This window comes from Sporosarcina sp. FSL K6-6792 (assembly GCF_038004885.1).
GTDB lineage: Bacteria > Bacillota > Bacilli > Bacillales_A > Planococcaceae > Sporosarcina > Sporosarcina psychrophila.
Genome location: NZ_JBBOSA010000001.1, coordinates 2505001 through 2620343, shown reverse-complemented (window position 1 = coordinate 2620343; position 115343 = coordinate 2505001). Strand labels below are relative to the sequence as shown.

Annotated in this window: 115 protein-coding genes and 1 pseudogene (1 of these 116 running past the window's edge); 91 read left to right on the top strand and 25 right to left on the bottom strand. The window is 42.5% G+C overall.

The window, feature by feature from the left end; translation table 11 throughout:
* Together MKZ26_RS12755 and MKZ26_RS12750 are read left to right on the top strand one after the other, a co-directional pair.
* Nucleotides 1–146: the 3' end of a hypothetical protein gene (locus MKZ26_RS12755; RefSeq protein ID WP_067205058.1), read on the top strand. The gene continues 331 nt to the left of window position 1, outside the view; 146 of the gene's 477 nt are visible here — the last part of the coding sequence; its start codon lies off the left edge, out of view; its stop codon occupies nt 144–146.
* Complete coding sequence (locus MKZ26_RS12750; RefSeq protein ID WP_187046511.1) at nt 143–301, top strand: hypothetical protein; 159 nt, start codon at nt 143–145, stop codon at nt 299–301. The genes MKZ26_RS12755 and MKZ26_RS12750 overlap by 4 nt, the downstream gene beginning before the upstream one ends.
* 449 nt (nt 302–750) lie before the next feature.
* Here the strand turns inward: MKZ26_RS12750 and MKZ26_RS12745 are convergent, their stop codons facing one another.
* The 4 genes from MKZ26_RS12745 to MKZ26_RS12730 all read right to left on the bottom strand — a co-directional run bounded on the left by MKZ26_RS12745 (nt 751) and on the right by MKZ26_RS12730 (nt 5248).
* Nucleotides 751–2883 carry an MMPL family transporter gene (locus MKZ26_RS12745; RefSeq protein ID WP_340766412.1) on the bottom strand — a complete coding sequence of 711 codons (2133 nt, stop codon included), beginning with the start codon at nt 2881–2883 and terminating at the stop codon, nt 751–753.
* A 375-nt stretch (nt 2884–3258) separates the two neighbouring features.
* The gene (locus MKZ26_RS12740; protein ID WP_067205063.1) at nt 3259–3459 is read right to left on the bottom strand and encodes a cold-shock protein; all 201 of its coding nucleotides are present in this window, start codon (nt 3457–3459) and stop codon (nt 3259–3261) included.
* 158 nt (nt 3460–3617) lie between these two features.
* Nucleotides 3618–4616, bottom strand: coding sequence for an inorganic phosphate transporter (locus MKZ26_RS12735; RefSeq protein WP_067205066.1), 999 nt, complete (start codon nt 4614–4616; stop codon nt 3618–3620).
* An 11-nt stretch (nt 4617–4627) separates the two neighbouring features.
* Complete coding sequence (locus MKZ26_RS12730; protein WP_067205068.1) at nt 4628–5248, bottom strand: DUF47 domain-containing protein; 621 nt, start codon at nt 5246–5248, stop codon at nt 4628–4630.
* A gap of 249 nt (nt 5249–5497) precedes the next feature.
* Here MKZ26_RS12730 and MKZ26_RS12725 point away from each other — a divergent pair, with 249 nt between their 5' ends.
* From MKZ26_RS12725 to MKZ26_RS12665, 13 genes are all read left to right on the top strand, one after another.
* Complete coding sequence (locus MKZ26_RS12725) at nt 5498–6109, top strand: ABC transporter ATP-binding protein (protein WP_340766411.1); 612 nt, start codon at nt 5498–5500, stop codon at nt 6107–6109.
* A complete protein-coding gene (locus tag MKZ26_RS12720) occupies nt 6106–6834 on the top strand; it encodes an ABC transporter permease (protein ID WP_340766410.1) in 729 nt (242 codons plus the stop codon). Before MKZ26_RS12725 ends, MKZ26_RS12720 begins: the two co-directional genes overlap by 4 nt.
* A complete protein-coding gene (locus MKZ26_RS12715) occupies nt 6834–7937 on the top strand; it encodes a sensor histidine kinase (RefSeq protein WP_340766409.1) in 1104 nt (367 codons plus the stop codon). The genes MKZ26_RS12720 and MKZ26_RS12715 overlap by 1 nt, the downstream gene beginning before the upstream one ends.
* Nucleotides 7934–8545 carry a response regulator transcription factor gene (locus MKZ26_RS12710; RefSeq protein ID WP_340766408.1) on the top strand — a complete coding sequence of 204 codons (612 nt, stop codon included), beginning with the start codon at nt 7934–7936 and terminating at the stop codon, nt 8543–8545. The genes MKZ26_RS12715 and MKZ26_RS12710 overlap by 4 nt, the downstream gene beginning before the upstream one ends.
* A gap of 90 nt (nt 8546–8635) precedes the next feature.
* Nucleotides 8636–9169, top strand: a complete 534-nt coding sequence (locus tag MKZ26_RS12705) for a hypothetical protein (protein WP_340766407.1) — start codon at nt 8636–8638, stop codon at nt 9167–9169.
* Between the two features lie 17 nt (nt 9170–9186).
* Nucleotides 9187–10749: a flotillin family protein gene (locus MKZ26_RS12700; RefSeq protein ID WP_067205083.1), complete on the top strand. Its 1563-nt coding sequence runs from the start codon at nt 9187–9189 to the stop codon at nt 10747–10749.
* Between the two features lie 514 nt (nt 10750–11263).
* Nucleotides 11264–11962 carry an ABC transporter ATP-binding protein gene (locus MKZ26_RS12695; protein WP_340766406.1) on the top strand — a complete coding sequence of 233 codons (699 nt, stop codon included), beginning with the start codon at nt 11264–11266 and terminating at the stop codon, nt 11960–11962.
* Nucleotides 11952–13238, top strand: a complete 1287-nt coding sequence (locus tag MKZ26_RS12690; protein WP_340766405.1) for an ABC transporter permease — start codon at nt 11952–11954, stop codon at nt 13236–13238. The genes MKZ26_RS12695 and MKZ26_RS12690 overlap by 11 nt, the downstream gene beginning before the upstream one ends.
* A gap of 117 nt (nt 13239–13355) precedes the next feature.
* Complete coding sequence (locus MKZ26_RS12685; protein WP_340766404.1) at nt 13356–14288, top strand: HD-GYP domain-containing protein; 933 nt, start codon at nt 13356–13358, stop codon at nt 14286–14288.
* Nucleotides 14289–14348: 60 nt separating this feature from the next.
* On the top strand, nt 14349–14831 hold the full coding sequence (locus MKZ26_RS12680; RefSeq protein ID WP_067205094.1) for an NUDIX hydrolase: 483 nt from the start codon (nt 14349–14351) through the stop codon (nt 14829–14831).
* Nucleotides 14832–14845: 14 nt separating this feature from the next.
* Complete coding sequence (gene fumC, locus MKZ26_RS12675; RefSeq protein WP_340766403.1) at nt 14846–16228, top strand: class II fumarate hydratase; 1383 nt, start codon at nt 14846–14848, stop codon at nt 16226–16228.
* A gap of 15 nt (nt 16229–16243) precedes the next feature.
* Entirely contained in the window at nt 16244–16642 is a 399-nt protein-coding gene (locus MKZ26_RS12670; protein WP_340766402.1) for an HIT family protein, read from the top strand.
* Between the two features lie 132 nt (nt 16643–16774).
* Complete coding sequence (locus MKZ26_RS12665) at nt 16775–17275, top strand: PCYCGC motif-containing (lipo)protein (RefSeq protein ID WP_340741322.1); 501 nt, start codon at nt 16775–16777, stop codon at nt 17273–17275.
* Between the two features lie 56 nt (nt 17276–17331).
* Here the strand turns inward: MKZ26_RS12665 and MKZ26_RS12660 are convergent, their stop codons facing one another.
* Together MKZ26_RS12660 and MKZ26_RS12655 are read right to left on the bottom strand one after the other, a co-directional pair.
* A complete protein-coding gene (locus tag MKZ26_RS12660; protein WP_340766401.1) occupies nt 17332–18204 on the bottom strand; it encodes an RsiV family protein in 873 nt (290 codons plus the stop codon).
* Nucleotides 18201–18698: an RNA polymerase sigma factor gene (locus MKZ26_RS12655; protein ID WP_340741324.1), complete on the bottom strand. Its 498-nt coding sequence runs from the start codon at nt 18696–18698 to the stop codon at nt 18201–18203. Before MKZ26_RS12655 ends, MKZ26_RS12660 begins: the two co-directional genes overlap by 4 nt.
* Nucleotides 18699–19059: 361 nt before the next feature.
* On the opposite strand from MKZ26_RS12655, the gene MKZ26_RS12650 reads away from it, so the two are divergent.
* Complete coding sequence (locus MKZ26_RS12650) at nt 19060–19719, top strand: Dph6-related ATP pyrophosphatase (RefSeq protein ID WP_340766400.1); 660 nt, start codon at nt 19060–19062, stop codon at nt 19717–19719.
* A 90-nt stretch (nt 19720–19809) separates the two neighbouring features.
* Here the strand turns inward: MKZ26_RS12650 and MKZ26_RS12645 are convergent, their stop codons facing one another.
* From MKZ26_RS12645 to nfsA, 3 genes are all read right to left on the bottom strand, one after another.
* Complete coding sequence (locus MKZ26_RS12645; RefSeq protein ID WP_340767655.1) at nt 19810–20103, bottom strand: nucleoside triphosphate pyrophosphohydrolase; 294 nt, start codon at nt 20101–20103, stop codon at nt 19810–19812.
* Nucleotides 20104–20247: 144 nt separating this feature from the next.
* Nucleotides 20248–21414 (bottom strand): class I SAM-dependent methyltransferase, encoded by a 1167-nt coding sequence (locus tag MKZ26_RS12640; protein WP_340766399.1) that lies wholly within the window; start codon nt 21412–21414, stop codon nt 20248–20250.
* Between the two features lie 11 nt (nt 21415–21425).
* A complete protein-coding gene (gene nfsA, locus MKZ26_RS12635) occupies nt 21426–22157 on the bottom strand; it encodes an oxygen-insensitive NADPH nitroreductase (protein WP_340766398.1) in 732 nt (243 codons plus the stop codon).
* A gap of 90 nt (nt 22158–22247) precedes the next feature.
* Here nfsA and MKZ26_RS12630 point away from each other — a divergent pair, with 90 nt between their 5' ends.
* The 5 genes from MKZ26_RS12630 to hflX all read left to right on the top strand — a co-directional run bounded on the left by MKZ26_RS12630 (nt 22248) and on the right by hflX (nt 29489).
* Complete coding sequence (locus MKZ26_RS12630) at nt 22248–23807, top strand: FMN-binding glutamate synthase family protein (RefSeq protein ID WP_187046524.1); 1560 nt, start codon at nt 22248–22250, stop codon at nt 23805–23807.
* 191 nt (nt 23808–23998) lie between these two features.
* The gene (locus MKZ26_RS12625) at nt 23999–25633 is read left to right on the top strand and encodes an AMP-binding protein (RefSeq protein WP_340766397.1); all 1635 of its coding nucleotides are present in this window, start codon (nt 23999–24001) and stop codon (nt 25631–25633) included.
* Between the two features lie 232 nt (nt 25634–25865).
* A complete protein-coding gene (gene putP, locus MKZ26_RS12620) occupies nt 25866–27350 on the top strand; it encodes a sodium/proline symporter PutP (RefSeq protein WP_187046525.1) in 1485 nt (494 codons plus the stop codon).
* A gap of 71 nt (nt 27351–27421) precedes the next feature.
* Nucleotides 27422–28123, top strand: coding sequence for a VOC family protein (locus MKZ26_RS12615; RefSeq protein WP_340766396.1), 702 nt, complete (start codon nt 27422–27424; stop codon nt 28121–28123).
* Between the two features lie 94 nt (nt 28124–28217).
* Entirely contained in the window at nt 28218–29489 is a 1272-nt protein-coding gene (gene hflX, locus MKZ26_RS12610; protein WP_067205122.1) for a GTPase HflX, read from the top strand.
* A 265-nt stretch (nt 29490–29754) separates the two neighbouring features.
* On the opposite strand, the gene MKZ26_RS12605 is transcribed toward hflX, so the two are convergent.
* A complete protein-coding gene (locus tag MKZ26_RS12605; RefSeq protein WP_067205125.1) occupies nt 29755–31473 on the bottom strand; it encodes an ABC transporter ATP-binding protein in 1719 nt (572 codons plus the stop codon).
* Nucleotides 31474–31695: 222 nt separating this feature from the next.
* Between MKZ26_RS12605 and MKZ26_RS12600 the strand changes: the two genes are divergently transcribed.
* From MKZ26_RS12600 to MKZ26_RS12535, 14 genes are all read left to right on the top strand, one after another.
* Entirely contained in the window at nt 31696–32574 is an 879-nt protein-coding gene (locus MKZ26_RS12600; RefSeq protein ID WP_340766395.1) for a DUF6612 family protein, read from the top strand.
* A 346-nt stretch (nt 32575–32920) separates the two neighbouring features.
* Nucleotides 32921–33871 carry an ABC transporter permease gene (locus MKZ26_RS12595; protein WP_340766394.1) on the top strand — a complete coding sequence of 317 codons (951 nt, stop codon included), beginning with the start codon at nt 32921–32923 and terminating at the stop codon, nt 33869–33871.
* Nucleotides 33864–34814, top strand: a complete 951-nt coding sequence (locus tag MKZ26_RS12590; RefSeq protein ID WP_340766393.1) for an iron chelate uptake ABC transporter family permease subunit — start codon at nt 33864–33866, stop codon at nt 34812–34814. Before MKZ26_RS12595 ends, MKZ26_RS12590 begins: the two co-directional genes overlap by 8 nt.
* Nucleotides 34811–35572 carry an iron ABC transporter ATP-binding protein gene (locus MKZ26_RS12585; RefSeq protein WP_340766392.1) on the top strand — a complete coding sequence of 254 codons (762 nt, stop codon included), beginning with the start codon at nt 34811–34813 and terminating at the stop codon, nt 35570–35572. The genes MKZ26_RS12590 and MKZ26_RS12585 overlap by 4 nt, the downstream gene beginning before the upstream one ends.
* 87 nt (nt 35573–35659) lie before the next feature.
* Entirely contained in the window at nt 35660–36634 is a 975-nt protein-coding gene (locus MKZ26_RS12580; protein WP_340766391.1) for a siderophore ABC transporter substrate-binding protein, read from the top strand.
* A 221-nt stretch (nt 36635–36855) separates the two neighbouring features.
* Nucleotides 36856–38910, top strand: coding sequence for a FapA family protein (locus MKZ26_RS12575; protein ID WP_340766390.1), 2055 nt, complete (start codon nt 36856–36858; stop codon nt 38908–38910).
* Between the two features lie 102 nt (nt 38911–39012).
* A complete protein-coding gene (gene zupT, locus MKZ26_RS12570; protein WP_067205145.1) occupies nt 39013–39822 on the top strand; it encodes a zinc transporter ZupT in 810 nt (269 codons plus the stop codon).
* Nucleotides 39823–39913: 91 nt separating this feature from the next.
* Nucleotides 39914–41119 carry an MFS transporter gene (locus tag MKZ26_RS12565; RefSeq protein WP_340766389.1) on the top strand — a complete coding sequence of 402 codons (1206 nt, stop codon included), beginning with the start codon at nt 39914–39916 and terminating at the stop codon, nt 41117–41119.
* A gap of 107 nt (nt 41120–41226) precedes the next feature.
* The gene (locus tag MKZ26_RS12560; RefSeq protein ID WP_067205151.1) at nt 41227–41568 is read left to right on the top strand and encodes a DUF6054 family protein; all 342 of its coding nucleotides are present in this window, start codon (nt 41227–41229) and stop codon (nt 41566–41568) included.
* Nucleotides 41569–41688: 120 nt separating this feature from the next.
* Nucleotides 41689–42336 carry a uracil-DNA glycosylase gene (locus MKZ26_RS12555; protein WP_340766388.1) on the top strand — a complete coding sequence of 216 codons (648 nt, stop codon included), beginning with the start codon at nt 41689–41691 and terminating at the stop codon, nt 42334–42336.
* Complete coding sequence (locus MKZ26_RS12550; protein ID WP_340766387.1) at nt 42336–42878, top strand: adenylate kinase; 543 nt, start codon at nt 42336–42338, stop codon at nt 42876–42878. Before MKZ26_RS12555 ends, MKZ26_RS12550 begins: the two co-directional genes overlap by 1 nt.
* A complete protein-coding gene (locus MKZ26_RS12545) occupies nt 42875–43843 on the top strand; it encodes an ABC transporter ATP-binding protein (RefSeq protein ID WP_340766386.1) in 969 nt (322 codons plus the stop codon). The genes MKZ26_RS12550 and MKZ26_RS12545 overlap by 4 nt, the downstream gene beginning before the upstream one ends.
* A complete protein-coding gene (locus MKZ26_RS12540) occupies nt 43840–44478 on the top strand; it encodes an ABC transporter permease (protein WP_067205160.1) in 639 nt (212 codons plus the stop codon). The genes MKZ26_RS12545 and MKZ26_RS12540 overlap by 4 nt, the downstream gene beginning before the upstream one ends.
* 14 nt (nt 44479–44492) lie before the next feature.
* Nucleotides 44493–45383 carry a glycine betaine ABC transporter substrate-binding protein gene (locus tag MKZ26_RS12535; RefSeq protein ID WP_067205163.1) on the top strand — a complete coding sequence of 297 codons (891 nt, stop codon included), beginning with the start codon at nt 44493–44495 and terminating at the stop codon, nt 45381–45383.
* Between the two features lie 585 nt (nt 45384–45968).
* Here the strand turns inward: MKZ26_RS12535 and MKZ26_RS12530 are convergent.
* The gene (locus MKZ26_RS12530; RefSeq protein WP_067205165.1) at nt 45969–46259 is read right to left on the bottom strand and encodes a nucleotide pyrophosphohydrolase; all 291 of its coding nucleotides are present in this window, start codon (nt 46257–46259) and stop codon (nt 45969–45971) included.
* 196 nt (nt 46260–46455) lie between these two features.
* Here MKZ26_RS12530 and MKZ26_RS12525 point away from each other — a divergent pair, with 196 nt between their 5' ends.
* The 4 genes from MKZ26_RS12525 to MKZ26_RS12510 all read left to right on the top strand — a co-directional run bounded on the left by MKZ26_RS12525 (nt 46456) and on the right by MKZ26_RS12510 (nt 50263).
* Nucleotides 46456–47070, top strand: a complete 615-nt coding sequence (locus tag MKZ26_RS12525; protein ID WP_445683421.1) for a DNA-3-methyladenine glycosylase — start codon at nt 46456–46458, stop codon at nt 47068–47070.
* A gap of 63 nt (nt 47071–47133) precedes the next feature.
* Nucleotides 47134–47649, top strand: a complete 516-nt coding sequence (locus MKZ26_RS12520; RefSeq protein WP_187046535.1) for a type 1 glutamine amidotransferase domain-containing protein — start codon at nt 47134–47136, stop codon at nt 47647–47649.
* Nucleotides 47650–47980: 331 nt separating this feature from the next.
* The gene (locus MKZ26_RS12515) at nt 47981–49036 is read left to right on the top strand and encodes a YkvI family membrane protein (protein WP_340766385.1); all 1056 of its coding nucleotides are present in this window, start codon (nt 47981–47983) and stop codon (nt 49034–49036) included.
* A 426-nt stretch (nt 49037–49462) separates the two neighbouring features.
* The gene (locus tag MKZ26_RS12510; protein ID WP_340766384.1) at nt 49463–50263 is read left to right on the top strand and encodes an alpha/beta fold hydrolase; all 801 of its coding nucleotides are present in this window, start codon (nt 49463–49465) and stop codon (nt 50261–50263) included.
* 1220 nt (nt 50264–51483) lie between these two features.
* Here MKZ26_RS12510 and hmpA read toward each other — a convergent pair.
* A complete protein-coding gene (gene hmpA, locus MKZ26_RS12505; RefSeq protein WP_340766383.1) occupies nt 51484–52671 on the bottom strand; it encodes an NO-inducible flavohemoprotein in 1188 nt (395 codons plus the stop codon).
* Between the two features lie 162 nt (nt 52672–52833).
* Here hmpA and MKZ26_RS12500 point away from each other — a divergent pair, with 162 nt between their 5' ends.
* The gene (locus MKZ26_RS12500) at nt 52834–53277 is read left to right on the top strand and encodes an RrF2 family transcriptional regulator (protein ID WP_067205180.1); all 444 of its coding nucleotides are present in this window, start codon (nt 52834–52836) and stop codon (nt 53275–53277) included.
* A gap of 41 nt (nt 53278–53318) precedes the next feature.
* Nucleotides 53319–54245, top strand: coding sequence for a manganese-dependent inorganic pyrophosphatase (locus MKZ26_RS12495; protein WP_338653784.1), 927 nt, complete (start codon nt 53319–53321; stop codon nt 54243–54245).
* A gap of 106 nt (nt 54246–54351) precedes the next feature.
* Here the strand turns inward: MKZ26_RS12495 and MKZ26_RS12490 are convergent, their stop codons facing one another.
* Nucleotides 54352–55728 carry an FAD-dependent oxidoreductase gene (locus tag MKZ26_RS12490; RefSeq protein ID WP_340766382.1) on the bottom strand — a complete coding sequence of 459 codons (1377 nt, stop codon included), beginning with the start codon at nt 55726–55728 and terminating at the stop codon, nt 54352–54354.
* A 102-nt stretch (nt 55729–55830) separates the two neighbouring features.
* Between MKZ26_RS12490 and MKZ26_RS12485 the strand changes: the two genes are divergently transcribed.
* On the top strand, nt 55831–56469 hold the full coding sequence (locus MKZ26_RS12485) for a DsbA family oxidoreductase (protein WP_067205187.1): 639 nt from the start codon (nt 55831–55833) through the stop codon (nt 56467–56469).
* A gap of 190 nt (nt 56470–56659) precedes the next feature.
* Here MKZ26_RS12485 and MKZ26_RS12480 read toward each other — a convergent pair whose 3' ends face one another.
* On the bottom strand, nt 56660–57187 hold the full coding sequence (locus MKZ26_RS12480) for a YceI family protein (protein WP_067205190.1): 528 nt from the start codon (nt 57185–57187) through the stop codon (nt 56660–56662).
* A 198-nt stretch (nt 57188–57385) separates the two neighbouring features.
* Here MKZ26_RS12480 and murB point away from each other — a divergent pair, with 198 nt between their 5' ends.
* Nucleotides 57386–58306 (top strand): UDP-N-acetylmuramate dehydrogenase, encoded by a 921-nt coding sequence (murB, locus tag MKZ26_RS12475; protein ID WP_340766381.1) that lies wholly within the window; start codon nt 57386–57388, stop codon nt 58304–58306.
* Nucleotides 58307–58528: 222 nt separating this feature from the next.
* Here the strand turns inward: murB and MKZ26_RS12470 are convergent, their stop codons facing one another.
* Nucleotides 58529–59203: a histidine kinase gene (locus MKZ26_RS12470; protein WP_067205195.1), complete on the bottom strand. Its 675-nt coding sequence runs from the start codon at nt 59201–59203 to the stop codon at nt 58529–58531.
* 534 nt (nt 59204–59737) lie between these two features.
* Here MKZ26_RS12470 and MKZ26_RS12465 point away from each other — a divergent pair.
* The 9 genes and pseudogenes from MKZ26_RS12465 (at nt 59738) to MKZ26_RS12420 (ending at nt 70031) form a co-directional block, all read left to right on the top strand.
* Complete coding sequence (locus tag MKZ26_RS12465; RefSeq protein WP_340766380.1) at nt 59738–62149, top strand: Na+/H+ antiporter subunit A; 2412 nt, start codon at nt 59738–59740, stop codon at nt 62147–62149.
* Complete coding sequence (locus tag MKZ26_RS12460; protein ID WP_067205198.1) at nt 62139–62561, top strand: Na(+)/H(+) antiporter subunit B; 423 nt, start codon at nt 62139–62141, stop codon at nt 62559–62561. Before MKZ26_RS12465 ends, MKZ26_RS12460 begins: the two co-directional genes overlap by 11 nt.
* Before the next feature lie 3 nt (nt 62562–62564).
* Nucleotides 62565–62903 (top strand): Na(+)/H(+) antiporter subunit C, encoded by a 339-nt coding sequence (locus MKZ26_RS12455; RefSeq protein WP_067205202.1) that lies wholly within the window; start codon nt 62565–62567, stop codon nt 62901–62903.
* Entirely contained in the window at nt 62896–64380 is a 1485-nt protein-coding gene (locus MKZ26_RS12450) for a Na+/H+ antiporter subunit D (protein ID WP_340766379.1), read from the top strand. Before MKZ26_RS12455 ends, MKZ26_RS12450 begins: the two co-directional genes overlap by 8 nt.
* Nucleotides 64381–64426: 46 nt before the next feature.
* A complete protein-coding gene (locus MKZ26_RS12445; RefSeq protein ID WP_067205208.1) occupies nt 64427–64909 on the top strand; it encodes a Na+/H+ antiporter subunit E in 483 nt (160 codons plus the stop codon).
* Nucleotides 64909–65193, top strand: coding sequence for a Na(+)/H(+) antiporter subunit F1 (locus MKZ26_RS12440; RefSeq protein ID WP_067205211.1), 285 nt, complete (start codon nt 64909–64911; stop codon nt 65191–65193). Before MKZ26_RS12445 ends, MKZ26_RS12440 begins: the two co-directional genes overlap by 1 nt.
* Nucleotides 65171–65551 carry a Na+/H+ antiporter subunit G gene (locus tag MKZ26_RS12435; protein WP_067205214.1) on the top strand — a complete coding sequence of 127 codons (381 nt, stop codon included), beginning with the start codon at nt 65171–65173 and terminating at the stop codon, nt 65549–65551. Before MKZ26_RS12440 ends, MKZ26_RS12435 begins: the two co-directional genes overlap by 23 nt.
* Nucleotides 65552–66188: 637 nt before the next feature.
* Nucleotides 66189–67399, top strand: a pseudogene (locus MKZ26_RS12425) (IS3 family transposase).
* Nucleotides 67400–67667: 268 nt separating this feature from the next.
* Nucleotides 67668–70031, top strand: coding sequence for a penicillin acylase family protein (locus MKZ26_RS12420; protein WP_340767653.1), 2364 nt, complete (start codon nt 67668–67670; stop codon nt 70029–70031).
* Nucleotides 70032–70112: 81 nt separating this feature from the next.
* Here MKZ26_RS12420 and MKZ26_RS12415 read toward each other — a convergent pair whose 3' ends face one another.
* Nucleotides 70113–70532 carry a universal stress protein gene (locus MKZ26_RS12415; protein ID WP_340766378.1) on the bottom strand — a complete coding sequence of 140 codons (420 nt, stop codon included), beginning with the start codon at nt 70530–70532 and terminating at the stop codon, nt 70113–70115.
* A gap of 206 nt (nt 70533–70738) precedes the next feature.
* Between MKZ26_RS12415 and MKZ26_RS12410 the strand changes: the two genes are divergently transcribed.
* The 3 genes from MKZ26_RS12410 to MKZ26_RS12400 are packed head-to-tail and all read left to right on the top strand — an operon-like array spanning nt 70739 to nt 74342.
* Nucleotides 70739–71107 (top strand): ArsR/SmtB family transcription factor, encoded by a 369-nt coding sequence (locus MKZ26_RS12410; protein WP_067205220.1) that lies wholly within the window; start codon nt 70739–70741, stop codon nt 71105–71107.
* Nucleotides 71094–73202, top strand: coding sequence for a heavy metal translocating P-type ATPase (locus MKZ26_RS12405; protein WP_340766377.1), 2109 nt, complete (start codon nt 71094–71096; stop codon nt 73200–73202). Before MKZ26_RS12410 ends, MKZ26_RS12405 begins: the two co-directional genes overlap by 14 nt.
* 27 nt (nt 73203–73229) lie before the next feature.
* Nucleotides 73230–74342 carry a GNAT family N-acetyltransferase gene (locus MKZ26_RS12400; protein ID WP_340766376.1) on the top strand — a complete coding sequence of 371 codons (1113 nt, stop codon included), beginning with the start codon at nt 73230–73232 and terminating at the stop codon, nt 74340–74342.
* A gap of 277 nt (nt 74343–74619) precedes the next feature.
* On the opposite strand, the gene MKZ26_RS12395 is transcribed toward MKZ26_RS12400, so the two are convergent.
* Nucleotides 74620–74775 (bottom strand): lmo0937 family membrane protein, encoded by a 156-nt coding sequence (locus MKZ26_RS12395; protein WP_370569949.1) that lies wholly within the window; start codon nt 74773–74775, stop codon nt 74620–74622.
* A gap of 121 nt (nt 74776–74896) precedes the next feature.
* On the opposite strand from MKZ26_RS12395, the gene mntR reads away from it, so the two are divergent.
* The 5 genes from mntR (at nt 74897) to MKZ26_RS12370 (ending at nt 78306) form a co-directional block, all read left to right on the top strand.
* Complete coding sequence (mntR, locus tag MKZ26_RS12390) at nt 74897–75322, top strand: transcriptional regulator MntR (protein WP_340766375.1); 426 nt, start codon at nt 74897–74899, stop codon at nt 75320–75322.
* Nucleotides 75322–76185, top strand: coding sequence for a CvfB family protein (locus MKZ26_RS12385; protein ID WP_067205231.1), 864 nt, complete (start codon nt 75322–75324; stop codon nt 76183–76185). Before mntR ends, MKZ26_RS12385 begins: the two co-directional genes overlap by 1 nt.
* Nucleotides 76186–76251: 66 nt before the next feature.
* On the top strand, nt 76252–77142 hold the full coding sequence (locus MKZ26_RS12380) for a DUF1002 domain-containing protein (protein ID WP_340766374.1): 891 nt from the start codon (nt 76252–76254) through the stop codon (nt 77140–77142).
* 56 nt (nt 77143–77198) lie between these two features.
* Nucleotides 77199–77480 (top strand): GNAT family N-acetyltransferase, encoded by a 282-nt coding sequence (locus tag MKZ26_RS12375; RefSeq protein ID WP_067205236.1) that lies wholly within the window; start codon nt 77199–77201, stop codon nt 77478–77480.
* 352 nt (nt 77481–77832) lie between these two features.
* Entirely contained in the window at nt 77833–78306 is a 474-nt protein-coding gene (locus tag MKZ26_RS12370; RefSeq protein WP_340766373.1) for a DUF4064 domain-containing protein, read from the top strand.
* Nucleotides 78307–78355: 49 nt separating this feature from the next.
* Here the strand turns inward: MKZ26_RS12370 and MKZ26_RS12365 are convergent, their stop codons facing one another.
* Nucleotides 78356–78856 (bottom strand): GNAT family N-acetyltransferase, encoded by a 501-nt coding sequence (locus MKZ26_RS12365; RefSeq protein WP_340766372.1) that lies wholly within the window; start codon nt 78854–78856, stop codon nt 78356–78358.
* Nucleotides 78857–78954: 98 nt separating this feature from the next.
* Here MKZ26_RS12365 and MKZ26_RS12360 point away from each other — a divergent pair, with 98 nt between their 5' ends.
* From MKZ26_RS12360 to MKZ26_RS12345, 4 genes are all read left to right on the top strand, one after another.
* Nucleotides 78955–79401: a GNAT family N-acetyltransferase gene (locus MKZ26_RS12360; protein WP_340766371.1), complete on the top strand. Its 447-nt coding sequence runs from the start codon at nt 78955–78957 to the stop codon at nt 79399–79401.
* An 82-nt stretch (nt 79402–79483) separates the two neighbouring features.
* Nucleotides 79484–79837: a hypothetical protein gene (locus tag MKZ26_RS12355; RefSeq protein WP_067205246.1), complete on the top strand. Its 354-nt coding sequence runs from the start codon at nt 79484–79486 to the stop codon at nt 79835–79837.
* A gap of 467 nt (nt 79838–80304) precedes the next feature.
* Nucleotides 80305–81153: a membrane protein insertase YidC gene (yidC, locus tag MKZ26_RS12350; RefSeq protein WP_340766370.1), complete on the top strand. Its 849-nt coding sequence runs from the start codon at nt 80305–80307 to the stop codon at nt 81151–81153.
* Between the two features lie 101 nt (nt 81154–81254).
* Nucleotides 81255–81503, top strand: a complete 249-nt coding sequence (locus MKZ26_RS12345) for a hypothetical protein (RefSeq protein ID WP_067205252.1) — start codon at nt 81255–81257, stop codon at nt 81501–81503.
* Between the two features lie 167 nt (nt 81504–81670).
* On the opposite strand, the gene MKZ26_RS12340 is transcribed toward MKZ26_RS12345, so the two are convergent.
* On the bottom strand, nt 81671–82825 hold the full coding sequence (locus MKZ26_RS12340) for an MFS transporter (RefSeq protein ID WP_340766369.1): 1155 nt from the start codon (nt 82823–82825) through the stop codon (nt 81671–81673).
* Between the two features lie 115 nt (nt 82826–82940).
* Between MKZ26_RS12340 and MKZ26_RS12335 the strand changes: the two genes are divergently transcribed.
* Nucleotides 82941–83870: a M15 family metallopeptidase gene (locus MKZ26_RS12335; protein ID WP_340767652.1), complete on the top strand. Its 930-nt coding sequence runs from the start codon at nt 82941–82943 to the stop codon at nt 83868–83870.
* A 130-nt stretch (nt 83871–84000) separates the two neighbouring features.
* Here MKZ26_RS12335 and cls read toward each other — a convergent pair whose 3' ends face one another.
* Nucleotides 84001–85452, bottom strand: coding sequence for a cardiolipin synthase (cls, locus tag MKZ26_RS12330; RefSeq protein WP_340766368.1), 1452 nt, complete (start codon nt 85450–85452; stop codon nt 84001–84003).
* A 230-nt stretch (nt 85453–85682) separates the two neighbouring features.
* Between cls and MKZ26_RS12325 the strand changes: the two genes are divergently transcribed.
* Complete coding sequence (locus MKZ26_RS12325) at nt 85683–87008, top strand: L-cystine transporter (RefSeq protein ID WP_082786789.1); 1326 nt, start codon at nt 85683–85685, stop codon at nt 87006–87008.
* A 343-nt stretch (nt 87009–87351) separates the two neighbouring features.
* Here MKZ26_RS12325 and MKZ26_RS12320 read toward each other — a convergent pair whose 3' ends face one another.
* Entirely contained in the window at nt 87352–88521 is a 1170-nt protein-coding gene (locus tag MKZ26_RS12320; RefSeq protein ID WP_445683420.1) for a tetratricopeptide repeat protein, read from the bottom strand.
* 177 nt (nt 88522–88698) lie between these two features.
* On the opposite strand from MKZ26_RS12320, the gene MKZ26_RS12315 reads away from it, so the two are divergent.
* The gene (locus MKZ26_RS12315) at nt 88699–89997 is read left to right on the top strand and encodes an MFS transporter (RefSeq protein ID WP_340766367.1); all 1299 of its coding nucleotides are present in this window, start codon (nt 88699–88701) and stop codon (nt 89995–89997) included.
* A gap of 78 nt (nt 89998–90075) precedes the next feature.
* On the opposite strand, the gene MKZ26_RS12310 is transcribed toward MKZ26_RS12315, so the two are convergent.
* A complete protein-coding gene (locus MKZ26_RS12310; protein WP_067205270.1) occupies nt 90076–91254 on the bottom strand; it encodes an MFS transporter in 1179 nt (392 codons plus the stop codon).
* Nucleotides 91255–91636: 382 nt separating this feature from the next.
* On the opposite strand from MKZ26_RS12310, the gene MKZ26_RS12305 reads away from it, so the two are divergent.
* On the top strand, nt 91637–91777 hold the full coding sequence (locus MKZ26_RS12305; RefSeq protein WP_186672238.1) for an Lmo0850 family protein: 141 nt from the start codon (nt 91637–91639) through the stop codon (nt 91775–91777).
* 186 nt (nt 91778–91963) lie between these two features.
* Here the strand turns inward: MKZ26_RS12305 and MKZ26_RS12300 are convergent, their stop codons facing one another.
* Nucleotides 91964–93148 (bottom strand): FtsW/RodA/SpoVE family cell cycle protein, encoded by a 1185-nt coding sequence (locus tag MKZ26_RS12300; RefSeq protein WP_067205272.1) that lies wholly within the window; start codon nt 93146–93148, stop codon nt 91964–91966.
* 111 nt (nt 93149–93259) lie between these two features.
* Complete coding sequence (locus MKZ26_RS12295; RefSeq protein WP_340766366.1) at nt 93260–94447, bottom strand: FtsW/RodA/SpoVE family cell cycle protein; 1188 nt, start codon at nt 94445–94447, stop codon at nt 93260–93262.
* A gap of 184 nt (nt 94448–94631) precedes the next feature.
* Here MKZ26_RS12295 and MKZ26_RS12290 point away from each other — a divergent pair, with 184 nt between their 5' ends.
* The 8 genes from MKZ26_RS12290 to MKZ26_RS12255 all read left to right on the top strand — a co-directional run bounded on the left by MKZ26_RS12290 (nt 94632) and on the right by MKZ26_RS12255 (nt 102943).
* Nucleotides 94632–94964: a DMT family transporter gene (locus MKZ26_RS12290; RefSeq protein WP_340766365.1), complete on the top strand. Its 333-nt coding sequence runs from the start codon at nt 94632–94634 to the stop codon at nt 94962–94964.
* On the top strand, nt 94964–95278 hold the full coding sequence (locus MKZ26_RS12285; RefSeq protein ID WP_067205281.1) for a DMT family transporter: 315 nt from the start codon (nt 94964–94966) through the stop codon (nt 95276–95278). Before MKZ26_RS12290 ends, MKZ26_RS12285 begins: the two co-directional genes overlap by 1 nt.
* Nucleotides 95279–95360: 82 nt before the next feature.
* The gene (locus MKZ26_RS12280; protein WP_340766364.1) at nt 95361–96431 is read left to right on the top strand and encodes a D-alanine--D-alanine ligase; all 1071 of its coding nucleotides are present in this window, start codon (nt 95361–95363) and stop codon (nt 96429–96431) included.
* 12 nt (nt 96432–96443) lie between these two features.
* Entirely contained in the window at nt 96444–97829 is a 1386-nt protein-coding gene (locus MKZ26_RS12275) for a UDP-N-acetylmuramoyl-tripeptide--D-alanyl-D-alanine ligase (RefSeq protein ID WP_340766363.1), read from the top strand.
* Entirely contained in the window at nt 97826–98518 is a 693-nt protein-coding gene (locus MKZ26_RS12270) for an alpha/beta hydrolase (protein ID WP_067205289.1), read from the top strand. Before MKZ26_RS12275 ends, MKZ26_RS12270 begins: the two co-directional genes overlap by 4 nt.
* Nucleotides 98519–99103: 585 nt before the next feature.
* Nucleotides 99104–100627 carry a DEAD/DEAH box helicase gene (locus MKZ26_RS12265; protein WP_304627121.1) on the top strand — a complete coding sequence of 508 codons (1524 nt, stop codon included), beginning with the start codon at nt 99104–99106 and terminating at the stop codon, nt 100625–100627.
* 356 nt (nt 100628–100983) lie between these two features.
* A complete protein-coding gene (locus MKZ26_RS12260) occupies nt 100984–101463 on the top strand; it encodes a PH domain-containing protein (protein WP_340766362.1) in 480 nt (159 codons plus the stop codon).
* Nucleotides 101456–102943 carry a PH domain-containing protein gene (locus tag MKZ26_RS12255; RefSeq protein ID WP_340766361.1) on the top strand — a complete coding sequence of 496 codons (1488 nt, stop codon included), beginning with the start codon at nt 101456–101458 and terminating at the stop codon, nt 102941–102943. The genes MKZ26_RS12260 and MKZ26_RS12255 overlap by 8 nt, the downstream gene beginning before the upstream one ends.
* Nucleotides 102944–103040: 97 nt before the next feature.
* On the opposite strand, the gene MKZ26_RS12250 is transcribed toward MKZ26_RS12255, so the two are convergent.
* Nucleotides 103041–103652, bottom strand: a complete 612-nt coding sequence (locus tag MKZ26_RS12250) for a rhomboid family intramembrane serine protease (RefSeq protein ID WP_340766360.1) — start codon at nt 103650–103652, stop codon at nt 103041–103043.
* A gap of 108 nt (nt 103653–103760) precedes the next feature.
* On the opposite strand from MKZ26_RS12250, the gene acpS reads away from it, so the two are divergent.
* The 15 genes from acpS to MKZ26_RS12175 all read left to right on the top strand — a co-directional run bounded on the left by acpS (nt 103761) and on the right by MKZ26_RS12175 (nt 115267).
* On the top strand, nt 103761–104114 hold the full coding sequence (acpS, locus tag MKZ26_RS12245) for a holo-ACP synthase (protein ID WP_340766359.1): 354 nt from the start codon (nt 103761–103763) through the stop codon (nt 104112–104114).
* Nucleotides 104115–104172: 58 nt separating this feature from the next.
* Nucleotides 104173–105180 carry a LolA family protein gene (locus tag MKZ26_RS12240; RefSeq protein WP_340766358.1) on the top strand — a complete coding sequence of 336 codons (1008 nt, stop codon included), beginning with the start codon at nt 104173–104175 and terminating at the stop codon, nt 105178–105180.
* Between the two features lie 73 nt (nt 105181–105253).
* Complete coding sequence (gene alr, locus MKZ26_RS12235; RefSeq protein WP_340766357.1) at nt 105254–106393, top strand: alanine racemase; 1140 nt, start codon at nt 105254–105256, stop codon at nt 106391–106393.
* A gap of 134 nt (nt 106394–106527) precedes the next feature.
* Nucleotides 106528–106818: a transcriptional regulator gene (locus MKZ26_RS12230; protein ID WP_231885814.1), complete on the top strand. Its 291-nt coding sequence runs from the start codon at nt 106528–106530 to the stop codon at nt 106816–106818.
* A 4-nt stretch (nt 106819–106822) separates the two neighbouring features.
* Complete coding sequence (locus MKZ26_RS12225) at nt 106823–107173, top strand: type II toxin-antitoxin system PemK/MazF family toxin (protein WP_067205315.1); 351 nt, start codon at nt 106823–106825, stop codon at nt 107171–107173.
* Nucleotides 107174–107343: 170 nt separating this feature from the next.
* A complete protein-coding gene (locus tag MKZ26_RS12220) occupies nt 107344–108174 on the top strand; it encodes an STAS domain-containing protein (RefSeq protein ID WP_340767650.1) in 831 nt (276 codons plus the stop codon).
* Nucleotides 108171–108533 (top strand): STAS domain-containing protein, encoded by a 363-nt coding sequence (locus MKZ26_RS12215; RefSeq protein ID WP_067205320.1) that lies wholly within the window; start codon nt 108171–108173, stop codon nt 108531–108533. Before MKZ26_RS12220 ends, MKZ26_RS12215 begins: the two co-directional genes overlap by 4 nt.
* Before the next feature lie 2 nt (nt 108534–108535).
* Nucleotides 108536–108937 carry an anti-sigma regulatory factor gene (locus MKZ26_RS12210; protein ID WP_338653740.1) on the top strand — a complete coding sequence of 134 codons (402 nt, stop codon included), beginning with the start codon at nt 108536–108538 and terminating at the stop codon, nt 108935–108937.
* Nucleotides 108938–108951: 14 nt separating this feature from the next.
* On the top strand, nt 108952–109965 hold the full coding sequence (locus MKZ26_RS12205; protein WP_340766356.1) for a PP2C family protein-serine/threonine phosphatase: 1014 nt from the start codon (nt 108952–108954) through the stop codon (nt 109963–109965).
* A 67-nt stretch (nt 109966–110032) separates the two neighbouring features.
* Nucleotides 110033–110374, top strand: coding sequence for an STAS domain-containing protein (locus MKZ26_RS12200; RefSeq protein ID WP_067213812.1), 342 nt, complete (start codon nt 110033–110035; stop codon nt 110372–110374).
* A complete protein-coding gene (gene rsbW / locus MKZ26_RS12195) occupies nt 110361–110840 on the top strand; it encodes an anti-sigma B factor RsbW (RefSeq protein ID WP_067205326.1) in 480 nt (159 codons plus the stop codon). The genes MKZ26_RS12200 and rsbW overlap by 14 nt, the downstream gene beginning before the upstream one ends.
* Complete coding sequence (gene sigB, locus MKZ26_RS12190) at nt 110815–111660, top strand: RNA polymerase sigma factor SigB (RefSeq protein WP_340741350.1); 846 nt, start codon at nt 110815–110817, stop codon at nt 111658–111660. Before rsbW ends, sigB begins: the two co-directional genes overlap by 26 nt.
* A complete protein-coding gene (locus MKZ26_RS12185; protein ID WP_338653733.1) occupies nt 111660–112256 on the top strand; it encodes a PP2C family serine/threonine-protein phosphatase in 597 nt (198 codons plus the stop codon). The genes sigB and MKZ26_RS12185 overlap by 1 nt, the downstream gene beginning before the upstream one ends.
* A gap of 371 nt (nt 112257–112627) precedes the next feature.
* Entirely contained in the window at nt 112628–114784 is a 2157-nt protein-coding gene (locus MKZ26_RS12180; RefSeq protein WP_340766355.1) for a Tex family protein, read from the top strand.
* Between the two features lie 21 nt (nt 114785–114805).
* On the top strand, nt 114806–115267 hold the full coding sequence (locus MKZ26_RS12175; RefSeq protein WP_340766354.1) for a SprT family protein: 462 nt from the start codon (nt 114806–114808) through the stop codon (nt 115265–115267).
* The last annotated feature ends 76 nt before the right edge of the window (nt 115268–115343 follow it).

The following is a 115343-nucleotide window of genomic DNA, read 5'->3' as shown; positions in this document are numbered from 1 at the left end:
AGCTAATCCTTATGGAAGAGCAAGGCTTCTGGAATTTGTATCACGGCTTGAATCTGGAAGAAAGTTTCGGGGATTATAACGAAGCGGACGTCTATTTGATTGAAGAGGAATTCGTCAGAGTTGAAGACGAGGATGATGCGCAGTGAAAGGTAAAAACCTTGTCATCGGCCTTGTGCTAATTACGTTATTAAGTATTATTGCTGTTTATTTCACGATGAAGGCAACAGTCAATAATATGGAAAATGGGATGGCGCCGATTGTGACGGTTGTTGAATTGATAGAAGAAGTTGATTATCGCTAATTGAAAAAGCACACCAGGGATTAATCCTTGGTGTGCTTTTTCTAAAGCTAAAATATATAAGTTTTTTCCACTGTGGCCGATGTCTAGCTCCAGGCGCCAGTCGCTCGGGTCATAAGCAATCCAGGTATGTGGCAAAGAGCGCCACGTCGCCGGCTCGACTTATGCCTGTCGCGGCTGGACGGCGCCTTCCGCCTTTCTTTAGTGTCTAGCTCCAGGCGCCAGTCGCTCGGATCATAAGCCATCCAGCTATGTAGCAAAGAGCGCCACGTCGCTGGCTCGACTTATGCCTGTCGCGGCTGGACGGCGCCTTCCGCCTTTCTTTAGTGTCTAGCTCCAGGCTCCAGGCGCCAGTCGCTCGGGTCATAAGCAATCCAGCTATGTGGCAAAGAGCGCCACGTCGCTGGATCGACTTATGCCTGTCGCGGCTGGACGGCGCCTTCCGCTTTTCTTTAATGCCAACTCCCAGGTTTATAGGGCCCTTTTCTAAACGGTAACCACCAGTTCCATTTGCCAAACAGTTTCATTAGGCTTGGAACGAGCAATAGGCGAATAATCGTTGCGTCAATGGCGACTGCTATCGCGATGCCGACACCAATCTGTTTCACTGGCATAACGTCCGTAAAGGCGAATGCCCCTGTGAGAACGATCATGATTAGTGCCGCAGACGTGATGATTTTACTTGTTGTTGCAAGACCTTCAACAGTTGAGTGGTCATTATCCAATGTCTTCGCATACTCTTCCTGCATCCTTGAGATGAGGAACACTTCGTAGTCCATACTTAGTCCAAAGACAAGACTAAAGACGATGACAGGGATGATAAGCGCAATTGTGCCTGCTTCCAAACCGAAATGACCATACTGGAAAATATAGACGAGAATACCGAATGTGGCAGCTAATCCGACGATGTTCATCAAAATTGCTTTAATCGGTATTAAAATAGATTTAAAAGCAATCATTAGGATGAAAAACGTCGAGACAAGGATAACTAACAGAACGTACAAAATCTTATCCAGTATTTCATCGAAGATTTCCTGATTGAACTTTGGTTGTCCACCGATGGATAAGTTCCACTCCGTTTCCTTGTCGGACCAGTCGCGCGCCCAATCTTGTGCGGCATCTGAACTACCATTAGCTCTAAGTGTCACAGGAATCATCAGCTTGTCGTCTTTCACAAATGTTTCAATAAGAGGGGAGAGTCCGGCGGCGATTTCAGGCGCCAACATCGCTTGCTCCCATTGTTCGACGGAATCGATGTCACTTGCAGTAAAAATTGTCGTTACTTTATCCACAAGCGGATCGTTTGAAAGTTCTTTTTCAAGTTCTTTCATGGACTGGAGACCTTTTTCATCCACCCAGCCGTCCGCACGTTCTGCAATGACATAGACAGCGGCTTGGTCAGCCAGCCCAAACTCTTTATCAATCAATTCAAAAGCTTGGCGCGTATCATACGACTTTGGCAATGAATCAATTGCTGGAATTGTTAAATCCATATTTTTCACTGGAATTATTGCGATACCGAGTAGGATAAACGCAACAATTGTTATCATAACGGGACGCTTAATAACTGCGTTGGCAAATTTGCGCCAACCGTTTGCTTCAGCTGATTTTTCTTTCAATAGCTGCCATTTGTCAATCCGGTCGCCAAGCGCAATAAGTACGGAAGGTAACAAGGTTATAGATGCAAGGACAGCCATTGCTACGACAATCATACCGCCGATTGCAATGTTTTGGAAAATGTCGACCTGTATAAGCATCATTGCACCAAGTCCGATGAACACACAGAAAGCGGAAAAGATGACGGATCTTCCTGCTGTTCGAATCGTAGTGGAGATAGCTTCATGCATGTCGCTCTTTTTGCGTTCTTCACGATAACGGCTGATGAACAACAAAGCAAAGTCTATACTAAGCGCAAGTCCCAGCATTGGGATGATATTCAAGACAAAAATGGACAGGTCCATTTTTCCGCCAAGAATGGCCAATACACCGAACGAGGATACGACAGTTACAATACCAATAATTAATGGTACGAATGAAGCGACGACAGTTCCGAAAGCGAAAAGAAGTATAATAATCGCAATCGGTAACCCAATCGCCTCTGCTGTCATTAAGTCACGTTGGCTAGCGGTGTTAATATCCTTTGAAATAGCGGAAGCACCTGTAAGCGTGATTCCTTTTTCATTACCGACAGCCTCTCGGATATCCGTGACGACAACAGACATATCTTTCTCCGCGTTATCAAAATGAAGAAGTGCGTAGGAAGCAGTGTTTTTATACTGTGTATCGTTGTCAAACGGTGACACGATTTCTGAAGTGACCTTAAGTTTATCTACGTTAGTGAGTGTAGATGCTATTTTTTCATCTGACACATTATCGAAAACGAGGAACATGGTTTCTGCCGGCATATCGAATTCATCAGATACAATATCCATGACAGCGGCATGTTCGCCATCTGTTTGGAAGCCGTCACCTTCTAAAAGTCCGGGCAACTTAATCGCGAATAGCGTCAATATGACGAAGATTGCAATCCATGCAAAGATAATATATTTATGTGCGCTTGTTACAAAACGCGCAAGTGTGCGCATACAATCATTCCTTCCTGTGTATAGATTGACTCTATTCTTCTATAATAACGGAAAATGATGGGAATGTCTTTTATCGAAGGAGGCGGCACAGGTTAGAGAATCTAGCATGAGTGAAAAGCCGCAAGCGGTTATTAAACGAGTCTATGTAGGTAATAATAGGTTGCATCCTGAGGGAAGTTCATCGTATATAGGTTGAAATAAGAATTACATTGAATTCGCTAGGGGATGCTACCCTCCAGTCTTAGGGTTTCTGATACCCCTAGTAAGGCTCCAATGCTCAGTTTATTATAAGTACTTAGTAGTCACCACAATTAATTTTGGATAAAGAAAAAAGCCATTCCCCGAAGGAAATGGCTTTTGAATGGTTAATTCAAATTAGTTTTTGTTTACGTTTGTAGCTTGAAGACCGCGTTGGCCTTGCTCGATTTCAAACGTTACATCTTGGCCTTCTTCAAGAGACTTGAAGCCTTCTCCTTGAATAGCTGAGAAGTGTACGAATACATCGTCTCCGTCTTCGCGTTCGATGAAGCCAAATCCTTTTTCTGCGTTAAACCATTTCACTTTACCTTGTTCCATGTGTGTTTCCTCCTCGTATGCTTTGTGCATACATTGTATTACTATCCTTGCTCAAGTCTTGAAGCGGTCAAGATTTATTCGAGACCATCATGCCGAACAAAAATAATTCTTCTTTATCATAACAGGGATATTAGCACATTGCAAGGGAAATGTTTGAATTAAAAAAACAAGTTAAGGATCTGATAGACAATCGCAGCGATTGTTGCTGAAATTGGTAAAGTAATAATCCATGTCGTGACAATCGTTCTAGCGACTCCCCAATTGACACCTTTTACACGTTGAGCTGAACCTACACCCATAATTGCGGAAGAAATGACGTGTGTTGTACTAACCGGTAAATGGATAAGTGTCGCTCCAAAAATAATCATAGCAGATGACAAATCAGCTGCTATGCCGTTCACTGGACGGATTTTCATAATCTTGCCGCCGACAGTCTTAATGATTTTATAGCCACCGATTGATGTTCCGATCCCCATCGCTGTCGCTGCAGCAATCCGGACCCAAAGTTGAATATCGTCCGACGTCTGCAATTCTGCTGCAATCAATGCCATTGTAATTATACCCATGGCTTTTTGCGCATCATTTGTACCGTGTGTGAACGATTGAAGCGCTGCTGTTCCGATTTGCATATAACGAATTCGTTTATTTGCCTTAAATAAATTCTTGTTCTTCAAGGTCACTTTGAATATCGACATTACAAGGAAGCCGCCTGCAAGTGCAATGAACGGAGAAATAAGAAGCGCTTGTAATATTTTTAGGAAACCGCTGTAATTTAAAATGCCGAAACCTGCTGCTGAAATAGCCGCGCCAGCGATTGAACCGATTAAAGCATGGGATGAACTGGATGGGATTCCGAAATACCAGGTAATCAGATTCCACGCAATTGCTGATATAAGTGCCGCTAAGATGACAAGCGAACCGTTTTCGAGAACGAATGGATCGACAATGTCTTTTGAAATCGTTTTTGCGACTCCTGTAAATGCGAGAGCGCCGACGAAGTTCATGACAGCTGCCATCATAATAGCAGTTCTCGGTTTCAGTGCACGAGTCGAAACGGATGTTGCGATGGCATTCGCCGTGTCATGAAATCCGTTGATGAAATCAAAAGCGAGTGCGAAAACAACGACTAGTATGGTAAGGAGAAGTATTGTATCCATTTGGCTCCCCCTTATGCGTTACGCATAATAATTGATTCGATTGTGTTGGCAACATCTTGGCAATAATCGGCGACATCTTCAAGTTGTTCATATATGTCTTTGAATTGGATAATGCGAATTGGATCCTTTTCATTAATGAAGAGTTGTTTGACCGATGTACGGAAAACTTCATCACAAACTCGTTCGTAATCTTTAATAAGTACTGCATGATCGTGCATCGCTTCAAGTTTTTTCCTCGCAAGCAATTTCATCGCTTTAACGATTTCGTCGGTACTTTTCACAATGTTTTCCATGAATTTCTGTACATACTCATCAATTTCAGTAAGAGAGAACATTTCAAGATGTGCTGCAAAATGTTCAATACCATCAAGAACATCATCCATCTTAATGGCCAAATTCATGATATCTTCCCGCTCAATTGGTGTCATGAACGACTTGTTAAGCTTAGTAATGAGATCGTGGATGAGCGTGTCACCTTCCGTCTCGTAATTTTTAAGTTTAATGCTTACTTCTTTCAAGTCGGCAACTGTCACCACTTTAAAGTCGTTGGCATAATGAACCGCTTCTTGCACATTTTCAGCAATGGTTAATAATGCTATGAAAAAAGGGTCAGGTTTACGTGAGCTGAACATTGTTGTACCTCCGTCCCAGTATGGGAAATAATTTTTTAACAATCCCATCATATCAAAAACAATTTGAGATACCTACAAATTTCGACGATATCTGCACAAACTTTACACAATCTTTACAAAGACCCTACAAAGGATTCACAAAAATCAAATCTGTATAGAAAAAGTGACAATTGTCATGAAGGAAAAATGACTCAATGTACTCCACAGAATACCCTCTTTATCAGTAAAGTTAACGTAAGAGGTGAGAGTATGTTGGGAATTATTAATCTTTGTGTGGAGTTTAAACGGAAAAACGTGTTAAGAGATATTAACTTGGAAATTGCATCTGGGGAAGTAGTTGCGCTATGTGGAGCAAATGGAGCGGGGAAATCAACAATCGTATCCGTTATAGCAGGAATCGTCCATCCTTTAAGCGGAAGAATTCTACTGGCAGGGAAACCACTAGGAAGGAAAATGAAATCGGAAATAGGCTTCATGTTCCAACACGCCGAATTCATGGATAATGTGAAGGTCGAGGAGATGCTTTGTTTATTTCAATCCTTCTATAGAAGTCCTTACACATTCGACGAGCTTGTCCGTCTAGGATTATTGCAAGATATGCTCCTTAAAAAGACACATGAATTATCAGGCGGTGAGCGTAAGCGGCTGTCATTTGCATTGTCGATGGCAGGTAGACCACTTGTGCTGATTGCGGATGAACCAACTGCGGGAATGGACGAGGAAATGAAAAAACATTTCTATCAACAACTAAAGCTTGCTGTTGATGAAGGGCTTGCCGTTTTACTGATTACACATTCCAGGGAAGAAAGAGAAGTTCTTGCACATCGAATTGTGTTGTTGAAGGAAGGGGTTGTGCAATGACTAAGCCCTTTTTATTGTTGACAAAAATTGAAGTGTTGCGCATGCTAAGAAACCGCTATTTTGTCATTTACGCCATCGTTCTTCCCATCGTCTACTACCTAATCTTTTCGCTTTCGAATGAACCAGAGCACTATGCATATCTACTTATCGCAATGCTTGTCTTCAGTTTGTTGTCGGGAGCTGTCACGACATTTGCTATTGGGCTTGCATACGACAACAGCAGACCTTGGCGTACATCTATGAAGGCATTGCCGATTTCCGAATTAGTCGTTTCAGGTGCGAAACTGATGTCACAGCTCTTATTGAATAGTATCACGGTTGTGATCTTAATCGTTTTTGTTCAGACGATTCACGGGCTCCCAGGCAGTGTAGGGCAATGGTGTATGATTGCGGTATGGTTTATCGGTGTGTCCGCGGTGTTCATGACGTTGGGTATAGCCATCAGTTCATTTGGGAAACAGGGTACTGTCTCTGGTATAGCAAACTTTACGTGGATATTTGTGATGTTTTCTGCAGGGACGTGGGTTCCGATTGAACAGTTTCCGGGCTGGGTGCAACCTATTGCAAGCGGGTCTCCAGGAGCGATCGCGATAGCGGGTGCCTTCCGTTTACTGGGAGGAGGGTATCCCTTGATTGGTCAAATGGGTGGACTTATCTGTTATTCGATACTATTTATAGGGGTTTACTGGGTTGGAGGCTATATAAATAGAGGGGCGGCGAATTAATGAGCAGGAGATTTGCAGTTTTTCCCGAAGGTTTAGGTAGGGAACCGTATACTATTTTAATCTACATGTTGTTTCCGCTCATAGGGGCGTTCTTTTTAGAGGGCATGGAGCGTATGTTTTCAATCCTTCTGCTTGCTCCCTTTTTATTCGTCTATCGCCAGTCCTATTGGCGTAACAGCTATCTAGTGTTCGTCATAGTGCAAGCGATTATTATTGGTTTTTGGGTGTATATGTTCGGACCGGTTTTTTTCTGGCTAAGTGCCTTCTCTTCAAATATGATTTCGTTATTGTCCGGACGCAAGCGCATCGTGGCTGTCGGCGTCTATATAGTGGTTGGGATTGTCTATGGCGTGGCTAAGGACTTAAATATAGTGCAAACATCCATGTCGCTTGTACCTATTCTGCTCGCCATCTTTAATGCTTATATGATTTCATCAAGACGAAAATGGAATGAATCCCAGCGAGAATTGGAGAAAGCACATAGTCGGATTGATGAATTGGTGAAGCAGCAAGAACGCCAGCGAATCGGGCGTGATTTGCATGATACGCTTGGACAAAAGTTGTCGATGATTACATTGAAAACTGAGCTTGCCGAGAAGCTACTCGTTTCAGACACAGAAAGAGCTGCGGGGGAGTTACGGGAAGTGATTACAATCTCGCGCGAAACATTAACACAGATGCGGGAGCTTGTGGAAGACCTTGATACAGGTACGCTTGTCGATGAATTGACTGCCAGCCGGCAACATTTACACAGTGCAGGAATCAATTCTGAAGTAAACGGAGAAATCCATTCCATTAATCGTGGGTATGAAAAGATTGCTGTGATGGCAATTCGGGAACTTGTGACCAATGTCGTTAAACATAGCGCTGCATCATGGTGTCAAATTAACATTGCACGTTCAGTGGAAGGTGTATTAATTGAAGTCGCTGATAACGGAAAAGGTATCGATGAAGCGGTTCCAAATCATGGTATGACAGGCCTGCAAAACCGGATTGGGCTTATTAATGGAACGATTGGATGGATAAGCGGTAAAGAAGGGACAGTCGTTCAGTTATTCATTCCGCTACCGAAAAGTATTGAAAAGGTGGGTGTCGTCTCGTGATACGCGTCGTAATTGCAGAAGATCAGGCGATGGTGAGGGGGGCTTTAATAGCACTTCTTTCTATAGAAGAGGACTTAGAAATCATCGGTGAGGCAGCAAATGGCTTGGAAGCGATTGAAGTAGTCGAGCGATTACTGCCCGATGTCTGTATTTTAGATATTGAAATGCCGATTATGAACGGCTTGGAAGCTTCAGAAAGATTAGTGGAGAAATACCCCAGTGTGGCGATCATCATGTTGACGACGTTTGGCCGAACTGGTTATCTACAGCGTTCAGTGAATGCAGGCGTAAAAGGTTTCTTATTGAAAGACGGACCGAGTAGTGCACTGGCCGAAGCAATTCGCATAGTAGCCGCGGGTCAGCGAGTCGTCGATCCAGAACTGGCCTTTTCACTATTTACGGAAAAAGATCAGTTATCCGAGCGGGAGCAAGAGCTTCTTATGCTGGCATCAAAAGGTTTGGCGAATAAAGAAATCAGCAAGCAGTTATTTTTGTCGGAGGGAACAGTAAGAAACTACTTCTCGGACATCTTTCAAAAGTTGCAAGTAAAAAGTCGGACAGAGGCAATTCACGTTGCCAGGAAAAACGGTTTAATTGATATGGAATAAATTTGCGAAAAATTTTCAGTAAATTGAAACTTTCGGGATGATGGGACGTATATATAGGTGAGACAAAAAAGGTGAAAGTGGGGTGTTGAAATGGAACTGTTTGGGATGCCAATTGTGCAAGTATATATGGTTGGGCTAATTGTTGCAGGCCTTGCGACGTTACTTTATATCTTATTTAGTGACATGGCTGAAGGAATCGGCGATGCTAGTCCTTTCTTGGATCCGGCGGTGATACTTGCATTCATAACATTTGTAGCGGCTGGCGGTTATATATTAGAACTTGTTACAACATGGGGCAGCGGAATCATTTTGGTAATTGCACTTGTTACTGCTTTTGTACTCGATCTTCTATTGTACTTATTTGTCCTTCTTCCACTGAAATCGGCGGAAGTGTCCCTCGCGTATACGGATGAGTCGCTGATGGGCAGGGTTGGAAAAGTGATTGTACCTGTCCCTATTGATGGATTCGGTGAAATTGTTATCGAATCGGTGAATGGCATGATTTCTAAGAGGGCGGTAGGGTACGAAAACACCGCAATTGAGTACGGAAAAGAAGTATTGATTATTGAAGTTAGAGATGGAACATTCATCGTTAAAGAGTATGAACCATTCCGCTTCAAATAAAAAAGGGGGAAAAACAGATGGAAATTTGGATTGCAATTGGAGTAGTCGCGTTTGTTTTACTGGCGCTGGTTCTCGTCTTCATCACAAAGTACCGCACAGTCGGGCCAGATGAAGCACTAATCGTGACAGGAAGTTATCTTGGTTCTAAAAATGTACATAAGGATGATTCGGGAAATCGTATTAAAATCATCCGCGGCGGCGGGACGTTCCTGTTGCCAGTGTTCCAACAAGCGGCACCGCTTAGCCTTTTGTCAAGTAAGCTTGAGGTTACAACGCCGGAAGTGTACACGGAGCAAGGCGTTCCTGTTATGGCAGATGGAACAGCAATTATTAAAATTGGTGGCTCAATCATAGAGATTGCAACAGCTGCTGAACAATTTTTAGGGAAATCAAAAGCTGACCGTGAAAATGAAGCAAAAGAAGTATTGGAAGGTCATTTGCGCTCGATTCTTGGTTCAATGACAGTAGAAGAAATTTACAAAAATCGCGATATGTTTTCTCAGGAAGTGCAACGTGTTGCTTCACAGGATCTTTCCAAAATGGGACTCATCATCGTTTCATTTACAATTAAAGATGTGCGCGATAAAAATGGCTATCTCGATTCACTCGGGAAACCACGTATCGCACAAGTGAAGCGCGATGCGGATATCGCAACAGTTGAAGCAGAAAAAGAAACGCGTATTAAAAATGCGGAAGCATCTAAAGAAGCACAAAAAGCAGAAATTGAACGTGCGACTGAAATTGCGGAAGCTGAAAAAGAGAATCAATTGAAGGTTGCGGATTACCGTCGTGATCAAGATGTTGCAAAAGCACGTGCCGACCAAGCTTACGAACTTCAAACGGCCGTCTCGAAACAGGAAGTTATGGAACAGGAAATGCAAATTCAAATCATTGAACGTCAAAAACAGATTGAACTTGAAGAGAAAGAGATTCTGCGTCGTGAGAAGCAATATGATTCTGAAGTTAAGAAAAAAGCTGACGCGGATCGCTATGCAATCGAACAAAATGCAGAAGCTCAAAAATCGAAACAAATTACGGAAGCCGATGCTGAAAAGTACCGCATTGAAGCACGTGCGTTTGCGGATGCAGAAAAAGTTCGTCTTGACGGGCAGGCGAAAGCCGATTCAATGCGCGCACAAGGGGAATCTGAAGCTGACATTATTCGTCTAAAAGGTCTTGCGGAAGCGGAAGCGAAACGTAAAATTGCGGAAGCATTCGAACAGTACGGCCAAGCTGCCATGCTTGATATGATTGTTAAAATGATTCCAGAATATGCGAAACAAATTGCAAGCCCGCTTGCGAATATTGATAAAATTACTGTTGTTGACACGGGTAGTGGTGAAGGCGGCGGAGCCAATAAAGTAACGTCGTATGCGACTAACTTAATGGCAACATTGCAAGAATCCTTGAAAGCATCATCAGGCATTGACGTTAAGGAAATGCTTGAAAACTACACGGGCAAAGGCAATATCCGCCCAAGTATTGACCAGCTGACAAATGAGATAAAAGCAACAAATACGAAGCAACCCACTCAACAAGTGATTGCAAGAAAAGAAGTTGCAGCTGACGAAGCTGAATAATATCTAACTAGAAGAGAGTCCCGACGCAGTAGTGCGTCGGGGCTCTTTTTTATGTTGTAGGCCCCCTCAGCGAGCGTAAAGTAAGGAAACAATCATAACCCTCGCACGACCGATCATAAAAGCTGCCAACCGATCATAACCCTCGCACGCCCGATCATAAAACTCCCTAACCGATCATAACCCTCGCACGCCCAATCATAAAACTCTCTAACCGATCATAACCCTCGCACGCCCGATTATAAAACTTCCTAACCGATCATAACCCTCGCACGCCCGATCATAAAACTCCCTAACCGATCATAACCCTCGCACGCCCGATCATAAAACTCTCTAACCGATCATAATCCTCGCACGCCCGATCATAAAACTCCCTAACCGATCATAACCCTCGCACGACCAATCATATATCCAGCATCCACCCCAACATCTTAAGAAATTCTTCATATCTATCCTCACAAACCCTTAAGATTCTCCCTATATAATGAAGGAAATAAAGAAAGTTGGAGGGGAACAGATGATTAGTGTGCAAAATTTAAATCATTCATTCAAAATCGGCAAGAAAGGTAAAGAAAAGCGAGTTCCGGTGTTGAAAGGGTTAACGTTTGATGTTGCGGAGGGTGAAATTGTATCGATTGTTGGCAAAAGTGGTTCGGGTAAATCAACGCTTCTTCATATTATGGCAGGATTTCTAACGCCTGAAAGTGGAGAAATCAGTGTGCAAGGCATTCAGACCTCTGCATTCAACGAAGTGGAAAGTGCGAAGTTTCGATTAGATCATTTCGGTTTCGTCTTTCAAAACTTTCAACTCATGCCTGGATTGACAGCGTTTGAAAATGTTGAACTGCCACTGACATTGAAGGGCATCAACAAAAGTGAGCGACACAAGAAAGTAAAAGACCTGATGCAAAGCGTTGGACTAACGGATGTGCAAGACCATTATCCAAATGAATTATCGGGAGGTCAGCAACAGCGTGTCAGCATTGCGCGTGCGCTTATAACGGATCCGCCAATCATTTTTGCCGATGAACCGACAGGTAGTCTCGACTCGGAAACAGAACAGGACGTTCTTTTGCTTATCCAGTCGCTCAATAAAACACGGGGCATCACATTCGTCATCATTACACACGACGATGAAGTGGCACAAACAGCGAATCGCGTATACAGAATGCATGACGGCGTATTAACGGAAGGCGGTGCACAGCATGCAATTTAAGGACCAGATTAGTTTCGTAGGGCAACATATCAAGAAAAATAAAATGCGTGTTTTCATGACCGTGCTTGCGGCAACGATGGGAACAGCCTTTTTAATTGTGCTCGCGTCCGTTGGATTCGGCCTACACGAAACGATTCGGGGAGAGGTCTTATCGAATCGACTTGTGACACAAATTGAAGTGTTCTCAAGTGAGATGGATGAAGAGAAAGTTGTAGAGCTGAAGAAACGGGATCATGTAAAAGCAGTTGTATTCCGCCAAAATCTAGGGGCAGAACAGCAGTCTTCAATTGGTGATTTCACTGGGAATAGTCAGCTTGTTGTGACGGATTTTACAGAAGAAAAGAAAGCGAATTTCGAGCTTCAGGAAGGACGTTTACCTGAAAAAGTGAACGAAGTCGTCGTGGGAAGCAATTTCGCAGATTCCTTAATGAATCAACAAGATGAAAATGAAGATGGTGAATTTACTACGTATGATGGAAAATTGATTGGAGAACAGTTCATCTATCAAATCGGTGAAAATGAAGGTGAAATGATTGAGGATAAAATGATGCTCACGATAGTGGGTATCGGAAAGAAACCTGCGAAAGATTGGGAGCAGGATCAAAAAATATACGCTGACGCATCTATTATTCCAGAGTTAGAAAAAATCTATTATGCACATGTAGACAAGCCAGTGGATGATAATGCAGACGCACAGCAATTATTTTATGGCAATGTAAACGTCTATGCGGATAAATTAGAAAATGTGAAAGCAATCTCTACTGCATTAAAAGACGATGGATATAGTGTGTATTCCATATCCGAAGAACTTGATCAATTAGATGTCTTTTTCCTAGCGTTGAAAGCTGGACTTGTATTCGTTGGGACAATTGCGATCTTAATTGCATCTATTGGAATATTTAACACGATGACAATGGCTGTGACAGAGCGGACGCGTGAAATCGGAGTTATGAAAGCAATCGGGGCAGATCCGAAATTAATCCAACGACTATTCCTGATGGAAAGTGCGTGGATTGGTATAGTTGGGACGGTTCTTGCAGTTGTTATTTCCTATGGGGTGAGCATTGTGTCGAATTATGTGCTGCCAATCATTGTTACGGCAGCGCTCGGTGAAGAAGATTTTGGAGATATGACTGTTACGTTCTCCGTTATTCCATGGCAACTTGTGGTTATCGCTTCTACGATCAGCATAGGCGTCGCAATGATTTCAGGGTGGCGACCAGCGCGTAAAGCGACGAAAATTGATGTCATCAATGCGTTGAGGCAGGAACTCTAATCGACATATTTTTGCATCAATCGGGTAAAGGTGTATGAAACGTTGGCGTGACTTGTTATAATGGTAATATTCAGACATGCCTTGATGATCATATGCCTTAACCCTAGGAGTACGCTTATGTACACTATTTTAAACCAGTCGTATAGCAATCAAACTAGCGAAGGATATCCGGTACTTCATCTCGGTTATGCGGATGTCGTATTGCTCGGAAGATGGAACGGATTGTCAAATGCGCTTTATTCATTGCACAAGAATGGCTCGTTTTGGGTCCAATACGACGCCGAAGACGCCTTCATAGAGTCCTATAAGCTTCTTAACGGGGTCGTAGAAATGGAATACGAAGGAAAGCGCCGTCTATTGGAAATCGGTGAGACAATTGAAGCATCGAATTATGAACATATTATTTCGTTTTACGGGAAAACGGAAGCAGATATTTTAATTAAAATGGAAGCTGAAAGTTTTGAGTACAGATTTTTCGAAACGCAAATCCTTCAAGAAGAGGCGGATGCGATTGCATCGGTCGATGGCTATACTTATATGCATTGCAACCGAATTAAGGATTATTCAATCGAAGTGTGGAAACAGTTGGAACTCCCAACAGAAAGCCTTAGCACCTTGAGATGGGGCGCCTATTTTCATGATGTCGGCAAGCGTGTTGTCCCGCTAGAAATTCTAAATAAACCTGGGAAACTGACAGCTGAAGAGTGGGAAATTATGAAGACTCATACGACAGAAGGTGCAAAGATTATGCGTGAGCATGCTGTCGAATGGCTAACAGATACTGCATTCATTGTCGAACAACATCATGAAAGACACGACGGAAAAGGCTATCCGTATGGTCTAAAAGGCGATGAAATTGCGCTAGAATCCGCCATCGTATCGGTCGTTGATGCATTTGATGCAATGACAACCGATCGAGTGTATAAGAAGGCCCTTTCTATACAAGAAGCTGTGAAAGAACTAGAGGGCGGAAGAGGGACACAATTTAACCCTGAAGTAGTCGATGCATTTATAGAGATATTAAAGAAAAACCAATTCAATTGGAAATGAAGAATGGAAAAAGACTCGGGAAACCGGGTCTTTTCTATATAAAAAAAGGGGGGGAATGCTATGGATTACATTCAAACGATGAGGAAAATGATTGGTAAGGAATCACTACTAACGGTGGGTTGCGGCGTCATCATTACAAATGAAGATAAAATCTTGCTTCAACACCGCACAGATGAGGACAATTGGTGTATTCCTGGTGGTGTGATGGAGCTTGGGGAAACGTTTGAAGAAACGGCGAAAAGGGAGACATATGAAGAAACGGGACTGCATGTGGAGGGGCTTAAGCTATTTGGTCTTTATTCCGGAGAGGCCTGTTTTGTGACGTATCCGAATGGTGATCAAGTATATAGCGTGCAAGTTATTTTTCAAACAGAAAACTATTTGGGTGAACTAAAACAGGGCGGTACAGAAAGCAAAGCACATCGTTTTTTCGGAAAAGATGAATTGCCGACGAACCTAAACCCTAGGCAAAAAGCATTTATCCGAGACTGGGCGGATGAAAAAAAGGTGCCAATCAGCGATAATGGAAATACTTACAATTGAAAGAGGGATGAATGATGGATTATCGTATTGAACACGACACATTTGGTGAAATTAAAGTACCTGCGGACAAGCTATGGGGAGCGCAAACGCAACGGAGTAAACAAAATTTTAAAATTGGCGGAGAAAAAATGCCAATTGGTGTTATTCGTGCATTTGCCCATTTGAAAAAATCTGCAGCAATCGCGAGCCATGCACACGGTGCTATCTCAGAAGCAAAAATGAAGGCTATCTCTGCAGCGGCGGATGAAGTAGTCTCTGGCAAACTGGATGATCATTTCCCACTTGTCGTTTGGCAAACAGGAAGCGGTACGCAGTCAAACATGAATATGAACGAAGTGCTTGCACACCGTGGAAATCAACTTCTTGAAGAGTGGGGCGAGGAAGAACGCCTTCATCCGAACGATGATGTCAATAAATCACAAAGTTCAAACGACACATTCCCTACAGCGTTGCATGTTGCAGGCGTCGTGGCAGTACAACAACAACTCGTACCGGCAATTGGTGTATTGAAAGAAACACTTAACAAGAAGTCCGAAGAGTTCATGGATATCATTAAAATCGGCCGTACGCATTTACAAGACGCGACACCTTTAACGCTTGGCCAGGAAATTAGCGGTTGGCACCGGATGCTCGAGAAAACAGAAAAAATGATTACGGACAGCGTCGAGTCGATGAAAGAACTTGCAATCGGTGGAACGGCTGTTGGTACAGGACTTAACGCACCTGCAGGATTTGGGGACCGTGTTGCTACTGAAATCAGCACAGCAGTAGGAATCGAATTTACGTCTGCGGTAAATAAATTCCATTCACTTACGAGCTATGATGAAATTGTTTACGTTCATGGCGCTATCAAAGCACTTGCAGCAGACCTAATGAAAATCGCCAATGATGTGCGCTGGTTAGCTAGTGGACCACGTTCAGGTATTGGTGAAATTACAATTCCTGAGAACGAACCAGGCAGTTCCATCATGCCAGGAAAAGTGAATCCGACTCAAAGTGAAGCGTTGACGATGGTTGTCGCACAAGTCATGGGGAACGACGCGACAATCGGTTTCGCAGCGAGCCAGGGGAACTTCGAACTGAACGTCTTCAAGCCGGTTATCATATATAACTTCCTTCAATCCGTGACGTTGTTGAGCGATGCGATGATCAGTTTCAACGATAACTGTGCAGTTGGCATTGAACCAAATCGTGAAGAAATTGACCGTAAAGTTCAAAACTCACTTATGCTTGTGACGGCACTTAATCCTTATATCGGTTACGAAAATGCAGCGAAAATAGCGAAAACAGCACATGCGGAAGGAACAACGCTAAAAGAGGCGGCACTTAAATCAGGCTTGCTGACAGAAGAACAATTTGACGAGTATGTCGTTCCTTCAAAAATGATTGGGAAATAAGGAGTCGACTTCAGTATGTACGAAAAAGAGTGTCCATATTGCAATTTGCTAGCGGATCCTGAGCAGCAAATTATCTTTGAAAATGCGACATGCGCTTATATTCAAAAGCCTTCCGAGCAAACAGTGTTGGAAGGGAGCGGGCTCATCGTTTCGAAACGGCATGCAGTCGATGTATTTTCATTAACCGCGCAGGAATGGATTGATACACAGGAACTGCTAATGAAAGCGAAAGCTCATTTGGAAGAGCGGTACGGGCACGATGGTTATTCCGTTGGTTGGAATACGGGAAAAACAGGCGGGCAATCGATTTCGCACGCGCATTTACATGTGATTCCGAGATTTGCGGATGAGCCGTATGCTGGGAAAGGTATCCGGCATTGGATTAAGCAAGAGGCTAATCACCGTCGTGTTTGATCCCACATTAACGGGCAGTAAAACCCCCTCTGATTGAAGATTAACTTTTTTGTCCATCAAACTGTAACTTATAAACGTGTTGTTTTGGGTTATGATGAAAGGACAACTACACGAATAAGGGGTGGGCAGTATATGAAAAAGAAATGGATATTCATCTTGCTTGCAGCGATTCTTGTCCTTTCAGCATGCGGAGAAAAAGCACAGCCAAGCGAGAAAGAACATGACATGGCACATGGGGAACAGCAGCATGTACCAAACGGTGACTTGCAAGAAGTAACAGCTTCTGCCGATATTTTACCGTCGTTCCTAGATGATAAGTCGGAGGATATGCGTCTTGTCTATCAAATGGCGGGAACTGCAACGGATATTATTGAGTGGATGCCTTGCTATTGTGGGTGCGGTGAAAGCGCAGGTCATGATAGTAACTTGAATTGTTTCATCGACGAAGTTCGTGAAGACGGTTCTGTTGTCTGGGATGACCACGGCACACGTTGCCAAGTTTGTCTGGATATCGCCGTGCAATCTGTAATGATGAAGCAAGAAGGTAAATCGTTAAAAGAAATCCGTGAATTCATCGATGAAAATTATAAAGAAGGCTACGCGGAACCAACAAAAACGCCGATGCCAGCATAATTGAATTATAAAAAGCAGACACGCGAAAGTGTCTGCTTTTTTATATAGGAAAGGGATTAGTTAATGTATGTGTTACTGACCAGTAAATCACTCAAAATTTCTGACGGAATTTCAAATGTCACGACACCCATATAACCAGGTGCAATTTCATATTTATCGAATGAAATGACAAGCTTATTATCAGCTGTAATATAGAATGACTGATCGGCTTGGATTGTTTTGAAGTCATCGAAAAATTCGCTATTCAAAAAGTAAGAGACCTCTTCATCTGCTGCCATTTGTCGCTCCATTTCACTTACTAAATATGAGCTAATAGCATCGACGTATTTATCATCTTTAAAAAGACTTGGCAATGTGATTAACACGTTGTTCTGCTTATCAATTGTGTCGTACTTCATTGTTGTTGAAGAGGATCCGACCGTATTCACCTCATAGCGAGCAATCGATAGAAGCTGGTCAGTATCTGTTTTCACTTCGTAGCCAGTGTCGATGCCAAGATGACCGCCACCTGCCTTTTCCAATTCCGCGGCCTCTTGTTGGAACTGTTCGAAAAGTACTTTGTTTTCCTCAAGGTATTTCTCATTCAGAGAAGATTGCAGTCCTTCATCAGTCAATCCTTCAATTGCTGGTGTAGCGACATTTGCTTGGTACGTTTTTTCATCGACAGTCAATTGTTGTGCGGTAAATACATCCACAATCGCTCCAAGAAGCGGAACATTTGCCATTGCCTGTGCGAAGGATGGACTGACATTTATACTACCGATGAATAGAGCAGCAGCGGCGGCGGCTCCAATCGTCCATTGTTTTAGAAATGGACGTCTTTTCTGTGACGCTTTTGCTCGACGAATCGAAGCTTTTACGACGTCTTCCAACTCAGACGGAATCTCCGTTTCGTCATAGTTCTTTTTCAACTTTTTCAATTCTTTCATAACCTGAATTCCTCCCCAACTTCAATGCGTAACTTTTTCAATGCTGCATATAATCTTGTTTTAATCGTATTCACATTTTCATCCATCACTACAGCGATTTCATCAATTTTCAAATCCTCGAAAAATCTAAGAATAATAAGAGATCTGTATTTAGGAGGCAACTGGTCAATGGCATCATGTAAGTCCATGTCGATAATGTCATCCTCTAACTGTGGCAAATGAATGCCGAGAATGTCATCGTCCATCACTGTAATACGCTGATGTTTTCGGATGAAGTCAATGGATGTATTAACGATGATCCGGTAGAACCAAGTTTTCAAATAGGCAATCTCTTCAAGTCGATCAATTGAATTGAGGGCTTTTAAAATGGCATCTTGTACAATATCAAGTGCATTTTCTTTATTTCTAACATAGCTGTATGCAAGGCGATAATGGGCTTCACGATTCTCTACTATAAATTTTTCTACAAGCTCAAACTTCTCATTTTTTGTCATGACAAAAGATTCACCTTCTCCAATTTCCAACATGTCGCGAACACGTTATAGTTATTTGACGGGGTACATGTCTGAAAAGTTTTATGTTTTCATTCGCTGAAAAAAATCAATTAAAAGAATCCTTTACGAAACATTGGAAAATTCATGGTAAAATAAATATAACGTAAGGGTGTAGGCCATGGCGATAATGTAGATTTTAGTATTGTGTTTCTAGGAGGATTTATAGTTCTTTAAAGTTTTATTTCTTTTTTGCAAGGGAGTTTTCGGATCTGGAAAAGCACTGCGAAAAAATTGCTGATCTTGAGAGAGAAGTACTGATACTTAAAAACAAAAAAATCTGCTATACGGAGGAGAAATCAAGATGGAGGATATATTATTTGTTGCATCATGGAGCGGCGGAAAAGATTCTGCGATGGCTTATTACCGCGCAATGAAAGCGGGTGGCATTCCGAAACGGTTATGGACAATGTTTGAAGAGGATGAAGAACGGTCAAAATCACATGCGCTGCCTTTTGAAGTCGTAGCAGCCCAAGCTGAAAGGATCGGCGTCCCTTTAATGATACGGGGAGCAAGCTGGAAAGGGTATGAAGAGCAATTTTTAGACGCGATGAAAGAATGTGTTGAGTCAGGCATCAGCCACGGGGTTTTCGGGGATATCGATCTTGAAGACCATTTGGAGTGGGTTCAAGAAACATGTGCGAAAGTCAATATGAAAGCAGTTCATCCATTATGGATGGAGCCGCGTCGCAAGATATTGGAAGAGTTTATAGAGGGCGGATTCGAGGCATACATCGTTGTCGTCAATACAACAATGACGCCTGCCCATTTCATAGGCCGTAAATTTACTATCGAACTGATGGATGAACTCGATGCGCTCGGCATTGATTCATGTGGGGAATCTGGGGAATTTCACACTGTGGTTGTAGACGGACCGATTTTTAGTGAACGGGTCCCGGTCGTTTTTTCAGGGCAGCATAAACGGGATGACTATGTGTTTTTGGATGTATCATTGGGGAAATAAGTGTGGATGGGAAGTTTCGTAAGGGAAGAAGTCCGCGAACTTAATGTCGCGGACAGCATTGCATTATTAAGTAGGGTGAACCATCGGGTATCAGTCTTCTTCAACATCCATAAGGAAAATCTGCTCTTCGAATCCGCCGCGTTTCTCAGCCTTTTCTACTCTTACCTTTTCTAGATCTTCAAATGATACCCCGTAATATGAAACGGCTGCATGGATGAGCTCCAACAAATCCGCAAGTTCTTCGATGGCGTCATCTGTCGTCTCGGTGGATTCGTATTCCTCCAGTTCTTCATGCATTTTTTTGTTGATTTCGTTAATGTATTCGTCTTCATTCAAAAGGCGTGTATTGCAAATCAGACCGGACTTTTCGATGATTTCGGGAATCCGGTCGCGTACTAATTTATTTTATATCGGCATGTTGTTGTCTCCTTTTAATCACTAAATCTAATTATTCTAAATGATAACATGTGATTCTTTAAATTGAAAAAGCCATCCACATTCGCATGAGGCAAATGTGGATGGCTTTAATCATATATTCAATAAATCGCCCAGTTCTTTCTCTAAAAACGGATCTGCATTCAACAGCTTCCTAAATTCAGTGTACCGTTTCACTTCATCCGCAGAAGCTTCTCGTCCGGTCTGATAAGCTCGAATCAAAATGTTTTTGGGTGTGTGCTCCATGTCGATGAATTCGAGTAACTGAGCCTCGTAACCCACGAGTGATAACAGCTCGGCACGAATGGAATCAGTAGCAAGTGCTGAGAACCGTTCTTTGATGAGTCCGTGTTGAAGCATAACGTCTAGCGCGGGGGAATTAACCTGAGAGAATAGTTCGTGCTGGCAACATGGCACGCTCAAAATGACTTTCGCTCCCCATTTCACCGCACGGGCAAGCGCCATATCTGTCGCAACATCGCATGCATGTAAGGTGACGACCATGTCGACTGACGTTTCGTCATTATAATCATTGATATCTCCTACTAGAAATTCAAGATTATCGTAACCAAGATCCTTCGCAATGGTGCTACATTCCTCAATCACTTCTTTTTTCAAATCAAGGCCAGTTACCTTAATATCCAGCCCTTTTTCGATACGTAAATAGTGATAGAGCGCAAATGTTAAATAGGATTTACCGGAACCGAAATCAAGAATACGTACAGTACGATCTTTCGGTAAGTGGGCAAGAGAATCGTCGATGAATTCGACGAACCGGTTAATTTGTCTAAACTTGTCGTGCTTTTGTTTTTTCACTTTGCCGTCGGGCGTTTGGACGCCAAGTCGTACTAGAAATGGATAGGGCGTATTTTCATCCAATAAATAATTTTTCTTACGGTTGTGTGAAAGGTCAACTACTTTTTCAGATGCTCCTTTTTCAGACTTCCACATTACTTTAAATTTTTTCGTCAGCTGAACCTGGACTTTTTCATCCGAAAACTCAGCGTGTATTTGTCTGAAACGCTCGAGTAGTTGTTGTAAATGTGCTCGCAATGCATCAGGGGTAACATTTTCATGGTTCAGCACTCGTTCGTACTGGTATTCAAATTGAATATGCAGCTGCCCTTTTATTTCCACTGGTTTCACTTTCACCCGTTTTAGTTCATCTGTTTTTGTGCGGGATTGGCTGATTGTCCCGCCAATGAAAGACCCGTCTGTTATCCGTCGTGTTAATTCGTCCACTAATTCCTCAAATTGCATTGTCATCACTCCTAGTTAAACTCAAATCCCTGTTTCTTCAAAAAATCTTTCATATGCGTTCGACGAGGAACTTCTAAAAAGTCTGCCATGGAATCGGACCAGGCGGCGTCTTTACGGTTTGAGCCGCGGCTTAAATAATAGTCGTTCATTGTTTCATCATACTTAGGGATAAGTTCGTCGTATTTATCGGTATTGTAGCTGTTTTCGTGAATAATTGCTTCTACCGGTAAGCGCGGTTTCACTTCATTCGCTTCGTCAGGAACGCCGATTGTCATGGCGAATAGTGGAGTAACACCGTTGGGAAGCGATAGCAATTCGCTTATTTCCTCAGGTGCATTACGTACGCCCCCGATATAACAGATGCCATAACCTTTTGATTCGGCCGCGATCGCTACATTTTGGGCGAATAAAGCAACGTCGATGGAGCCGACAAGGACACTTTCAGCAGAGGAGAAATCAATGTCTTTTCCGACTAAGTTAGCTGCCTTTTTCAATCGACAATAGTCCGCGCAGAAGACTAAAACGGCGCCAGCTGATAAAATCTGTTGCGGGTTCTTCGCGAATTCCGCTAGTTTCTTGCGTTTTTCAACATCCGTTACATAAATGACAGAGTATGCTTGGACAAAGTGCGAACTTGCGGCATGCTGCCCGGCCCGAATGAGTTCAAGTACTTCTTCTTTTGGTAGTGTAATGTCTTTATATTTTCGAACAGATGCGTGGGCAGATAATAAGTCGATAACCATGGAATCCCTCCAAAAAATGTTTTATTAATTAAGATTAACAGACTGTGATAGTGGTAAACTACCTTTAAAGCTTAACAAAGGGGTGTTGTTATGAATTGGGCGGAAAGTATTTCAATTACCACGGCGTTGTTAATTTTATTTCTAGTCATCTTACCAATTACAATTGCCATATATCTATACTTTTATGACAAAAGCCAAAAGCAACATGCGATTCTTCGGAATTTCCCGATTTTAGGGCGGATGCGTTATGTGATGGAGAAGACGGGTCCTGAGCTTCGTCAATATCTGTTTGACGACGATAATGACGGCGAACCATTCAATCGTGAAGAATACCTACACATGGTTATGCCAGGGAAATATTTGAATAGTGTCATTGGCTTTGGCTCGAAACGTGATTTTGAAGAATCGGGTTATTATATCCGCAACGCAATGTTTACGAAGCAAAATGAGGAAATGCGCGTTGATAATTCAAACCTTATAGATACGATGCGTTATGTCGTTGATGAAGATAATCTCTTCTCACGTAAAGAACACCGCGAAGATATTCCGACATTGCCTTGGTTGTTGCCAGAAGAGGATGCAATCGTCATTGGTCCGAACTGTGAGCATCCATTTCATGTCCGCAGCATGCTTGGTCAATCCGCGATGAGTTATGGGGCACTCGGGGAAAATGCAATCACTGCATTGTCAAAAGGGATTGGCATGGCGCAAGGGGCTTGGATGAATACCGGCGAAGGAGGTCTGTCCCAGCATCACTTGGCGGGCGGTGCAGATATAATTGCACAAATTGGCTCGGGTTTGTTCGGATTTAGAACGGAGGATGGCGAATTCAGTTTTGAGCGGGTTCGTGAAAAAGCGGATATTCCGCAAGTCAAAGCGTTTGAAATTAAATTAGCGCAAGGTGCGAAAATGCGTGGTGGGCACGTTGAAGGGGCGAAGGTAACGGAAGAAATTGCGGCAATTCGTAATGTTGTTCCGTTTGTCTCTATTAATAGTCCAAACCGCTTTCACCAGTTTGATGATTACCCAACACTTTTTGAATTCATTGATCAAATTCGTCAGCATTCGGGTAAACCGGTTGGTATTAAGGTTGTCCTCGGTGGGAAACAGGATGCAGAGGAACTTGCGTCATTCATGCATGAAACAGGTATGGGTCCCGACTTTATCTCATTAGATGGTGGGGAGGGCGGCTCGGGCGCTACATACCAGGATCTTGCTGATAGCGTTGGATTACCGTTGCGGTCAGCAATTATTCTTCTGGACGATGCACTTCGAAAATTTGAAGTACGTGACCGCGTGAAAATTATTGCATCGGGTAAGATTACGACACCGGACCGAGCAGCAATAGTTCTAGCAATGGGAGCAGATCTTGTTCAAGTTGCGCGTGGTTTTATGATCTCGGTCGGTTGCATTATGGCGCACCGTTGTCATACGAATGATTGTCCAGCGGGCGTTGCAACGACAGATAAGAAATTACAGCAAGGCCTCGTCGTCGAAGAGAAAAAGTACCGTGTCACAAATTATATTTTGACGATGCGAGAAGGACTTTTCCGTGTCGCTGCAGCGGCAGGTCTGGATTCGCCAACGAAACTCGAACGACATCATGTCGTTTACAAAGATGAACGAGGACGCGTCTTTCCTGTGGAATGAATTGAAGTATGCCGTTCTGCCTTGAGAGGTGGAACGGTATTTTTTGTGGTGTTTGCAACGTTTCGCCAAAAGAAAACAACACTCCATCGGAACCTCACAACAAATACACTACAACCTGAAATTAATTTTCAATAATCTGAACTTCGTGATAACATATTGCTATATGATTGTTTCAGAAAAGGGGAATGGACATGACATTGCTACGTAAAACAGTGGGGGAAATTGTAAGGGAACAAGCGGAGCTTTATCCGGACCAGGAAGCTTATGTCTATCCGGAACATGGAATTCGAAGAACATATAAAGAATTTGATGAAGAAACGGACCAACTTGCAAAAGCATTTATTGCTATGGGCATCGAAAAAGGGGAAAACATTGCCATATGGTCAGACAATAAAAGGGAGTGGCTGCTTAGCCAATATGCAACAGGGAAGATGGGGGCAGTCCTTGTCACGGTAAATACGAATTACCAAGCTACAGAACTGGAATATTTGCTGAAGCAATCTGATGCAACTACGCTCATTCTGGATGAAAGCTTTAAAGGAACGAGTTACATAGATATTATCCGTACGGTTTGTCCGGAATTGGTGAGGAGTGAGAGGGGCTCTATATCAAGTGTCAAACTGCCTCATTTCAAACGAATCATCCTGATGACGGAACGAGAAGAACAAGGTATGTTCAAATGGTCGGAATTCATGGCGCAAGCTGATAAAGTAACGGATGAGCAGTTTGAGGGACAATTTCAATCACTTGATCCCGATGATGTCATTAATATTCAATATACTTCTGGCACAACAGGCTTTCCTAAAGGGGTCATGCTGACACATTATAACGTCGTGAATAACGGTAAACAAATTGGGGATTACATGAAACTGACAGAGCAGGACCGCGTTTGTATTCCTGTTCCATTTTTCCATTGTTTTGGTTGTGTACTAGGAACGCTCGCGGCGGTTACGCACGGTTCTGCGATGATTTTACTCGAACAGTTCGATCCATTGCGTGTACTTCAAGCAGTACAAGATGAGAAGTGTACAGCACTTCATGGGGTGCCAACGATGTTCATCGCAGAGTTGAATCACCCTGACTTTAAGAACTACGATACATCTACGCTTCGTACCGGTATTATGGCTGGATCTGTCTGTCCGATTGAAGTTATGAAACGTGTTATTGAAGATATGGGAGCAAGTGAAATTACGATTTGTTACGGCCAGACAGAGGCATCCCCTGTCATTACGCAGACGAAGACGGATGATCCAATCGGAAAACGCGTGTCAACAGTCGGCAAGCCGCATCCGAACGTTGAAGTCAAAATTATTGATCCTGTAACGGGTGAAGAACTGGCGGTTGGCGTGCCAGGGGAACTTTGCACGCGTGGTTATAACATTATGAAAGGGTATTACAACAATGCGGAAGCAACACGTGAAGCGATTGATGCAGAAGGTTGGCTTCATACGGGCGATATTGCAGTGATGGATGCAGATGGCTACATCGATATTACGGGGCGCATCAAAGATATGGTCATCCGTGGCGGCGAAAATATTTACCCAAAAGAGGTCGAGGAATTTCTGTATACGCATCCTGATATCGCAGACGTACAGGTCGTCGGTGTGCCAGATGCGAAATACGGTGAGGAACTAATGGCGTGGGTTATTCTGAAAGAAGGTGTGAATCTGGATGAAGAGTCCGTACGCGCATTTTGTAAGGGGCGTATTTCACATCATAAGATACCAAAATACATTGAGTTTATAAAAGAATATCCAATGACTGCTTCGGGGAAAATACAAAAGTTCAAACTGCGAGAAATGTCCGTAGAAAAGTCATACCAATAAAAAACAGGCGTATCCCTCTAGACATAGAGGGATACGCCTGTTTTCGTGTGTTATAAAAAAATTGCTTGTCGAATATGCATTATTTCCTGGGAAATGTAAGGTGAATGAAAGTACTTCGTCGTATTCTGTCTATTCAATATACATTATTTACTATCGTTTATTACGAAAAACAGATTTCTATTTATTAAAAAGGTGATATGATAGAGGCAATCTAATAAAAGGAGGATTCATCATGTCAAATGAAGGGTATCAATTAATTGCAATTATTATATACATGGCGGCGATGATTTTCATTGGATGGTATGCATTCAAACGCACATCCAATCTCACGGATTATATGTTAGGTGGGCGTTCGCTTGGGCCGGCTGTAACCGCTCTCAGTGCTGGTGCTGCTGACATGTCGGGCTGGTTGCTTATGGGGTTGCCGGGTGCAATCTATCTCAATGGATTAGTTGAAGCATGGATTGCGGTCGGTTTGACAGTTGGAGCATATTTGAACTGGGTGTTTGTTGCACCTCGTTTACGTGTCTACACACAAGTGTCAAGTGACTCTATTACAATTCCGAGTTACTTGGAAAGTCGTCTGAAAGATAAATCCCGTCTCTTGCGTATTGCTTCGGGTATTATTATTCTAATATTCTTCACATTTTATGTGTCTTCGGGAATGGTTGCGGGCGGGAAGTTCTTTCTTAGCTCATTCGGGTTGGACTATCACGTAGGCCTACTGATTGTTTCGGGTGTCGTTATATTCTATACACTATTCGGAGGATTTTTGGCGGTTAGTTACACGGACGTTGTCCAAGGTATCGTTATGTTCTTTGCGCTCCTTCTTGTGCCGATTGTCGGTATCTTCATCACAGGAGGATTTACAGAAACTGCGACAAGTATCCGTGCTGTGGATCCACAATTGCTGAATTTCGTATCTGGTGCAACGTTCCTAGGTATTTTGTCTGCAGTCGCGTGGGGACTGGGTTATTTCGGTCAACCGCATATCATCGTCCGCTTTATGGCGCTTAACTCGCACAAAGAAGCGAAAAAAGCACGTCGTATCGGAATTAGTTGGATGTTCTTGAGTTTATTCGGTGCAGTTGCAACTGCACTTATCGGAATTGCTTATTATCAGCAGAACACGAATGCAACACTGGTGGATAATGAAACGGTATTTATTGTTCTAGGACAGATTATCTTCCATCCATTCATTGCGGGAATCATGCTTGCGGCTGTTCTTGCAGCTGTTATGAGTACAATTTCTTCGCAACTGATTGTATCCTCTTCTGCGCTAGTTGAAGATTTATACAAAACGTTTATGAAAAAAGACGCAACGGATAAGCATTATGTGTTTTTAGGTAGAATGGCCGTCCTTGCAGTTTCAGTAATTGCTATGGTACTTGCTTGGCCTAACAATGAATCCATTTTGAAAATCGTATCGTTTGCATGGGCTGGATTTGGTGCTGCATTTGGTCCAATCATCTTGCTATCTCTTTACTGGCGCAAACTTACAACGAAAGGTGCACTGTGGGGAATGATAGTTGGAGCAATAACAGTTATGATTTGGGGGAACGTCGATGCTTTATCGGGCACCCTTTATGAAATCGTACCTGGTTTCCTTCTCTGCCTGATTGTTACAGTTGTCGTTAGTAATATCACATATAAACCAAATGCCGAGATTGATAAAGAATTCTCAGCAGCACTTGAAATCCTTAACGAAGATAAGTAATTTGAAAGCCTGCGGTATCTACTACTGCAGGCTTTTCATTTATTTAAAATTAAGAAGGTGGGGTTATTACTATGAAGCTTGATCATACTGTCTATTTCACGAATAAAGAACCGGAGAAAATCGTAGTGGAACAGCAAGCGAGTGGACGTCACGCTGTAGTCGGTGGTCGTCATGAACAATGGGGTACGCATAATGCGCTACTCTATACGAAGAATGCTTATATTGAATGGTTGTCAGTCGAGAAAATGGGAATTGCGCAACAAGTAGACCACCCGCTGACTACGTTATTGCTTCATGATCTTGAACAGGGCGATGGTTGGGGGACGATTTGTCTGTCTGTCGACAATATCGAGAAATTCAATGAGGAAGTTGAAAATAAAGGATTCCATACTTCAGGCGTGCTCGATGCTGAGCGAAGAACGGCTGATGGCCAATTGCGGAAGTGGAAAATGTTGTTCATCGATCAACCCGTATCGAATGAGTTACCCTATCCATTTTTCATCGATTGGGAGGAGCCAGAAGAAACACGTTTTGCGAAATTACGTGAAGAGGGAACGCTTTCCCTGGACAATGAACAGCTGGAAATTACGGAGTGTGTTTTTAGTGTCGAAGATCCATTAAGAGCAACAGCAGAGTGGGCCATTTTATTGTCGCAGAAAGTTGGCAATACTGATGACATCGTCTTGCCGAATGTTGTGCTGAAATTTGTTGCACATGAAGGCGACAAAGATAGATTGACGGATGTTATCGTTGGGCAAACTGACCAACAGTGACAGAGTAGTTGTGCAGTTCGACCTGTCTGACATACAATTTCGTCACATATGGTAGACTAAACATACTTATAGCTTGTCTGGAAGGGGTAGTTCTATGGAATTTTTAGTCGAACGCGCAGTAATTGTGGGGGTCCATGAACAAAAGGATCAGCACTTTGAATATGCAATGGAAGAATTAAAAAACCTTGCTAAAGCAATCGATGTTGAAGTCGTTGGAGAAGTGACGCAAAACATGGAAAAGCGTAACCCGTCTACTTATGTCGGGAAAGGGAAAATGGAAGAGATTCAGAACTTCTACGAAGAATTAGATGCTAACCTTGTTATCTTTAATGATGAATTGTCTCCGTCTCAGATTCGTAATTTGGAGCGAGAACTGGACTGTAAAGTGATTGACAGGACAATGCTCATTCTTGATATTTTCGTACGGCGTGCGAGAACGAGTGAATCTCGGATGCAAGTTGAACTTGCGCAACTGCAATACATGCTTCCTAGACTTGTCGGTTTACGTGCATCCCTTGGTAGACAGGGCGGCGGAGCAGGCGGCGGTGTTCAGAATAAAGGGGCAGGAGAAACGAAACTTGAACTCGATCGTCGAAAAATCGAAGACCAGATTTCCAAACTTGGCCGTGACCTTGATCATGTGAAGGATCAGCGTGAAACTCAGCGCAAGCAACGTAAAAAGAGTGGTATCCCTGTTGTTTCGATTGTCGGTTATACGAATGCTGGCAAGTCGACGATTATGAATAAATTGCTGCTGAAGATGGACGTAGACAATGCGAAGCAAGTGTATGAGGAAGATATGTTATTCGCGACACTCGATACGTCAATTCGGAAAGTGAAGCTTGAGGATAACAAAGAATTCATCTTGACGGATACAGTCGGTTTTGTTTCGAAACTGCCACACCATCTTGTAAAAGCATTCCGTTCAACATTAGAAGAAGCGCGTGATGCGGATCTCCTATTACATGTAGTGGATGTGTCGAATTCGGAACACGGCTATATGATGGAAGTAACAAATGACACATTGCAGGCAGTTGGAGTAGAGAATGTAGCGACGCTTAATATTTACAATAAAGCTGATCTTGCGGATGTTCCCTATCCAGTAGTGAGCGATGATAGTGTGTGGATTTCTGCACGTGAAGGAAAAGGATTAGATGAACTTATCGAGTTGATCAAGAAAAAGATTTTTGAACAATATAGTACATGCAAGCTACTTATTCCATTTGACCGTGGTGATATCGTGTCCTATTTGAATGACAAAGCGAACGTCAAAAGTACGGAGTATGAAGAAGATGGAACGCTGATGACTGTGGAAATGGATATTTCAGAGCGAGCCAAGATTGAAGAATTTATCGTAAGCCACTAAGAAAAGCGCAAGCGCCTTGGTAGACCCGACAAGCGCTGGAGGGCCTGAAGATAAAGGCGCACTTTGCCTTTAACTTCGGGACTGAAGCGACTCGAGGGGCTAGGCGCTGGAGCTAGACACTATTCTAAGTCCAAAAAACTCATACTTTCTTATCTTTTAAAAATCAAAAAACAGCACCACATGACTAGGGAGGTCATGTGGTGCTGTTTTTTCTATCTAAGAGAAAGGGGGTGGAATAGTTCTAGTATGCCCGCTTATATGAAAGTTAAACCTCTTGGAATTGATTGTTATGCAGTCGGGCAAAAATCCCGCCTTTCTTCACAAGCTCATCGTACTTGCCATCTTCCGCAATCCCGTTTTCTGTGACAACGACAACGCGATCAGCATCACGGATTGTCGCCAATCGGTGTGCGATAACAAGGGTTGTCCGGTTTTCAGCAAGTTCAGCGAGCGACTGCTGAATAATGCGTTCCGTTTCTGTATCGAGAGCTGATGTCGCTTCATCTAAAATAAGAATTGGCGGGTTTTTCAAGAACATGCGGGCAATGGCAAGACGTTGTTTCTGGCCGCCGGATAATTTCAAGCCGCGTTCTCCAATCTGTGTTTCATAGCCATAAGGAAGTGAAGCGATGAAGTCTTCTAGATGCGCTTTTTTCGCTGCTGAAATAATTTCATCATCCATCGCATCCAATTTTCCGTAGCCAATATTTTCTTTAATGGTCCCGGTGAATAAGAAGACGTCCTGCTGAACGATACCGATTTGTGAACGCAAGGAGTGCTGCGTCATATCGCGGATATCGATCCCGTCAATAGAAATCGCACCTTCAGTGACATCGTAAAAACGCGGAATAAGCGAGCAAATCGTTGTTTTTCCGGCTCCAGATGGCCCAACAAATGCAACCGTTTGACCCGCGCGTATGTTTAAGTTAATACCTTCTAGTACGGCTTTGTTATCGTCATAGTGGAAATCTACATCATCGAAGATAATATCTCCGTTCAAATGGGCAACAGCCACTGCGTCTGGACGATCTTTAATTTCAGGCTCTTGTTCAATTAATTCACGGAACCTGCGGAATCCTGCCATACCTTTTGGATACAGTTCCAATAGCGCGCTGATTTTATCGACAGGCTTAATGAGCACATTGACGAACAGTACAAATGCTACGAGTTCGCCGCTCGACAATTTGTCGTTGAGTGTGAACCACGCTCCAACAACAAGTACGATAAGAGTGACAAGCCGGGTCATCATGAACATACTCGAATGGGTCCAGGCCATCACTTTATAAGCGACAAGCTTGGCTATTCTGAAATTCCCGTTGTCTATGCGGAAGCGCGCAATTTCGAAGTCTTCGTTCGTGAATGATTTGACAACGCGTGAACCTGACACGGAATCTTCTACGCGTGCATTGACGTCAGCAATTTTACCGTACATGTTTTGCCATGCCGCATTCATTTTGATGTTACAGAATGTGACGAGGATAATGAGAAATGGAACCATAATAATTGCGATCAGTGCAAGTTCAGGGTTGATGCTGTACATGATGGCAAATGCCCCAATAAGCGTCATGATCGCGATGAAGACGTCCTCTGGACCATGGTGGGCGAGTTCCCCGATGTCGAACAGATCATTGGTAATCCGGCTCATAATATGTCCGGTCTTCGTGTTGTCAAAAAAACGGAAGGATTGCCGCTGTACATGGTTGAATAGCTGCTGGCGCATATCGGTTTCGATATTGATGCCGAGTTTGTGACCAAGATAGCTGACGATATATTGAAGGAACGTACTCAGTAAATAAACGACCAATAATAGAATACTTATCGTCGTGATTTGTCCCCAATTGCCTTTAGGCAGCAAATCATCAATGAACCACTGGACCGCGACTGGGAACGCAAGGTCGAGCAATGCTACGAAAATAGCACTTGAAAAGTCGATGATGAAAAGTCGCCTATGTGGTTTGTAATATGAAAAGAACTTTTTGAGCATATCGTTTTAATCCCCTTTAGTCTGATAATTGCTAGTATAGCGGAAAAAGCGACAGAAGACGATAATTAATTTCTGAAACCGAAATAATACTCATGTAGTTCAATAGATGTGAGTAAGTAATTGAGTAATAATATTCAATTACTTTGAAATGTGGAACTCTTTGTGTTTTGAGCCGTATGAGTATATGTAGATAAAATTAGCAATTGGAAGGAAGCGGATAATATGAACAATTGGATGAAGGGTATTGCAGCAGGAATTCTTGTACTTGGACTTGGTGCATGCGGTAAGACAGCGGAGCCGAAAACAGATCCTGATACGGGCAAGAAGGTAGAAGTTCAGAATAAGAGCGACATGACAGCGCAGGAAGTTTATGAGAAGGTGATGGCAGTTTCGGAAGAGCAAAAGAGTATGCACGCCAAAATGGATATCGATCAGCTGATTAAAGTACCAAGCCAAGAGTTTGAAATGAACAGTAAGATAAATATGGACATGGATATGGTTATGGAACCACTCTCGATGTATCAGAAGATGAAGATGGACATGGGTGAGCAAGGGAAGATGGACATGGAAATCTATATGACAGATGCAGGCTTCTTCATGAAAGATCCGGAGTCGGGTGATTGGATTAAGCTACCAAATGAAATGTATGAGGAAATGAGTGGCCAACTGTCCGGAGGAGCGGATCCGACACTTGACATGAACATGTTCAAAGAATTTACAGATGACTTCAAGTTTGAGCAAACGGATGATGCTTACATCCTTACATTATCCGCAGCAGGCGATAAATTCAGCAAGCTATTCAAAAAAGTTGCTACTGAAAACATGCCTGCGGGTATGGAAATGAATGAAGAACAGGCGGAAGTGATGGAAAATATGGAAGTGAAATCACTCGAGTATGAAATCTTCATCGACAAAAAGACATTCTACACAAATGCGTTCAATATGAAGATGGATATGACGATGGAAGTCGAAGGCGAAGAGATGCATATTGACCAGAAAGTAAAAGCTGACATCAGTAAAATTAACGAAATCGACACAATTAAAATTCCACAAGAAATACTAGATAACGCTGTCGATATCAATGAATCGATGGGGCAGTGAAACAATGGGCACCGGTTATCCACTCCGGTGTCTTTTTTATTGAAATAAGTAAAATGTGGAAATCTAACAGAAACACTGCCAGACCAGTAAACAACTCAGGCCAATCATAAAAATTGGAAGATCAATCTCGATAAATTCCATAACATCCATAAACTAACATGACTGACTATATGAAAAGTGGTAGTCAAGGGTACCCTACTTAATCTTCTATTCTCACTGATAATGATTTTCAGTTAATCATTGACAGTGAATTCTAGCATGCTATAATTGAATTTGCGCTAATTGATAACTGTTTTCATTAAACAGATTCTCAATTGGTAGTAAATAATCGATATCGGGGATACCCATGAAGATACGTTACTTAGTAATCGCAGTTATCAGTCTTTCATTCCTATCATTATTTGTAGGAGTGAGCCATATTACGCCAATGGGTCTGCTTGATTTTAAATCGGAAGAAACCGAAATTTTTCTAATCAGCCGTGTGCCACGACTTGTCGCTATTCTACTTGCAGGAGCAGGGATGAGTATAGCAGGTCTCATTATGCAACAGCTGAGCCGAAATAAATTCGTTTCACCGACGACAGCAGGAACTTTGGATGCGACACGGCTCGGGATTCTTGTCTCGATGCTGTTATTCACAAACGCATCCACAATTGAAAAGATGATTGTCGCATTTGTATTCGCGCTTGCCGGCACGCTACTGTTTATGCAAATCCTTGACCGTATCAAATTCAAGGATGCGATTTTCATTCCGTTAGTTGGGCTTATGTTCGGTAATATTTTGTCATCTATTGCGACGTTTTTTGCTTACAGAGCGGATGTCATTCAAAATATGTCGGCATGGTTACAAGGTGATTTTTCGATGATTATGAAAGGACGTTATGAACTTCTATACATAAGCATTCCCGTGCTAATCATTACTTATTTGTACGCAAACCGGTTTACTGTTGCGGGGATGGGTGAGGATTTCTCGAAAAACCTCGGGCTTGCTTATAGGCGGATCGTCAATATCGGACTTATCCTTGTTGCACTTATTACCACTACCGTCGTCTTGACGGTCGGAATGATTCCCTTCCTTGGCTTGATCATTCCGAATATCGTTTCTATTTTTAAAGGAGATCATTTACAGAAGACATTGCCTCATACAGCACTGCTAGGCGCGATATTCCTGCTTGTCTGTGACATTTTAGGTAGAGTGCTTATCTATCCGTATGAGATTTCAATTAGTTTGATGGTAGGCGTTATTGGCAGTGGAATATTCCTCTATTTATTGTTTAGGAGGAAGGCCTATGCGTAACTCAACGAAACTCATCATACTCAGTGTATTTGCAGTAACATTCTGTATTCTGTATCTTTTCCAAGGATTAAACGGAAGTTTTGACTATGCGTTACCGCGCCGCGGCATCAAAGTGATGGCAATGGCTATCACGGGCGTTGCAATTGCGTATTCAACGGTCATTTTCCAAACAATTACACATAACCGTATTTTGACACCGAGTATTATGGGGCTGGACTCACTGTATTTATTGTTGCAGACAGCAATCATTTTCTTCCTCGGTTCAGGTCATATGATAATTGTCAATAAACAGGTGAATTTTATAATATCTGTTTCTGCAATGGTTGTATTCGCGCTTATCCTCTATCGATTTTTATTCAAGGGGGGCAAACGCCCAATTTACTTCCTGCTTCTTGTAGGAATTATCGTCGGGACATTTTTCGGAAGCATATCGACATTTTTGCAAGTGTTAATTGATCCGAACGAATTCATGCTCGTGCAGGATAAGATGTTTGCTAGTTTCAACAACGTCAGCGGTGAACTCGTTTGGTGGGCATTGGCCATCGTCTTCATCAGTCTCGTCATTGGATGGAGATACTTCAATCAACTTGATGTGCTATCGCTTGGAAGGGACACCGCACTTAACTTAGGTGTCTCTTACGACAAAGTCGTCAAGACGATGCTTATCCTCTCTTCTGTTTTAATTGCGGTCTCGACTGCACTAGTAGGTCCAATCACATTTTTCGGTTTGATCGTTGCGAATTTGTCCTATCAGTTTTTCAAAACGTATAAGCATAGTGTTCTAATTGCTGGTGCATCTATTATGAGTATTATTGCCCTTGTTGGTGGACAATGGGTTGTTGAACGAATATTCACGTTCTCGACGACTCTAAGTGTCATTATTAACTTCATCGGCGGCATTTACTTCATCTACTTACTATTAAAGGAGAGTCGATCTACATGATTCAAGTCCGTGAGTTATCGAAGTTCTATGGTAAAAAAGCGGTCGTTGAAAAGGTAAGCGTGGATATCCATCGCGGAAAGATCACGTCTTTCATCGGACCAAATGGTGCTGGTAAATCGACGCTTCTATCAATGGTAAGCCGTCTGCTAGATGCAGATACGGGGGAAGTGCTTGTCGATAAAGACAATGTAAAACAGATGAAATCAAACGAGTTTTCAAAACGGATTTCGATTTTGAAACAGTCGAATTTCATGAACGTCCGTTTGACAATTCGTGAACTTGTGTCGTTTGGTCGATTCCCACATTCAAGGGGGAGGCTGACAGCCGAAGATCTTCGTTTCGTCAATCAAGCGATGGATTATATGGATCTAATGGATATGCAAGATAATTATCTCGACGAACTATCGGGTGGACAACGCCAGCGGGCATTCATCGCGATGGTTATCGCACAGGATACGGATTATATACTGCTTGACGAACCGCTGAACAATTTGGATATGAAGCACTCTGTCCAAATTATGAAAATATTGAGAAGACTTGTAGATGATTTAGGGAAGACGGTTGTCATCGTCCTGCATGACATTAACTTCGCATCCGTCTATTCGGATCGGATTGTTGCGCTCAAAGAGGGACGTGTCGTCAAAGACGGTCCGACCGACGAAATCATCACTTCCGATGCATTAAAGGATATTTACGATATGGATATTCCAATTAAACAAATGGCTAATTGTCGTATCTGTGTGTACTTCGACTCTTAATTAGGAAAAGTGTAGGGCACCCGAAGTTTAGAAACCGACCCAAGTAAAAGGGTTTAAACTTACAATACAACTAAAAGGATGGTAATGATGAAGAAAATACTAATAACAATGATGATGTTCGCATTAATGGCTGTACTAGTAGCTTGTGGATCGAAAGACGAAGATGCAACAGACGATAAAACAACTGGTGACAAAACAGAGCCAAAAGTTGAAGAAACTGAAACAGCAGAACCAATGGTAATTACGCACGACCTTGGCGAAACTACAGTCGAAAAAAATCCTGAAAAAGTTGTCGTATTCGATTTTGGTATGCTTGACACGCTAGATGAGCTTGGCGTTGAAGTAGCAGGTGTTCCACAAAAGAACATTCCTTCATACTTGTCAAAATATGAAGATTCAAAGTATGTAAACGTTGGCGGTCTTAAAGAACCTGATTTTGAAGCAATCCATGCAATGAAACCAGATGTTATCCTCATCTCAGGACGTCAATCTGCTATGTACGATGAACTAAGTGAAATTGCTCCAACAATCTTTGTAGGAGTGGATACAACAAACTACATGGAGTCATTCAAAGAAAACATGGAAATGGTTGCTGAACTCTTTGGTAAGGAAGATGAAATGAAAGCAGAACTTGCTGACATTGACGAAAGAATTGCAGCGATTAATGAAAAATCAAGCAAGAGCGATGCGAAATCATTGATCATTCTTGGAAATGAAGGAAAAGTAAGTGCTTATGGACTGAGTTCACGTTTTGGTATTATTCATGATGTATTTGGCTTTAAAGCAGCTGATGAAAAACTTGAAGTATCGACTCATGGTCAAAGTATCACATTCGAATATATCCTTGAAACAAACCCAGACATTCTCTTTGTTATCGACCGTGACGCTGCGATTGGCGGCGATGCAAGTGCAAAAGATTCAATTGAAAACGACCTTGTAAAGAAAACAAACGCTTATAAAGACGGTAAAATCATTTACTTAGATCCTGACTATTGGTACCTGTCTGGTGGCGGACTTCAATCTGTGAAAGAAATGATTAAAGAAGTCGAAGCGGTATTGTAAAAATAGCAAGAGAGCCGATTCACTGAAAAGTGAACCGGCTCTTTTTTTGTTGTATAGAAAAATATAAAACTATCGGCCTGTGGACAACCCTTAGCGAATTAGGTCGCATTTACACATTTACTATCTAAACACTGGGTATAATGATAGAAAATACAGAAAAATATGATAAGATTAATGTACTAGCCTAAAACGGAAATTAGATTTGAAATGGGGGGGAAGATATGGGGAAATCTATTACGGTAAAAGCAGAAACGATTGAGGAAGCTGTCCGGCTAGCCTTATCGATTACAGAATTGAAATTGGAAGAAGTCCATATTGAAGTGTTGTCGAATCCACGAAAGAATCTTTTTGGCTTACGAAAAACGCTGGCTGAAGTAAATGTTACACAAATCATAGAATCACCATCCGCTACGAAAAAGACGCAAGATCGGAATCTGGCAATCGAACAATATCTCGATAGATTAGTACCAACAGAAGGGACGAATCGGGAATGGAACGATGCCCAGCCTCTGGGTGGCCTGTCATCAGCAATTAGTAAAGTAGCTGGGGCACGTATTAGCAATGAAAAGATTGATATACAGTTTTTAGGTAAAAAATACCCCATAGTCGTTCCTGGTTCAAATGTTAATTTCTCAATCAATGGAAAACAAATAAAGCGGCAAACAATTATTTCACCTGGAGATAAAGTAGAAGTGACAGTAAGCGATGGGCTTATTCCACCACATTTTGAAATTCAATTGATTGAGCATGACATGCTTGCCATGCTTATTTTCACACCTGGGAAAAAGGTGAAGCACACTTTACGCGATACGGAGTTCGAACAAGTTCTTCATATTGAAGCAGATGAGGAAATTGAGTACTACAATGATTTAGACCCTCAAGTAATTGTTGAACACCTGAAATCATTAGGCATACAAAAAGGGTTGCTCTTCCCGGCTATCAAGAAAGTGACGGACGCGATCAAACCGTTTGAAACGATTGTGGCGAAAGGGGTACCTCCAATTGAAGGACTGGATGGCGATTTAGAAATGCATATCGACTATCAGGAAAAAACACCGGGGGAATTGGAAAAGGTGGATTTTCATGAGATGAACCTGATTGTGTCGGTAGAAGCTGGACAAGTCATTGCAACCTATATACCACCGGTTCAGGGAACACCAGGCAGTAGCCTTCTTGGGAAAGCGATTCCTGTGAAAAAGGCGAATGACATTGTCCTGCGTCTTGGTGTGAATGTAACGCAGGTGGACAATGATATTGTTGCAGCGATATCAGGGAAACCATCCGTGGAATGGCGAAATAAGCTTGTGAAAATTGATGTCAATCATGAATTTCATCACCAAGGGGAAGTCGATATGGCGAGCGGGAATATTCGCTTTGAAGGGAACGTAAGTATACAAGGGAATATACAACCTTCAATGTTCGTGGGGGCGACAGGAACAGTTAACATAGGGGGGTCTGTGACGAAAGCGACGATTCATGCCATGAAATCGGCTGTCGTAAAAGGGAATGTTTTTTCCTCCACAATTAGCGTCGGGCAACATGAGTTTATAATAGGAGAACTAACAACTCAACTTAATGAAATTAAGGGGTATCTGGAACTAATTCGAGCTGCAATCCAACAGATACTCCTGATACGGGGAGAGACGGACGATAGCCTCAGTTCAGCTGAGTTGAACCATCTTATTAGGCTCTTGCTCGAAAAGAAATATACGGCATTCCAAGATTTGAATAGGCACTTCCTCCAAAAAGTTAAAAATCATTCTCTCCAGTTGCCGGTAGAATGGAGTGAAATGGCAGCCAAATTATATGAGGTATTTATAACTTCTGAAAATAAGCAATTGAAAGATATGGGTGGTTTCGAACTTTTAATCGGGGAAGTAAAAACGCTTGTGGAATTGTATGGTGAGAAAGCAGCTCCGAAATTATACCTTTCAGTACCCTATGCCATTAATAGCGTGTTATATAGTAATGGCAATATTGAGGTGACCTCGAAAGGGCTTTATCATAGTTCGGTTACAGCAGGTCACGATATAAAAGTGCGTGGTGTTTGCCGCGGTGGGGAAATCATCGCAGCCAATAAAATATCCCTCCAAAATACAGGGTCCGTAAACTTAATTAAGACAGTTGTCCGAACAGGAGAAAAAGGAAATATCACAATTGGGCATGCGCATGCGGGAACAGAAATTCATGTTGGAAATAGGTCTTATACATTTACAGCCAATGAAATGGGTGTTTTTGCTCGTCTGGATGATGAAGGAATGCTATTGATAAAATAAAGAATTCCTGTTGAACATGAAAATAGTAAAGGCCAGATGTTGAGTTAGGGAAACTCATAGCATACAATAGTTCTAACCTAGAAATAGAAAGAAGATGTATACATGGATGGAAATGTACTGTTTGCATTCGCCCTTACTCTTTTTGCGGGACTTGCAACGGGAATCGGTAGCTTACTTGCATTTTTCACAAAAAGGACGAATACAAAGTTCCTCTCGATAGCCCTCGGATTTTCAGCGGGCGTTATGATTTACGTGTCACTTGTCGAAATATTTGTAAAAGCTAAAGATGCACTTGTGTTAGATTTGGGCTTAACCAATGGCTATTGGGTGACAATCGCCGGTTTTTTCGGCGGAATGCTGTTGATTGCACTTATCGATCGTCTGATTCCTGCGATTGGGAATCCGCATGAGGTAAAGAGTGTAGAAGATGTGAATGCAGGTCCGACGAATGACGAATATGCCAAGCTGAAAAAAATGGGTATGTTTACAGCCCTCGCTATTGCCATACACAACTTTCCAGAGGGAATTGCAACATTCACTTCGGCGTTGCAAGACCCGACGCTTGGAATTGCTATTGCCATCGCAGTCGCGATACACAATATTCCAGAAGGGATTGCTGTCGCCGTACCTATTTATTTTGCGACGGGTAATCGTAAGCAAGCATTTAAGTTATCATTTCTTTCTGGATTGGCAGAACCAGTTGGTGCGATTGTGGCCTATCTTATTTTGATGCCGTATTTGAACGGTATTATGTTCGGCGTTATCTTTGCTGCTGTAGCAGGAATTATGGTATTCATTTCAATTGATGAATTACTTCCTGCTGCTCGGGAATACGGCGAAGCGCATTTGTCGGTCTACGGTTTTATGGCTGGAATGGCAGTAATGGCTGTTAGTCTCGTGCTTGTCGCGTAAAAAAAACCTTTGTGTGGATTCGTTGTGTAAGGTATAATGACAGGTGTAAAGACACCAGGTTGCACACTACACTACGAGGGGTAGAGACGTTATGAAGAAACAGAAACAGGAAATTTCCCGAAATAAATTATTAGGGCTTGCGGGAACGGGCTGGATGTTCGATGCAATGGACGTCGGAATTCTGTCGTTCGTTATCGCGGCACTTGCAGTAGAATGGCAGTTGACGCCATCTCAAATGGGTTGGATAGGCAGCGTCAACTCGATTGGGATGGCGGTTGGTGCATTAGGATTTGGAATGCTTGCGGATAAAATCGGTAGGAAAAACGTATTTATGATGACGCTTGTCCTGTTCTCTGTGGCTAGTGGATTATCTGCGTTGACGATGACGCTTACTGCTTTTCTGATCCTCCGCTTTTTTGTCGGAGCAGGACTTGGTGGCGAGTTGCCAGTCGCATCGACATTAGTATCTGAAAGCGTTGAGGCGCATGAACGGGGGCGTGTTGTCGTGCTCCTTGAAAGTTTTTGGGCAGCAGGATGGTTGCTAGCCGCAATCATCGCCTACTTTGTTATTCCGAACTATGGCTGGAGACTTGCGTTAATTATTACAGCGTTGCCGGCATTTTACGCCATCTATCTTCGACGCAGATTACCGGATTCTCCGAAGTTTGAGCAGGATGGCAAACCGAAACAGTCAGCTGTAGAAAAGATTAAAACACTGTGGTCGAAAAAGTATGCACGACGAACACTCATGCTTTGGATCGTCTGGTTCACGGTAGTATTTTCATATTATGGCATGTTCCTGTGGTTACCAAGTGTTATGGTAATGAAAGGCTTTGATTTGATTCATAGCTTCAAATACGTTCTTATTATGACGCTTGCTCAATTGCCAGGCTATTTTACAGCTGCTTGGTTAATCGAGAGAGCAGGACGGAAATTTGTTCTTGCCACGTATCTTCTTGGAACTGCAGCAAGTGCATTGTTCTTTGGGAACGCAGAAACCCTTCCCTTGCTTCTCACTTCAGGTGCATTGTTATCTTTCTTTAACTTAGGTGCTTGGGGAGCTTTGTACGCGTATTCACCAGAACAATATCCGACTGCAATCCGGGCAACAGGATCTGGAATGGCGGCAGCGGTTGGCCGTATTGGCGGTATATTCGGACCGTTACTCATCGGTACACTTCTTGCAGCAGGTTACGGATTCGATTTGGTATTCGGTATCTTCTGTGGCGCGATTATTATCGGTGTGATAGCCGTTGTCTTTTTAGGAACAGAAACGAAACAGACTGAATTGGAATGAATGAAGGCCTGCCTTTTGTGATGAGGGCGGGCTTTTTTTAATTAATCAAATGAAACTTCCACCGCTATTCATCCGTAAAAGAAGGTAAGGATAAAGGGGATGAGAATATGTCAGTACGCGAATTTACTGTATCTATTTTACCAGCGGCGGCAATGGATGTTATTGAGCAATTTGTAGTCAGAGGGAGTATCAGTGGAACGCTTGTCGATCGGTATGTGAGGCGGTTAGGCGATTACGAAGTCCATGTCCTAGTGTTGGAAAAGTATTATATGAGGTCCAGCAACCGCGCGTCGCTTACTGTGACAATCGATAATTTAGAGGGACAAACGAAAGTCCATGCGGTCGCATCCGGCGGTTCAGAAGGGATGTTCCTGCGCTTTGATTGGGGCGCTGGAAATAATTTTGCAAACAGTGTGGAGTCTGCATTGGGATCGTATATAGTGGGTTAGAATGAAGAGATGGGCAAAAATAATCAACGCAACAAACCAATAGCGACATAGTCCAGAGTCTTTCCTTTTGATGGAAAGGCTTATTTTGTTAAAATGAAAACACAAGAGAGGGGTGCTTAGATGTTCCGTATACCTGAATCGATTGCGAACCTTGGCCGGGAACGGATAGAAGGTTTTCCTGTGGAGGGGTTTATTTACGGAGAAGGTCCCAAAAATCCGGAGCTGATGCTAATCGGCGAAGCTCCTGGTGAATTCGAATTGGTTGATGGCATTCCTTTTATCGGTCGTGCTGGGAAGGAACTGATGAAGTCACTCGAGACAATCGGTTTAACACGTGAAGACGTTTATATTACAAGTGCAGTCCGCAGTAGGCCATATAGATGGGGAACGAAAAGTAACCGTGACGGAACCACGACAGAACGGAAATATAATCGGCCACCAACCATGAAAGAAATTTTGGCACATGCGCCAGTGCTCGATTATGAACTAGCAAATATTGAGCCGAAGCTCATTGTCACGCTTGGTAACGTCGGATTGCAGCGATTACTTGGCAAAGAGGCGAAGGTGACGGAGCTTCACGGGCAGCTGTTGGATCGCCCCATTCAATTTTTAAACGAATTAGATGATACGAGCTTCAACTTGACACAGAAGTTGTACAGGATAGTGCCGACATTTCATCCCGCGTCTATCTTTTACAGGCCGTCGCATAGACCCTCATTAGATGCAGATTGGTTGGAGATTGGCCGTATATTGGGGGAGATGAATTAGTGGAAGCGATTCATCATAAAAAAGTACTGATTATCGGTTGCAGTGGAGCTGGAAAGTCGACCCTGTCACGCAAGCTCGCTATGAGGTGGGGATTGCCTTTGCATCATCTTGATGCACTGTTTTGGAATGAAGGATGGATACCTACACCAAAACCGGAATTCCGTGAGATGTTGAAAGACTTGGTAGCGCAGCCTGAATGGATCATCGATGGGCATTTCAATTCTACACTTGAAATGAGAGCACAATATGCGGATCTAATCATCTTTCTTGATTTTTCGAACTGGCTTTGCTTATCACGGGTCACGAAGAGGGTATGGAGTTATTGGGGACAGACTCGTTCAGATATGGCGGAGGGATGTCCCGAAAAGATTGATATGAATTTTGTCCGCTGGATTTGGCGCTATCCGAAAGTCGTTCGACCGGGTGTCTTAGACATTTTGCGGAAAACTCAAGCGGATGTCGTACTGCTGAAGACATCGGTTGAAGTTGAAAGATGGTTAGCGACTACACCGCAAAGAAATACAAAAGGAGGAGTTCTATGATTCGCTTTGAAAATGTAACAAAACGTTTTGCGGATGGAACGGAAGCATTGAAAAATGTATCCGTGACAATCCCCACACATAAGTTAACGGCCATTATTGGACCTTCTGGCTGTGGAAAGACGACGCTTATGCGGATGATTAATCGGCTGGAAGTACCGTCAGAAGGCGCCATCTATATCGATGAGCTGCCAATCTTCGAACGAGACGAAGTGGAGCTACGGCGTTCAATTGGCTATGTCATTCAACGAATCGGTCTCATTCCTCATATGACGATTGAAGATAATATTGCACTTGTTCCTGAATTACTCAAGTGGGATAAAGAGAAAACCGCTGTTCGTGTCGATGAGTTACTTGATATGGTGGATCTTGATCCGGCTGTATTTAAGAAACGTTACCCTTTTGAGCTATCAGGTGGTCAACAGCAGCGGGTCGGCGTTAGCCGGGCACTTGCGAGTGACCCGAACATTATTTTAATGGACGAGCCCTTTTCGGCACTCGATCCTATCAGCCGTGAACAGCTCCAAAAAGAATTGAAGAAGCTACAGAAGAAAATCAAAAAAACAATTGTATTTGTAACACACGATATGGACGAAGCACTCGAAATTGCGGATGTAATTATCGTGATGCGGGAGGGGAAAATTGAGCAGATATCTTCGCCTGATGAATTGATTGAAAATCAGGCAAATGATTTCGTGCGTGAATTCATTGGACAGGAACGAATTGACAGACAGCGTAATTTCGGTCAGAGGCCTATTAAAGAGTTCGTTAGATTCTATGATGAAACATGGACAGGCGAGGTAAGAGAAGTGACTTCAATGCTGACAGTCGATGATGCAATTACTGTCCTGGATGCCCATCCTAGCAGTCGTCTTGCCGTAGCTGAAGATGGAGTTGTGATTGGCTATATTGGTCATCATTCGCTCTTGCAAGCGTCAATGGATAACGGGAAGTGGGTGAAATCATGAAGAACTTTATCGAGACAGTGACTAGTCGTTCAGACATGATTACAGAAGCTTTTCTCCAACATATCTTTCTGTCTTTCGTAGCACTTGCCATCGGGATACTCATTGCTCTACCAACGGGAATGCTGGTTGCCCGTCATCGTCGTTTTGCAGAGCCAATCATTGGTGTAGCAGCGATTTTACAGACGATACCAAGCCTTGCATTGTTCGGTTTTCTTGTTCCGTTAATCGGAATAGGCTCAAAAACGGCTCTTATTGCACTTATTATTTACGCATTGTTACCAATCGTACGCAATACATATGCGGGTCTTACAGGTGTCGATGAGGCGATTGTCGAAGCGGGACGCGGAATGGGGATGACGCCCAACCAAATCTTGAAGAAAATTGAGTTTCCGATTGCCTTGCCTGTTATCATGGCGGGTATTCGGACAGCGACTGTGCTGACGGTAGGTATTGCCACTCTTGCAACATTCGTCGGGGCAGGCGGACTGGGGGATGTTATTTATAGGGGTTTGCAATCTTATAATAATGCGCTTGTTCTTGCAGGAGCGCTGCCAGTTGCATTACTCGCCATCGCTTTTGACTTCATCCTAAAATGGGTAGAGAAGAAGGTAACTCCAAAAGGCGTACAACATTGATAGGGGGAAGAAAGATGAAAAAAGGATTAGGAATTATTTTAATGTCGTTGACACTGTTACTTGGGGCGTGCGGCGGTAAAGATGAAATTGTTATCAGTGGAAAACCATGGACAGAGCAATTCATACTGCCACATATTTTAGGGCAATATATTGAGGCAGAAACGGATTATAAAGTGAAGTATAAAGATGGTCTAGGTGAAGTAGCTATCATGACGCCTGCACTTGAAAAAGGCGATATCGATCTTTACGTAGAATATACAGGAACGGGTTTGAAAGACGTTCTGAAAGAAGAATCGAAAGCGGGAGAGAGTTCTGAAAGCGTTTTGGAACGTGTGAAAAAAGGCTATGAAGATAAATTTGGAGTGACATGGCTAGAGCCACTTGGTTTCGAAAACGGCTATACGTTGGCTTTCACGAAGGATAAAGAATACAATGCGAAAACATACTCCGACCTCGCAGGAATTTCCGCAGATGAAGAAATGATATTCGGAGCCCCGCATGCTTTCTATGAGCGTAAAGGTGATGGCTATGATGATATGGTAATTTCTTATCCATTTACATTCAAAGACACGAAGAGCCTGGACCCAAATGTGATGTATGAAGCGGTGAAAAATGGGGATGTTGATGTTATTCCAGCATTCACAACAGACAGCCGTATTCAGATGTTCGATCTTGCCACAACGGAAGACGATCTAGGATTTTTCCCGAAATATGATGCAGCACCAGTCGTGCGTCAGGAAACATTGAAGAAGTTTCCTGAACTTGAGAAAGTGCTTAATAGCTTAGCAGGAAAAATTACGGAAGAAGATATGCTGAAAATGAATGCCCGCGTTGATTTGGATAAAGAGAAACCAGAAGACGTTGCCCGCGCGTTTTTGATTGAAAAAGAATTAATTAAGGAATAAAGAAAAGCGCAAGCGCCTTGGTAGAGGCGACAGGCATAAGACGGGCTAGCGAAGCAGCGTTCTTTGCTGCATAGCTGGACTGACTTATGACCCAAGCCTCTGGGCGCTGTAGCTAGACAATAAAGAAAAGCGCAAGCGCCTTGGTAGAGGCGACAGGCATAAGACGGGCTAGCGAAGCAGCGTTCTTTGCTGCATAGCTGGACTGACTTATGACCCAAGCCTCTGGGCGCTGTAGCTAGACAATAAAGAAAAGCGCAAGCGCTATATACTTGGCACTTAACAAATGGAAAGCAAGTGGTTTTTTGTGATGGGATACTAGGAAGCAGTTTCCGATACCGCTTCGTCGCTTGGTGATGGCCTCCCGTAATGAGCCCGCCAGAAGATTACTGTCGGTCTCATTACTTCGGCTCACACTTGTCGCTCCATCGCTAGAATCATTCATCATACAAGGAGATTATTAAAGTTTCTATCGAATTCTAAATTAATAGTGCCTAGTATATAGATGCTGACCCAGGTCGAAAACCAAATACTTTAACTTTTAAAGAAAGAAACCGTTCCCGCAAGACTGGGAACGGTTTACTTAATTCATACAGGGTATTTCTCTGCATTTTTCTTCATTTTCGCACGTGCAGCTTCTTCCAAATCTATGCCGATGAGATCAGCGAATTGTAATAGATAAATAAATACGTCCGCTGCCTCATCCACGATTTCCTGTTTATTATGAGCGACTGCTTCTTCTCCAGATTTCCATTGGAAGTGTTCTAGTAACTCACTTGCTTCCAAAGAAATTGAAATGGCGAGATTTCGAGCATCATGATTGCCGCCCCAATTTCGAGCTTTCGTAAATTCACGTATTTCAGTTTGTAGTTTTTCCAAAGTTATCTCATCCTATCGACTGTTTTTCTTGATGTCCAGCTTCAGGCGCCAACTCCTCGGGACATAAGGCATTTAATTGCTAGGGCTGTAGAACGCCCTCTCCGCAAACTGTCTTAAGCCTGTCGGAGCTGGACGGCGCCTGATGTTTTTCTTGAGTATACGTTATTTAGACTTGTGATTCTAGGGAATACTAATAATGAAGTGGAGGGAGATTGTGATTTATACACCTATAGATAAACTATTTTTTGAGGCACCTGTACTCGAATTGGCCCGAAATTTGCTCGGGCAGTATATTGTACACAAACAGCCGGAAGGGGATATTGTGGTTCGTATTGTTGAAACGGAAGCGTATCATGGACCTGAAGACAGAGCGGCGCATAGTTTTGATAATCGTCGAACGAAGCGGACAGAAATCATGTTTGGAACCGCTGGACTTATTTATACCTATCAAATGCATACACATACCTTAATGAATGTTGTGAGCGGAGCAATTGGAACACCCCATGCCATTCTTATCAGGGCAGGAGAGCCAGTGACTGGATTAGAACTGATACAGGAGAATCGCGGCCATCATTTAAAAATGACAGATTGGACAAATGGCCCAGGGAAATTATCGAAAGCACTTGGTGTGACAATGAAGTATTACGGTCATCATTGGACAGATGAACCGCTATTTATTGCCGCAGGTGCTGCACCTAAAGAAATTATGGCAGGTCCCCGAGTGGGTATTGGAAACTCCGGGGAAGCAGTTCATTATCCATGGCGTTTTTATGAAAAAGATAATCCCTATGTCTCCAAGTATCGTCCTTAAGTTTAAGTGTAGCTCAAAGAGGTATAGAACAAGAGTACAAACAAAAAAAGGAGTGCATTTAAATTGGCTAAAATAGCAACTTTAATCACGAATCTATTTGAAGACTCGGAGTACACGGAACCAGCAAAAGCATTCAAGGATGCTGGACATGAAGTAGTGACAATTGAAAAATCAGCAGGTGTTGAAGTGACCGGGAAGCAAGGTACTGCAAAAGTTAAGACGGATTTCGGCATCGATGATGTAAAACCGCAAGACTTTGACGCATTATTTATCCCTGGAGGGTTCTCCCCGGATCAGTTACGTGCAGACGACCGCTTCGTGCAATTTGCGAAGACGTTCATGGATGATAAAAAACCGGTATTTGCAATCTGTCATGGTCCTCAGCTTTTAATCACAGCTAAAACCCTTGAAGGAAGAGATGCAACGGGTTATAAATCGATAAAAGTTGACATGGAAAATGCAGGTGTGAAATATGTGGATAAAGAAGTTGTCGTGTGCCAAAATCAGCTTGTGACAAGTCGTACACCTGAGGACATACCAGCGTTTAATCGTGAATCATTAAAACTTCTCGAAAAGTAAATAGTATTAGCAGAATAGCAAATAATACAAAGAAGGCCGGTTATGCGGCCTTTTTTGTATTAGTAGGAGATTATAAAACTCAAACTGTGGAGAAGGTTTCACGTCTAAACTTCAATGCTTAAGGGGTGTGGGGGACATGCCAACTGAAACGCTTCTCTGCTGTTCTGTCCTATATTTGTCGGTCTTGACTAGGCGCTTAAATTTTTGTTATTGTTGAAAAGGTATCCGAAGAGTGATAAATTAGAAGAGTACTATAACACTTAATATTAAAAATGTGACGGTTTTATGGAGTTGCTAATTTTTAGTGCCGTGTACTAACTAGGGGGACATCATGAAAAAAGTACTTAAAATGGGAAGCGCTTTCATCGGTATAATCGTTGGAGCAGGTTTTGCTTCCGGACAGGAAGTTCTACAATTTTTTACAAGTTTCGGTCTTCTTGGTATTGTGGGGGCAATTATTTCGACAGCATTTTTTGCTTATCTCGGAATGGTACTTACTCGACTTGGAAGTCGTATGCAGACCACTTCTCATAAAGAGGTCATTTATAAAATAAGTGGTCGTTACTTAGGGATTATTGTTGATTACATAATAATTATTACGTTATTTGGTGTAGGGGTTGTTATGATTGCAGGGGCAGGTGCAAACTTGAACCAGCAGTTCGGGTTGCCGCCATTTGTCGGCAGTCTTCTTATGATTGTTCTTGTCATGTTGACGGTTATGCTTAATGTCGATAAGGTCGTCGGCATAATTGGAAGTATTACACCATTCCTTATTCTTGCGGTTGTCCTTGTATCTATTTATTGTTTAACAACCATGGACACTTCTTTTGCAGTCCTCGATCCAATTGCTCAAGGCGTAAAAACGACATTGCCAAACTGGTTCATCTCGGCAATCAACTATGTGTCGTTTAACATAGCTGTAGGAGCCTCAATGACCATTGTCATGGGAGGAACAGAGAAGGATGAGAAAATAGCGGCATGGGGCGGATTTGTCGGAGGACTTGGTTTAGGGATTCTTATCTTGCTTAGCCACTTGGCGATTTTCGCTAAAATCGAAACAGTTGGAGATGCTGAGATGCCAATGTTGGCAATCATCAACGATGTTTCGCCTATACTTGGCATATTCATGGCGTTCATCCTATACGGCATGATATTCAATACTGCGGTCGGCATGTTCTATTCTTTCGGAGCACGTTTCATTCAAATTGGTACGAAGAAATTCAATGTTTTCGTTTTGATCACCCTCATTATCGGATTTGGTTTGAGCTTTGTCGGCTTTAAGGAACTTGTAGCTAAACTCTATCCAACAATCGGATATCTTGGTCTGTTCCTTGTTGTCGCACTGATTTACGCATCATTCAAACTTCCTGCAAAGGTTAAGAGATAAGGCTATTTCAAAAACAGGGACGGTCACGGAGCTGAGCTTCGATGACCGTTTTTGTTTATTGTGGCTTGGGAAATTACAAAATCTCTTTCTATATATGTTGAACAAATGAATACCTATATTAACTGAGCGAAGGCGCCTTACAAGGGGGAGCCGAAGCCCTAAGACTGGCGGCGAAGCTGCTTGGCTTAGGGCGGGAGGCATACCCGAGCGCCGTAGCAGATTTGAAGGGAATCTTTATTTCAACTTATATAGTGAAAAGTGATAATTCACGTCTAGTCTCCAAGGCACTTGCGCTTTTCTTACTGCAGTTTGTGTCGAAAAGAAGTCGCTCTTTCAGAGAATAAAGCGATTGAACACTTATGAAGGTTGAGTTGGTTCCATGTATGATGGTTTAATAGACATAGTTAACTTGGAAGGGTGAGCAGCTTGCTTCACTATAGAACTTACGAAATTAGCCCGACAACCCCTTGGGTAACATTCATACATGGCGCGGGCGGAAGCTCTTCTGTCTGGTACAAACAAATTCGGGAATTTAGAAAACAACATAATGTTCTCCTAATTGACCTTCGGGGGCACGGACAATCTGCCGGTGGAATGTGGAAAAAAGGCGATACATTTATGGATATATCGAAGGAAGTAATTGAAGTGCTAGACGAGGTTAGCATAAAAGACACGCATGTTATCGGCATGTCACTCGGGACGATCGTCGCACAGACTATGGCAGATAACTTCCCAGAACGTGTAAACTCACTCATTCTTGGTGGAGCGATTATTCGTTTTGATATCCGAACAAAGTTATTATTATTGGGGGGACGTGTAGTAAAGCGTTTTGTCCCTTATATGCTCCTTTATAAATTATTTGCTTATATTATTATGCCGCGTAAACAGCACGAAGAATCGCGAATGGCTTTCGTCAATGAAGCCAAAAAGGTGTACCAGAAGGAATTTATCAAATGGTTTTCCCTCACTAAGCTTATCAATCCATACTTGACCCGCTTACAAGCATCGACAACGGCCATTCCAACATTATTTTTGATGGGTGAGGAAGACTATCTGTTCATTCCGCCGATTGAGGAAGTTGTTCGTAAAAATAAAGGATTTGAATTCGTTAAAATTGAAAAGTCCGGCCATGTTTGTAATATCGACCAACCGGAAATGTTCAATAAGTTAGCCATCGATTATATAGCTAAAATCGAACAAAGAAAAGCCGTCATCCAACTGGGATGACGGCTTTTCTGCAGATTGACGAATGATCACGTCTGTTGAACAACCATTTATTTGCATGAAATACTGGTGAGTAGGGCTTGATGATTTTCATTTTCACTGCACTATTTTCGGCCCGCTTTCGACTAACTATTCATGACAGATTTACTGAGGGGTCCAAGTGTGGCTAGAAGTGACGGAGTCACTTCTAGCCACACACTTTTCAGTAATACTATTACGAATAGTTGCCTGTCGCGTTCCTACACTATTCAAGTGAAAAATGCAGTAGTTTTGGAAGAAAAGAATAGATGACATTCTATGGAGTGTGTAAGTGCCCGAAGATGCAATTTCGGGCACTCTCGCACATTGTACAAAGCGTTCCTTGCTTACCTTTAGCAAAGAGTATGCATGTAATCATGTGTTACCTTATAGAAAGTGACACTTCTTTACTAAAAAAAGAAAAAACTATATATATGTTGAACAAATGAATACGGCGTATGCGCTTTACAAAGGTTTTTAGAGGCCGCTGAAAAAGTCCCAATACTTAGAATTAAATAGAATTCCCGACAATACCGATTCGACGCTTTGTGGATGCCTCCCGCGATAAGCCAGAAAGAAGACCGCTTTCAGTCTTATCGCTCCGGCTACCACGAAGTCGCGTCTTCGCTGGATGGTCTATGTGAGAAAGCGCATTTCATTAGCTGTGATGAAATCTGCAACCTGGAGTACGTCTTTCTTGACTATAAGTAGTATCAACTAGTAACCCTTATAATCTCAGCATATACATCTCGAAATCACATTTCTCTCGATAATGAACACCCTAGCGCAGGCGCGGCAAAGGGGTCGCCGAAGCTGTAAGACTGGATGCGAAGCGCTAATCCAGGCTTACGGCGAGAGGCATCCCCAAAGCGCCAAGCGTTCTACAATCCACACCCCGAATTACACCTCTCTTATTATTGAATGCCACGGCAGATTCAATGGGATTCTTTAATTCAACATATATAGAAAGTTTCAGCACTCTGTGTATTAATGCATTTGGAGCGCGACGGATGAAGGATCACCATACGATTACCGAAAAAATGTGTAGGGATGCGACAAAGTCGCATCTCTACACATCCAGAAATTCCGTAATCGTATAGAAGTCATTCAATCCTAAACAATCCAAAGTCAACTATACACGTAGCACCCAGTAGATGATCATGTTATTCACTGGTTACTCTTGGCTAAAAAATAGGTGTCGCGGATTATGTGTTTACAAGTTCTAGTTCCTCAGCAGGGCCGAAGAATTCGAAGTTTATTTTTTCTTCTGGAACGCCGAGTGCATATAGACCTTTAATGACAGCTTGCATGAAAGGTGTTGGCCCACAAACAAAGATATCGCTGCCTTCAATGACGTTAGCGGCAAGGAAGTCGGGGTTGATAAAGCCATCCCCCTCATCTGAGTAGAGCACGGCATATGTGGAACTAGGCATAGATTCATTCAACGTGCGTAATTTTGCATCGAATGCTTGGTGTTTGCGTGTACGTGCCGAATGTAGGAATGCAGCCGGCCGTTCTGGTGTTGTTTTGGCGATGGATTCATACATGCTCATCATTGGCGTGATACCAACACCGCCGCTAATAAGTGTCACTGGATTTTTACTTTCCATATCAAGGTGGAATACACCCGCTGGAACACTAACTTCAACTGTGTCGCCGACATTCATTTCACGATGAAGGTTAACGGACATTTTACCGTTCGGTGTGACTTCATCTTCGCGTTTAACAGAAATGCGGTAGGAGTCGCCTGTTGGTGCTTGTGACAAACTGTATTGGCGATTCAAGATATAGTCTTCGCCTGGAATTGTGACACGTAACGTGATGTATTGTCCTGGTTTGTATGAGGGTACTTTTTTGCCATCAACAGGTTTTAAATAGAATGATGTAATAACATCACTTTCAACTACTTTATCCGCGATTACAAAGTCTTTGAATGTTTTCCAGCCGTCATCCATTTCCTCGGCTTTGGCATACATTTCCTTTTCGATACCGATGAAGACACCTGCGATAACTTCATAGGCTTCTCCCCAAGCACCAATAATTTCAGGAGTTGCAGCTTCACCTAATACTTCTTTTATAGCGCCTAATAGGTAGTAGCCGACGATTGGATATTGTTCTGGTGTAATGTTGAGTGATTTGTGTTTGTGCGCAACTTGAACGACAGCAGGTAAAACAGCGCTGAGGTTATCGATATTTGCAGCTGCCGCGTAAACCAGTCCTGCAAGTGCGTTTTGTTGACGTCCTTGGGATTGATTGGCATGGTTGAAGATGTTCAACAGTTCAGGGTGAGCCTCGAACATATTTTTATAAAACACTGTTGTAATTGTTTTACCGTGTTGCTCCAATACAGGTACGGTTGATTTGATAATGGTAATGGTTTCTTGTGATAGCATGTTGTAGCACGACCTTTCGTAGTTGTTAACTCAAGCTTAAACTATAAAATTGCTTAAAGATATATTTATAATACATCTTTAGAGAGTGTTAGAAAGTTAGTCACATTTCTTTCACGTAATTGCCACAAACGTTATAATGGTATTTGAAAGAGCGGTGAAGTTATGCGTCTAACGATGTACACAGACTTTTCGTTGCGTGTTTTAATTTATCTGGGAGCAAAAGAGCCAGGGGAATTATCAACGGTCCAGGAAATTTCAGATACATACAATATCTCGAAAAATCATTTGACGAAAGTAGTGCACGAGCTAGGGAAGATGGGGTTAATCGAAACGATACGCGGTCGTGGTGGTGGCATCAGGATGAAAGTGGAACCTAAAGACATCAACGTTGGAAAACTAGTTCGAAGGACGGAAGATGATTTTCATCTTGTTGAATGTTTTAATTCTGAGTCGAATAGTTGTATTCTTTCCCCGGTTTGCCGATTAAAAGGTGCATTACACGAAGCGTTGAATGCTTATTTAGCAGTTTTAGATAACTATACAGTGGCAGATTTTATCATTAATAAAGATGAGCTCAAAGCGATTTTGTTTGACCATCCATTATGATAAAATGAAAAAGAATATAAAAAAACAGGGGGCTATTTTTCATGGGAAAAGTTTTTGTTTTTGGACATAAAAATCCTGATACCGATTCAATTTCATCGGCAATCAGTTACGCGTATTTAAAGCAGCAATTGGGAATGAATGCGGAAGCAGTAAGACTCGGTGATGTAACAAATGAAACGGCTTATGCGCTTGAATATTTTGGGTTTGAAGCGCCACGTCTTATCGAAAAAGCCGCGCCAGAAGTAGCGAAAGTCATTCTCGTCGACCATAATGAAAAACAGCAAAGTGTGGATGATATTGATGATGTGCAAGTAATCGAAGTTGTCGATCATCATAGAATTGCTAACTTTGAAACGAACGATCCTCTCTATTACCGTGCAGAGCCGGTAGGATGTACGGCAACGATTTTAAACAAACTATATAAAGAAAACGGTGTTGAAATACCGAAAAATATTGCTGGGCTTATGCTGTCTGCACTTATTTCGGATTCACTATTATTCAAGTCACCGACGTATACAGACCAAGACCGTGCTGCGGTTGAAGAATTGATTGCTATCACAGGTGTGGATGCACAAGAATATGGACTGGCTATGTTGAAAGCTGGTGCAGATTTAAGTGGTAAAACGCTCGAAGATCTTGTGAAACTTGATGCGAAAGAATTTGGTATCAATGAAGTGAAGATTGAAATTGCACAAGTGAATGCAATTGACATCAATGATGTTATGAATCGTCAAGCCGATTTGGAAGACCTTCTATACCGTGTCATTGCTGAAAAAGGGCTCGACCTGTTTTTGTTTGTCGTAACTGACATATTGAACAACGACTCAATCGTATTGGCACTTGGTAAAGAAGCGGGGCGCGCTAGCGAAGCATTCAATGTTACACTCGTGAACAACACGGCAACATTGAAAGGTGTCGTCTCCCGTAAGATGCAAATTGTTCCAGTATTGACTGAAGCATTGAAATGATATGAAGTGAATAGGAAAAGGTTGCAGTCCGCGTAAAGTGGATTGCAACCTTTTTGTTTTAATTGAGGATGAGCTGGTATCTCGGATTAGTTATGATAGCCATATCCTATTTCAAATCAAGTGGTTTCGTCGCAGGGCCTTCGAGGACGGAGCCGTCTTTTCGAAAGCGTGAGCCGTGGCACGGGCAATCCCATGTTTCATCGCCGGCATTCCACCTCGTCCGGCAGCCCATATGCGTACAGATGGGGGAGTCCGTCCGTGTAATATGACCGCCAGTAAATTCTTTTAAGACAAGCCCAGTATTTTTCAAAGCTTGCAGTAAGAATGTACCAAACCCTGTTCGATCAGGTGAATAAAGTTCGGAAGCACGATTCTCTTTGCCGACAATTAGATCGCTGATAATCCGGGCGCTCGCCATTGAATTCGATAGTCCCCATTTTCGATATCCCGTACTTAAATAGACGTAAGGCATGCTAGAAGAAATAATTCCCGCGTATGGAATCAGATCGGGTGTCTGCGGGTCTTGCGCGGACCAGCCATGAGTCAGGGGAGAGAGGTTATACACATCTTGCAAATCGGTGTAAAGCCGATTGTAATGTATCTGTGTATCGCTTTCCATTCCCGCCTGATGACTTTCTCCAGACAGCAGAAAATACGTTTTTCCATCGATTTGTGCCGTTCGGATGGATCGTTTTGGTTCATCGACTGCAATATACTGCCCGCGAAGTGGCATATCACCTTCTGCCGCGACGATATAAGATCGATCGACAGACAATTTCATAATTTGTAGCCCACGCAGTGCTTCAATTGGGTAGTGTGAACATAATATTAGTTCCTTGAATTGAACTTCATGTCCCGATTTCATAGAAAGTAGACGTTTCTTTAAATCCATTAATAAAACATCCGATTGTTCGTAAATACGCGCACCTGCTTCAACCGCAAGACGTGCAAGGTGTTGTCCGAATCGCACAGGATGAATCTGACTTTCGTTATTCAATGTAAGTGTTGCGTCAATCTGAATCGGTAATTCAGAATTCCTCCCCAGTTCACCTGGGATGCCAAGTTCCTTGTATGCATTCATTTCATAACGGAGTAATTCAGTGCCAAGCTTAGATTGAGAATAAAGAATAGAATCAGCTGCCTTTAATTCATCTTTTATTGCAATAGATTTCCCAAATAGAACGGCTTCTTCGTTCACTTCAAAATACATTTTTGCATTGTCTCGTCCAAACTGTTTTAGTAACTTTGCATAAACGAAGTCATGTTGGGCAGTCAGTTTTCCCGTGGAGTTGCCCGTAGCTCCCGCTAGGATTGTATCTTTTTCGAGAAGGATAACATCTTTCCCTTCTTTAGCTAGAAAATAGGCGTTTGCAATTCCACTTAGTCCGCCCCCGATGATGCAGACGTCGCAAGTGACATCGCCCTCAAGTTTTGGATATGGTTCACGTGGATATGCAGTACTAAGCCATAATGAATTGGACATAAAATAACCTCCGTCAAGTCTGCTTGAAATAGTAGTAAGCATATTCATTGTTCCCTTCTTTGATTGAATTTAAAATGAAGAGTATGAAAGGTGGCGGGAAAAATGAAAATTGAAATATGGTCAGATTATGTTTGTCCATTTTGTTATATTGGAAAGCGCAGATTAGAAGAGGCATTAGAGCAAACTGGTCTTGGGGAAAAGGCTGAAGTTGTTTTCAAAGCATATGAACTAGATCCGAATTCGCCCGCAGTATCCGATACACTGATGACAGAAGTCCTTGCGAAGAAGTATGGGATGAGTGTGGAAGAAGCGAAGAAGATGACTGATAATGTAGTGGACCAGGCAAAATCTGTGGGATTGAATTATAACTTTGACGTAATGACGCCAGCAAATACATTTAATGCACACCGTCTAGCGAAACTTGCTGAACAGGAAGGTTTCGATAAGACTGTATCGGAAAGTTTACTGAAAGCTTATTTCATAGATGGTGAAAAAATAGGTGCAGAAGACGTATTGCTTCGCATTGCCGAAGAAGCAGGAATTTCACGTGACCGTGCGAAAGCAGTTCTTGATTCTGATGAGTTTGCAGATGATGTAAGAATGGATATCGCAGAAGCCCAGCAAATAGGTGTGAAAGGTGTTCCGTTTTTCGTTATCGATCGCAAATATGCAATCTCAGGAGCGCAGCCGGCAGAAGCATTTGCAAATGCACTTCGACAAGCCGCGGAAGAAGAAGTTTAAACAAAAGAAATAAAAAATCGGCCATGTGATCATAATGATCGCATGGCCGATTTTTTAAGTTATTTATTACTGTCTGGACTTCAGTCGCCAACCCCTTGGTCATAAGTTGAATTGGCTGTGCGGCAAAAAAACGCCGCTTCGCCAATTCGACTTATGCCTGTCGGGGCTAAACGGCGCCTTTCACTTTTCTTTATTGAGCTGGGTTTGCTTGTAAATCGATTGTGATTTTAATGTCGTCACCTACAAGAACGCCGCCTGCTTCAAGCGCTTGGTTCCATGTAAGACCGAATTCTTTTCTTGAAATTTTCCCTTCGACTTCGAAAGCAGCTACGTCTACGCCCCAAGGGTTTTTACCTGTACCTTCATACTCAGCTTCGAATGTAACTTTTTTCGTTACATCTTTAACTGTCATATCGCCAGTAACGTCATATTCGTTATCGCCTTTTTTTACGATATCTGTTGAAACGAATGTGATTGTCGGGAATGTTTCTGTATCGAAGAAATCAGCAGAACGAAGGTGGTTGTCACGATCGTCGCTATTTGTATGAATTGTTGTAGCGTCGATTGTGAAGTTGATGTTAGCACCCGTCAAATCTTCAGGATTCCCTTCGATTGTACCTTCTACGCCTGTAAAACGTCCTCTTACTTTAGAAACCATCATATGCTTAACTGAAAAACCAACACCTGTATGTGAAGCGTCTACTGTCCATTTTGTCATTGGAAAAACTTCCTCTCTGAATAAGTTATGTTCTTACTATATTCGATAAGTATCTTGAAGTCAAGGTATTTAATCGAATTTAATTTGAATAAGGTGAATAGTAAGACCTTTATTCTAATTAGTATTCCTTGTCAAAGTATAAGTTTGCAAGCATACTATTAAAGATGAAAAGCTTTAAATTGAAAGGATTGAATGTTGATGTCGAAACATCAATGGTATGAAGAACTTCAGAAAACAATTACAACAGGTACATTATTAATTGACGAGTCACTATGTAAATACACGATGACAAAACTTGGAGGAGCTGCAGACCTTCTTGTCATACCTGGAACAATAGATGAAACAGAGGCGACAGTACGTTACGCATATAAAAATAATATTCCATTATTATTACTCGGAAACGGGTCGAATATGGTCGTCAGGGATGGCGGTGTAAGAGGAATTGTCCTTCACTTGTCACAACTCAATACGATAAGGATTGAAGGATCACTTGTGCATGCCGAGGCGGGGGCACTAATCATTGACGTTTCAAAACGTGCGGCAGCGACTACACTGTCGGGTATCGAATTTGCCTGTGGAATTCCAGGCTCCATCGGGGGCGCAATGGCGATGAATGCCGGCGCGTATGGTGGGGAGATAAAAGATATAATTGTGCAGGCAACAGTGTTAACGAAAGCTGGAGAGCGGTTAGTTCTTTCAAAAGAACAACTTGAGCTCGGTTATAGGAAGAGTATTATATCGCAAGAGGGCTACTACGTTCTCTCGGCAGATTTCCAACTCGCACAAGGAGACCAGGGTGTTATTGATGGGAAGGTAGCAGACTTAACCTTCCAGCGTGAATCAAAGCAACCGCTTGAGTATCCATCGGCCGGAAGTGTGTTCAAACGACCACCGGGCTATTTTGCGGGCAAACTTATTCAAGACTGCGGTCTTCAGGGAAAAGGGCATGGCGGAGCAGAAGTTTCATTGAAGCATGCTGGTTTTATCGTCAATAAAAATAATGCGACCGCATCCGATTACATTCAGACAATTAACATGGTGAAAGCGGAAGTGAAAAAAGTATTCGGCGTTGAACTGGAACTTGAAGTGAAAATCGTCGGCGAAGAAATAACGGAATAGCAAAAAGCGGATGACCCATGATTGGGCTATCCGCTTTTTTGTTTTTTTAAGGAAACTATATGTTTTTTGACGTAGAGCAGTGTTTAGGCTCCAGGCATCAACCTCAACACAAAGTCGCGAATTTAGACTGTCTTCTTTGAGTTTCAGTCCTTTATTTAAAGGCAGAGATCGCCTTTTTCTCCAGCGTTTGTTGGGGTTAAAAGGCGACTTGCGCTTTTCTTATCATCTGGCGTTTTTACACGAGAGCAGTGCAGGGTCGGTAACCTGGTCGTCTGTAATGTGCACTTGGCACATTTTATTGTTACTCATGAATTTAAAAATCCCATTGTTGAAGTCAGTTCCAACTTCTTTGAAGAAAATACCTTCAAAGCGAACTTCTTTTGAAAGCGTGAAGTTGACGCGGAAACCGTTACTGTCTTCGACTAAGTAGGCACGTACGCCTTTTTCGAACATGCCGTCAATCTCGTCTCTGATGGCGCGATCGACAGAAACGACATGGAAGTCGACGAATGTGATTTCTCGTAACAATACGTTCATGAACGAACCTTTAGTAATCTCTTCCCATCTACTCTGAGCAGTTTGCCCAAGAATGATTTGGGTAATGTTATGTGTATGAGCTACTTCCTTAATAACTTTTGCGGAAGTACGTTTTTCATTATCCCGGATTATGAAATCTTCTACTTCAAGTTCTTCAGCGAGTTCTTTCCAACGATCGATATATTCGGATTTTTCCGCGTCAAATTCATCATAAGGAAGCGGGTCCACTGTTAAAATATACATTGGACAATCCATGATCGTTGCAATTTTATGTCCGCGCCTAATGAGACGCTCACCATTTGGACCGTAGTAGACACAAACGAGAATACTCTCGTCCATACGACCTTTTACTTTGCCCATGACGGTAGTCACCTCTTAATTATATTTTGGTTAGTCGAATTCATGTTAGAAGTTTAGTACTGATTGAAAACCAAACAATTATATATGAAAATGAACGATTTGACAAGATGCGAATGCTTCAAAGTGCTAAGAGTATGGTAATAGTGTATAATTTATTGTGTAATCTCTTTGAGCTTCCCCTAATACTATTATCTATAGCTCCCTATTATCCCGCCAGTCACGCTGAAGGTCAAGTTTGCCCAATATAATAATGAGTTTTACAAGTAATACATAATATGGATTGTGTATTTCTGTAGATTTTCAGGTGGTTTATTACAACTGTTTTAAAAGGTAAGAAGGTACAAATTTTTCTACATGGGCCGATGTCTAGACTTCAGACTTCCTTCCATTAGCCTCGGTCTGGCTGAAAAGGCTTAGTACGCCTTTATCTTCAAGATTACCAGTAGGGAGGATCCGAACTTAATCCCTTCTACTTATCGGGGCTAAACCGCGCCTTGCGCTTTTCTTAATCTGTTTAGTATTGGAGGTTTGCATTTGTTGGCGATAACGATAGCTATTTTTATCCCGTTTTTGGCTGCTCTACTCGTCCCGTTCATTTATAAGAGGGTGCGCAGTCGCAATATCGGGTGGTTTGTCATGTCCGTTCCACTCGTCCTATTCATATATCTTGCCAGTTTCATTCCCGCGATTGCAGGAGGGAAAACATATATACATACGATTAAATGGATTGATTCTGCTGGGATCAATTTTACGACGTATCTAGATGGTCTCAGTATGATTTTTGGCCTTTTAATTACTGGGGTAGGGAGCCTCGTAATTCTCTATTCCATATATTATTTGTCTGAACGCGAAGCATTAGGGCGTTTTTACGTTTATCTTTTGATGTTCATGGGCTCGATGCTTGGAGTAATATTCTCGGACAACTTAATGGTGCTATATGTTTTTTGGGAATTGACGAGTATTTCGTCGTTTCTTTTAATCGCATTTTGGTACCACCGCAAAAAGTCTAGGTATGGTGCACAAAAGTCAATGCTCATCACTGTATCTGGCGGAGTAGGGATGCTTGTTGGTTTTATCATGCTGCATACAATGACTGGGTCGTTCAGTGTGCGCGAAATCATTGCAACAATTGGTCAGTATACAAATGAAAGTTTGTTTTTACCGGCAATGCTACTCGTTTTGCTTGGTGCATTTACGAAGTCAGCCCAGTTTCCATTCCACATCTGGCTACCAGACGCCATGGAAGCGCCGACACCGGTTAGTGCTTATTTACATTCCGCGACAATGGTTAAGGCAGGTATTTACCTTGTCGCACGCTTCACACCTGTATTTGGTGGGGAAGCGGTGTGGTTTTATACAGTTACTGGCGTGGGGATATTTACATTGTTCTGGGGATCCGTCAATGCGGTGCGGCAAACGGATCTGAAGGCATTGCTCGCCTACTCAACAATTAGTCAACTGGGTCTGATCATGAGCCTCTTCGGACTTGGTTCAGCGGCGCTTAACGAAGGCTACAGCGCGGACTCAGTTATTTATACACAGGCGACATTTGCCGCTTTGTTCCATCTTATTAACCATTCAACGTTCAAAGGTGCTCTCTTTATGGTCGTTGGTATTGTCGATCATCAAGTTGGAACGCGAGATATCCGTAGACTTGGCGGACTGATGTCACTCATGCCCGTGACGTTTACAATCGCTGTTATCGGCAGTTTTTCGATGGCAGGATTACCGCCGTTTAACGGTTTCCTTAGTAAGGAAATGTTTTTCGATTCCGTACTGAATGTGCGTAATCTCGACATTTTCGCAATGGGGCCGCTGATGGGAAGCTTATTGCCTGTCGTTGCTTGGATTGCAAGCGTGTTGACATTCGTTTATAGCATGATTATCGTTTTTCAGACATTTCTTGGAAAACATCAACCGGACCGTCTTGATAGAAAAGCATTTGAAGCGCCAGTTGGGATGCTGATTGCTCCGTCGATTCTTGCACTGTTCGTTGTAGGTATTTTCTTCTTCCCGAATGTAGTCGGAAAGTATTTGTTAAAGCCTGCAATGGCTTCGGTTTTACCTCCGTTTGAAGGTGCGGAAGGCCTTGTCCCGCATATAACTGCTTGGCATGGTTTTAATGGAGCTATCATGATGACAATTGGTGTTATCGTAGTGGGCGCATTGCTATACTTCTTCCTTCGTTATTGGCGCGGGGTTTACTCGCTTGCACCGATGCGCTGGAATCTCGATTCCATGTATAACGGCTTGTTGACGCAGGCGGAGAAAGCTTCCTCTTTCTTGACTCGGACTTATATGACGGGATACCTTAGGGATTATCTTGCATATATATTTGTTTTTTTCATCCTAACTGTCGGTGGCGGCCTGTTATGGACCGGTGGGTTTTCAATCGATTTTTCTAACGATGCTCCCATCACGGTTAGCGAGTATATCATCATCTTCGTAATGATGGGTGCGAGTATTGCCATCATCTTTGTAAAATCACGTATGACGGCAATCCTGTTAAATGGTGTTCTCGGTTATTCAATTGCTATTCTCTTTGTCGTGTTCCGGGCACCGGATTTGGCTTTAACACAAATTATCGTAGAAACCGTGACGACTGCGTTATTCCTCTTATGTTTCTATTTCTTACCTGAATGGAGCAAGGAGAAATCGACAAGGTCATTAAAAGTTTTCAAAGGTATTATTGCCATTTCGGTAGGAACGGTTGTTACAGTTCTTGCACTCCTCGTACAAGGCAATAAGATGTTCGAGTCGATTTCAGTATACTTTGAAGATGCTTATGAGTTGGCGGGAGGAAAGAATATCGTCAATACGATATTGGGTGACTTCCGGGCATTCGATACGATGCTTGAAGTAGTTGTACTTTTTATCGCCGGAATTGGCGTGTTTACATTGATTAAACTGAAAGCCGGAAAGGGGGACGAGGACGTTGAAGATTAATGATGTCATTTTACAGACAGTAACGAAGATTGTTGTCTTCATCATTTTGACGTTCGGCGTGGAATTGTTCCTTTCCGGTCATAATAATCCGGGAGGTGGATTCATTGGTGGTCTCGTCCTATCTTCCGCGTTCGTTCTTCTCTATTTGGTGTTCGATATCGAAACAGTCCATAAGGGCATCCCATTCGATTTCAAGAAGATTGCAGCGTTTGGTGTATTGCTTGCAGTCGGAACGGGTTTAGGATCAGTTCTATTCGGTGCATCATTCCTTACACAGACGGCTAGTCATTTCAACTTGCCAGTGTTCGGGGAAACGGAATTAGCGACGGTCGTGCTGTTTGAGGCAGGGGTTGCACTGACTGTTGTCGGTGTTGTTGTAACGATTATTTTAAGTATTAGTGAGGATGTGTAGCTGTTGGAAACGTTAATAACGATACTCGTTGGAGTCCTTGTAACGGTCGCTGTCTACTTGCTGCTATCTAAAAGTCTAGTTCGGGTTATTTTAGGGACGGCAATCCTGTCGCATGCTGTGCATTTGCTATTAATGACGATGGGCGGCTTGAAAAAAGGAGCAGTCCCACTATTAGGTGAAAATGCGGAGAGCTACACGGATGCTCTTCCACAGGCACTTATCCTGACTGCAATAGTGATCAGTTTCGCAGTGACTTCCTTTTTACTGGTGCTTGCATATCGAACATACAAAGAGACTGGGTCGGACAATCTCGCTGCATTGAGAGGGTTCAAAGATGAATAATATTATAGTTATGCCAATGATTATACCTTTGTTAACAGGGATTTTACTTGTATTTCTCCGGCCTTATGTGAAAGTTCAACGGGGGTTCAGTCTTTTTTCAATCGTAGCAACCGTAGCGATCAGTGTTTATATTTTGAATATGATTCAGGCGGACGGTATTTTACGGCTCGATTTCGGGGGCTGGTTGCCACCCTATGGAATTTCATTTGTCGCAGATTCATTCTCTATGCTACTTGTATTGACGACAGCGATTGTAACAGGAATCCTTCTAATTTATGCGTTCTCGTCGATTGGTCGAGCGCATGAGAATATGTTCTTTTATCCGTTCGTTTTTTTCCTGATTGCGGGCGTTAATGGTTCATTTCTAACGGGTGACTTGTTCAACTTATTCGTCTGTTTTGAAGTTATGCTTCTATCTTCTTATGTGCTCATTACACTTGGAGGCAGGAAAGTTCAACTCGTCGAATCAATTAAATACATAACTATAAATGTACTGTCGTCGTGGTTTTTCCTCGTTGGAATCGCGTACTTATATGGTACGGTAGGTACGCTTAATATGGCACATCTATCAGTACGTATTGCAGAAGTCGGGCAAGGGCCGCTGTTGACAGTGATTAGCATTGTCTTCCTCATTGTATTTAGTTTGAAATCTGGACTACTTCTTTATTTCTGGTTGCCAGGGTCATACAGTGCACCACCGACAGTAGTTGCGGCTTTGTTCGGTGCTTTGCTTACGAAAGTCGGTATCTATGCAATGTTCCGCGTGTTTACGCTCATTTTTTATCACGAGCCTGGTGTTACACATTTGATGATTGGCATTATGGCGGGAATCACGATGATTGGCGGTAGTATTGGTGCAATCGCCTACAATGATATCCGGAAGATTGTGTCCTATAACGTCGTCATTGCAGTAGGGTTTATACTCGTTGGCCTTGCTGTCTCGACAGAAGTGGCGATTCAAGGGTCTATTTATTATCTTATCCATGACATGATTATTAAAGCTTTGTTATTCCTTATCGCAGGGACGATGATCTACTTAACTGGAACTGCAAGGATTGAAAATATGAGTGGGTTGATTCGCAACTATCCATTACTTGGGTGGCTGTTCTTCATCACAATGCTGTCACTTGCCGGAATTCCGCCGCTTAGCGGGTTCATCGGAAAGGTGTACGTTGGCCAAGGGGCGATTGAGGCGGGTGCGTTCGTCTTGCTTGCAATCGCGTTCCTATCAAGTATTTTCGTTTTGTATTCACTTCTGCGGATTTTCCTAAACTGCTTTTGGGGCGAAACGATTATCAATGAAGACGACGATGTACCGCTTAAAAAAGGGATGCTTATTCCACTCGTCCTGTTTGGTGTACTGACAATTGCGCTGGGAGTTGGAGCAGAGGCGCTTGCGCCATACGTTTCAGATGCAGCCCGAACACTGACAAATCCTGATATCTATATAGACGCGGTTTTGAATGATAACCGTTAATCGAAGAAAATCCCGTCCAATGACCGAAAAGAAGAGGTGAAGGCTAATGCCAGCCCAGTTACTGTTGAATTTATTTATAGCTCTGCTCTGGATGCTCTTAATCGATGAGGATGAGCTAAAGTTTACGACTTTCTTTGCCGGCTTCCTGGTTGGGATAGGAATCATATTTTTCATGCATAGATTTTTCGGCACGCAATTCTACTTGCGCCGTTTGTATGCGACATTCAAGCTACTGTTCATCTTCATATCCGAATTGACCAAATCGAGCGTAGTTGTATTGAAACAAATACTTAGCCCAAAGCTGAAAATTAAACCGGGTATTTTTAAATATGAAACAGTCTTAGAGAGTGATTCAGAAGTGACGATGCTGTCGTTGCTTTTGACGCTGACCCCGGGGTCTGTCGTCATGGAAGTGTCCCCTGAAGGAAATGTCCTGTTTATTCACGCGATGGACGTCGAACAATCTCGCGATGGACTTTTGATGCAACTGCATAACTTTGAAAGAGCAATCATGGAGGTGACCCGCTGATGATTCAAGCAATGCTGACGACTTCGCTCGTATTATTCTCAATAACGATTGCAATAGCTGTCATACGAATCATTCTCGGCCCCTCAATGCCGGACCGCGTTATCGGGCTCGATATGATTGGTGTAAACTTGATAGCTATGATAGCTGTAATTTCAGTGGTGATGAACACGAAAGCATTTTTAGAAGTCATTCTTATTTTGGGAATTCTATCGTTCATCGGTACAATTGCCTTCTCTAAATTCATCGAGAGGGGTGTTATCGTTGAACGTAAACACGATAGGTGAATTCGTAGGCGCATTTCTGATTTTAACAGGCGGAGTTGCGAGCGTAATCAGTGTCTTTGGATTGCTTCGGCTGCCTGATGTCTACACGAGGTCTCATGCTGCGACGAAAAGTTCGACGCTCGCTGTTTTGCTAACCTTGTCAGGTGCTTTTATTTACTTTTTGTTCAGTCAACATTTCGTAAGTGTACGCCTTCTTTTGGGAATTGTGTTCGTCTTTCTAACTGCACCGGTTGCCGGACATTTGATCGTCCGAGCGGCTTACCGGTCGAATGTGAAGTTAGCGGATATTTCTACTGAGGATGAATTATATGAGGTTTTGCATAAGGATAAAATAGAAGAGGATGGGACCGGCCGTTAGTGGCTGTCCTATCCTTTTTTTGTTGAGGGGATTTGGATGGATGATTGGTTGTGCAGTGTTAATGCTCGGTGTCGGGGATATATGATTGGTTGTGCAGCGTTAATGCTCGGTATCGCGGATATATGATTGGTTGTGCAGCGTTAATGCTCGGTATCGCGGATATATGATTGGTTGTGTTTCGTTAATGCTCGGTGTCAGGGATATATGATCGGTTGTGGTGCGTTAATGCTCGGAGTCGGGGATATATGATCGGTTGTGCTGTGTTAATGCTCGGAGTCGGGGATATATGATTGGTAGTGCTGTGTTAATGCTCGGTATGGCGGATATATGATTGGTTGTGGTGCGTTAATGCTCGGTGTCGGGGATATATGATTGGTTGTGGTGCGTTAATGCTCGGTGTCGGGGATATATGATCGGTTGTGGTGCGTTAATGCTCGGTATCGCGGATATATGATTGGTTGTGGTGCGTTAATGCTCGGTGTCGGGGATATATGATCGGTTGTGCTGTGTTAATGCTCGGTGTCGGGGATATATGATCGGTTGTGCTGCGTTAATGAATGTAGTATAGAAAGTGGACACAATCCAATGAGCGTGTTTGGATGGAGAGAACAAACTAACTGAATGGAGCGTGTCCATTATGAAGAAACGAATAGATAATCAGCTGAAAGAGCATTTGATCAAGCTGGTGGTGGAAGACGGAAGAAAACAGATTGAAATTTCACGGGAGATGGATGTGCCTGTTAGTACCTTGCGAAAGTGGGTAAGTCAACATCGAAAAGAACTGGAAGGAAAACGTAATGGGGAAGAATTTGTAACCTCTACCGAGCGGCTAAGGCAGCAACGAGCGCTTGAAAAAGAAATCCAGGAACTGAAGGAAGAGAATGAAATCTTAAAAAAAGCCATGCACATCTTTTCAAAAAACCTGCAGTGATCTATTCATTTATTGAAAAGCACCGGGAAGAATACCGCGTGAATAGGATGTGCGAAGTTCTAAAGGTTTCAAAGAGCGGCTACTATAAATGGCGAGAAAAAGTACAAAGTGCCTCGCAGAAGAAAAAAGAAGGGGCATTAAAGTTAATCAAACAAATTTTTTACGAGAATCGGGAGGTCTATGGAAGCCCCCGAATCCAACGGATTCTGAAGAAACAAGGGGTACCACTTTCAGAGAAGACTGTCTCAAACTATATGAGAGAGCTGAGCTTATGCGCTACAGTGCCTTTTCACTATACGGTGACAACTCAATCTAATCATGAACATCCGATTTATCCTAATTTGTTAAAACGAAACTTCCATGCGGATCATCCCAATCAAGTGTGGGTCGTGGATATCACCTATATCTGGACAAGTCAGGGGTGGCTATACCTGGCTACGGTGATGGATTTATTCTCTCGTAAGATCATTGGTTTTAACTTAGCGAACACCTTATCCACGCAGCTGCCTCAACTGGCGCTGGAGCGTGCTTTTCATTTCCGTTCCCCAGAAGAAGGGTTGATTCACCATTCAGATCAGGGCTCCCAGTATGCGTCTGTTGCTTATACTGGACTGCTTAAAGAGAAGCAGTGCCAAATCAGCATGAGTCGTAGAGGTGACTGTTACGACAATGCGTGTATTGAATCCTTCCATGCGACAATCAAGAAGGAACTGATTTACCGAATGAAGTTCAAGACACGAAAGGAAGCAGAGACGGCAGTGTTGGATTACATCATCTCGTTTTATAACGAGAAACGCATCCATTCCACGTTAGACTATGTCTCCCCTAATTTTTTCGAGTTACAGTATCAAGAATTGAAAGAGAAAAATGCCCAGAAACCACTCACAACTTTCGTGGAAGAGCAGTTGGCTTTTTAACTGCTCTTCCACGAAAGTACAGCAAGCGCAGCGCGGTAGGCTTTTTAAAATAACTGCTCATTAATTCATGTCCACTTTCTTGACAGAATACCATTAATGCTCGGTGTCGGGGATATATGATTGGTAGTGATGCGTTAATGCTCGGTTGTGTCGAGTTACCACTTTTGCCCTAAGGTTAGTTTGGAGAAAGAAGGAATATAAATGAAATAGTAGAATACCATTAAGGGAGATAGGGAAGGTGTGTGAAGTAGTGAGACAGGGGAAACGGATGGGGAAATGGCCAAAAATTATGTTGTCGGTGTTTGGATCAATTATAGTTTTGGCTATTGTGGTACTACTTATTGTAAATAGTTACATAGCGAAGTCGAAACCGTTTATTGATGGAGAAGTAAGTGTGGAAATTCTAGATGAAGATGTGACAATCGTCCGGGATGAGTTTGGCGTACCGCATATAACGGCGGAATCGGATGCGGATTTGTATAGGACTCAAGGCTATGTGCAAGCCCAAGACCGTTTATTCCAAATGGATATGGCTCGTAGGCAAGCGAGTGGTCGATTATCCGAAGTAGTTGGGGAAGTGGCTGTTGGAACGGATAAGAAATTCCGTACATTTAGTTTGCGCTCGGCGGCCGAAGCGTCTTATGACGGCTATGGTGAGGAAGGGAAAAAGGTGCTCAGCTGGTATGCGGAAGGAGTCAATGCATTTATTGAGGAGGCGGAGCGAGATGGGAAGTTTTCGTATGAATTCAAGGTCCTGGGCTACACGCCTGAACCATGGACAGAAATCGATTCGCTGACGATAGGTAAGTATATGGCTTATGACCTCGGCGGAAACTGGGATAGTTTAGCGGTCAGGCATTGGGCGTTGAATAATTTCTCGGAAGAATTAGCACGGGAGTTGTTCACCGTTTATCCGGAAAATGCGTCTTCTATTATTGAGGCTAACATTGCGAATCCGGTCGCTGTGGCTGGTCAGTTCGACCCTGATCTTGTGCCGCCTGAATTCAACGGTAGTAACAACTGGGTCGTGTCGGGGGATAAAACGGCTTCAGGTTTACCGCTTCTAGCAGATGATCCGCATCTCGGGCTTGATACGCCGGCGATCTGGTATCAAATGCATTTGCAATCACCAGAACAAAACGTTAGCGGTGTTATTTTTGCAGGGATTCCAGGAATTATTCTTGGGCATAATGACGACGTTGCATGGGGTGTGACGAACGTTGGACCTGATGTGCAAGATCTATATATCGAAACTCCAAATCCGGAAGATCGGACACAATTTCTCTATGATGGAGAATGGGAACAGGCTGAGGTAAGAGATGAAACGATTTCTGTAAAAGGCGAGGAGGATGTACCGTTTGAAGTAATGCTTACGCGACATGGCCCGATTATTTCGGACATTCTTTACAAAGATGAAGATCCAAACGCGCTGTTTTCAATGCAATGGACAGCACTGGAACCGACAAAAGAACTCGAAGCGATTATGAAGATGAACAAAGCTTCCAATTGGGAAAGTTTTGAGATGGCTTTGGGAGACTTCCATGCACCAGCACAGAACTTTGTGTTTGCGGCGAATGACGGCACTATTGCTTATAAAGCGAACGGTCGTATTCCTATCAGGAAACAAGGGGATGCGCAATTGCCTGTACCAGGCGACTCTTCCGATTATGGCTGGACGGGCTACATCCCATATGATGAATTACCGCGTGTCGTGAATCCTAAAGAAGGGTTTATTGCCACAGCAAATAACCAAGTTGTAGATGAATCTTATCCTTATCACATTACAAAACTTTGGGCACAGCCTTATCGCTATGAACGAATAGCGGAAGTGCTTCGGGAAGGAGATAATTTCACGGCAGAAGATATGATGAAATTGCAGATGGATCAGAAGAACCTATACGCTCGTGAGTTTTTGGACGATATGATTGGTTCAATTGAAACGAAAGACGCCGCTGTCGGGAAGTACAAAGAGATTGTAAAAATGCTTCGCGAGTGGGATCAATATGATTCTGCAGACGCGGCGGCACCACTTGTCTTTCATAAATGGATGAAACAATTGCCAATTGGCATGCTCGGTGCAACGATGCCTGAGGACGTTTATGAGCTTCTACCGGCGAAAGGGACAATTACCGACAAAATGTTGCGCGACGCTTATGCGGGTGAACCAGGGGCCTGGGTGGAAGAGTATGGCGGTGTTGATAAGTGGGTCTTCGATTCATTTGTAAAATCAATCGAAGAGATTGAAGGATTGTTCGGTGATAAAATCGCGGATTGGCAATGGGGAGATTTCCATCAGTTGGAGTTTCCGCACGCTCTATCAGGCGCATCTCCAATTTTTGAGTATTTCTTGAATCCGAAGAAACAGGCAATTGGTGGTTCGAATGTTACAGTTCAGGCGGCAGCATTTCAGGCAGATGGTACTGTAAATCACGGTGCACCTTGGCGCTTTGTTGCCGATTTGTCCGATTTATCGAAAGCGAATCATATTGTAGGGCCGGGTCAAAGTGGCCACATAAAATCGCAATGGTTCCACGATCAAGCAGATGACTGGGTGAATGGTAATTACCATGAAACTGTTTTGGATGGGGACATTAAAGAAGGATATACGTTGAAGTTAAAAGCGGAGCGCTAATGCGCCCCGTTTTTAATTTGGTGAAACTTTGGAAACGCGGGTAAACCGATGCATTATCTTATCCACCGCTAAGAGCCTCTGTTATTTAACAATCAAAACCGGTGCTGTCACACGTTTTGCTACTTTATGACTCACACTGCCTAGCACCATTTCCTGAAAAGTATTCAGGCCACGGCTACCGAGAACGACAAGATCGAATTCACCACTATTGGCAAAATTAACGATGATTGGTCCAGGGTCACCGTGTTTGATGACAAGCTTAAAGGGGATTTGAAACTGCTCGAAAGCCTCCTCGATGGGCATGAGTCGCTTCTTGCGATCGATATGGAGATCATCACTGCTAGCATTATCAAGTACATCTGAACGTGTTCGGTCAAACTCAAGGATATAAAGGATTTCAACGACCACTCCTTGGCATAACGAGGCAAGTTGAGCGGCATGTTTGGCTGCGCGGTGCGAGTTTACTGAGCCGTCGACCGCGACTAGTATTCGGTTATACATCGGAATCCCTACTTTCGTATGTCTGACATGTAAAGTTACATTGTTAGTAAGTATAAGTGTTCTACACCTATCTGTTAAACCCTTCTTTTGAGTAATTAATTAAATGGGAAATATACATTCAAAGCACCGTTTGATTAGCCTTGCAATTGCAAGAGGAATTACATATACTAAAGTTAATCAAACAACCATTTGAATGAGGTGTAAATATGACGGTAAAAGAAGTTTGTGAAGTGACAACGGTTCATGAAGAAGTTGTGAATCGGGTACAGAAGGCGCTCCCTGATGTGGGTGCGGCTGTTGCGATATTTAAGGCATTGGCGGATGAAACCAGATTAAAAATTGCTTTTTCGCTGACACTAGAAGAAGAAATGTGTGTATGTGACGTTGCGGCAGTGATTGGTTCTTCCGTTGCGACAGCTTCCCATCACTTACGTTATTTGCGCGAACAAGCACTTGCTAAATCAAGGAGAAAAGGGAAGATGGTTTACTATTCGCTCGCAGACGATCACGTCCACCAACTTGTGAAAGTCGCACACGAGCATACGATAGAGGGTGTTGAGCATGGCAACGGTTGAGAAAAAAGAATATAGGTTGGAGAATCTAACATGTGCCAGTTGTGCGATGAAGTTTGAAAAAAACGTTAAAAACCTACCTTCTATTGAGGATGTACAAGTGAATTTCGGCGCATCAAAATTGGCGTTTAGTGGAAGTGCAACGATTGAAGACCTCGAAGCAGCTGGTGCTTTTGACGGCATTAAAGTTGTCCCACTTCAGAATAAGAAGATTGAGCCGAAAACGTCTTTCTTTAAACGGAAAGAAAATCTCGTTACCCTTTTTTCATTGCTGTTCTTACTAATAGGGATGTATGTGTCATTTCGTTACGCTGAAACACATCCTGCAGCGATTGCCCTATTTGCAATTGCCATTGTAATTGGTGGAACAAGCATATTCAAAACAGGATTGCGAAATTTGGTCCGTTTCGAATTCGATATGAAAACGCTGATGACGATTGCTATTATTGGAGCTGCAATTATTGGGGAATGGCGTGAAGGTGCGGTTGTCGTCTTCCTGTTTGCGGTTAGTGAAGCGTTAGAAGCCTATTCAATGAATAAAGCACGACAGTCCATCCGACAATTGATGGATATTGCACCGCCTTCCGCCCTCATAAAACGTGGGGAAGCGTTTATGGAACTTCCGACTGAAGAAATCATCGTCGGCGATATTCTAATCGTAAAACCGGGTCAGAAAATCGCTATGGACGGTGCTGTTCTAATGGGTTCATCTACGGTCAATCAAGCAGCGATTACAGGGGAATCCATCCCTGTCCAAAAAAAATCTGGTGATAATGTATTCGCGGGCACACTTAATGAAGAGGGTGCACTTGAAGTAACGGTTACAAAGCTTGTCGGCGATACAACAATTGCGAAAATCATCCATCTCGTAGAAGATGCGCAGGCAGAAAAAGCACCATCTCAAAAGTTCGTTGATAAATTCGCGAAATACTACACGCCTGCAATCATCGTGATTGCAATTCTTGTGGCCATAATACCGCCATTACTTGGTGGCGATTGGAATGCGTGGATCTACCAAGGTCTTGCTGTACTCGTCGTCGGTTGTCCGTGTGCACTTGTTGTCTCTACACCAGTTGCGATTGTCACAGCGATTGGTAACGCGGCACGTCAAGGCGTGCTGATTAAAGGCGGTATCCACCTCGAAGAAACAGGAAGACTTGACGTTATTGCGTTCGATAAAACCGGAACGTTAACGAAAGGGTATCCGGAAGTAACGGATTTCATCGTAGGTAAAGAAATCGCTCAAGGGCAATTATTAAGTTCAATCGCAGCAGTCGAGTCAATGTCACAGCATCCGCTTGCAAAAGCGGTTGTCGATTACGCGCATCAACATGGTGCGCAGAAAGTCGCTGTGTCCAATTTTCAATCGGTTACGGGAAAGGGCGCTTATGCTGAAATTGATGGCATGACGACTTATATTGGCAGCCTAAGCTGGGCACAAGAACTTTCTTCATTACCAGAAGACATATTACAGCAAGCGGCATCCCTTCAACGACAAGGAAAGTCTGTCATGGCGATTGTCACGGGTACTGATTTTAGCGGACTGCTAGCCGTGGCGGATCCCATACGGGCGGAAAGTCGTGACGTCCTTGAACAACTGAAAAGTATAGGTATCCGTCATACAGTCATGCTGACAGGCGATCACCAAGTAACGGCAGAAGCAATTGCTGCTGAGCTCGGTGTTACGGATGTACGCGCCGGACTAATGCCGGAAGACAAATTAACAGCGATTAAACAATTGAGCGACCAATATGGCCGTGTTGCCATGGTTGGTGATGGCATCAATGACGCGCCTGCCTTAGCTGCAGCTTCAGTTGGTATAGCAATGGGTGGAGCGGGAACGGACGCTGCATTGGAAACAGCAGATATTGCCCTAATGGCAGATGATTTAGGGAAATTACCTTATACAATGAAATTAAGCCGAAAAACATTGCGAATCATCAAAGAAAACATTATGTTTGCATTAGGCTTAAAAATTATAGCATTGCTTCTTATCATTCCCGGTTGGCTGACATTATGGATTGCCATCTTCGCGGATATGGGTGCCACGCTACTCGTCGTGCTGAACTCGTTGCGGTTGCTACGCGTTCATAAGTAAGTAGTTTCTATACGGAGGCGAATTCTAATGTATTTACAAGAGTGGACAATGGAAGAGCAGGAGCAACTTATTCATTTCATGACAACTAATACGTGGCCTTACCACGGTAACTCTGATCCGGGACGTCATTTGATTGAAAAAACAATCGAAGAGGGCGGCTATGAGTCGGATGAAGTGAAAACGTTTTGGGTGGAAAATGACGCCGGAGAAAAAGTAGGAATCGTAAAAATTTACGACTTGCAAGATGAAATTCCGTTGTTCGATTTACGTATTGCAGATATGTCGAGGGGGAATGGCTACGGCCCGAAGGCGCTTCGACTTGTCGCAGAATATGTATTTGGATTGCCAGGCAAGAAAATTCGTCTCGAAGGTCATACTAGACAAGATAATCTTGCGATGCGAAAAACGTTCGAACGTGCAGGCTTTGTCAAGGAAGCACATCTTCGGAAAGCTTGGTTTTCGCCTAAAGAACACTCCTATTATGATGCAGTGACCTATGGTATTACGCGGGAAGATTTCATGGCGGGAACGACAACGCCTGTGATTTGGGAAGACGGAGAGAAGTCACGAGGTTCTGCGGCATCCCCTCGTATCCCGGATTTCGCGGAGTCATTCGAATCAGAACGGCTTGTCATTCGGGCTCCTGAACTTGGCGATGCAACAGATGCTTGGAATGCGATTAGGGCTTCATTACCTGCGCTTCGCAAGTGGATGCCATGGGCGCAACCGGAACCAGAGCTGCATATGACAGAAGAAAGCTTGCGAAAAGCAGTTGCAAATTTCATCACAAGACAAGACCTGCGCTTCCATGTTTACCATAAAGAAACCGGGAAGTTTGTCGGTTCATCGGGACTACATCGAATCGATTGGTCGATTCCGAAATTCGAGATTGGCTACTGGCTAGCTACAGAATTTGAAGGCCAGGGCTATATGACGGAAGCTGTTAAACATATTGAAAAATTTGCCTTCGAAAAGCTTGGAGCGCGCAGAGTGGAAATTCGTTGTGATGAAGAAAACATGAAAAGTCGTAGCGTCGCAGAACGTGCAGGGTTCACCCTCGAAGGAGTTTTGAAACAAGATTCCTTATCACCCGATGGTAATGTTTTACGAAATACATGCATCTATGCGAAAATAGACTAAAGAAATGCGGAAGGCGCCGTCTAGCTCCGAAAAGCGCTGGAGGTCTTGCAGAAAAAGGCGTACTTTGCCTTTATCTGCAAGAATGAAGCGACTCGAGGGGCTGGCGCCTGAAGCTAGACAAGAAAAGCGAAAGCGGCCTGCATAGACGCGACAGGCATAAGACGGACCGGTGACGCGGTGCTTTCCCGCACAGCTGGTCTGGCTTATGACCCGAGCGTCTGGCCGCTGTAGCTAGACACTAAAAAAGGGATGCCGACTAATGTCGACATCCCTTTCGTTACACGCTTCGTTTTCCGGAAATAAGATTGAAAATAAATGCAATAACCGCGATGACTAGAAGAATGTGAATTAGTCCTCCGCCAATCTTGAATACGAGACCTAACAACCAAAACACGAATAATGCTACAATGAGTAACCATATAATTCGACCCATGTGAATCCCCCCTTTACTGATGTATTCTATCTTTACCCCCGCCAATTAAAAGTTAAACTAGGGACGTTTGAAAAGTAGTGATTGGGAATGAGACTGGGTATACATACTGGAGGCGGTACAGTTGGCAACACCAGGTATGGAAGATTATCTTGAACAGATTTATTTGCATATCGAAGCGAAAGGCGTTGCACGTGTATCGGATGTAGCTGAATCCTTGGCAGTTCTCCCTTCATCCGTTACAAAAATGGCTCAGCGTCTCGACAAGGAAGGCTATATTGTCTATGAACGCTACAAAGGTCTCGAATTGACGGGAAAAGGGTTTTCGTTTGGAAAAAAACTTGTTCGACGTCATGATCTCCTTGAACAGTTTCTTCGCATTATTGGAGTCGATGAAGAAAATATTTATGGGGACGTAGAAGGAATTGAACATCACCTAAGCTGGAATGCGATGGATCGAATAACTGATCTGGTCGAAGCGATGGGACAAGACGAAGAGTTTGTTAGAAAATTACGTGTAATGGATCAGAAGAAAGAGGTAGATAAATAATGGAACAACTAAAATCAGGTTATGCGGTGGAGTTAGAAGTGTTGGAGCAAGACGGTTCAAGATGGATATTAGGTGGCGATAGCGAACAAGAACATATTATGTTGAATGCATCTGATGCAGACGAAAATATTCAAGAAGGAGATAAAGTAAAAGTTTTCCTTTACATGAATAGACGCGGAGAGCTTTCTGCGACGATGCAGATTCCACACATGACAGCTGAGACATTTGGCTGGGCACGTGTAATACGTGTGGATGACCATGAAGGCGTTTATGTTGATATCGGTTCTTCAATCGAAGTGCTTGTGAATAAAAATGATATGCCTAAAGTGCGGGCTCTATGGCCGAAGGTAGACGATGCATTGTACATGACGCTTCGAATGGACTTGGGTGGTACTATTTTTGGTCGACTTGCTACAGAAGAACGCGTATTAGAACAAATCATTGAAGCGCCTACTTCCGTCTTTAACATGGACTTGAAGGCAAGAGCTTATCGCTTGCTACCAGTTGGTTCGTTTATGCTTAGCATTCCTGAAAATTACCGTATTTTCATCCACAACACAGAACAGGAACGTGAACCTCGTCTCGGTCAAGAAATGACTGTCCGTATTATTGGAGTCCGTGAAGATGGAACGGTGAACGGATCGATGTTGCCTCGTAAAGAGGAGCGTCAGGGAGACGATGCTGAAAAAATCCTTCGCTATTTGAATGAAGCTAAGGGACGCATGCCCTTCACGGATAAATCAACACCTGACGAGATAAAAGAAATGTTCAATATGAGTAAAGCATCATTCAAACGTGCACTTGGTAAACTCATGAAAGAAGGCAGAATTGAACAGAATGATGGATGGACATTGTTGAAATAATACCGAAGTTCGGGAACCTTTATCAACCGGGAATCGTATTAATTCCTAGAAAGAGGGGGAATCAACATGAAACGTCTACTGACAATGATGATGGCGGCTGTACTGGTAATCGGAATCACGGTTCCAGCGACCGTACATGCAGAAGATCCAGTCATAAATGAAAAACTAGGTGTACCAATCGTTGTTTACGGTGCAGATTTATCAGACGCAGAAAAAGAAAGTGTGAAGAATAGTTTGGGCGTTGCACAAGAAGCGGAAGTGGAAGAAATATCCGTTGATGGCAGTGACCTTGTGAAATATATTAAAGATGGCAATGGCAAGGCACGTATGTATTCTTCAGCTAAAATTACGAGGCAGGAAGAAGGCAAAGGGCTTGTCATCACGATTGTTACACAGGATAATATTACACAGGTGACACCAGAAATCTATGCAACGGCAATGTTAACGGCCGGAATCGAAGACGCAATTGTCGAGGTAGCCTCACCGAAAAAAGTGACGGGCCATTCCGCGTTAGTTGGAATATACAAAGCCTATGAAGTGACTGGTGAGAAACTTGATACAGAGCGGACTGATGTCGCAAATGATGAATTGAATCTTGCGACGAAGTTTGCGAAAGAACCCGGTGTCGATAGTGACAAAGTAGCCGAGCTTCTAACGGAAATTAAAAAGCAAATCGCAGAGAAAAATCCGGCGACAAAAGAAGAGGTTGAGAAAATTGTCACAGAGCAAATGAAAAAGCTTAATATTAATTTAAGTGATGCGGATCGGCAATTGCTCATAGACTTAATGGACAGAATTAGAAATTTAGATATCGATTTCAATAAATTATCTGAGCAATTATCGGATATGACATCGAAAATAAAAGAAACACTCGGTGATATTGATCCTGGCTTTTGGGAAAGTGTGAAGGAGTTCTTTGCGAACCTTTTCGAATCCGTTCAGTCTTGGTTTAAGTAATCGGGAAGTAAAGTGTTGTATTATGAAGGAGAATTTATTGAAAAGGGGTAGTTTAGATGGAATTCGAATTTGTTGAATTGGGCGGGGATGCATTCGCGTTCCGTTATGAACAAAATGGAGCGATGCTTGCAGAAATTACATGGACGATTCTGGGGGATGTGATGGTGATGGATCATACATTCGTTTCACCGGAACTTCGAGGACAAGGCGTGGCAAAAAAAATACTGGACCGTGCAGCGAGCTATGCGCGTGAACAAGAGTTAAAAATGGAGCCTGTCTGCTCGTATGTTGTAACCGCTTTTGAACGCTACAAAGATTATGATGATGTAAAAGTGTGAAAAATAATAAAAGGCAATCCATTTAGTTATAAAACTAAGGATTGCCTTTTATATTTCACGCGGTAAAATTCGATTCATTCAAATCCCTCACAATAAAGTAATTAAGTACACTATACTAGTTAATACAGTAGCGCCGGCGACAGTATACATCATGTCGGCTTGACTGAAAATCAGTTTCTTCTCCATTTGTATCGTCCCCTTTCCTAATTTGGGCTATGATGCCTGCATATATACAGAATACCCGTTCACTATTTAATGAAACATCTTTGTCATGTTATTGTTTGAAAAAGTGAAACCTATCCTTCAGTTGAACGTATAATCATATATATAGATTAAGAGAGAGGTGTATTTCATGAGCCGTACAGTAGAAAGAGTATTATCGATAATAAGTGTCATATTTACGGCAGTAGGTGTTATTCTAAGTTTCGCCTTACTGGCTTTATTTAACTATGTGAAGTCGGAGCCGATGTTCCGTGTAGAATTCGATTCGGAGATGATGGCATATGATCCGACGCTAACACCAATGGAACTGGAGTCAATTTATTCGGTCTTTTCCCTAGTAGGTGGGTTTATGTGGTTAATCATTATCAGCTTAATTATTAGTTTTATCTTGACGATAATTGGGATTGTGAGCATTTGGAAGAACAAAAACCCTAAGCTTGCAGGGATTATGTTCATTATCGCAGGTTTGACTGCTGGGATTCTTTCCTTGACTTCAATTCTTCTGTACATTGCTGGGATCCTTTGTTTTACCAAGAAACCACCACTAACACAGGAGTCGCAGTTCGTGGATGATAAGTATGATGGAACAATGAGACCCCTATAATAATACAAAAAAACCCTTTCCTCAAATTGGAGGAAAGGGTTTTTGGTTTTTAGTACAAGGCAAGTGCTGGGGAATGAATACAAAATACATATTGGGCTGTTACTACAGGGTAGCCCTCGAAATATTCTTCAAAGATATCAAGTAACTCAAAGCCTTGTTTCTCATAAAAGGCTCGTCCAACCGTATTGCGTTCGTCTACATAAACAAATAATTTCTGTGCGTCTGAAAGTAACGACAGAGAGTATTCAACTAACTTTTTACCATAGCCCATTTTCTGATGCGATGGTAAAATATACATAGCAGTCAATTCAGAATCGCCATCTTCATCTTTTTTCGTGAAACTGGAAAAACCGATAGGAATACCTTCACATTCGGCTACTAGCACATACGTTTTCTCCATGCGCTTCAGTAGCATCGCTTCTGAGTAGGAGCGATTGATAAATTTCTTTTGGATTTCTGCTGGAATAATATCTTTATAGGTTTCGTTCCAAGTCTTAAAAACAATCTGTTGAACGTGCATACTATCCATGGCAGTCATTAGTCGGATCATTGCACTGTCACCTCTGCATTTCTTTTTGTAATCATAACAAATAACTTGGATGAAAACTACCAATGTAATGAAAATGATATATATGGGAGAGATGCTGGATGAAGTGGACATATAACGAATTTGGGGAATTAAGCGGTCATGAAGTATATGAAATGTTGAAGTTACGTGTTGATGTATTCATCGTGGAGCAAAATTGTGCGTATCATGAAGTTGATGGTCATGATTACGATGCGATTCATATATTCTGTAGCGATGAGGAAGGACTGGCCGCCTATGCACGGCTTCTTCCGGCTAGTGTGAAGTATATGGAGCCATCCATTGGTCGGGTCATCATCAGAGAGGACAAAAGGGGCACAGGGCTTGCACATGTTCTTATGGAACGAAGCGTTGACTTTACAAAGAAACATTGGAAACCTGAAAAGATTCGATTGCAGGCTCAGCAACATCTTGTTGGATTTTATGAGAAGCATGGATTTAATGCGATTTCGGAGCCTTATGATGATGGTGGAATTCCGCATGTAGATATGATTTTATCAATCGTATGAAAATGAAAGTTTCTAAACTGGCAGATAAGGGTATACTCTATATACAATACATTTTTCATTAAATCTGGGAGGAATGATTTTAATGGGTCGTAAACGAAATAATAATTTATTACTTGCAACGATGGCGGCGGGGGCTTATGCCTACTTCAGTAAAAAAGAAAATAGGGATAAGGCACAAGTGGCTTTTAGTAATATGAAAACAAAAGTTGATTCATTCATCGAATCACAAAAGTTGAATAGATCTCCTGAAACTAAAGTTGGACATTCGGATCCTTATGATCTTCAAGATAACAAAATGGTAAGTGAAGGTGCTCAAACGAGTGTTCATTATTATAACCAGGAAATTGAAGATGATGTGAAGATGACCCCTGAAACAGATGGACTCTACCATAAAAAAGAACAAAACGAATCAGGCGCGGAACAATCCATCAAATAAAAATATAGTATGATACCAAAACGCTTCCTACATGGAAGTGTTTTTTTTATTAAATTATGTTAGGGGTTCTTGCATTTTGGTATTGAGGGAAGAATGAAAAATATATACGACAGGCAACAACCCAGAAGCTCCTCCAGGATTCTACTCGTGAAGATGGAACAGAATGAAATTTATGAAGTACATACGAAAATTTTGTGCTCTGGAAGAATCTCAATACTACCTATGTTTTCCTGGAAATAAAATTTCTGATATATCTGAGCGATTCTATTTTGTGATCAAAGTTATTTCACACGCATAGATAAAAAAACCGGTCAAACACCTAGGCAATTCCGAAGAGGTCTGACAGGAGATTATTTTCGTTACTCCATTACTGGGGAAGAAAAAATTTTCCGAACGGTCAATCGTTGTAATTTGAGGACTAGGTAAGGTATACTTTTTAATAGTTTGAAATAGTGAAGGTGAATCTAATGAAGAAGAAAATTGGATTAGTTACGATGTTAATGACCACTGCCGTTTTTCTAAGCGGTTGTGCAGGCATCGAGAACAAAGAAGGTACATTTTATAATCTTTTCGTTAAGCCGATGGATTGGTTACTGCATTTTTTCAGTGATTTCTTCAATGGGAATTACGGCCTGTCGATTATACTCATTACGGTATTAATCCGGTTGGTCCTAATGCCGCTTATGCTGAAAAACTATAAGTCGCAACAGAATATGAAAGTTAAAATGGATGCGCTCCGCCCTGAGATGGAAGACATTCAAAAGCGTTTGAAAGAAGCAAAAGAAAAAGAACAAAAAGATGAGCAAGCGAAGCTTCAGCAAGAAATGATGGGACTTTATTCGAAGCATGGTGTCAATCCACTTAATATGGGTTGTCTTCCGTTAGTCATCCAGATGCCAATCATCATGGGTCTCTACTTTGCTATCCTCAATTCTACTGAAGTACAAACACATGAGTTTCTTTGGTTCAATCTCGGAGAACCGGATATGATTATGATGGTTCTTGCTGGTGCAGTTTACTTCGTCCAAGCACGTGTATCACTATGGACAATGCCGGAACAGCAGAAGAAACAGATGAAAGCATTTATTTACTTATCGCCGGTTATGATTATGTTCATTTCATTCAAGGCGATGGCAGCACTACCCCTTTACTGGGCGGTAGGGGGACTTCTCCTTATCTTCCAAACGTACTTAGGCCGCAAGTTCTATTACAAGCATCCTGAACTGGTTGTAGAAGATGCTGAAGAGGTTATAAATGCTGAAGAAGTAAAAGAAGTAAAAGAAGTAAAAAAGATAGACACTAAAGACGATAAATGAAAGTAGGCTGGAGAGAAATCTTCGGCCTTTTTTCTGGTCAGATTACAGGAATCAGATAATGGTCAACATATGTAGATTACAAGGCATAGGAGGTTATCGATGTGCAGACTAAATGGTTATTTGGAATCGGGATTGTAGCAGCCGCATTAGCTTCGGTCTATTTCATCATCAAGCTCGACTTGAACAACGCTGTTTTGTCGATGGTGGCTCTGTTTTCATTGACGAATGGGGCTCGGGCAAAATCATTTCGTGAGCAGGGGATGGTACGCGAGTCGAAATGGATGTTATGGATGTCTATTTTTTTCGGAGGCGCTTTTGTAGTGTTGCTCATATTTAATATTGTTAGGTAAGTTGAACATATGATTAACTATATATGTTGAATGAATGACCCTATATAATCTCCAGCGAAGGCGTCCCCTAGCGTCGAGCGTTGTTGGTAGGATTCTTTATTTCAATACATATAGGTAAAGAAAAGACGCTTACCGGGAACTGAAATTTCCGGTAAGCGTCTATTCTATTAATAGGCATATTTCTTTCTAGTCATCAGCACGATGATGATAGCCGGAATAGAACAAATAATCATACCGAGAAATGCGAGCCGTGGTGAAACGTCATATAAATAACCACCTAAAAATGTCAGGATTGCGGTGCTTAGGCTCATCGCGAATGCTGCATACATTCCTTGTGCTGTAGCAAGTTGATCATGGGGTAGTTTTTGAGAAATGAATTTTATGAACGCAAAATGGGCTACACCAAACGACAAGGCATGGAGTATTTGAGTGCCGATGAAAACAGATATGTATGGAAACAAAGCAATAAGTATCCATCTTACCGTGGATCCGATTCCTGCTATGAGAAACATCGTGGAGACTTTTAGATTTGCAAGCAATCGATCAGCACGTGTAAAAAACAATATTTCAAATAACACTGCTATATTCAAGATAATCCCGATATAAAGACCATTAACACCAAGATTATCGAGGAAGATGAATCCGAAGTTATAATAGGACGCATGCGCCCCTTGTAAAAGGATGGCGAGTAGCAAGACGATTGCGAATCCTTTGGACGTCAAGAGTGATTTGAAATTGATGGCTTGTTTAGTAGTGTTGTCGTGAACTGGATTTAATTGTAAAGCTTCTGGTGCTGGTCGCATGAAAAATAATGTTGAGATAGTTAACCCAACAATCATTATGTAAAGGATTGCTTGCTCAGTCCAAATAGCTGTAGCTGCTCCGATTAACAACAAAGCAACAGTGTAGCCAATTGATCCGAACGAGCGGCTCTTTCCATAATGAATTCCTTCTATCTGCATTAAAATAGACGCGCCGCTTTCGACGGCAGGCAATATCATCGGATAGATTGCACTGAATAGGACGGTAATAATAAGAAGTACGATGAAAGGTGAGTCTGGTAAATAGAGGAGCGTTAAAATAAGTGCTGTAAGTGAAATCCATTTCATCACGCGGATCATGGACATTTTTCGTGTCAGATACGGGAAGATAAGGAATGTGGATAACGATCGTGCAATCATTCCAGCACCCATAATAAAACTTGCTGCAGTTACGGATAAACCTTTTTCAATTGTTAGCCAGCCAGTCCAATAGGGAAGAAATACGCCCCAAGTAAAGAAAAAAGCGAAAAAACTCATCGAAAGCCATCTTTGGTTCTTCATCCTATCGCTCCCTTGCAAACTATTCAATAATCGTGAAATTAAATGATAGCATACGCAGACCACAAAGAAAAATGATGGTAGACTATAGATATATATTGAGAAGGTAGGCTTATTGATGAAACGAAAAAACAACTATACCAATAAGAAAAAAAAGGGTAAAGCTTTGACAATCACTTTAATTATTTCCGGGTTCATTATGACAGGGCTACTAATTGGACTTGGAATGAATGACTGGGATGTAGAAAAAAGTATTAAAAAAGGGCAGGAAGTCATTGGTATGTCTGTTGCAAATGGGGATGAGGACGTAGCCCATGAAACAGAACCAACCGAACTCCCTGACCTGGTAGAGCAACCAGATGCTGAAGAAACGAAAGAAGAGGACGAACCGGGGAAAGTGCAGGAGGTTACGCCTGAATCTCCATCCAAACCAACAAAAAACAACGGTGCAGGATCTGGTACTGAAGTGAAGCCGAATCCAGCGATTGACAACGGAGGATATATCGAAGGTCAGACGCTTCCTAAAGAACCGAAGATTGTAAAAGGGATTTTACTCGCCAATAAAAAGTATCCGCTTCCGGCAACATACGCACCTGGAGAAGACAAAAAAGCGCGTGGGGCATTTGAAAGAATGGCGGCAGAAGCGAAACTTACAGGTTTTAATCTCAATGCATTCAGCACGTATCGCTCATTTGAATACCAGACGACACTTTACGAGAGATATGTTGCTCGTGATGGTGAGAAAGCGGCCGATACCTACAGTGCACGCCCGGGTTATTCTGAACATCAAACAGGGCTGGCATTCGATATTGGTGAAGTGAATTTCGAACAGCACTTTGCTTCATCATCATTTGGGGAAACAGAAGCAGGAAAATGGGTGGCAGCAAACGCTCACCGATTCGGCTTCGTTATGCGCTATCCAGTGGGGAAAGAACAGATTACAGGATATATGCATGAATCTTGGCATTTCCGTTATGTTGGTCTTGAAATTGCGGACGAAATCTTCAAACGCAATATCACATTGGAAGAATATCTAGGAGTCCAATAAACACATTAGTGACTCATATTTTCATATAACAAAAGGGACGTACCGTATTAGCGGCGCGTCCCTTTTGTTATATGAAAAGAAATTATTTAGGTCGGTGTTTAGACCCCAGACACCTTGCGCTTTTCTTATATCATAAGATTGGTGAAAGTAGTCGTGAAACTGATTCCTTTATTTTAATGAGACGAGAACGTTCCAAATACATTTCATAGGTTAATTCAGTCGATAATTGCATATCCTGTTCGAAAAGCTCCGCTAATTCATGTGATTTTTCACGATCATAAATGAAGGCGTTGACTTCAAAATTCAATTTGAAGCTGCGGACATCGATATTGGCAGTTCCGACGGTTGAAAGTTCATCATCAACGACAATTTGCTTGGTATGCAGGAAGCCATTTTCATAAATATAAACTTTTGCTCCTGCTTTTAATAATTTACCAACATTTGAATAGGTTGCCCAGTATACAAACATGTGGTCAGGCTTGTTCGGAATCATTATCCGCACATCGATTCCGGATAGGCATGCAATGCGTAGCGCGTCCAAGAAGCTGATATCCGGGATGAAATAAGGCGTTTGAATATAAATATATTTCTTCGCTATGAAAATCATTTTCAAATAACCGTCTTTAATCTGTTCCCACTCTGAATCGGGTCCACTCGACACAATCTGCATCCCGACGGAACCTTTACGAGGGATAGCAGGGAAGAAGTGCTCTGCATATTCGATATCATTTTTTTCAGATGCTTGGTTCCAGTCCAATATAAACCTCGTCTGAAGCGGGTGAACCGCACTTCCTTCTATCCGCAGATGTGTATCGCGCCAATAGCCAAACTTCTTGTTCAGCCCCAAGTACTCATCGCCTACGTTGAATCCACCAACATAACCAATTCGCCCGTCGATAACAACGATTTTACGATGGTTCCTGAAATTCATTCGAGGATTGATAAGCGGCATTGTAGCTGGGAAAAACGCTTCAACATCTCCTCCGTTATCAATCAGTTCCTTCAAATGTCTCTTGCGAAGCCCTCGTGAACCGATATCATCGAAGAGTACACGCACTTTTACGCCTTGCTTCGCTTTTCGTATTAAAACGTTTAGTATCCTAGTCCCCAGGGTATCCAATTTGAAAATGTAAGTTTGAAAATGAATATGATCCTTTGCTTGCTCGAGGTCATGGATAAGTGCGTCAAATTTAGCTGCGCCATCGTTGAAAACCTGAACGTCATTGTCTTGCGTCAAGACAGCGTGGTTATTTCTAAGATGAAGGTAAATCATGTCCTTGTAGTGAGCTGTATCATCTAGCCTAAATTCGAGGGTATCTTCTTCTATTGCTTCAATTTGATAATCAATCAATTGATCGATACCAATTTTACTCCGTCCTTCCCACCGGAAAAGGTGTTTTTCCCTCAGTTGCCTCCCGAGTAAAAGGTAAATAAAGAAACCGAAAAATGGAATGAAAAATATGACGAGGAGCCATGCCCAAGTTGAGGTTGGGTCTCTTCTTTCTAGAAAAATAAGGGCAATCGCAAGAAATATATTCAAAATAAAAACTGCCGTAACCGAGATGCTGATTAGTTGAGTCATAAGCGGCCTCCTTTACATATAATGCTTATCTTACTAGTATAACGGAAGACTTAGAAAAAAGAAGTAACAGTGGAAGTTAAGATAAAACCTACTTGACTGATAGACATTAATGGTTTAAAGTGTGCTTTATGCTACACGCTATCTAAAACTTAGGAGGAAGAAAAGTGAATACATTATTACTTATTTTAAACATTGCCGGGTTGCTCTTTCTCGTCGGTATACTATATAGTATGCATCGCAAAAAGGTTTCGTTTTCAAAACGTGTTTTCACCGGGCTGGGTCTCGGAATTGCATACGGACTTATTTTACACTTCGCATACGGTACAGATTCAACAGTATTGCAGGAGTCTATGCCGTGGTTTAACTTGATAGGAACAGGTTATGTTAAATTACTTCAGATGATTGTTATGCCACTCGTTTTCATTTCAATTCTTGGGGCATTCACGAAAATAACAATCGGCAAGAATTTTGGTAAAATGGCGGGATTGATATTAGGACTTCTTATTGGAACAACTGCAATCGCCGCAGTTATCGGGATTTCTGTTACACTTCTTTTCGGCCTTGATGCGAAGGAAATAGTGCAGGGGGAAGCTGAGCTTGCACGCGGTGTTTCTATTGAAGAACGATCGGAAGGAGTCGCGGACCGACCGTTGCCTGATCAGTTAATAGACTTATTGCCTGCGAATCCGTTTCTTGACTTCACAGGTGCACGACCAACTTCAACAATTGGGGTTGTCATCTTTGCGGCATTCCTTGGATTTGCGTATTTGACACTTACAAGAAGAGATGAAAAAAATGCAGCTACAGTGAAAAAGGGAATCGATGCAATCTATTCTCTGATCATGGGTGTTGTAAAGATTGTCTTGCGCTTGACTCCATACGGTATTTTAGCGATTATTGCAACCACCGTAGCGACGTCTGACTTTGCGGCTATCTATAGTCTAGGCAAGTTTGTACTTGCTTCGTATGTAGCGATTTTAATCATGTTCGGCATTCACTTAATCATTATTACGCTATCGGGATTAAACCCAATCACTTACGTGAAAAAAGCAGGGGAAGTATTGATATTTGCCTTCTCCTCAAGATCGAGTGCAGGGGCGCTTCCACTAAATATTGATACACAGACGAATCGTCTCGGCGTGCCTGATGGTATTGCCAACTTTGCCGGATCATTCGGCCTGTCAATCGGTCAAAATGGTTGTGCTGGAATCTACCCTGCGATGCTTGCAGTGATGATTGCACCTTCAGTAGGACAGAACCCGCTTGAACCAACATTCCTTGTTACATTGATCGCTATCGTGGCAATCAGCTCATTCGGAGTTGCTGGAGTTGGTGGCGGAGCAACATTCGCTGCGATTCTTGTTCTATCAGCACTGGACTTGCCGATTGTATTAGCAGGACTGCTGATTTCAGTAGAACCGCTCATCGACATGGGTCGTACAGCATTAAACGTCAGCGGATCCATGACGGCGGGTGTTACGACCGCGCGTGTAACGGGCGAATTGGATAAAGACATGTACAACGCTCCGCTTGATAAGCAGACGGCTGAAGTATAAGTCGTCAATCGATCATAAATTTGCTTGACCGATCATATAACACTGCAATCGAGCATAAATTTGCTTGACCGATCATATAATCTTGCAATCGAGCATAAATTTGTTTGACCGATCATATAATCTCGCAAGCGATCATAAACTTGTTTGACCGATCATATAATCTCGCAATCGAGCATAAATTTGCTTGACCGATCGTATAACGCTGCAATCGATCATAAACGTGCTTGACCGATCATATAATCTCGCAATCGATCATAAATTTCGTCGACCGATCATATATCACTTCAGACCAATCATAAAACAAAAAATACCGCAGAAGACGGGATTGTCTTCTGCGGTATTTTTATTTTGTTAACAATTCATATGTCTCCAAAATGAAATCTTTATAAGGCGTACGGGGCATCATTGAAATGTTCTGCATGGCAAGTCCTGCAAGGCGTCTCGCTTCAATAAGATTGCCTAATTCCATGTAGCAAAGTGCTTTATATGCATCCTTTTCATAAAAAATCGACAAGTCGAATGGATGATGGGTATAGTCTGCAATCTTCACTTTTTCGAGGGCCACGAGTGCATGTTCAAATTTATTTAATCCGAAAAAGGATTTTCCTTTTTCTAGATTAATAAAGGGACTGTAGTCATTAGAATACTTACCTTTATCTAAGAACTTATCCCATTGTTCTTGCGCTTCCTTGTAGGACTTTTTGAAAGAATTTAAATAATGGACTTCCGCAAACTTCGTGAAAAATATTGCTTCTTTATCTTCCGTGAAATCCCCGTATTGCGTTAATTTCTTTAAATAATAAGCGTATTGGTCTTCATCTTCCTCCATTATTGCATGAGCGGTTGCTAGCCTATATAAGTGGTCGATACGATAAAACACCCGCTCCTGCCTTGAGAATTCAATACCGCTTTTCATGACTCGTATGGCAGACTCGGAATCTCCTACTGCAAAAAGGAGAACAGCTTCCATATAATCGAGGTCAAGCCGTGTCATCGGATCGATAAATGCATTTCGAGCTTCGATTTCGGTACGTTCTTGGAGCAAAGTACTTAGTGATTGTGCATAGTTATGCTCGGTAAATTTAACAAATGCCCGGAATATTCCTATGCTTGCGCGCCTCGGAATGATGTTCATCAGCTCATACATTGTTGCAGCTCGATCAGAAAATACTTGCCATCCACTCTTTTTTTCATAATAAATACAGCGACTATATATTTCCAATAGGCGCGCTGATTCATAACCTTGTGTTAATTTTGGGACATAGGGCTCAACTAGCATGATGAGCTGAGTGTATTCATCAGTCCGTACATCAAATTCGGTATTATACAGAATCTCCGCTTTCTCTAGCAGTGCTCTTAGTTCATGTGTGCTTACTTCTTCCAATAACTCCACCACTTCTACACCGAGTCTTTCTGCTATATAAGATAGGCTTTCCATTGAAGGGTTCGCCTTGTTATTCTCGATGAGACTGAGCATACCTTTTGTTAGCTCATCACCCGCTAAAGCCTCCAACGTCAATTTCCGTTGTTTTCGTAATTTGCGTATTCGCTCACCTAACGTTTCGATAGGTCACACCTCCACTGTTTTAATTACGTAGTTTAATTATATTAAACTTTAACTTGTAATGGAAGTGTTTATCATGTTATTATTCGTTTAATGAAATTAAACAATTCAGACAGGGGTGTTTGTATGCAAGAGGTTTTAAAGCTTAAAAAAGCCACTTATCATTTGTGGACGTTCACAATCAGTAAGCTCATTTCTTCGTTCGGGGCACAGGTATATGCATTCGCTATTAGTTTTTACATTTTACAATTAACTGGATCCGCAACAAGTTTTGCGACGAACCTTATTTGCAACCTTTTACCACGGACACTCGTTGCGCCTTTTGCAGGCTACGCGGCTGATCGGTATTCAAGAAAGACAATCATTATTACCGCTCAAGTTGCTTCAACTCTTGCAATAGGTGGGCTCTTGATTGTAAGTCTGACTTCTGGATTGTCTTTAATTGCAATCTATACTACAACTGTTGTTTTATCAATCACATCAACATTTTCGGGTGTGACGTTCAGCTCTGCTATTACTGGACTTGTTGATGAAGGACGCATTCAAAAAGCGATGTCTCTGAACCAAATGTCCATTTCATTTGCGGCAATCGGAAGCCCGGCGGTAGGTGGTTTATTGTATGGAACAGTCTCGATGCCGGTATTTCTCATAATGTATATAATTGCTTCGATTATTGGAGTATTTCTTGAATCAACGATGAATTTCAAGTTATTTGCGAAACGTAAAGAAATGGTCGATGGGGAACCGAAGGAATCGATGATGCAAAGTATGAAGGCTGGATTAGCCTATTTAAAATTACAACCAATTCTCATGACATTGATTTGGATTGCTTTATTCATCAACTTCCTATTTGGTGCATTCCAAGTCGGTTATTCCTTCATTCTTATTGAAAAGATGAAGATGGTATCGACACATTTTGGATTGACGGAAGGTGCATTTGCGGTGGGGATGCTACTATTGTCAATCTATCTGACGATGCGCAAAGAAGTGAAGTATCCGTTGCTTGTCTCGAAACGAGGCATTCTCGGAATGGGTGTCATAATGGGAAGCGTAGCAATTCCTCTTTTAATACCTATGCACTATAATTTTATGTTTGGGTTTTATGCATTCGTCATGTTTAGCTTCGGAGCAACAATAATTATAGTAAATACGCCCATGCAAGTAATGATGCAGAAAATGATTGACGATGATTATAAAGGGCGCGTATTTTCAATCCTGGAAACAATGTCGATGGCACTTATGCCCCTTGGAGTAGTTATCTACGGGTTCTTATATGATATATTCCCGGCACAATGGATTCTCATTGTTTCGAGTCTAATACTAATTGGGGTTATTCTCGTGTTGGCACGGCCATCAGTCATGATTAAAGCTCATCCGGAACTCGGAAATTCAAATGTGAAGGAATCAGAGGTTATTTCAGAATAATTATTAGCGACATTTTTAATGTGAAATAGCAAAGACCACCTGTCTTCAATTTTAGAAAGGTGGTCTTTACTATTCTTATTAGTTATTCAGCGTTGCTTCCAAATTCCGCAACGATTTAGCAGACTTCCTAAAGGCGAAGATTAGCCCGATAGATAGAACTGCAAGAACTGTGGAAATGAAATACATATTGCCGGCTTCTTGCGTGAAAATCCATGTGAATAACAGCGGACCGATGATGCGCCCCATATTGTCCATGGAATATGTCATCCCAGCAGCCGTTCCGTATTTTCCGCCAGACTCTTTTGTTGTTAATGAAACGAGTACCGTACGGGCAAGTGCGTTCCCCGCAGTGAAGACACTCAGCGCAAAACCGGCCCAGAAAAGGCTTGATGTAAACGGAATAAGGAACAGGCCAAGTGCGGTAACGATCTGCGCCCCAATAATCCATTTCGTTTCCGTTCCGTTTTTCACACGGCGAACGACGCCGCCTTGAATTGCCGCGTCGACGAAACCACTAGCCATAAACAAGTAACCAAGCTGAAGTGGTGTGATTTCAATTTTGGAGATTTGGAACAGTTGGAACGTAGATTCAAGCCCGGCGAGAAGGAATGTCACCATGAACGAGAATAGAAATAGATAACGGATACGATATTGCCAAAGCATAGCTCCACCTTTTGGGAGGAGAGCTCGTTTATTTGCCTCTCCACGTCGTTCGGGTTCTTTCAATATAATTCCTGCATAAATCATAAGGAGCACTGTCAAGGTACCTGAAGCAATGAATGGTAATTGAAGACTGACATTACCAAGTACGCCCCCGATTGCTGGTCCGAAAATAAAACCAAGTCCAATTGACATACCAAGCAGTCCCATATATTTATTACGGTTTTCTTCATCCGTCATATCTGCAACGAATCCAGTAACGGCGGTGTAAAGTGCACCAGAGAATATCCCTCCCACAACGCGTGACGCGTACAATAGCGGCAAGTTCTCGATGAACAAAGCAAATAGGAAGAAACTAAGACTGAATCCAATTAGTCCTATTAAAATGAGCTTTTTTCTTCCGGTTCTGTCTGACAAAGCCCCCCATAGCGGCGCGGTAAAGAAAGATGCTAGTGCATAAACGGTCAGTAATCCGCCAACATGTACTTCAGATAATCCTTGCTGCAAGATAACTTCAGGAAGAATTGGAATTATAATACCAAACCCAAGATAAACAAAAAATTGTACGGACATAAGTAGAAGGATTGCTTTTTTCATATTCAAACCCACTTTCGACTGAATCAATATATTCATTCTACCCTTCGTGTGTAAATCAGACAATGGAAAAGGGGAGGAGGTGGTAGTTCACAACGTATTGTCTGAAGTTGATAACACTAAGTGAAAAGTAAACAACGTTTTGTTCAAAGTAAACAACGCTACCCGGAAAATTCATCTGCAAATAGGTTTTTTGTCAAATTACCCACCTTGATGTATGAAACATTTACAAAAAGTTAATAACTGTAACAATAATGAAAGATTTAAAAGTGGACAGGAGTGGTATAATTGTAGTACGAGCAAAATAGAACGACATTTACCTGTAGAACGAAACTTTACTGATGCATATTCGTCTAGAACTAATAGAAAGGTCGAGGTGGAAAAGATGGCTAAAGAAGTTGATTTGAAAACAATCATCTCCAACTTGGCGAAGTTGGGTGTTTCGGCTACGATGACGAAATCCCGTCTGGAAATGCTGAAAGCCCTCGCGCCACTTGCACAAGCCCCACAAATTCAATCTCAATAAAGAAAGTGATAGTATCACGACAAAAAAAGCTTCGACGGATTTTCCGTCGAAGCTTTTTTGTCTTGGTGTCTAGACTCCGGGCGCCAGCCGCTCGGGTCATAAGCAATTCAGCTATGTGGCAAAGGGCCCCACGTCGCTAGATCGACTTATGCCTGTCGCGTCTAAGCGGGCGCTTTCCGCTTTTCTTTATTCGTCATCATCCGAACTAAACATGTACGTCCTATGATGGTACTTCATACTGAATACTAATCCAATTGCGAGCATATTCCCCATTAGTGAACTACCGCCATAACTAATGAATGGCAGTGGGATGCCAGTAATTGGGAGTAGCTGAATCGTCATCCCGATGTTTTCAAAGACATGGAACGTAATCATTGCAATAATACCTGCACATATATACGTACTAAATGGATCTTTCAATTCAAGCGTAATTTTCGTCAAGTGATAAATGAGGAAAAAGTACAAGCAAATGACTAAGCTAGCGCCGATGAATCCCCAATCTTCCCCAATCGTTGTGAAGATGAAATCGGTGTGGCTTTCTGCGACGTACACTTCGCGGCCTTTATAACCTTTTCCGAAAACTTCACCCGAGCCAATCGCATTGAGTGACGTAATAAGGTGACGCCCTTCATTCGAAGAATAGGAATAAGGATCGAGCCATGAATAGATACGTTCAAACATATATGGTCTTAAACCAAGTTTATTTTGAAGGAAGTCCTGTGCATAGAGTGTCATCCACAGCAAAGTCGCTCCAATCGTCGCGGTCCCGACAAATACTGGCAAAATTATTCGCCACGTAATTCCTGCTACAACGACGAATGCTGCTGTAATCGCTATGAAGACAAGTCCAGTACCAAGATCGGTCTGCATCATGATGAAAAGCAACGGCAAGAATAGAACAGCAATTATTTTCCCGAGTAAAAAAAAGTCGGTCTTCAATGTTTTCTTAACGAACTTTTCGTGATGCGTCGTAATCATGCGCGCCATGCCGATGATGAAAAATGTCTTCATGAACTCAGCGGGTTGGATGCTTCCTACCCCAGGGAGGTGAAACCAGCTTTTTGCACCATTTCTTTTTGCCACAAGCTCCATGCTATCCGGAAGAATAATTAGCAGGGCTAAAATAAATACACCGCCGCCGTAAATAATCCAGGCAGCTTTCTTATATTGATCCGGTTCTAAAAACATCGTAATCGCGATAATGACACATCCGATGAAGTACCATTGAATTTGCGAGGGTACGAAGTTTATGGTGTATTGGCCAGTCGTCTGAGCCGAAGCAATCGCGAACAAGCTGACAAGGAAAAATAACAGCAGGATAAATGCAAGTGTCCAGTCAAAACGATCTGCCGGTTTATTAGGTATTTTCATATATAGTCACCTTGATTTCACTAAAATAGGATTACTTTCTACATTTCTTAGTATAACGGAAAGGAGTTGCGATGTTTTCTTTTTTTACTATTGTCTAATGAACTCTGCTAATCAATCTTCATCATCAGAGTCGAACAAATACGTTCGATGATGGAATTTCATACTGAAGACTAAACCGATTGCGAGCATATTACTCATTAGCGAACTCCCGCCGTAACTGATGAATGGTAGGGGGATTCCGGTAATCGGAAGTAACTGGATTGTCATGCCTATGTTTTCAAAGACATGGAACGTAATCATGGCGATAATACCTGTACAGACATACACGCTAAATGGATCTTTTAGTTCAAGTGCAACACGCGTCAAATGATAAATAAGGATGAAAAACAATGTAATCACGAGACTAGCGCCTATGAAGCCGTATTCTTCTCCGATAACACTGAATATGAAATCGGTATGATTTTCTGGAATGTATACTTCGCGACTTTGAAAACCTTTGCCGTTAATACCACCTGAGCCGATAGCTGTCATGGAGGTTAGTAGGTTATAACCCTCATCAGAAGGGTAAGAATATGGATCGAGCCACGAATAAACTCTTTTAAACTGGTAGCGGGAAAAACCGAGTGTGTCTTCCATGAAATCTTGCGCATAGAGGGCCATCCATAATAATCCCCCACCAATTGCGGCTGTTCCTGCGAAAAGTGGTAACAGAATTCTCCATGAAATTCCTGCAACGACAATGACGGCGGCCGTAATTGCCATGAATACTAAAGAAGTTCCGAGGTCAGGCTGTTTTACAATGAATGCGAGCGGTAGGAGAAGAACAACCATAATCTTTCCAAGGAGAAGAAAATCCGTATTTATTGTTCTTTCCACAAAGTTTTCATTATGAGAACTCACCATGCGTGCCATGCCTAGGATGAAAAATGTTTTTATGAATTCAGAAGGTTGAATTGTTCCGATAGCCGGAAGATGAAGCCATCTTTTTGCGCCAAGTCGCATTTCAGCAATTTGTCCATCTCCTCCTGGGGCGAAAAAGAGGAAGACGAGAAGAAAAACTCCGAGTCCGTATAAGTACCATGCCATCTGTTTATATTGTTCAGGTTCCAGATACATAGCCATAGCAATGATGAATGCGCCTACGATATACCATCTAATTTGCAATGGTACGAAGTTTATTGAATACTGCCCAGATGTTTGAGCGGAAGCAATTGTAAATATGCTTATAATGCAAAATAGCAATAAAATAAAGGCTAGTGTCCAGTCGAAACGATCTGCAGGCTTGTTTGTTTGTTTCATATTATCACCTGTATTTCCATCTAATCTAGCATTCTTAAGTATAGCTCATCGGAGTAGAGTATGCATTTCCTCATATTGGACGTAAAGGCAACCGCGAAGTTGCCTCTTGAAAGATGGGCATGCTAAACTTGTGGGGAATTTAAGGTCTATTTTAACTGTGTGAATATGAGAGGAGATTTTCGTTGTGGCATGGATTTATTTACTGATCGCAGGCATGACTGAAATCATTTGGGCAATTGGATTAAAAGAAGCGCAGGGCTTTACAGTCTTTCTCCCTTCAATAGTAACGCTGGTTTTCATCATAGTTAGCTTTTTCCTGTTCGCGAAAGCAATGGAGAAAATACCCATTGGTACTGCATATGCCATTTTTACAGGAATCGGTGCGGCTGGAACAGCAATTGTCGGTATTATCCTATTCAATGAAGGAGCAGGTATTGGTAAACTGTTTTTTCTAGTGCTTCTACTTGTTGGCATCGTCGGACTTAAACTTGCTGATGGACAGGGGGAGACTAAATAGTGTCTTGGATAATCTTAATTATTGCGGGGCTATTCGAAGTGGCGTTCGTTATTATGATGAAATTATCGGAAGGATTCCGAAATAAAAAATATACAGTATTGACTGTTCTAACAGCAGCACTCAGTTTCTTTTTATTATCAGTTGCTATAAAAGATTTACCCGTTGGAACAGGGTATGCCGTTTGGGCGGGAATAGGTGCAGCAGGTAGTGTTCTGATTGGCATGGTTTTTTTTCGTGAAAAGCGAAGTGCGCTAAAGTTCCTGTTTTTATCCTTCATCATTGCAGGTGTTACGGGACTTAAGTTGTTTGGTTGAATATCTTACATAAAATCATCATGAATGTGAGCTGTTCATGGTAAACTGAAGGAATGAAACTAATAGATTGTGAGGGGAAAATATGAAGAAAAAACTAGGATTGGTCTACGGTGGAAAATCAGCTGAGCATGAGGTGTCGCTGTCGACTGCACGTGCAGTGACACAAGCGGTGGACTTTGATAAATACGAAGTAGTTCCAATTTATATAACGTACGACGGTGAGTGGAGAAAAGGAGAATCACTTAAAAGCTCTGCGAAAACGATTGAAGAGCTTCGCCTTGAGGGGAATAGCTCCAGTCAACCAGATAGTATACATGCTTTCTTGAATGGAGGAACGGGCGCTCCAGACGTCATTTTTCCACTTTTGCACGGAACAAATGGTGAAGATGGAACGGTTCAAGGGTTCTTTGAGGTGATGAATGTCCCTTACGTCGGTAATGGTGTACTGGCATCGTCAGCGGGAATGGACAAAGTCGTCATGAAGCAGTTATTCGCGCAAGTAGGATTGAAACAAGTGCCTTATGTACACTTTATCCGTACTGGATGGGTCAAAGAACAGCAACAGTTAGTCGACAAAATGGAAACAGAGCTCGGCTGGCCGATGTTCGTAAAACCTGCGAATCTTGGTTCCAGTGTGGGTATAAGCATGGCAACGGACCGCAAAGGTTTAATCGAAGCTGTGGATATTGCCCTGAAATTCGACCGGAAAATCATCGTCGAACAAGGCGTAACTGCACGTGAAATCGAAATGGGCGTCATGGGTAACGACGAACCGCTATGCTCAGTGTCGGGGGAGATTAAACCTGTTGCGGCATTTTACGATTATGAAGCGAAATATACAGATGGCAACACAACACTGGCCATTCCTGCACAAGTAACTGAGGAAGTTAAAAAGACGATGGAAGAAATGGCTGTCCTTGCCTTTAAAGTGCTTGACTGTTCGGGACTCGTCCGTGCAGACTTTTTTGTCACTGCGGACGACGAAGTCTTGATTAATGAAGTGAATACAATGCCAGGTTTTACACCGACAAGCATGTTCCCACTACTATGGCAGAAAACAGGTGTAACTTATCCTGAATTAATCAACGGGCTGATCGAACTAGCACTGGAACGACATGCAGAAAAGCAAACATTACAATATACGATGGATTGAGTGTGATTTGAAGTGAAACGGAAGTTAACCGAAATCGCTGATTGGATACAGGCGGCTGGCCAAAATTTAGAAGACATATTCGCAACGGGTGTGTCCATTGATTCGCGAACTGCATCGGCGGGGGACCTATTTATCCCTTTTCGTGGGGAACAAGTAAATGGTCACAATTATGTGGAACAAGCGATTAAACAGGGTGCGGTCGCATCTTTATGGATGAAAGATGAACCGGATCCACCTGCAAATGTGCCGCTAATTTTTGTCGAGAATCCCGAGTTGGCGCTCCAGGAAATGGCACGCGTTTATCGGGGGATGCTTCAATGTAAAGTCGTCGGCATTACAGGCTCGAATGGCAAAACATCAACAAAGGATTTAATTGCAAGTGTATTGTCTCCGTATTTCAACGTCCGAAAAACGGAAGGGAACTATAATAATGAACTTGGTTTACCTTTGACGATATTGTCGCTTGAGGAAGATACCGAGTTTGCAATCTTGGAAATGGGTATGAGTGGGTTCGGGGAAATTTCCTTTTTATCGAAACTGGCGAAACCACATTTTGCTGTGATTACAAATATCGGAGAAGCGCATATGCAGGATCTTGGATCGCGTGCAGGAATCGCCAAAGCGAAATTCGAAATTATCGATGGATTGCAAGAAGGTGGCAAGCTATTTTACGACGGCGACGAACCGCTTCTACAAGGTCTTGTTGATCAGCTTACTGCAGTTCAAGCTGTTTCGTTTGGCTATGAAAAAGAAACGATGTTGTCACTCGAAAAGATTGAATCTGGCGATGAAGGAAGTCGTTTTACAGTCACTGGCTTACTAGACGGAGAATTCACAATCCCTGTATACGGCGCACATCAAGTTAAAAATGCGCTGGCTGCAATTCTTATTGCAAATGAAGCAGCTATCAGTGTCGATGACATCCGCGGCTCACTTCGCCAAGCGTCCTTAACGGATATGCGTATGCAGCCGGTTAGTGTCGATAATGGTGCATTGTTCATTAATGACGCATACAACGCAGCACCGACATCAATGCGTGCAGCACTTGCTTTCATGGAGGATACTGAATTACGTAAAGAAAAATGGGTTGTACTTGCTGATATGTTAGAACTGGGTGAAGAAGAGCAGGTTTATCATGAAAATCTAGCCGATGAACTGGTTGCGATGAAGCTAGAAGGCATTCTACTCTATGGTCCGCGTATGAAATGGTTACATGATAAATTGCAAAACGGTGGCATGGAAACGCGACTATTATGGTCAGAAAAGAATTATACTCCTATTGTGAACGCACTTCGGGAATATACTGGCGTAGATTCAATTGTTCTGTTAAAAGGTTCACGCGGAATGGCACTTGAACATATTCTAGAAGATCTGATGGGTAAAGGAGCCGGGAAATGAAAACGGGCGTGCTATTCATACATGGCTTTACAGGCGGTCCATTTGAAGTAAGGCCGCTTGTGAATTTCTTGAAAATGAAAACGAACTGGCAGTTAGCTATACCGACATTGACCGGCCATGGCATCACGCTGAATCTTGAAAAAGGATCCGCCGCTTCCTGGTTGATGGAAGCGGAACTTGCACTTAAAAGACTGCAAAAAGAAGTCGACCGCGTAATCGTGGTCGGCTTTTCGATGGGCGGACTGATTGCGATGTATCTTGGACTGAGGTATAAAATCGACAAACTTGTCTTGTTAAGCGCTGCGGCAAGATATATAAGTCCGCGCATCCTTTTGAAAGAGATGAGAATCATGTTGGCAAAACCGCTTATGAAAAAATATCCACCAAATACATTTTATCATTTGTATGAATACAAACTTGCACACACACCGTTGCGTGCAGTCTTCGAATTTTTACGCATTGTGAGCATCGTCAAACCTTATTATGGTTTGATTAAAACACCTGTATGTATCGTTCAAGGTGAGAAAGATGGAATTGTCCCGTTTACTACCGCTGAGCACTTGTTAAAAAAACTTGGCTCCGAAAAAAAGGAATTCATAAAATCACCTGTTGGGAAGCATCATATCTGTTACAGCGATGACTGTGACAATTGGTTCAATGAAGTGCTTCGGTTCATGCGGGAAGATTGACCATGGGTGAGTGAAAAATTGGATTATTGATGATGTCTAGCTCCAGCGGCCATACGCTCGGGTCATAAGCAGACCCAGCTATGTGGCAAAGAACGCCACTTCGCTGGTTCCGCTTATGCCGGGCCTACAGGATGTAGGTCAGGCAGCCATTGCCGCAGGAAGCGGCGTACTTTGGTTGCGTTCCATTGCGGGCCGCTTCCGCTTTTCGGTGATGTCTAGCTCCAGCGGCCCGCTTCCGCTTTTCGGTGAGTAAACTGATTATTACTACTTAAGCGGATTGATTGCGAAGTGCTTTTTCCCATGGTATACTGTGATGAACATTGGATACATTTACGTAGCACTCTTCAAGAAGTGAAGGGTACTTTTTTTTGAATATAACGGTTTGCTCATATAAGTTGGACGAATTGTCCATTGATCGAACCGCTCGGCAAAGACCGGGCTTTCCTTTTCAACCATAACCTCTACTTATACTATAGAGAATGCAAAATATCGGAAACGTTCCCTTTTAACAGGCTCGAATTTGCCGTGCCTTCATTTGCAAATGTAACCAATTGTCAAATGAAAAAACAAAGGAGATTGATAAGTTTGACTAATTTTTCGGATTTAAATATCAGTGAATCAACACAACGCGCACTAGCTAAAATGGGGTTTGAAGAAGCAACACCAATCCAAGAAGGTACTGTCCGTTTTGGTATGGAAGGTCGCGACGTTATCGGCCAGGCACAAACTGGTACTGGTAAAACAGCTGCATTTGGTATTCCAATCATTGAAAAGGTTGATATCAGAAACACTGCAGTACAGGCACTTGTAATTGCTCCAACACGCGAATTGGCTATTCAGGTTTCTGAAGAAATCTACAGAATTGGTGCTGACAAACGTGTACGCATTCTTTCTGTTTACGGTGGACAAGAAATTGGACGTCAGATCCGTGCATTGCGCAATAACCCACAAATCATCGTTGGTACGCCAGGACGTATTCTTGACCATATCAAACGTAAAACATTGAAATTAGACGGAGTACAAACACTTGTACTTGACGAAGCAGATGAAATGTTGAACATGGGCTTCATCGAAGACATCAACACAATTCTTGCGAGTGTACCGGCTGAGCGCCAAACACTTCTATTCTCGGCTACTATGCCTGGACCAATCCGCAAAATTGCAGAAACGTTCATGAAAAACCCGGAAATGGTTAAAATCAAGTCTAAAGAAATGACTGTTGAAAATATCGAACAGTTCTTCGTTAAATCACAAGAACGCGAAAAGTTTGATATCCTTTCACGTCTTCTAAATGTTCAACAACCTGAACTTGCAATCATCTTTGGTCGTACAAAACGTCGCGTTGACGAACTATCTCAGGCACTAGGTATCCGCGGATACATTGCTGAAGGAATTCACGGCGACTTGACTCAAGCGAAACGGATGTCTGTCCTTAAGCAATTCAAAGAAGGTAAAGTTGATATCCTTGTTGCAACTGACGTTGCGGCACGTGGACTCGATATTTCAGGCGTAACACACGTTTACAACTTCGATATTCCACAAGATCCTGAAAGCTATGTTCACCGTATTGGTCGTACAGGACGCGCAGGGAAAAGTGGAGTAGCAATTACATTCGTAACACCACGTGAAATGGGTTACCTTCGTATTGTAGAAGAAACAACTAAAAAACAAATGACTCCATTGAACCCACCATCTTCTGACGAAGCAATTCTTGGTCAGCAACGTGTGGCTGTGGAACAACTTACTGAAATTGTTACTAAAAATGAATTGAGTGATTATACACATCTTGCAGCTGATTTGCTTGAGAAATTCGAAGCTAAAGATCTAGTTGCAGCAGCACTTCGTTCATTAACTCGCGAACCGAATGATACACCTGTATCAATTTCGGAAGAGCGTCCATTACCATCACGCGGAAATTCTCGCGGCGGCGGCGGTGGTTATAAAGGTAACCGTAGCGGCGGACGTCCATCAAGCGGTGGCGGCGGACGTGGTTATGGCGGCGGAGCTCGTCGTAGTGGCGGAAGTGGCGGCAACGCACCAAGCGGTAGCCGTGACGGAGCTAGAAGAGACAGCAGCAGTCGTTCACGTACTACTAAATCAGATCGTTAATAATGAACCTTTAAAAGATCCGGATAGCGCAATTAGCGCTTACCCGGATCTTTTTTTGTATACAATAAAGTTCGAAGGGGAATGTGAGGACTAGGCAACACAAAGTCCGAAGTATGCAACGAAATCCCCGAACTAAACAACACAAAGCCGAAACTAAACAACATCCACACGACAAAGCAACATTTCGTCTGAACTAGACAACATACAGCTCCAGGTATGCAACGCAATCTCCGAACTAAACAACGCTACGCGAAAACTAAACAACACTCCCTCAACCCTCTTAGCAACAATCCATCAAAATGAAACATTTCGCGCTCTTAATCGTATAGAATAAGTAGAGAGGAAGAGGTGTTCATATGAGAGAACAACCGGTGAATCGTATATCGGAAAAAGGATTAAAGGTATGGAGATTATACGGCATTATGGAAACAGGATTCCTTTTACTGGTAGCAATTGCCGCGGGGGTATTGGCTTATATATTTGAAGGTCCATTGTGGATATATGCGGTGGCTGCGGTTGTCGTAATCCTATTCGCGTACTTTTTCATTTATTTATTTCCCAAAGTTAAATGGATGCGATGGCGCTATGAAGTGCGTGAATCAGAAATTGAGCTGCAACATGGTATTTTTATCGTCAAACGGACGTTGATTCCAATGGTGCGTGTTCAGCACGTAGACACCGCGCAAGGACCGATTTTACGAAAATATAACTTGGCGGAAATCACGATTTCCACGGCGGCGACGAATCATACAATACCTGCTCTTGTGATGGAAGAGGCGGATGAACTTCGGAGCAGGATATCAGCGCTTGCAAGGGTGGCGGAAGAAGATGTCTGAGACACGCTATAAATTACACTGGATTACAGCCATTATTGAAGTATTGAAGACAGCGAAAGATGCGATATTACCGATTATTGTCCTCGTGTTTGCGAATGGACTTAATGATGTGGGATCTGGGAAATGGTATTTGGATTACTTATCCTTCATCATTTTCGGAGTCCTCATTATCGCTTTTTTCATCACAGGTATTATTAAATGGAAACGTTTTGAATACTGGTTTGAAGATAATGAACTTCGAATCGAATATGGGTTATTTGTGAAAAAGAAACGCTATATTCCGTTTGACCGAATTCAAAGCCTCGATTATACGGAAGGGATTTTGCACCGACCTTTCAAACTTGTCAAAGTGAAAGTGGAGACAGCAGGTAGCTCCTCTTCGAAAAAGTCGGAGGCAGAATTGACCGCGATTACGAAAGATGCGGCAAGTAGAATTGAGATGGAAATAGCGCAGGCGAAAAGTGGTAAGAAGGAAACTTTGCTGGAAAATGGAGAACTGCCAGAAATAATTCAAGCAGTGGAAGAACCGCAAAGGAAATCAGTTTTTACAATGTCATCGAAAGGTCTGCTTATCCTAGCGACTACATCAGGTGGGATTGGGATTATTCTTTCGGGCGTGGGGATCTTCTTATCGCAGTTTGCGGAGATGATACCGTTTCAATGGATGTATGAAGAGATTTCAGGCTTCATCAAGTTCGGTCTTCTTATCGTTGCAATTGCTGTGTTTTTAGGATTCGTTTTTGTGTGGGGGATATCGGTTGCCATGACATTCCTGGCATATTACGGTTTTACTGTTTCACTTGAAAAAGAAGACATCGTTATTACGCGCGGTCTACTTGAGAAAAAACGGATGACAGTGCCGCTGAACAGGGTTCAAAGTGTACGTATTATTGAGAATCCTTTTAGGCAACTATTTGGCTACGCTGCTGTCGCAATTGATAGTGCAGGGGGAGGAGGGGCGGAAGGAGCGAAAATCAATTTATTTCCTTTGGTAAAAAAAGCGGATATCTATGGACCATTGAAAGAGATATTCCCGGATCTTATACTTGATGAACCGACGGAAAAACTCCCAGCACGCGGCAAGCGCTTTTTCTATCGTAGCGATTTCCTATGGATGATTCCTGCGATCGGCGCATTGACATACTTTTTCTTTCCATACGGGTTGTTGTCGCTCCTCATCGTACCGGTCATTGTCCTATTCGGATTATGGCAACATCGATCGGCTGCTTACGGGATATCGGGTAATCAGCTGACGATGCGATTCAGGAACCTTAGCCTTCAGACCGCTTTCTTGATGAAAAAAAGAATTCAATCGATGGAAATGAAACAAAACTACTTCCACAAACGAAAAAGTGTAGCCACATTAGCCACTAACATCAAATCTGGTATGAGTACTTTTAGTGCACAAGTACATCATATGGAAGAGTCAGAAGCCGAGAAGCTGCTTTCATGGTATGAGAAGAATTCGAAGGATGCTTGATTCGCTTTCAATAGGTAAAAGAGCAGGGATAACCCTGCTCTTTTACCTAAAGATAAGTTTTTCACCTGGAGCTGTGTCTTGACTCCAGCGCTTTTCTTTATCTTTTTTTACTTTTCCAACTGACAATCCGTTTGGGATGAAAATAGCTAAGTCCTATTAAAAATCCGACGATTAACCCCGCGATATGGGCTGTTGTGTTAATGCCGGGCTGGATATAGGTCATAATAATGCTGATTACAATAATTGGTACGATAATCTGTCTTAGCTGCGGTAAGATATGCTTCGTATAATAGACAAGTGCTCCAAATGCTCCGAGAATCCCAAAAACTGCACCACTTGCGCCGAGACTTTGATAGTTAGGGGCTTGTAGGAAAAATGTGGCAATATTAGCGAAAATGCCTGATAGCATATATATTGTCAGGAAGCGTGCCTTACCTGCGATTTTCTCAAGTTCAGGTCCGAAGATGAAAAGAGAGAACATATTAAACAGTAGATGCATGATACCACCGTGAAGGAACATCGGTGTTAGAAGTCTCCACCATTCCCCGTCGGAGATAAGGAAGTTGACGCCGACGCCGGCGTATAATACTTGTGTCCCGATAACCGGGATAATCGTCACGAGATAAATAAGGATATTCAAAGCAAGGAAAAACGTCACCACCGGATAGAGGCGGATGTATTGCGAGAAGCTTTCTGTACGGCTAAACATGTATTCACCTCAATCTATGACTTCATTATACATATTTTATCGTCTAGGCTCCAGTGCTTGATCAAGGTGTCGACGATTTTTTTGCAAACTTTGGAAGGAGGAATTATTTTGATTGCAGGAATTGGGCTTGATATCGTCGAATTGGATAGAATCGCCAAGTTGGATGCTAGGTCTCCGAAATTCCGTATGCGCATTTTAACTATGGAAGAGCTGGAAATTTACGAATCGCACACGACTAATCGGCGAATAGAATTCCTTGCGGGTCGTTTTGCTGGGAAAGAAGCGTTTGCTAAAGCGAAAGGAACAGGAATTGGCACGCAGTGTAGTTTCTTGGATATCAGCATATTGCCAGAACTGAGTGGCAAACCGACTGTGTTTTTCAAAGGAGATTCAATCGCTGGTTTCATATCTATAACTCATACGCGAACTGTAGCAGCAGCTCAAGTTATCCTTCTTGCATAATTGTTCGTCCTTCCTCATAAGATGACCTACCCGATTGAAATGAGAAAGGATGAACTGTATGCGTAGCCGAATAGTTGCTCTTTTGTTAGTTGTAGTCATGGTAGTCCTTGCGGCATGTGGATCGCCGTCGAAAGAGGATGTCATGAAGAAACTCAGTGGAAAGTGGAATGAAGCGAAGGGGTATGATTTGCAAGCGACCATGGAAATTAAGACTGGAGCCGAGCCGCGTTCATATGAGGTCGCTGTTTGGCATACGAAGCCGTCTTTCTATCGCGTTAATGTAACGCAGGCAGGAAGTAAGGATTCCCAGATGATTGTACGTAATAAAGAAGGTGTTTTTGTTGTTACCCCATCACTCGGTAAGACCTACAAGTTCCAAAGTGACTGGCCTTCTCAAAATAGCCAGGCGTATTTAATAGGTGCATTGTCGGAAGATATTAAAGCAGATAAAAATGCGACAATGACGGAAAAAGAGAAAACCTACGTCTTTGAAACGGCCACGAGAAATAACCATAAGAAGGTTCTGCCAACCCAGCAGATCCATATTGACAAAAAGACATTGCTACCAACGTATGTCTCCGTACTGGATGAAAACAAGGTGGAAAAGATTCGCATTACGTTCAATAAGATTACACTTGGCGTCGAACGAAAAGCTGGCGATTACAAAGTAGATATGGATGAGACGAATACAGGTAAAGAAACTGAACCAGCCGTGGATGATGAAGCAACAGGACTCTCAACATATTATCCATCAGTAGCTTGGGCAGATGGCACTCTTGTTGATGAAGAAATCGTGAAAATGGATAGCGGTACACGATCATTTATGACTTTTGGAGGAGAGAAAGAGTTCATTATTGTTCAAGAGCCTGCAGTTAGAGCGGAAAATAAAATGCCAGTCTCCATTGAAGGTGATCCTGTCGATCTTGGATTTACTGTTGCAGCCCTTACGGAAAATTCGATTCGTTGGGAAAGTGCAGGCGTTTCATTCTTCATCGCATCCGATAATTTGACGCAAGATGAACTGATTGAAGTAGCAGGATCGATGCAAGTGGAGGGGATGAAATAATATAACTAAGGTTGACGAAGAAAGGGCAAGGGATGGATAATGGAGAGTACTACAGTACAAATGAGGGATTGTTATGGAAGACTCTATTCATTATCGTCCAACACAAGCCATCGTCGATCTAGCTGCGATTCGGGCCAATGTTCGGAATTTGAAAGAGTATTTGGGAAGTGAAACCGCAGTAATTGCAGTTGTGAAAGCAGACGGTTACGGCCACGGTGAAGTTGAAGTGGCTCAAGCTGCTTTTGAAGCTGGTGCAGAAATGGTCTCGGTGGCAACACCTGACGAGGCGATACGACTCCGAATGGCTGGTATTAGTGGGGACATTCTTGTCATGGGACCGTCACCGCTTGTGTTTGCTGAAAAAGCAGCCGAATTGGGGATTATACTAACCGTTTCGAGTGCTGAGTGGTTGCAATCGGCATTAGACGTTAGCGAAAAATTCATGCAACAATTGAAGATTCATGTAAAGATTGACAGTGGAATGGGTAGAATCGGATTGAGAGATGAGGGGGCGCTTCGGTCCCTTATGTCGGTCGTAAATAGTTCTAAACAAGTGCTACTGGACGGTATCTTCACACACTTCGCTTGTGCTGATGAAGAAAACACTGAAAACACAGAAGAACAATTTATTAAGTTCATGAGGTTAGTGCAGACGCTGTCGGAAAAACCACGACTTGTTCACGCATCGAATAGCGCGGCGTCCCTCCTCTATCCCGAATATGCGCTTGATGCAGTCCGTTTCGGAATCGGACTTTATGGCATCGCGCCTTCGGAATATATAGGAGGGAAATTGCCGTTTCGTCTTGAAAGATCATTGCGAATCGAAAGCGAACTTGCTTATGTAAAGTTGTTGGAGGTGGGCAATCGAATCAGTTATGGCGGTACCTATGTAACTTCGAGTGCAGAATGGATCGGCACAATCCCGATTGGTTATGCAGATGGTTTGAGACGTGGTCTGCGCGGACAGGAAGTACTCATTGATGGAGAACGAATGCCTATTATTGGAACCATCTGCATGGATCAATGCATGGTGAAGCTTCCGCGAGAACTGGCGGTTGGCGAAAAAGTTGTTCTAATAGGTCGTCAAGATAAAGAAGAAGTTACGATGGAGGAGTGGGCGGAGCGACTCGGCACGATTCCATATGAAATTGCTGTTTCCATTGCGAAGCGAGTACCGAGAATATACACAGGGAAAGATGGACAGAATATATAATATTCGCACATTCGACAAAAAAACCTAGCAGCTTTGCAGAATCCTGTCAATAAAATTCCTTTCGTGTCTTCTCATTGTCGGTATACAATGGTAAGATGGACTTGTATTGAAATGAGGGAACGGTTTTGTCGGAGGTGCTAACGTTGCGTGCAAATAAAAACTTTAAAGAAGTTATTGTTAAAATTCCGAAACGGATGCTGAATGAAAATGAACATACGGTCGTTCATCAGGAACTGGACCGTGGTGATTTCGTTTATATTTCGACAAAGCGATATGTAACTGACTATGAATCGGATACGATCAGGGAAGAGATGATGAACGGTTATCTCGAAATGTCGCAAATCAACCTTAGAATCGCCACGGAATGCTTGCATGTGGAATTTGAAGCCCAGCATACGGTAGAACGTCTCGTAAGCGGAGGATGAAAAGTTGGCAATAAAACGTGGAGACGTCTTTTTTGCAGATCTGTCGCCTGTTGTTGGTTCTGAACAGGGAGGTACGAGACCGGTCCTTGTCATCCAAAATGATATTGGAAATCGGTTTAGTCCGACGGTAATTATTGCGGCAATCACTGCGCAAATTCAAAAAGCGAAATTGCCTACACATGTTGAAATTGATGCGGTACGATACGGCTTCGAGCGGGATTCGGTTATTCTGCTCGAGCAGGTCCGCACAATCGACAAGTCGAGGCTTACAGATAAGATTACGCATCTAGATGAATTTTTGATGGAACAGGTCGATGAAGCGCTCGAAGTAAGTTTCGGCCTCATCAAATTCTGAGCATACATATAAGAAAAAACACCATGGATTCGTTTCTGTGGTGTTCTTTTCATTGCAATCACTTTTCCGTTACCTAAGTAATATGACAAAAAGAGTGTATTGCATCACTCTTTTCGTTACAATGAAGATACGTAAATTTGGAATTCACAAGGAGGCTTATTGGAACAATTATGAGTATTCAACTGGTGGAAGGCGTAAATGAAAATATTAATGAGATTATTGAACGATGGCAATTACTAATGAAGGATGAAAAGGGAGAGAAGTTTTTTCATTTCATGCCTGAACAACTTGTAGAAAAGACGAGCAGTGAGTTTGCGGCGTTGATGACATCGAATATTTATGAACAAGACATTGTCAATACTGAGAAGTTGAAGGAATTTACTGTGAAGGTTGTCCGATTTGGTTGGTCTATTAAATTTGTAAATAAAGCGATTGATAACTTTTCGAAAATTGTTTTCGAATTATTGGAGGAAAAAGGGGTTATTGAACAAAGTAATTTACGGTTTTATATGACACTTTTCGATAATTGGATTTTGCCTTTGCGCGAAAGTATCATAGAAGCCTATTCTGTTGAATGGGATCGGACCGTCAGTTTACAGAAAATCGCCTTGCAGGAACTGTCGGCTTCATTGATACCGGTTTTCGAAAAGATATCAGTAATGCCGCTTGTCGGTACGATCGATACCGAGCGGGCAAAATTAATTATGGAAAACTTACTGGAAGGTGTAGTCAAGCAGCGCGCCGAAGTGGTACTTCTTGATATTACCGGTGTACCAGTCGTGGATACAATGGTCGCCCATCATATCATTCAGGCGGCGGATGCAGTCCGTCTTGTCGGAGCAAAATGTATGCTGGTTGGAATTCGGCCGGAAATTGCCCAAACCATCGTTACGCTTGGTATTAACTTGAATGATTTCACAACAACTAGCACGTTGCAGCGCGGAATGCAGGAGGCACTTGGACTGACGAACCGGACAATAGTGGAGGTTGAACAATCATGAATATGAGAATTCCAATTTTGAAATTAAATGACACATTAATTGTTTCTGTTCAATGGGAACTTGACGATCAGACGGCCCTCCAGTTTCAAGAGGATTTATTGAGGAAAATGCATGAAACGACGGCAAGGGGTGTTGTTATTGATTTGACACCAATTGATTTCATCGATTCTTTTATTGCGAAAGTGTTGGGAGATGTTATCAGTATGTCTGGTTTAATGGGGGCGAAAGTCGTCATTACAGGGATTCAGCCTGCCGTTGCAATTACGCTTATCGAACTTGGGATTCGTTTGGAGAACGTTTTGACGGCACTCGATCTCGAAAACGGATTGGACAAACTGCGTAAAGAATTGGAGGCCTAACAATGGAGTACTGGTCTTCTGTAGACATATACACGGAGTGGGACATTGTTGCTGCCCGCCAGTTGGGCCGGAATGAAGCGAAGAAGTCCGGCTTCGGTACGGTCGATCAGGCACGTATCACAACGGCAATTAGTGAATTAGCACGTAATATCTATTTATACGCTGGAAAAGGTAAGATAGAAATAAAGCGGTTGTCTGAAAATGACCTGTACGGTATTACAATTATAGCTTCAGATAATGGCCCAGGAATTTCGGACATGCGTAAAGTGATGGAAGACGGATTCTCGACTTCTGGAGGACTTGGTGCAGGTATGCCGGGCGTGAGAAGGCTTATGGATGAATTTAAAGTGGACACGGAGCCTGGAGTAGGAACAACGATTACAACTACAAAATGGCTCCGATGAGGAGATGATGATGAATGCCTCTGGAAGTTGGGAAGCAGTATAAAGAAATATTGAAGCAATATGTTGATGGACAAAATGAAGAAGATCTTTATGTTGGACAACAGTTTAGCAGGCAATTTATAGAAAAGGATATATCGCCCGAAGACGTTATCAGTATCCATAAATCAGCACTCACTGAAGTCTTGCCGGATATGCCGGAAAAGCTATGGCATTCGTTTGACTTTTTGATTGAAATGATGATTCATTACGGGCTTGCTCTTAGGGAGCATCAGAGTCTCATTCAAAAACAAGAAGAAATTCAGATTGAAATGAATGTAGCGGCAAAAGTACAAGATACGCTTCTGAAAACGAAGAAGCCAGATTTTAAAGAGCTTGATATTGGATTCGTAACAGAGCCGGCTAAGCAGATGAGCGGCGACTATATTTATTTCCTGAATGATAATAGTTACGAAGCGGGTGTGGCTGTAGCTGATGTTATCGGAAAAGGGATTCCGGCGGCACTTTGCATGTCAATGATCAAGTTTGGAATGGACGGTTTGCAGAACGAAAATACAAGTCCGAGGAATGTCCTTGATATTGTTAACAGAATCGTAGAAAAAAGTGTTGATGATTCGATGTTCATTTCTATGTTTTATGGAAAGTATGATGCAAGGGACTCTAGTTTTTCATATGCTACCGCGGGGCATGAACCTGCCCTCCTATATAAGGCGGCGACGGGGGAATTTACGGAACTTCATGCAAAAGGACTTCTCCTTGGTGTTCATCCAAATGTCGTTTATGAAGAGAAATCAGTCCTTCTAGAAGAAGGCGACTTTATCGTGATGATGACGGATGGCGTTACCGAAGTGCGAACGGATACTGGTTTTATAGATGATCAAGTGATCAAATTGATCTTAGCGGAAGTGAAAGACGAATCTGCACAAAAAATTGCTGATACAGTATACCAAAGGCTAGCGTATCTTCAAAACTTTCATTTACGCGATGATTTTACGATTGTTATTTTCAAAAAAGAGAACGATAAGGTTTAAGATTTTATCAGTAGGGTATATGTATCTCTACTATGCTATTTTAAAAAAAGAAATTCGGGGTGTAATTATGAATTTGCAAGTCGACTTAGTGGAAGAAAATAGTGTTCAACGATTTAAAATTGTTGGAGAAATAGATGCGTTCACAGCTCCAAAATTAAAAGAGTGTCTTGCATCGGCAGAGAATGTGGAAAACATGCAAGCTGAATTAGACTTATCTGAAGTTGGATATATGGACAGTACTGGACTTGGTATTTTTGTCGGGTTCTATAAAGCTGTCAAGGCTAATGGAGGGCATGTGAAGATAGTTGGTGTAAACACTCGTTTAAAAAGATTATTCGAAATAACGGGTTTAGCTGAAGTTATGGATATCGTAATGGAAGAAAGTAGGGACAGAGATGCAACCGTATGATTATATTGAAATCAAGGTTCCCGCAAAAGCGCAATATGTTGGAGTTGCTCGACTCGCGATTTCAGGACTGGCAAGCCGACTTGGTTTTACTTATGATGAAATTGAAGATTTAAAGATTGCCTCGAGTGAAGCGATTACTAATGCTGTTCAGCATGCATATAAAGAGGATGATGAAGGAGAAGTTGTAGTTGGTTGTGCTCTTTTTGTGGACAAATTAGAAATTATGGTTGCGGATCATGGGAAAAGTTTTGATTTTGAGGAAACAAAGAAACGCGTAGGACCATACAATGAACAGGAAGAAGTTCAATTTCTTCGTGAAGGCGGACTAGGCCTCTATTTAATGGAGACACTGATGGATGATGTAAAAGTGCTTCATGAGGAGGGTGTGACAGTCTTTATGACTAAATATCTCGGTGGAGAGCGGGGGGATGAGGATGTCGATGTCGAAAGAACCATCTCCTCTTGAATCTAAAACGGAAGAACAATCCCTTTCTCAAGCAGGAGGAAGCGAACCATCTCTCCGTGGAAGTGGAACGAAGCTAGAAGTCCTTGAATGGATTAAACGTTATCAAGAAACCAATGATGATGAGGCGCAGACAAATTTGGTTCTACACTATGAACGTCTCATTCAATCAATCGCCCGAAAGTACTCCAACGGTAAGTCCTTTCATGAAGATATTGCCCAGGTCGGCATGCTAGGACTTCTTGGAGCGATACGTAGGTATAATCCAGAATATGGAAGAAGCTTTGAAGCGTTTGCGGTGCCAACGGTCATCGGTGAAATTAAGCGTTTTCTCCGCGATAAGACATGGGCAATACATGTTCCACGCCGTATAAAAGAACTGGGACCAAAAATCAAGGCAGCTGTCGAAACGTTAACAATAGAAATGCAACGTTCTCCTCTTGTTAGTGAAATTGCGGAATACCTTGATGTAGAAGAAGAAGTGGTCCTCGAAGCGATGGAGATGGGGAGAAGTTATCAAGCACTCTCAATGGATCATACTCTCGATGCTGATTCTGAAGGGGGCACGATAACACTATTCGATATTATTGGTGAGAATGATGGTGGCTTTGAGAAAACAGATCAACGTATGGTTGTTGCGAATGCTCTAAATGTATTATCGGAACGTGAAAAACAAATCATCCAGTATACATATATTGAACAACTGAGCCAAAAAGAAACGGGAGAACGACTCGGTATTTCTCAAATGCATGTTTCAAGATTACAACGCAAAGCGATTAAGAAGTTACAGGAAGCAATATTGTCGGCTGGTGGTGCGTTATAGTGGATTCGATAATAACTGAGCATGTTGAAGCGTATGTTTATCAGGAAGCGAAGTTTGGAAATCGAGAATGTGGTGACTCTTATTTTATCCATGCGGAGGAAGGCTATTTCATCTGCGCAATTGCGGATGGATTAGGTAATGGACCGATTGCACGCCAATCTTCTCAAATTCTTCCTAAAGTGTTGAAAGAATATCATCATGAGTCCATAGACGAATTACTTAGCCGCTGTAATGAACATATGGTGCAAAAGCGTGGTGCGGCAGTAGCTATCGTCAAAGTCGATTACAAGCAAAAAACAATTCAGTATAGTTGTGTTGGCAATGTCCGTTTTTATATGCTTCATGATTGCGATAAGATGATTTATCCTTTGCCGGTAATGGGCTATCTTTCAGGGAGACCGCAAAAGTTAAAAACGCAACAATACAACTATGAAAAGGGAGACCTATTTTTCCTCCATTCAGATGGCGTCATACTTAGAAGCCCGAAAGCTTCATTAAAGGAAAGTTCGGGACCTTGTGAGCTATATCAAAAAGTGCTGGCTTCAATTGAACACGGTGACGATGCAACATTTATAGCTGGAAGCCTACTTCTGTGAGTTGGAGGTGGGCTTTTTTATTGCAGGAAATTATAAAGTCTTGGATTGCGGATAGAATGCAATAAGGAGATTTCCATCTAGATTCAAATCCATATCGGTTAGAACGGGCGCTTACGCTTTGTTTTCAGGTAAGAAAGTGTACGATTTTTTGACTTAGAATAGTGTCTAGCTCCAGGCGCCAGCCGCTTGGAGGCCCACAGGATGTGGGTCACCTAGCCATTGCCGCAGGACGCGGGGTTCCTTAAAAGCAATCCAGCTATGTGGCAAAGAGCGCCACGTCGCTGGCTCGACTTATGCCTGTCGCGTCTAGAAGGCGCCTTGCGCTTTTCTTATGTTAAAATGAATCTATAGAAGGAAGGGTGGTTTTATTGATGAAGCATATTGTTGAGGCTACAGCTGGGAAAGCGGCCGTCAGTATACATCAAGCTGAAAAGGTAATCGCATTACTTGACCAAGGAAATACTGTCCCATTTATCGCGCGGTATCGAAAAGAAGAAACTGGTTCGTTGGACGAAGTGCAAATTAAAGCGATTGAAGATGCTTATAGTTATGTGAAAGGTCTTGAACAGCGCAAAGAAGAAGTGATTCGTCTTATCGATGAACAAGGTAAACTGGATGACGATTTGAGGAAATCAATTGAAAGCGCTACCGTTTTGCAAAGAATTGAGGACTTGTACAGACCTTTCAAACAAAAAAGACGGACACGTGCCATGATTGCAATTGAAAGTGGTCTTGAACCACTGGCGAAAAAACTGATGGAGTTTTCGGGGAATTCACCGGAAGATCTTGCTTTGCCTTTCTTAAATGAAGAAATTGGCGTAAATACGCTTGAAGACGCATTGGCTGGAGCTCGGGACATTGTAGCTGAACAATTTGCGGATGATGCCGCAATACGGGAAAACATACGAAAGTTAGCGTGGTCAGATGGGATGATTGTTTCTGCAGTCCGCAAGGGGGCAGAGGACAAGCGTGACGTTTTCGAAAATTACTATGAGTATGAAGAGCCTTTGAAAAAGATCGTTCCACACCGTGTTCTTGCATTAAACCGCGGTGAAAAAGAAGATGTGTTACGTGTCGGTATTTCTTTCCCGAGTGAACGAATTATCGGAGGACTTGAGCGTGAGTTGATTCGTAAATCACATTCGCCTTCTGCACCACATGTAAAAGAAGCGATTGAAGATGCATTTAAACGATTGATTGCTCCATCGATTGAGCGGGAAATTAGGGCGGCGCTTACTGAAAAGGCCGAAGAGCAAGCAATCCATGTGTTTTCGGAAAACTTGAAAAGTCTTCTCCTACAACCTCCATTGAAAGGGAAAGTGGTATTAGGTCTTGATCCGGCCTTCCGGACAGGGTGTAAACTTGCCATAGTTGATGAAACAGGGAAATTACTTGAAATATCCGTAATTTATCCGCATCAACCCAAAATGGAAAAGGAAAAATCGAAGCGTGCTATTTTGGAGTTACTGAAAAAGTATCCGATCACAATCATTGCAATAGGTAACGGAACAGCTTCGCGTGAATCGGAATTGTTCATAGTTGAATGTATAAAAGAAGCACAAGCAGGTGTTTCGTATGTCATTGTAAATGAAGCGGGTGCCAGTGTTTATTCAGCTTCGGCCCAAGCTCGGGATGAGTTCCCTGATCTTCAAGTTGAACAGCGAAGTGCGGTTTCGATAGCAAGGCGTTTACAGGATCCGTTATCTGAGCTTGTGAAAATTGATCCAGGCTCGGTTGGAGTTGGACAATACCAACATGACGTAGCTAAAAAACGTCTTTCCGAATCATTATCATTCGTAGTTGAAACAGCTGTGAACCGGGTAGGAGTAGATGTTAACACTGCATCATCCTCGCTACTTCAATATGTGGCAGGGCTGTCCAAAACCGTCGCGGAAAACATTGTGAAATCGCGGGAAGAGAATGGATTGTTTACGAAGCGCAATCAATTGAAGAAAGTACCCCGCCTCGGAGCGAAGACTTATGAACAAGCGATTGGTTTCTTACGGGTACCTGATGCAAAAGATCCGTTTGATTCGACGGGGATTCACCCCGAAAGTTATCAATTGGCGGAACAAATACTAGAAGAAGCGAATGCAAGCAAGAAGTTGCTCGGTAAGAAAGAAACTGGGGATGCATTGTCTGCTCTTGACATCAAAGCTTTAGCGATTAAGTTAGATGTTGGGGAAGTGACATTGAAAGATATTATCGAAACACTTCAAAGACCAAATCGGGACCCGCGCGATGATTATCCGCAACCACTATTAAAAGCAGATGTACTCGACATGAAGGATCTATATGAAGGTCTTGAAATGCAAGGAACCGTTCGAAATGTTGTGGACTTCGGTGCCTTTGTGGATATCGGTGTAAAGGAAGACGGTCTCGTTCATATCTCGAAATTGAAAAAAGGATATGTAAAACATCCACTAGATGTCGTTTCTTCAGGAGATATAGTAACTGTGTGGGTGGAAGGTGTAGATAAAGGAAAAGGACGTATATCGCTGACAATGTTACCGCCGTCTGCAAAGTGACGACTAAAAGGAGGGATGGCTATGACGGATGAAGAATTGAAGGAGCTTATTGAAAGTATTTCTTTAAAAGCATTCGGAAAGTCATTCATTCATATTGCTCGGTTTAATAGTAGACTAAGAACAACAGGTGGTCGCTATATACTTTCAAATCATTCCATCGAAATCAATCCGTTGGTTTTGGAATTGTATGGAACTGAAGAGTTGGTTGGTGTAATCAAACATGAACTCTGTCATTACCATCTTCATATAGAAGGAAGAGGTTACCGTCATCGTGATGCAGATTTTAGAGAGTTGCTAAAGCGCACTTCTTCCCCGAGGTTTTGCCGACCACTTACTGAGAAGAATAAGAAGACCTATTCTATCTATGTATATGAGTGTACATCATGTAAGCTACTTTATAACCGAAGAAGAAGGATGGACGTTAGAAAATATAGATGTGGGAAATGTGCAGGGCAAATTGTAGTAGTACAAGCTGTAAAATGATTGTTGAGGACACGGTGAGGACCTGCAAACCGCACTCTAATCGTGTTCTCAATAATACTTAAAATTAATTGATGAA

Bases quoted from the DNA above. Each gene is read 5' to 3' on its own strand.
- MKZ26_RS12280 (WP_340766364.1), top strand. From the start codon at position 95,361: ATGAAGAAAAAACTAGGATTGGTCTACGGTGGAAAATCAGCTGAGCAT.
- MKZ26_RS12440 (WP_067205211.1), top strand. From the start codon at position 64,909: ATGATTCAAGCAATGCTGACGACTTCGCTCGTATTATTCTCAATAACG.
- MKZ26_RS12380 (WP_340766374.1), top strand. From the start codon at position 76,252: ATGAAACGTCTACTGACAATGATGATGGCGGCTGTACTGGTAATCGGA.
- MKZ26_RS12580 (WP_340766391.1), top strand. From the start codon at position 35,660: ATGAAGAAAATACTAATAACAATGATGATGTTCGCATTAATGGCTGTA.
- MKZ26_RS12200 (WP_067213812.1), top strand. From the start codon at position 110,033: ATGAATTTGCAAGTCGACTTAGTGGAAGAAAATAGTGTTCAACGATTT.
- MKZ26_RS12375 (WP_067205236.1), top strand. From the start codon at position 77,199: ATGGAATTCGAATTTGTTGAATTGGGCGGGGATGCATTCGCGTTCCGT.
- MKZ26_RS12205 (WP_340766356.1), top strand. From the start codon at position 108,952: ATGCCTCTGGAAGTTGGGAAGCAGTATAAAGAAATATTGAAGCAATAT.
- fumC (WP_340766403.1), top strand. From the start codon at position 14,846: ATGGATTATCGTATTGAACACGACACATTTGGTGAAATTAAAGTACCT.
- MKZ26_RS12315 (WP_340766367.1), top strand. From the start codon at position 88,699: ATGCAAGAGGTTTTAAAGCTTAAAAAAGCCACTTATCATTTGTGGACG.
- MKZ26_RS12575 (WP_340766390.1), top strand. From the start codon at position 36,856: ATGGGGAAATCTATTACGGTAAAAGCAGAAACGATTGAGGAAGCTGTC.
- putP (WP_187046525.1), top strand. From the start codon at position 25,866: ATGTCAAATGAAGGGTATCAATTAATTGCAATTATTATATACATGGCG.
- MKZ26_RS12660 (WP_340766401.1), bottom strand. From the start codon at position 18,204: ATGAAAGAATTGAAAAAGTTGAAAAAGAACTATGACGAAACGGAGATT.
- MKZ26_RS12360 (WP_340766371.1), top strand. From the start codon at position 78,955: ATGAAGTGGACATATAACGAATTTGGGGAATTAAGCGGTCATGAAGTA.
- MKZ26_RS12655 (WP_340741324.1), bottom strand. From the start codon at position 18,698: ATGACAAAAAATGAGAAGTTTGAGCTTGTAGAAAAATTTATAGTAGAG.
- MKZ26_RS12365 (WP_340766372.1), bottom strand. From the start codon at position 78,856: ATGATCCGACTAATGACTGCCATGGATAGTATGCACGTTCAACAGATT.
- MKZ26_RS12270 (WP_067205289.1), top strand. From the start codon at position 97,826: ATGAAAACGGGCGTGCTATTCATACATGGCTTTACAGGCGGTCCATTT.
- cls (WP_340766368.1), bottom strand. From the start codon at position 85,452: ATGACTCAACTAATCAGCATCTCGGTTACGGCAGTTTTTATTTTGAAT.
- MKZ26_RS12745 (WP_340766412.1), bottom strand. From the start codon at position 2,883: ATGCGCACACTTGCGCGTTTTGTAACAAGCGCACATAAATATATTATC.
- MKZ26_RS12325 (WP_082786789.1), top strand. From the start codon at position 85,683: ATGCATCGCAAAAAGGTTTCGTTTTCAAAACGTGTTTTCACCGGGCTG.
- MKZ26_RS12175 (WP_340766354.1), top strand. From the start codon at position 114,806: ATGACGGATGAAGAATTGAAGGAGCTTATTGAAAGTATTTCTTTAAAA.
- MKZ26_RS12665 (WP_340741322.1), top strand. From the start codon at position 16,775: ATGAAAAAGAAATGGATATTCATCTTGCTTGCAGCGATTCTTGTCCTT.
- MKZ26_RS12725 (WP_340766411.1), top strand. From the start codon at position 5,498: ATGTTGGGAATTATTAATCTTTGTGTGGAGTTTAAACGGAAAAACGTG.
- MKZ26_RS12740 (WP_067205063.1), bottom strand. From the start codon at position 3,459: ATGGAACAAGGTAAAGTGAAATGGTTTAACGCAGAAAAAGGATTTGGC.
- MKZ26_RS12405 (WP_340766377.1), top strand. From the start codon at position 71,094: ATGGCAACGGTTGAGAAAAAAGAATATAGGTTGGAGAATCTAACATGT.
- MKZ26_RS12490 (WP_340766382.1), bottom strand. From the start codon at position 55,728: ATGTCCAATTCATTATGGCTTAGTACTGCATATCCACGTGAACCATAT.
- nfsA (WP_340766398.1), bottom strand. From the start codon at position 22,157: ATGGTTATCGACTTATTATCTGCCCACGCATCTGTTCGAAAATATAAA.
- MKZ26_RS12410 (WP_067205220.1), top strand. From the start codon at position 70,739: ATGACGGTAAAAGAAGTTTGTGAAGTGACAACGGTTCATGAAGAAGTT.
- MKZ26_RS12385 (WP_067205231.1), top strand. From the start codon at position 75,322: ATGGAACAACTAAAATCAGGTTATGCGGTGGAGTTAGAAGTGTTGGAG.
- MKZ26_RS12295 (WP_340766366.1), bottom strand. From the start codon at position 94,447: ATGAAACAAACAAACAAGCCTGCAGATCGTTTCGACTGGACACTAGCC.
- MKZ26_RS12605 (WP_067205125.1), bottom strand. From the start codon at position 31,473: ATGCTCAAAAAGTTCTTTTCATATTACAAACCACATAGGCGACTTTTC.
- MKZ26_RS12540 (WP_067205160.1), top strand. From the start codon at position 43,840: ATGAAGAACTTTATCGAGACAGTGACTAGTCGTTCAGACATGATTACA.
- MKZ26_RS12355 (WP_067205246.1), top strand. From the start codon at position 79,484: ATGGGTCGTAAACGAAATAATAATTTATTACTTGCAACGATGGCGGCG.
- alr (WP_340766357.1), top strand. From the start codon at position 105,254: ATGGAAGACTCTATTCATTATCGTCCAACACAAGCCATCGTCGATCTA.
- MKZ26_RS12535 (WP_067205163.1), top strand. From the start codon at position 44,493: ATGAAAAAAGGATTAGGAATTATTTTAATGTCGTTGACACTGTTACTT.
- MKZ26_RS12215 (WP_067205320.1), top strand. From the start codon at position 108,171: ATGAATATGAGAATTCCAATTTTGAAATTAAATGACACATTAATTGTT.
- MKZ26_RS12500 (WP_067205180.1), top strand. From the start codon at position 52,834: ATGCGTCTAACGATGTACACAGACTTTTCGTTGCGTGTTTTAATTTAT.
- MKZ26_RS12450 (WP_340766379.1), top strand. From the start codon at position 62,896: ATGAATAATATTATAGTTATGCCAATGATTATACCTTTGTTAACAGGG.
- MKZ26_RS12310 (WP_067205270.1), bottom strand. From the start codon at position 91,254: ATGAAAAAAGCAATCCTTCTACTTATGTCCGTACAATTTTTTGTTTAT.
- MKZ26_RS12705 (WP_340766407.1), top strand. From the start codon at position 8,636: ATGGAACTGTTTGGGATGCCAATTGTGCAAGTATATATGGTTGGGCTA.
- MKZ26_RS12470 (WP_067205195.1), bottom strand. From the start codon at position 59,203: ATGGGCAAAGTAAAAGGTCGTATGGACGAGAGTATTCTCGTTTGTGTC.
- MKZ26_RS12220 (WP_340767650.1), top strand. From the start codon at position 107,344: ATGAGTATTCAACTGGTGGAAGGCGTAAATGAAAATATTAATGAGATT.
- MKZ26_RS12180 (WP_340766355.1), top strand. From the start codon at position 112,628: ATGAAGCATATTGTTGAGGCTACAGCTGGGAAAGCGGCCGTCAGTATA.
- MKZ26_RS12670 (WP_340766402.1), top strand. From the start codon at position 16,244: ATGTACGAAAAAGAGTGTCCATATTGCAATTTGCTAGCGGATCCTGAG.
- sigB (WP_340741350.1), top strand. From the start codon at position 110,815: ATGTCGAAAGAACCATCTCCTCTTGAATCTAAAACGGAAGAACAATCC.
- yidC (WP_340766370.1), top strand. From the start codon at position 80,305: ATGAAGAAGAAAATTGGATTAGTTACGATGTTAATGACCACTGCCGTT.
- MKZ26_RS12250 (WP_340766360.1), bottom strand. From the start codon at position 103,652: ATGTTTAGCCGTACAGAAAGCTTCTCGCAATACATCCGCCTCTATCCG.
- MKZ26_RS12515 (WP_340766385.1), top strand. From the start codon at position 47,981: ATGAAAAAAGTACTTAAAATGGGAAGCGCTTTCATCGGTATAATCGTT.
- MKZ26_RS12735 (WP_067205066.1), bottom strand. From the start codon at position 4,616: ATGGATACAATACTTCTCCTTACCATACTAGTCGTTGTTTTCGCACTC.
- MKZ26_RS12335 (WP_340767652.1), top strand. From the start codon at position 82,941: ATGAAACGAAAAAACAACTATACCAATAAGAAAAAAAAGGGTAAAGCT.
- MKZ26_RS12495 (WP_338653784.1), top strand. From the start codon at position 53,319: ATGGGAAAAGTTTTTGTTTTTGGACATAAAAATCCTGATACCGATTCA.
- MKZ26_RS12700 (WP_067205083.1), top strand. From the start codon at position 9,187: ATGGAAATTTGGATTGCAATTGGAGTAGTCGCGTTTGTTTTACTGGCG.
- MKZ26_RS12485 (WP_067205187.1), top strand. From the start codon at position 55,831: ATGAAAATTGAAATATGGTCAGATTATGTTTGTCCATTTTGTTATATT.
- MKZ26_RS12300 (WP_067205272.1), bottom strand. From the start codon at position 93,148: ATGAAAATACCTAATAAACCGGCAGATCGTTTTGACTGGACACTTGCA.
- MKZ26_RS12640 (WP_340766399.1), bottom strand. From the start codon at position 21,414: ATGCAATTTGAGGAATTAGTGGACGAATTAACACGACGGATAACAGAC.
- MKZ26_RS12565 (WP_340766389.1), top strand. From the start codon at position 39,914: ATGAAGAAACAGAAACAGGAAATTTCCCGAAATAAATTATTAGGGCTT.
- MKZ26_RS12445 (WP_067205208.1), top strand. From the start codon at position 64,427: ATGCCAGCCCAGTTACTGTTGAATTTATTTATAGCTCTGCTCTGGATG.
- MKZ26_RS12590 (WP_340766393.1), top strand. From the start codon at position 33,864: ATGCGTAACTCAACGAAACTCATCATACTCAGTGTATTTGCAGTAACA.
- murB (WP_340766381.1), top strand. From the start codon at position 57,386: ATGTCGAAACATCAATGGTATGAAGAACTTCAGAAAACAATTACAACA.
- rsbW (WP_067205326.1), top strand. From the start codon at position 110,361: ATGCAACCGTATGATTATATTGAAATCAAGGTTCCCGCAAAAGCGCAA.
- MKZ26_RS12415 (WP_340766378.1), bottom strand. From the start codon at position 70,532: ATGTATAACCGAATACTAGTCGCGGTCGACGGCTCAGTAAACTCGCAC.
- MKZ26_RS12625 (WP_340766397.1), top strand. From the start codon at position 23,999: ATGACATTGCTACGTAAAACAGTGGGGGAAATTGTAAGGGAACAAGCG.
- MKZ26_RS12650 (WP_340766400.1), top strand. From the start codon at position 19,060: ATGGAGGATATATTATTTGTTGCATCATGGAGCGGCGGAAAAGATTCT.
- MKZ26_RS12525 (WP_445683421.1), top strand. From the start codon at position 46,456: ATGAAGTGGAGGGAGATTGTGATTTATACACCTATAGATAAACTATTT.
- MKZ26_RS12240 (WP_340766358.1), top strand. From the start codon at position 104,173: ATGCGTAGCCGAATAGTTGCTCTTTTGTTAGTTGTAGTCATGGTAGTC.
- hflX (WP_067205122.1), top strand. From the start codon at position 28,218: ATGGAATTTTTAGTCGAACGCGCAGTAATTGTGGGGGTCCATGAACAA.
- MKZ26_RS12255 (WP_340766361.1), top strand. From the start codon at position 101,456: ATGTCTGAGACACGCTATAAATTACACTGGATTACAGCCATTATTGAA.
- MKZ26_RS12715 (WP_340766409.1), top strand. From the start codon at position 6,834: ATGAGCAGGAGATTTGCAGTTTTTCCCGAAGGTTTAGGTAGGGAACCG.
- MKZ26_RS12480 (WP_067205190.1), bottom strand. From the start codon at position 57,187: ATGACAAAATGGACAGTAGACGCTTCACATACAGGTGTTGGTTTTTCA.
- MKZ26_RS12545 (WP_340766386.1), top strand. From the start codon at position 42,875: ATGATTCGCTTTGAAAATGTAACAAAACGTTTTGCGGATGGAACGGAA.
- MKZ26_RS12560 (WP_067205151.1), top strand. From the start codon at position 41,227: ATGTCAGTACGCGAATTTACTGTATCTATTTTACCAGCGGCGGCAATG.
- MKZ26_RS12690 (WP_340766405.1), top strand. From the start codon at position 11,952: ATGCAATTTAAGGACCAGATTAGTTTCGTAGGGCAACATATCAAGAAA.
- MKZ26_RS12730 (WP_067205068.1), bottom strand. From the start codon at position 5,248: ATGTTCAGCTCACGTAAACCTGACCCTTTTTTCATAGCATTATTAACC.
- MKZ26_RS12400 (WP_340766376.1), top strand. From the start codon at position 73,230: ATGTATTTACAAGAGTGGACAATGGAAGAGCAGGAGCAACTTATTCAT.
- MKZ26_RS12395 (WP_370569949.1), bottom strand. From the start codon at position 74,775: ATGGGTCGAATTATATGGTTACTCATTGTAGCATTATTCGTGTTTTGG.
- MKZ26_RS12340 (WP_340766369.1), bottom strand. From the start codon at position 82,825: ATGAAGAACCAAAGATGGCTTTCGATGAGTTTTTTCGCTTTTTTCTTT.
- MKZ26_RS12305 (WP_186672238.1), top strand. From the start codon at position 91,637: ATGGCTAAAGAAGTTGATTTGAAAACAATCATCTCCAACTTGGCGAAG.
- MKZ26_RS12260 (WP_340766362.1), top strand. From the start codon at position 100,984: ATGAGAGAACAACCGGTGAATCGTATATCGGAAAAAGGATTAAAGGTA.
- MKZ26_RS12585 (WP_340766392.1), top strand. From the start codon at position 34,811: ATGATTCAAGTCCGTGAGTTATCGAAGTTCTATGGTAAAAAAGCGGTC.
- MKZ26_RS12420 (WP_340767653.1), top strand. From the start codon at position 67,668: ATGGGGAAATGGCCAAAAATTATGTTGTCGGTGTTTGGATCAATTATA.
- MKZ26_RS12600 (WP_340766395.1), top strand. From the start codon at position 31,696: ATGAACAATTGGATGAAGGGTATTGCAGCAGGAATTCTTGTACTTGGA.
- MKZ26_RS12370 (WP_340766373.1), top strand. From the start codon at position 77,833: ATGAGCCGTACAGTAGAAAGAGTATTATCGATAATAAGTGTCATATTT.
- MKZ26_RS12685 (WP_340766404.1), top strand. From the start codon at position 13,356: ATGTACACTATTTTAAACCAGTCGTATAGCAATCAAACTAGCGAAGGA.
- zupT (WP_067205145.1), top strand. From the start codon at position 39,013: ATGGATGGAAATGTACTGTTTGCATTCGCCCTTACTCTTTTTGCGGGA.
- MKZ26_RS12695 (WP_340766406.1), top strand. From the start codon at position 11,264: ATGATTAGTGTGCAAAATTTAAATCATTCATTCAAAATCGGCAAGAAA.
- MKZ26_RS12680 (WP_067205094.1), top strand. From the start codon at position 14,349: ATGGATTACATTCAAACGATGAGGAAAATGATTGGTAAGGAATCACTA.
- MKZ26_RS12210 (WP_338653740.1), top strand. From the start codon at position 108,536: ATGGAGTACTGGTCTTCTGTAGACATATACACGGAGTGGGACATTGTT.
- MKZ26_RS12720 (WP_340766410.1), top strand. From the start codon at position 6,106: ATGACTAAGCCCTTTTTATTGTTGACAAAAATTGAAGTGTTGCGCATG.
- MKZ26_RS12615 (WP_340766396.1), top strand. From the start codon at position 27,422: ATGAAGCTTGATCATACTGTCTATTTCACGAATAAAGAACCGGAGAAA.
- MKZ26_RS12555 (WP_340766388.1), top strand. From the start codon at position 41,689: ATGTTCCGTATACCTGAATCGATTGCGAACCTTGGCCGGGAACGGATA.
- hmpA (WP_340766383.1), bottom strand. From the start codon at position 52,671: ATGCTATCACAAGAAACCATTACCATTATCAAATCAACCGTACCTGTA.
- MKZ26_RS12630 (WP_187046524.1), top strand. From the start codon at position 22,248: ATGAATTGGGCGGAAAGTATTTCAATTACCACGGCGTTGTTAATTTTA.
- MKZ26_RS12595 (WP_340766394.1), top strand. From the start codon at position 32,921: ATGAAGATACGTTACTTAGTAATCGCAGTTATCAGTCTTTCATTCCTA.